Origin of the sequence: Pseudomonas sp. ABFPK (genome assembly GCF_001586765.1) — a bacterium.
Lineage (GTDB): Bacteria > Pseudomonadota > Gammaproteobacteria > Pseudomonadales > Pseudomonadaceae > Aquipseudomonas > Aquipseudomonas asiatica.
Map to the genome: position 1 here is coordinate 1 of NZ_LQXW01000004.1, position 114,953 is coordinate 114,953.

At 63.7% G+C, this 114,953-nt stretch carries 104 protein-coding genes, 3 tRNA genes, 2 pseudogenes and 2 riboswitches; of the genes and pseudogenes, 54 read left to right on the forward strand and 55 right to left on the reverse strand.

The features are described from left to right. The 5 genes from WM94_RS03815 to WM94_RS03835 all read left to right on the forward strand — a co-directional run. A partial coding sequence (locus WM94_RS03815) for a hypothetical protein (RefSeq protein WP_061550477.1) occupies positions 1–1,406 on the forward strand: 1,406 nt, incomplete at its 5' end. After that, entirely contained in the window at positions 1,403–2,194 is a 792-nt protein-coding gene (locus tag WM94_RS30665) for a DUF6708 domain-containing protein (RefSeq protein ID WP_256206992.1), read from the forward strand. The genes WM94_RS03815 and WM94_RS30665, both read left to right, overlap by 4 nt. A gap of 164 nt (positions 2,195–2,358) precedes the next feature. Then, positions 2,359–3,159 (forward strand): DUF6708 domain-containing protein, encoded by an 801-nt coding sequence (locus tag WM94_RS30670; RefSeq protein WP_256206993.1) that lies wholly within the window; start codon positions 2,359–2,361, stop codon positions 3,157–3,159. 122 nt (positions 3,160–3,281) lie between these two features. Further along, the gene (locus WM94_RS03830; RefSeq protein WP_013972018.1) at positions 3,282–3,917 is read left to right on the forward strand and encodes a DUF1326 domain-containing protein; all 636 of its coding nucleotides are present in this window, start codon (positions 3,282–3,284) and stop codon (positions 3,915–3,917) included. Continuing rightward, the gene (locus tag WM94_RS03835; RefSeq protein WP_061550479.1) at positions 3,898–4,662 is read left to right on the forward strand and encodes a DUF2182 domain-containing protein; all 765 of its coding nucleotides are present in this window, start codon (positions 3,898–3,900) and stop codon (positions 4,660–4,662) included. Before WM94_RS03830 ends, WM94_RS03835 begins: the two co-directional genes overlap by 20 nt. 59 nt (positions 4,663–4,721) lie before the next feature. Here the strand turns inward: WM94_RS03835 and WM94_RS03840 are convergent, their stop codons facing one another. The 3 genes from WM94_RS03840 to WM94_RS03850 all read right to left on the reverse strand — a co-directional run bounded on the left by WM94_RS03840 (position 4,722) and on the right by WM94_RS03850 (position 8,831). Next, complete coding sequence (locus WM94_RS03840) at positions 4,722–6,296, reverse strand: aldehyde dehydrogenase (NADP(+)) (RefSeq protein ID WP_061550480.1); 1,575 nt, start codon at positions 6,294–6,296, stop codon at positions 4,722–4,724. A gap of 209 nt (positions 6,297–6,505) precedes the next feature. Next, entirely contained in the window at positions 6,506–7,495 is a 990-nt protein-coding gene (gene araD1, locus WM94_RS03845; RefSeq protein WP_061550481.1) for an AraD1 family protein, read from the reverse strand. Positions 7,496–7,523: 28 nt separating this feature from the next. Next, the gene (locus WM94_RS03850; protein WP_024086748.1) at positions 7,524–8,831 is read right to left on the reverse strand and encodes an MFS transporter; all 1,308 of its coding nucleotides are present in this window, start codon (positions 8,829–8,831) and stop codon (positions 7,524–7,526) included. Positions 8,832–9,015: 184 nt separating this feature from the next. Here WM94_RS03850 and WM94_RS03855 point away from each other — a divergent pair, with 184 nt between their 5' ends. Further along, positions 9,016–10,749, forward strand: coding sequence for an IlvD/Edd family dehydratase (locus tag WM94_RS03855; protein WP_061550482.1), 1,734 nt, complete (start codon positions 9,016–9,018; stop codon positions 10,747–10,749). Positions 10,750–11,258: 509 nt separating this feature from the next. Further along, positions 11,259–11,981 (forward strand): FadR/GntR family transcriptional regulator, encoded by a 723-nt coding sequence (locus tag WM94_RS03860; RefSeq protein WP_024086746.1) that lies wholly within the window; start codon positions 11,259–11,261, stop codon positions 11,979–11,981. A 39-nt stretch (positions 11,982–12,020) separates the two neighbouring features. Here WM94_RS03860 and glsB read toward each other — a convergent pair whose 3' ends face one another. Further along, positions 12,021–12,929, reverse strand: a complete 909-nt coding sequence (gene glsB, locus WM94_RS03865; protein ID WP_061550483.1) for a glutaminase B — start codon at positions 12,927–12,929, stop codon at positions 12,021–12,023. A gap of 200 nt (positions 12,930–13,129) precedes the next feature. On the opposite strand from glsB, the gene WM94_RS03870 reads away from it, so the two are divergent. Next, positions 13,130–14,167: a diguanylate cyclase gene (locus tag WM94_RS03870; protein WP_061550484.1), complete on the forward strand. Its 1,038-nt coding sequence runs from the start codon at positions 13,130–13,132 to the stop codon at positions 14,165–14,167. Between the two features lie 754 nt (positions 14,168–14,921). Then, a pseudogene (locus WM94_RS03875) lies at positions 14,922–15,713 on the forward strand (tyrosine-type recombinase/integrase); the annotation flags it as partial. An 82-nt stretch (positions 15,714–15,795) separates the two neighbouring features. Here the strand turns inward: WM94_RS03875 and WM94_RS03880 are convergent. From WM94_RS03880 to thrS, 9 genes are all read right to left on the reverse strand, one after another. After that, positions 15,796–15,872, reverse strand: a tRNA-Pro gene (locus WM94_RS03880). Positions 15,873–15,974: 102 nt separating this feature from the next. After that, a complete protein-coding gene (locus WM94_RS03885) occupies positions 15,975–16,331 on the reverse strand; it encodes a MerR family transcriptional regulator (protein ID WP_003250681.1) in 357 nt (118 codons plus the stop codon). Beyond that, positions 16,312–16,614, reverse strand: a complete 303-nt coding sequence (ihfA, locus tag WM94_RS03890) for an integration host factor subunit alpha (protein ID WP_003250679.1) — start codon at positions 16,612–16,614, stop codon at positions 16,312–16,314. Before ihfA ends, WM94_RS03885 begins: the two co-directional genes overlap by 20 nt. A 4-nt stretch (positions 16,615–16,618) precedes the next feature. Next, on the reverse strand, positions 16,619–19,000 hold the full coding sequence (pheT, locus tag WM94_RS03895) for a phenylalanine--tRNA ligase subunit beta (protein ID WP_061550485.1): 2,382 nt from the start codon (positions 18,998–19,000) through the stop codon (positions 16,619–16,621). Between the two features lie 31 nt (positions 19,001–19,031). Next, a complete protein-coding gene (pheS, locus tag WM94_RS03900) occupies positions 19,032–20,048 on the reverse strand; it encodes a phenylalanine--tRNA ligase subunit alpha (RefSeq protein ID WP_013972006.1) in 1,017 nt (338 codons plus the stop codon). A 109-nt stretch (positions 20,049–20,157) separates the two neighbouring features. After that, the gene (gene rplT, locus WM94_RS03905; protein ID WP_003250671.1) at positions 20,158–20,514 is read right to left on the reverse strand and encodes a 50S ribosomal protein L20; all 357 of its coding nucleotides are present in this window, start codon (positions 20,512–20,514) and stop codon (positions 20,158–20,160) included. A gap of 27 nt (positions 20,515–20,541) precedes the next feature. Beyond that, complete coding sequence (rpmI, locus tag WM94_RS03910) at positions 20,542–20,736, reverse strand: 50S ribosomal protein L35 (RefSeq protein WP_003250667.1); 195 nt, start codon at positions 20,734–20,736, stop codon at positions 20,542–20,544. 61 nt (positions 20,737–20,797) lie between these two features. Continuing rightward, on the reverse strand, positions 20,798–21,349 hold the full coding sequence (infC, locus tag WM94_RS03915; RefSeq protein ID WP_013972005.1) for a translation initiation factor IF-3: 552 nt from the start codon (positions 21,347–21,349) through the stop codon (positions 20,798–20,800). Continuing rightward, complete coding sequence (thrS, locus tag WM94_RS03920) at positions 21,349–23,271, reverse strand: threonine--tRNA ligase (RefSeq protein ID WP_061550486.1); 1,923 nt, start codon at positions 23,269–23,271, stop codon at positions 21,349–21,351. The genes infC and thrS overlap by 1 nt, the downstream gene beginning before the upstream one ends. A gap of 338 nt (positions 23,272–23,609) precedes the next feature. Here thrS and WM94_RS03925 point away from each other — a divergent pair, with 338 nt between their 5' ends. Continuing rightward, positions 23,610–23,915 (forward strand): hypothetical protein, encoded by a 306-nt coding sequence (locus WM94_RS03925; RefSeq protein ID WP_038409261.1) that lies wholly within the window; start codon positions 23,610–23,612, stop codon positions 23,913–23,915. Positions 23,916–24,077: 162 nt separating this feature from the next. Beyond that, positions 24,078–24,290, forward strand: coding sequence for a cold-shock protein (locus WM94_RS03930; protein WP_003250656.1), 213 nt, complete (start codon positions 24,078–24,080; stop codon positions 24,288–24,290). A 222-nt stretch (positions 24,291–24,512) separates the two neighbouring features. On the opposite strand, the gene WM94_RS03935 is transcribed toward WM94_RS03930, so the two are convergent. Beyond that, complete coding sequence (locus tag WM94_RS03935; RefSeq protein WP_023660761.1) at positions 24,513–24,833, reverse strand: I78 family peptidase inhibitor; 321 nt, start codon at positions 24,831–24,833, stop codon at positions 24,513–24,515. A 276-nt stretch (positions 24,834–25,109) separates the two neighbouring features. Here WM94_RS03935 and WM94_RS03940 point away from each other — a divergent pair, with 276 nt between their 5' ends. Next, the gene (locus tag WM94_RS03940) at positions 25,110–25,322 is read left to right on the forward strand and encodes a hypothetical protein (protein WP_003260960.1); all 213 of its coding nucleotides are present in this window, start codon (positions 25,110–25,112) and stop codon (positions 25,320–25,322) included. On the opposite strand, the gene WM94_RS03945 is transcribed toward WM94_RS03940, so the two are convergent. The 7 genes from WM94_RS03945 to WM94_RS03975 all read right to left on the reverse strand — a co-directional run bounded on the left by WM94_RS03945 (position 25,294) and on the right by WM94_RS03975 (position 32,313). Beyond that, positions 25,294–26,295, reverse strand: a complete 1,002-nt coding sequence (locus WM94_RS03945) for a nucleoside hydrolase (RefSeq protein ID WP_061550487.1) — start codon at positions 26,293–26,295, stop codon at positions 25,294–25,296. The genes WM94_RS03940 and WM94_RS03945 overlap by 29 nt on opposite strands. Positions 26,296–26,443: 148 nt before the next feature. Then, positions 26,444–26,842 (reverse strand): D-ribose pyranase, encoded by a 399-nt coding sequence (gene rbsD, locus WM94_RS03950; RefSeq protein ID WP_061550488.1) that lies wholly within the window; start codon positions 26,840–26,842, stop codon positions 26,444–26,446. Further along, complete coding sequence (gene rbsK, locus WM94_RS03955) at positions 26,839–27,747, reverse strand: ribokinase (RefSeq protein WP_061550489.1); 909 nt, start codon at positions 27,745–27,747, stop codon at positions 26,839–26,841. Before rbsK ends, rbsD begins: the two co-directional genes overlap by 4 nt. A gap of 15 nt (positions 27,748–27,762) precedes the next feature. Beyond that, a complete protein-coding gene (locus WM94_RS03960; RefSeq protein ID WP_061550490.1) occupies positions 27,763–28,785 on the reverse strand; it encodes a LacI family DNA-binding transcriptional regulator in 1,023 nt (340 codons plus the stop codon). A 4-nt stretch (positions 28,786–28,789) separates the two neighbouring features. After that, entirely contained in the window at positions 28,790–29,785 is a 996-nt protein-coding gene (locus WM94_RS03965) for an ABC transporter permease (protein ID WP_061550491.1), read from the reverse strand. Next, the gene (locus WM94_RS03970) at positions 29,782–31,335 is read right to left on the reverse strand and encodes a sugar ABC transporter ATP-binding protein (RefSeq protein WP_061550492.1); all 1,554 of its coding nucleotides are present in this window, start codon (positions 31,333–31,335) and stop codon (positions 29,782–29,784) included. Before WM94_RS03970 ends, WM94_RS03965 begins: the two co-directional genes overlap by 4 nt. Before the next feature lie 21 nt (positions 31,336–31,356). Then, the gene (locus WM94_RS03975; RefSeq protein WP_061550493.1) at positions 31,357–32,313 is read right to left on the reverse strand and encodes a sugar ABC transporter substrate-binding protein; all 957 of its coding nucleotides are present in this window, start codon (positions 32,311–32,313) and stop codon (positions 31,357–31,359) included. A 406-nt stretch (positions 32,314–32,719) separates the two neighbouring features. Between WM94_RS03975 and WM94_RS03980 the strand changes: the two genes are divergently transcribed. After that, a complete protein-coding gene (locus WM94_RS03980; protein ID WP_015269784.1) occupies positions 32,720–33,808 on the forward strand; it encodes an asparaginase in 1,089 nt (362 codons plus the stop codon). A 124-nt stretch (positions 33,809–33,932) separates the two neighbouring features. Next, positions 33,933–34,175 (forward strand): DUF1654 domain-containing protein, encoded by a 243-nt coding sequence (locus WM94_RS03985; protein ID WP_003260955.1) that lies wholly within the window; start codon positions 33,933–33,935, stop codon positions 34,173–34,175. Positions 34,176–34,187: 12 nt separating this feature from the next. Here WM94_RS03985 and WM94_RS03990 read toward each other — a convergent pair whose 3' ends face one another. The 4 genes from WM94_RS03990 to WM94_RS04005 all read right to left on the reverse strand — a co-directional run bounded on the left by WM94_RS03990 (position 34,188) and on the right by WM94_RS04005 (position 35,874). Further along, positions 34,188–34,613 carry an HD domain-containing protein gene (locus WM94_RS03990; protein ID WP_003260953.1) on the reverse strand — a complete coding sequence of 142 codons (426 nt, stop codon included), beginning with the start codon at positions 34,611–34,613 and terminating at the stop codon, positions 34,188–34,190. Positions 34,614–34,852: 239 nt separating this feature from the next. Then, positions 34,853–35,422, reverse strand: coding sequence for an SPOR domain-containing protein (locus WM94_RS03995; RefSeq protein ID WP_003260952.1), 570 nt, complete (start codon positions 35,420–35,422; stop codon positions 34,853–34,855). A 131-nt stretch (positions 35,423–35,553) separates the two neighbouring features. Then, positions 35,554–35,630: transfer RNA gene (locus tag WM94_RS04000), tRNA-Val, on the reverse strand. Positions 35,631–35,797: 167 nt separating this feature from the next. Continuing rightward, positions 35,798–35,874, reverse strand: a tRNA-Val gene (locus WM94_RS04005). Between the two features lie 203 nt (positions 35,875–36,077). On the opposite strand from WM94_RS04005, the gene WM94_RS04010 reads away from it, so the two are divergent. Continuing rightward, positions 36,078–37,361: an FAD-binding oxidoreductase gene (locus tag WM94_RS04010; protein ID WP_013971994.1), complete on the forward strand. Its 1,284-nt coding sequence runs from the start codon at positions 36,078–36,080 to the stop codon at positions 37,359–37,361. Positions 37,362–37,481: 120 nt separating this feature from the next. Here the strand turns inward: WM94_RS04010 and WM94_RS04015 are convergent, their stop codons facing one another. Next, complete coding sequence (locus WM94_RS04015; protein WP_013971993.1) at positions 37,482–38,216, reverse strand: peptidase C39 family protein; 735 nt, start codon at positions 38,214–38,216, stop codon at positions 37,482–37,484. A 165-nt stretch (positions 38,217–38,381) separates the two neighbouring features. Between WM94_RS04015 and WM94_RS30375 the strand changes: the two genes are divergently transcribed. Continuing rightward, entirely contained in the window at positions 38,382–38,558 is a 177-nt protein-coding gene (locus WM94_RS30375) for a hypothetical protein (RefSeq protein ID WP_167506588.1), read from the forward strand. 131 nt (positions 38,559–38,689) lie between these two features. Here WM94_RS30375 and WM94_RS04020 read toward each other — a convergent pair whose 3' ends face one another. Then, positions 38,690–39,442 (reverse strand): TerC family protein, encoded by a 753-nt coding sequence (locus tag WM94_RS04020; protein ID WP_003260907.1) that lies wholly within the window; start codon positions 39,440–39,442, stop codon positions 38,690–38,692. Positions 39,443–39,471: 29 nt separating this feature from the next. Then, positions 39,472–39,711 carry a hypothetical protein gene (locus tag WM94_RS04025; protein WP_015269781.1) on the reverse strand — a complete coding sequence of 80 codons (240 nt, stop codon included), beginning with the start codon at positions 39,709–39,711 and terminating at the stop codon, positions 39,472–39,474. 134 nt (positions 39,712–39,845) lie between these two features. Between WM94_RS04025 and nhaR the strand changes: the two genes are divergently transcribed. The 13 genes from nhaR to WM94_RS04090 all read left to right on the forward strand — a co-directional run bounded on the left by nhaR (position 39,846) and on the right by WM94_RS04090 (position 56,905). After that, complete coding sequence (gene nhaR, locus WM94_RS04030; protein WP_013971990.1) at positions 39,846–40,739, forward strand: transcriptional activator NhaR; 894 nt, start codon at positions 39,846–39,848, stop codon at positions 40,737–40,739. Between the two features lie 35 nt (positions 40,740–40,774). After that, positions 40,775–40,983: riboswitch (cobalamin riboswitch) on the forward strand. Between the two features lie 108 nt (positions 40,984–41,091). After that, positions 41,092–43,218, forward strand: a complete 2,127-nt coding sequence (locus tag WM94_RS04035; RefSeq protein WP_061550494.1) for a TonB-dependent siderophore receptor — start codon at positions 41,092–41,094, stop codon at positions 43,216–43,218. Between the two features lie 289 nt (positions 43,219–43,507). After that, on the forward strand, positions 43,508–44,674 hold the full coding sequence (locus WM94_RS04040; RefSeq protein WP_061550495.1) for a DUF1624 domain-containing protein: 1,167 nt from the start codon (positions 43,508–43,510) through the stop codon (positions 44,672–44,674). A 28-nt stretch (positions 44,675–44,702) separates the two neighbouring features. Further along, positions 44,703–44,901: riboswitch (cobalamin riboswitch) on the forward strand. A gap of 110 nt (positions 44,902–45,011) precedes the next feature. Further along, positions 45,012–46,022, forward strand: a complete 1,011-nt coding sequence (locus tag WM94_RS04045) for an ABC transporter substrate-binding protein (RefSeq protein WP_013971987.1) — start codon at positions 45,012–45,014, stop codon at positions 46,020–46,022. Further along, complete coding sequence (locus WM94_RS04050) at positions 46,022–47,038, forward strand: iron ABC transporter permease (protein ID WP_013971986.1); 1,017 nt, start codon at positions 46,022–46,024, stop codon at positions 47,036–47,038. Before WM94_RS04045 ends, WM94_RS04050 begins: the two co-directional genes overlap by 1 nt. Beyond that, positions 47,035–47,823, forward strand: a complete 789-nt coding sequence (locus WM94_RS04055) for an ABC transporter ATP-binding protein (protein ID WP_061550496.1) — start codon at positions 47,035–47,037, stop codon at positions 47,821–47,823. Before WM94_RS04050 ends, WM94_RS04055 begins: the two co-directional genes overlap by 4 nt. A 16-nt stretch (positions 47,824–47,839) precedes the next feature. Then, positions 47,840–49,180, forward strand: coding sequence for an OprD family porin (locus tag WM94_RS04060; RefSeq protein ID WP_061550497.1), 1,341 nt, complete (start codon positions 47,840–47,842; stop codon positions 49,178–49,180). Positions 49,181–49,388: 208 nt separating this feature from the next. Continuing rightward, positions 49,389–49,868 carry a hypothetical protein gene (locus WM94_RS04065; RefSeq protein WP_003260897.1) on the forward strand — a complete coding sequence of 160 codons (480 nt, stop codon included), beginning with the start codon at positions 49,389–49,391 and terminating at the stop codon, positions 49,866–49,868. A 78-nt stretch (positions 49,869–49,946) separates the two neighbouring features. Further along, complete coding sequence (locus tag WM94_RS04070; RefSeq protein WP_061550498.1) at positions 49,947–51,518, forward strand: sensor domain-containing diguanylate cyclase; 1,572 nt, start codon at positions 49,947–49,949, stop codon at positions 51,516–51,518. Between the two features lie 228 nt (positions 51,519–51,746). Continuing rightward, positions 51,747–52,523 carry a ParA family protein gene (locus WM94_RS04075; protein WP_039614116.1) on the forward strand — a complete coding sequence of 259 codons (777 nt, stop codon included), beginning with the start codon at positions 51,747–51,749 and terminating at the stop codon, positions 52,521–52,523. Positions 52,524–52,606: 83 nt separating this feature from the next. After that, complete coding sequence (locus WM94_RS04080) at positions 52,607–53,017, forward strand: DUF2946 family protein (RefSeq protein WP_013971980.1); 411 nt, start codon at positions 52,607–52,609, stop codon at positions 53,015–53,017. Between the two features lie 70 nt (positions 53,018–53,087). Then, positions 53,088–55,238: a TonB-dependent siderophore receptor gene (locus WM94_RS04085; RefSeq protein ID WP_061550499.1), complete on the forward strand. Its 2,151-nt coding sequence runs from the start codon at positions 53,088–53,090 to the stop codon at positions 55,236–55,238. Positions 55,239–55,567: 329 nt separating this feature from the next. Then, a complete protein-coding gene (locus tag WM94_RS04090) occupies positions 55,568–56,905 on the forward strand; it encodes an MFS transporter (protein ID WP_061550500.1) in 1,338 nt (445 codons plus the stop codon). Positions 56,906–57,039: 134 nt separating this feature from the next. Here WM94_RS04090 and WM94_RS04095 read toward each other — a convergent pair whose 3' ends face one another. The 3 genes from WM94_RS04095 to WM94_RS04105 are packed head-to-tail and all read right to left on the reverse strand — an operon-like array spanning position 57,040 to position 62,648. Beyond that, a complete protein-coding gene (locus tag WM94_RS04095) occupies positions 57,040–60,186 on the reverse strand; it encodes an efflux RND transporter permease subunit (protein ID WP_061550501.1) in 3,147 nt (1,048 codons plus the stop codon). A gap of 16 nt (positions 60,187–60,202) precedes the next feature. Then, positions 60,203–61,402 (reverse strand): efflux RND transporter periplasmic adaptor subunit, encoded by a 1,200-nt coding sequence (locus WM94_RS04100; RefSeq protein WP_061550502.1) that lies wholly within the window; start codon positions 61,400–61,402, stop codon positions 60,203–60,205. After that, a complete protein-coding gene (locus WM94_RS04105; protein ID WP_061550503.1) occupies positions 61,395–62,648 on the reverse strand; it encodes a TolC family protein in 1,254 nt (417 codons plus the stop codon). Before WM94_RS04105 ends, WM94_RS04100 begins: the two co-directional genes overlap by 8 nt. Before the next feature lie 329 nt (positions 62,649–62,977). Between WM94_RS04105 and aroQ the strand changes: the two genes are divergently transcribed. Together aroQ and WM94_RS04115 are read left to right on the forward strand one after the other, a co-directional pair. Then, on the forward strand, positions 62,978–63,427 hold the full coding sequence (gene aroQ / locus WM94_RS04110) for a type II 3-dehydroquinate dehydratase (protein ID WP_013971975.1): 450 nt from the start codon (positions 62,978–62,980) through the stop codon (positions 63,425–63,427). After that, entirely contained in the window at positions 63,424–64,272 is an 849-nt protein-coding gene (locus WM94_RS04115; protein WP_061550504.1) for a shikimate dehydrogenase, read from the forward strand. The genes aroQ and WM94_RS04115 overlap by 4 nt, the downstream gene beginning before the upstream one ends. A gap of 131 nt (positions 64,273–64,403) precedes the next feature. Here the strand turns inward: WM94_RS04115 and WM94_RS04120 are convergent, their stop codons facing one another. Both WM94_RS04120 and WM94_RS04125 read right to left on the reverse strand, forming a co-directional pair. Then, a complete protein-coding gene (locus WM94_RS04120; protein WP_177328667.1) occupies positions 64,404–64,940 on the reverse strand; it encodes a thioredoxin family protein in 537 nt (178 codons plus the stop codon). Further along, positions 64,930–65,205 carry a DUF2790 domain-containing protein gene (locus WM94_RS04125; protein ID WP_061550505.1) on the reverse strand — a complete coding sequence of 92 codons (276 nt, stop codon included), beginning with the start codon at positions 65,203–65,205 and terminating at the stop codon, positions 64,930–64,932. Before WM94_RS04125 ends, WM94_RS04120 begins: the two co-directional genes overlap by 11 nt. Before the next feature lie 220 nt (positions 65,206–65,425). Here WM94_RS04125 and WM94_RS04130 point away from each other — a divergent pair, with 220 nt between their 5' ends. The 4 genes from WM94_RS04130 to WM94_RS04145 all read left to right on the forward strand — a co-directional run bounded on the left by WM94_RS04130 (position 65,426) and on the right by WM94_RS04145 (position 68,817). Continuing rightward, positions 65,426–66,166: a response regulator gene (locus tag WM94_RS04130; protein WP_003250463.1), complete on the forward strand. Its 741-nt coding sequence runs from the start codon at positions 65,426–65,428 to the stop codon at positions 66,164–66,166. Next, positions 66,163–67,449, forward strand: a complete 1,287-nt coding sequence (locus WM94_RS04135; protein ID WP_024086661.1) for a HAMP domain-containing sensor histidine kinase — start codon at positions 66,163–66,165, stop codon at positions 67,447–67,449. The genes WM94_RS04130 and WM94_RS04135 overlap by 4 nt, the downstream gene beginning before the upstream one ends. Positions 67,450–67,696: 247 nt before the next feature. Then, positions 67,697–68,314, forward strand: coding sequence for a ferric reductase-like transmembrane domain-containing protein (locus WM94_RS04140; protein ID WP_013971970.1), 618 nt, complete (start codon positions 67,697–67,699; stop codon positions 68,312–68,314). A gap of 14 nt (positions 68,315–68,328) precedes the next feature. Next, on the forward strand, positions 68,329–68,817 hold the full coding sequence (locus WM94_RS04145) for a DoxX family protein (RefSeq protein WP_061550506.1): 489 nt from the start codon (positions 68,329–68,331) through the stop codon (positions 68,815–68,817). 119 nt (positions 68,818–68,936) lie between these two features. Here WM94_RS04145 and WM94_RS04150 read toward each other — a convergent pair whose 3' ends face one another. The 7 genes from WM94_RS04150 to WM94_RS04180 form a co-directional block, all read right to left on the reverse strand. Then, the gene (locus tag WM94_RS04150) at positions 68,937–69,635 is read right to left on the reverse strand and encodes a DUF2063 domain-containing protein (RefSeq protein ID WP_061550507.1); all 699 of its coding nucleotides are present in this window, start codon (positions 69,633–69,635) and stop codon (positions 68,937–68,939) included. Beyond that, positions 69,628–70,476: a DUF692 domain-containing protein gene (locus tag WM94_RS04155; protein ID WP_061550508.1), complete on the reverse strand. Its 849-nt coding sequence runs from the start codon at positions 70,474–70,476 to the stop codon at positions 69,628–69,630. The genes WM94_RS04150 and WM94_RS04155 overlap by 8 nt, the downstream gene beginning before the upstream one ends. A gap of 76 nt (positions 70,477–70,552) precedes the next feature. Then, complete coding sequence (locus WM94_RS04160; protein ID WP_039614096.1) at positions 70,553–71,044, reverse strand: hypothetical protein; 492 nt, start codon at positions 71,042–71,044, stop codon at positions 70,553–70,555. Positions 71,045–71,207: 163 nt separating this feature from the next. Continuing rightward, the gene (locus WM94_RS04165) at positions 71,208–71,762 is read right to left on the reverse strand and encodes a DUF4174 domain-containing protein (RefSeq protein WP_031325877.1); all 555 of its coding nucleotides are present in this window, start codon (positions 71,760–71,762) and stop codon (positions 71,208–71,210) included. Between the two features lie 199 nt (positions 71,763–71,961). Further along, a complete protein-coding gene (locus WM94_RS04170; RefSeq protein ID WP_061550509.1) occupies positions 71,962–76,449 on the reverse strand; it encodes an NEL-type E3 ubiquitin ligase domain-containing protein in 4,488 nt (1,495 codons plus the stop codon). An 81-nt stretch (positions 76,450–76,530) separates the two neighbouring features. Continuing rightward, the gene (locus WM94_RS04175) at positions 76,531–78,891 is read right to left on the reverse strand and encodes a DNA polymerase II (RefSeq protein ID WP_061550510.1); all 2,361 of its coding nucleotides are present in this window, start codon (positions 78,889–78,891) and stop codon (positions 76,531–76,533) included. Positions 78,892–79,326: 435 nt separating this feature from the next. Next, the gene (locus WM94_RS04180) at positions 79,327–80,247 is read right to left on the reverse strand and encodes a LysR substrate-binding domain-containing protein (protein ID WP_061550511.1); all 921 of its coding nucleotides are present in this window, start codon (positions 80,245–80,247) and stop codon (positions 79,327–79,329) included. Between the two features lie 159 nt (positions 80,248–80,406). Here WM94_RS04180 and WM94_RS04185 point away from each other — a divergent pair, with 159 nt between their 5' ends. From WM94_RS04185 to WM94_RS04220, 8 genes are all read left to right on the forward strand, one after another. After that, positions 80,407–81,195, forward strand: a complete 789-nt coding sequence (locus tag WM94_RS04185) for a YqcI/YcgG family protein (protein WP_061550512.1) — start codon at positions 80,407–80,409, stop codon at positions 81,193–81,195. A gap of 2 nt (positions 81,196–81,197) precedes the next feature. After that, positions 81,198–81,824 (forward strand): LysE family translocator, encoded by a 627-nt coding sequence (locus WM94_RS04190; RefSeq protein WP_061550513.1) that lies wholly within the window; start codon positions 81,198–81,200, stop codon positions 81,822–81,824. 39 nt (positions 81,825–81,863) lie between these two features. Beyond that, entirely contained in the window at positions 81,864–82,946 is a 1,083-nt protein-coding gene (locus WM94_RS04195) for a hypothetical protein (RefSeq protein ID WP_061550514.1), read from the forward strand. Positions 82,947–83,084: 138 nt separating this feature from the next. Further along, complete coding sequence (locus WM94_RS04200; RefSeq protein ID WP_013971959.1) at positions 83,085–83,780, forward strand: hypothetical protein; 696 nt, start codon at positions 83,085–83,087, stop codon at positions 83,778–83,780. Between the two features lie 223 nt (positions 83,781–84,003). Then, positions 84,004–84,696 carry an AzlC family ABC transporter permease gene (locus WM94_RS04205; protein ID WP_025338488.1) on the forward strand — a complete coding sequence of 231 codons (693 nt, stop codon included), beginning with the start codon at positions 84,004–84,006 and terminating at the stop codon, positions 84,694–84,696. After that, entirely contained in the window at positions 84,693–85,007 is a 315-nt protein-coding gene (locus tag WM94_RS04210; protein ID WP_003260448.1) for an AzlD domain-containing protein, read from the forward strand. The genes WM94_RS04205 and WM94_RS04210 overlap by 4 nt, the downstream gene beginning before the upstream one ends. Beyond that, the gene (locus WM94_RS04215; RefSeq protein WP_061550515.1) at positions 85,004–85,837 is read left to right on the forward strand and encodes an AraC family transcriptional regulator; all 834 of its coding nucleotides are present in this window, start codon (positions 85,004–85,006) and stop codon (positions 85,835–85,837) included. Before WM94_RS04210 ends, WM94_RS04215 begins: the two co-directional genes overlap by 4 nt. 72 nt (positions 85,838–85,909) lie before the next feature. Further along, complete coding sequence (locus tag WM94_RS04220; protein WP_003250422.1) at positions 85,910–86,137, forward strand: hypothetical protein; 228 nt, start codon at positions 85,910–85,912, stop codon at positions 86,135–86,137. A gap of 127 nt (positions 86,138–86,264) precedes the next feature. Here the strand turns inward: WM94_RS04220 and WM94_RS04225 are convergent, their stop codons facing one another. From WM94_RS04225 to WM94_RS04245, 5 genes are all read right to left on the reverse strand, one after another. Beyond that, the gene (locus WM94_RS04225) at positions 86,265–86,747 is read right to left on the reverse strand and encodes a copper chaperone PCu(A)C (protein ID WP_013971950.1); all 483 of its coding nucleotides are present in this window, start codon (positions 86,745–86,747) and stop codon (positions 86,265–86,267) included. Then, positions 86,748–87,356: an SCO family protein gene (locus WM94_RS04230; protein ID WP_024086651.1), complete on the reverse strand. Its 609-nt coding sequence runs from the start codon at positions 87,354–87,356 to the stop codon at positions 86,748–86,750. A gap of 222 nt (positions 87,357–87,578) precedes the next feature. Further along, positions 87,579–88,163, reverse strand: a complete 585-nt coding sequence (nfuA, locus tag WM94_RS04235) for a Fe-S biogenesis protein NfuA (protein ID WP_003250416.1) — start codon at positions 88,161–88,163, stop codon at positions 87,579–87,581. Positions 88,164–88,221: 58 nt separating this feature from the next. After that, the gene (locus tag WM94_RS04240) at positions 88,222–89,256 is read right to left on the reverse strand and encodes an acyltransferase (RefSeq protein WP_061550516.1); all 1,035 of its coding nucleotides are present in this window, start codon (positions 89,254–89,256) and stop codon (positions 88,222–88,224) included. A 235-nt stretch (positions 89,257–89,491) separates the two neighbouring features. Beyond that, positions 89,492–91,792, reverse strand: a complete 2,301-nt coding sequence (locus tag WM94_RS04245; protein ID WP_061550590.1) for a fatty acid cis/trans isomerase — start codon at positions 91,790–91,792, stop codon at positions 89,492–89,494. Between the two features lie 183 nt (positions 91,793–91,975). Between WM94_RS04245 and metH the strand changes: the two genes are divergently transcribed. After that, a complete protein-coding gene (gene metH / locus WM94_RS04250) occupies positions 91,976–95,683 on the forward strand; it encodes a methionine synthase (RefSeq protein WP_061550517.1) in 3,708 nt (1,235 codons plus the stop codon). 160 nt (positions 95,684–95,843) lie between these two features. Beyond that, positions 95,844–96,059 carry a DUF2970 domain-containing protein gene (locus WM94_RS04255; protein WP_003256398.1) on the forward strand — a complete coding sequence of 72 codons (216 nt, stop codon included), beginning with the start codon at positions 95,844–95,846 and terminating at the stop codon, positions 96,057–96,059. Positions 96,060–96,322: 263 nt separating this feature from the next. On the opposite strand, the gene WM94_RS04260 is transcribed toward WM94_RS04255, so the two are convergent. Then, entirely contained in the window at positions 96,323–97,399 is a 1,077-nt protein-coding gene (locus WM94_RS04260; RefSeq protein WP_061550518.1) for an ABC transporter substrate-binding protein, read from the reverse strand. Positions 97,400–97,612: 213 nt separating this feature from the next. On the opposite strand from WM94_RS04260, the gene WM94_RS04265 reads away from it, so the two are divergent. From WM94_RS04265 to WM94_RS30675, 4 genes are all read left to right on the forward strand, one after another. Further along, a complete protein-coding gene (locus WM94_RS04265; RefSeq protein WP_013971944.1) occupies positions 97,613–99,265 on the forward strand; it encodes a nitrite/sulfite reductase in 1,653 nt (550 codons plus the stop codon). Then, positions 99,249–99,743: a DUF934 domain-containing protein gene (locus tag WM94_RS04270; RefSeq protein ID WP_046615699.1), complete on the forward strand. Its 495-nt coding sequence runs from the start codon at positions 99,249–99,251 to the stop codon at positions 99,741–99,743. Before WM94_RS04265 ends, WM94_RS04270 begins: the two co-directional genes overlap by 17 nt. Before the next feature lie 355 nt (positions 99,744–100,098). Beyond that, on the forward strand, positions 100,099–100,902 hold the full coding sequence (gene dkgB, locus WM94_RS04275) for a 2,5-didehydrogluconate reductase DkgB (protein ID WP_061550519.1): 804 nt from the start codon (positions 100,099–100,101) through the stop codon (positions 100,900–100,902). Positions 100,903–100,906: 4 nt separating this feature from the next. Next, a complete protein-coding gene (locus WM94_RS30675) occupies positions 100,907–101,170 on the forward strand; it encodes a hypothetical protein (RefSeq protein WP_061550520.1) in 264 nt (87 codons plus the stop codon). Between the two features lie 303 nt (positions 101,171–101,473). Here WM94_RS30675 and WM94_RS04285 read toward each other — a convergent pair whose 3' ends face one another. Both WM94_RS04285 and WM94_RS04290 read right to left on the reverse strand, forming a co-directional pair. Then, complete coding sequence (locus WM94_RS04285) at positions 101,474–102,829, reverse strand: ATP-binding protein (protein ID WP_015269743.1); 1,356 nt, start codon at positions 102,827–102,829, stop codon at positions 101,474–101,476. Beyond that, entirely contained in the window at positions 102,826–103,536 is a 711-nt protein-coding gene (locus tag WM94_RS04290; protein ID WP_061550521.1) for a response regulator, read from the reverse strand. Before WM94_RS04290 ends, WM94_RS04285 begins: the two co-directional genes overlap by 4 nt. Before the next feature lie 168 nt (positions 103,537–103,704). Here WM94_RS04290 and WM94_RS04295 point away from each other — a divergent pair, with 168 nt between their 5' ends. From WM94_RS04295 to WM94_RS04315, 5 genes are all read left to right on the forward strand, one after another. Then, on the forward strand, positions 103,705–104,487 hold the full coding sequence (locus tag WM94_RS04295; protein ID WP_061550522.1) for a VacJ family lipoprotein: 783 nt from the start codon (positions 103,705–103,707) through the stop codon (positions 104,485–104,487). Further along, entirely contained in the window at positions 104,477–104,710 is a 234-nt protein-coding gene (locus WM94_RS04300) for a hypothetical protein (RefSeq protein WP_013971936.1), read from the forward strand. Before WM94_RS04295 ends, WM94_RS04300 begins: the two co-directional genes overlap by 11 nt. 270 nt (positions 104,711–104,980) lie before the next feature. Then, on the forward strand, positions 104,981–106,213 hold the full coding sequence (locus tag WM94_RS04305; protein WP_061550523.1) for an MFS transporter: 1,233 nt from the start codon (positions 104,981–104,983) through the stop codon (positions 106,211–106,213). A 36-nt stretch (positions 106,214–106,249) separates the two neighbouring features. Next, positions 106,250–107,023 carry a helix-turn-helix domain-containing protein gene (locus tag WM94_RS04310; protein ID WP_003256408.1) on the forward strand — a complete coding sequence of 258 codons (774 nt, stop codon included), beginning with the start codon at positions 106,250–106,252 and terminating at the stop codon, positions 107,021–107,023. A 109-nt stretch (positions 107,024–107,132) separates the two neighbouring features. Next, positions 107,133–108,281: a M14-type cytosolic carboxypeptidase gene (locus tag WM94_RS04315; RefSeq protein WP_061550524.1), complete on the forward strand. Its 1,149-nt coding sequence runs from the start codon at positions 107,133–107,135 to the stop codon at positions 108,279–108,281. Positions 108,282–108,474: 193 nt separating this feature from the next. Here the strand turns inward: WM94_RS04315 and WM94_RS04320 are convergent, their stop codons facing one another. The 7 genes and pseudogenes from WM94_RS04320 to WM94_RS04350 form a co-directional block, all read right to left on the reverse strand. After that, on the reverse strand, positions 108,475–109,443 hold the full coding sequence (locus WM94_RS04320) for a spore coat U domain-containing protein (RefSeq protein WP_061550525.1): 969 nt from the start codon (positions 109,441–109,443) through the stop codon (positions 108,475–108,477). Further along, positions 109,440–111,737 (reverse strand): fimbria/pilus outer membrane usher protein, encoded by a 2,298-nt coding sequence (locus WM94_RS04325; RefSeq protein ID WP_061550591.1) that lies wholly within the window; start codon positions 111,735–111,737, stop codon positions 109,440–109,442. Before WM94_RS04325 ends, WM94_RS04320 begins: the two co-directional genes overlap by 4 nt. Positions 111,738–111,836: 99 nt before the next feature. After that, positions 111,837–112,613, reverse strand: a complete 777-nt coding sequence (locus WM94_RS04330) for a molecular chaperone (RefSeq protein WP_061550526.1) — start codon at positions 112,611–112,613, stop codon at positions 111,837–111,839. Positions 112,614–112,652: 39 nt separating this feature from the next. Then, positions 112,653–113,156 carry a spore coat U domain-containing protein gene (locus tag WM94_RS04335; RefSeq protein ID WP_015269734.1) on the reverse strand — a complete coding sequence of 168 codons (504 nt, stop codon included), beginning with the start codon at positions 113,154–113,156 and terminating at the stop codon, positions 112,653–112,655. Between the two features lie 3 nt (positions 113,157–113,159). Next, positions 113,160–113,691 (reverse strand): annotated as a pseudogene (locus WM94_RS28730) (spore coat U domain-containing protein). An 18-nt stretch (positions 113,692–113,709) separates the two neighbouring features. Then, a complete protein-coding gene (locus WM94_RS04345; RefSeq protein WP_003256412.1) occupies positions 113,710–114,246 on the reverse strand; it encodes a spore coat U domain-containing protein in 537 nt (178 codons plus the stop codon). Between the two features lie 30 nt (positions 114,247–114,276). Next, a complete protein-coding gene (locus WM94_RS04350) occupies positions 114,277–114,804 on the reverse strand; it encodes a spore coat U domain-containing protein (RefSeq protein WP_061550528.1) in 528 nt (175 codons plus the stop codon). Positions 114,805–114,953 lie beyond the last annotated feature (149 nt).

Genomic DNA, 114,953 nt, shown 5'->3' on the forward strand with positions numbered 1-114,953 from the left:
TGCTCGATCCACGGTTCACCAATTCGATGATCAGCGTGACGGTGTGGGTCGAGGGCAAGGCCGAGGAAGTGCATGGGCGGTTGTTCAAGGAGGCCAGCATGGGGGTAACCCAGGCGAGCAGCGCGGCGCAGCTTGCCTTGGTGGATATCTCGGTGGCAGCGGGGACGTTGGAGACAAATGCGCGCAAGTTGTTTCAAGGGATGCAGATCACATCGCAGCAGGTTGCCAGGTTAGTACGGACCGGGTTCTCCGGTTTACGTGGTGTGGCAGGTAGTTGGGAGTTATTGCTGGCGATAGGCGGGTTGTATTTACAGCAGGACAGCCTGGGCAGGAATCAGGAAAAGGCGGAAACGGAGATTGGGCCCAAGGCGTATGAAGCCAGGTTGGCGTTGCAAGGATCCCAGTTGGGCCTATTGGGAGGGCAAGTCGAACTGGTTGGGCTCATTTTGAGATCAAGTGCTAGTCCACTGAATTTGCCACGAGCAAAGGGTGTAGCAGCCACAGGGGAGGCCTTGATAAGGCTTGGTGCTTTGGTGAGTGCGGTTGCAGGGGGCTTTGATGCGGCCCAGGCAATTAATGCGACCAGACGAACCGCCTCTGCGGGTGATGAAACAGCGAGGAACCAACATCTTTTGTCATCCCTCTTGTATGGCTCTGGCGCTGTAGCGTTTAGTCTTGCGGTACTCCAACCCTTGGTTGTCGGTCCGCTGGGGCTGGCGATTGCCTTCACGCTTGCTGCTTATCAACTAAGCAAACTGGCTCAGGAAAATGAATCAACTGATTTGGAACGCTGGGTAAGGCGGTGCTGCTTTGGAAAAGCAGACGAAATACCGATCATCCATTGGAATGTACCAGAACATGCGGATATCGCGTTTGCCGAACTCAATGCCGCCACACTAGGCACTAAGGCAAAGTTGAATTTTGAATCGCTCTTGGCAACTGATCCAGGTCTTCCGAAAATCGGCGGCTTGATTAGCGCCGAAATAATTAGAAAGCTAAGATTCTTGATCACACTGCCTATGTACGATGAGCGATCCTCGGGATATCGCTGGAAATTGATTGTACATCGTCACGGTGACGGCAATCACCCTGATTACGTTGGCGGGGAAACTATTGCTTCAGGCAATTTTTTTGCGACCACTGAAGAGCCTCTATCACCGTCCTCTTCATTTTCGAGCTTTACATCACCGCGAATACCCGATCACGACCGCAATTATTCAATCAGCGAGAAGCGAAAACCTTACCCTACCGGACTCTGTCAGTTAGAGATTTCTGGCTCGATATCGCTCATGGCGACTATAGGAAAGCACACGATCCTGGCAGCTACGCTGTTGGTGATGTACTGGCCGGATCGGAGCTTGCCAAGTGGGTACATTGAGATTTGTGTCAGGGAGGTTAACGAGTGAAGCGTGATGGTAAAGTTTTGTGGGAGCGTGCTTTGGGCTGGAGTTATGACCTGCCGAAGGTGGGCGAAGTGCCAAAATGGCGAATTGGGTGGGCGAGCGTGAAACCGGCCCCTAACTATTTCGATGATGTGTTTCTAGAGTTGCCACGGAGCAGCAGCATCCTTCGAGGTTTGACATTCCTAATCGGTGTTGCAGGTTTGCTTCTTCTTCTTGGAATAACGCTTTACATGTACTGGAGTTTTTTGCGTGACGATTGGCTGATGAGTTTGTCATTGGCAATTATCACCGCAGCACTATTATGGTCTTTGATTCCTTACATTAAACTTGATCTGGTTGCTCCTAGAGACGAACCTATCCGCTTCAATCGACTTCGCCAAAAGATATATATTTATGAGTTTCGATATGACCGCATATTCATCTTCAGTCGCAAACGCTGGGGCGTCAAACCGGTCGCCTACAACTGGGACGACGTAACCGCCGAAGTCTACCGAGTCTACGCCCCCGGCCACGGCGGCCTGATCGAGAACGTCATGCTGTCGGTACGCAACCCAGAAACCAACGAAGTCATCGACCGCGTGTTCTTCACTCACGACCTCTACCACGGCGAAGCCTACTGGGCCATCGCCCGGCTATTCATGCAGCAAGGCCCCGAAGCCCTGCCGAAGTTCGTGCACCCACCCCGTGACTGGAACGACGACGATGGCCTGAGCCACATGCATTGCCTGGCACCCAAGGTTCATTGGCCGGAGGACATTGACCGTGAGTCCCGTACTGCCCCATCTGAATGAGAGGGCCGATGCCCCCGGGCCTAGAAGTTATAGGCTGCCGTAGGTTGCGGCAGCCTCACTGTTCCCGCAAGGCCCCTGCACAGCCAGGCCCCACGGCAAGCTGCTACACGCTCTGCCTAGATGCCAAGTGGGTACTTTGAGATTTGTGTCAGGGAGATTAACGAGTGAAGCGTGATGGTAAAGTTTTGTGGGAGCGTGCTTTAGGCTGGAGCCATGACCTTCCCAAGGTGGATGAAGTGCCAAAATGGCGGAGCGTATGGACGAGTGTCAAGCCGGCACCCAATTATTTCGATCATGTATATCTCGAGTTACCACGGAGCAGCACCATCCTTCGAGGTGTTATATTTTTGATTGGGGTTCCGGGTTTGCTATTTGCTTTAGGACTTACGCTTTACTTATACTGGAGCCTTTTGCATGGCAGTTGGCCGCGCGACTGGCTTACAAACATATCAATAGCTCTTCTTCCGGTAGCATTATGGGCTTTGACTGCCTATGTCAGGCTTGATCTGGTTGCTCCTAGAGATGAGCCAATTCGCTTCAATCGACTCCGCCAAAAAATATACATTTATGAGTTTAAATATGACCGCATATTTATCTTCAGCCGCAAACGCTGGGGCGTCAAACCTGTCGCCTACAACTGGGACGACGTAACCGCCGAAGTCTACCGAGTCTACGCCCCAGGTCACGGTGGGCTGATCGAAAACGTCATGCTGTCGATCCGCAACCCGGAAACCAACGAAGTCATCGACCGTGTGTTCTTCACCTATGACCTCTACAAAGGCGAAGCCTACTGGGCCATCGCCCGACTATTCATGCAGCAAGGCCCCGAAGCCCTGCCGAAGTTCGTACACCCACCCCGTGACTGGAACGATGACGATGGCCTGAGCCACATGCATTGCCTGGCACCAAAGGTTCATTGGCCGGAGGACATTGACCGTGAATCCCGCACTGCCCCATCTGACTGAGAAGGCCGATGCTTTGAAGCAGTGGTTTTATACGGCCCGTGTCAGATGCCGAATCTATCTAAATATGGCGGCATGATCCGGAACTAAACTAACAAGTGGCACTTGTTTGCGAGGATAGGATCATGGCCTATGTCGATTGGCGATTGCGCGGCGCAGGGGTCGACCTTTGCAACTGCGATTATGGCTGCCCCTGCCAGTTCAATGCCTTGCCCACCCATGGCACTTGCGAAGCGGCAGTGGGCTATCACATTGAGGAGGGGTACTTCGACGAGGTGTCGCTGGCCGGCTTGAATGTGGCCTGCACCTTCGCCTGGCCTGGGCCCATCCACGAGGGCGGTGGGCAATGCCAGGCCTTTATCGATGAACGCGCCAGTGATGCCCAGCGCCAGGCATTGCTGACCATTCTCAGCGGCCAGGAGCAGGAACCCACGGCCTTCTTCGCCATTTTTGCCAGCACCGTGCAGACCATGCACGCACCGCAGTTCGTGCCGGTTGAGGTGCACACCGACCGCGCCGCACTGACCGCCAGCATCCACGTGCCTGGGGTGCTGGATGGCCGGGCCGAGCCGATCCGCAACCCCGTGGACGGATCGGTGCACCGGGCCAGGCTGGTGCTGCCAGAGGGCTTCGAGTTCGGCGAGACGGACTGCGCCAGCGCCACCTTCAACTGCTCCGGGGCGGTGAAGCTGGACTATGCCGGGCGCAACGCCATGCTCTACGACCTGGATATGGGGCCAAATGGCATCATCCGCGGCTAGTCGCTGGCCAGCCCCGGGCGCGCTGCTGACCGGCGCGCTGGTGCTGATGATCAGCGCGCTGGGTTGGTGGTGGCACGTCGAGCAGGCAACGACCATGGCGGCGATGGGCGAGATGCAGATGCCACCCACCGCCTGGTGGTCGCGCCAGGGCGCGCTGACCCTGCTGATGTGGTTGGCGATGATGCAGGCGATGATGCTGCCGGCCGCCCTGCCGGTGTTCCTGCTTTACCGACGCTGCCTGCTGCGCGACAGCGCCGGCCCATTCAAGCTGTTGCTGTTCTGCGCGGCCTATGCGCTGCTCTGGTGTGGTTTCGCCCTGCTGATGACCCTGCTGCAGGCCCTTGGCGAATGGCTTGGCTGGCTCGATCCCATGACCCTGCGCCTGCCACCGCTCATGGGTGCGCTACTGCTTCTGCTAGCCGGTGGCTACCAGATGAGCCAGGGCAAGGCCGCTTGCCTGGAGCATTGCCAGAGCCCGCTGTTTTTTCTTCAGCACCATATACGCCCGGGCCTTGGCGGCGCCTGGAGGCTGGGGTTGCAGCATGGCCTGTACTGCATCGGTTGCTGCTGGGCGCTGATGCTGGTCCTGCTGGTGGTTGGCGCCATGAGCCTGTGGGGCATGGCCGCGCTGGCGATGCTGGTTCTGGCGGAGAAAGTGTTGCGGTTGGGCGCGGCCTGGCGCCGCTACAGTGGCGCCCTGCTTATCGCTGGTGGACTGCTGCTGGCGCTCTGGCCGCATATCTGACACCCCCGCCCGGGCCTACCCGGGCGGGGTGCAGCGGTACCACGCCGAAGCCCTTGGCGTCAGGCCAGCGCCTCGCGGCTGTGCTGGCCGTCGACCAGGCGTTGCAGGCCCAGCGGGTTGGCGTTTTTCAGGGCGTCGGGCAGCAGCGCATCCGGGTAGTCCTGGTAGCACACCGGCCGCAGGAAGCGGTCGATGGCCAAAGTGCCGACCGAGGTCCCACGGGCATCGGACGTGGCCGGGTATGGCCCGCCATGCACCATGGCATCGCACACTTCGACACCGGTCGGGTAACCATTGACCAGCAGGCGCCCGGCCTTGCGCTGCAGCAGCGGCACCAGCGCTGCGAAGCGCTGGAAGTCTTCCGGCTCGGCAATCAGGGTTGCGGTTAGTTGCCCATGCAGGGCTTGCACGGCGCGGCGCAGTTCGGCTTCGTCGGCCACCGCCACGGCCACCGTGGCCGGCCCGAACACCTCCTCCTGAAGCAACGCATCACCGTCAAGCAGCAGGCTCACATCCGCCTGGAACAGCTGCGCCTGCGCCTGGTCGCCAGCCTGGTCGGCGCCGGCCAGATGACGCACGCCCGGGTGCTGGTGCAGGCGTTGCACGCCCTGGGCATAGCTGCGCAATGTACCGGCATTGAGCATGGTCTGCCCGGGCTGGTCGGCCAGCTGCGCACCAAGGGCCGCCAGGAAGTTGCTGAACGCTTCGCCGGCAATACCGATGACCAGCCCGGGGTTGGTGCAGAACTGCCCGCAGCCCAGCACCACCGAACCGGCCAGCTCCCTGGCCACCTGCTCGCCCCTGGCCTGCAAGGCCGCCGGCAAGACCAGCACCGGGTTGATGCTGCTCATTTCGGCGAACACCGGAATCGGCTGCGGGCGCGCTGCAGCCAGCTCGCACAGCGCACGGCCGCCCTTGAGCGAACCGGTGAAGCCCACGGCCTGGATCGCCGGGTGGCGCACCAGCGCTTCGCCGACACCGGCACCGTAGATCATGTTGAACACGCCCGCGGGCATGCCGGTGGCCACCACTGCCCGCTCGATGGCCTCGGCCACCCGTTCGGCAGTGGCCATGTGGCCGCTGTGCGCCTTCACCACCACCGGGCAACCGGCGGCCAGCGCTGCGGCGGTATCACCCCCAGCGGTGGAGAAGGCCAGCGGGAAGTTGCTGGCGCCGAACACAGCTACCGGGCCGACGCCGGTGCGATACTGGCGCAGGTCGGGGCGCGGCAGCGGCTGACGCTGGGGTTGGGCACGGTCGATGCGAGCCCCCAGGTAGTCGCCACGACGAAGCACCGAGGCGAACAGGCGCATCTGGTTGCTGGTGCGCGCGCGTTCGCCCTGGATGCGCCCGGCCGGCAGTGCGGTTTCGCGGCACACGGTGGCGACAAAGGTGTCGTCCAGCGCATCCAGCTGGTCGGCAATGGCATCGAGGAACTGCGCACGGCGCTGCGGCGCCAGGGCGTTGTATTCGGCGAAGGCCGCTTCGGCAGCCTGGGCGGCGGCGTCCACTTCCTCCGGGGTGGCTTGGGCAAAAGCCTGCGGCAAGGCTTCGCCGGTGCGCGCGTCGAGGCTTTGCAGGCGCACGCTGCCGGCAGCGCTGCGCTGGCCGCCAATGAAGTTGCTTCCGGTCATGGTTGGCTCCTGTAATGAGGAAAGAAGATTCAAAGGTTCATGTCAGCCATGGAGTGCACATGCCCCGCCATGTCAACAGGGCCCCTGTGGGAGCGGCTTCAGCCGCGAACACCGGCGTAGCCGGTGCCATGCACCGCGCCGGGCCCTTCGCGGCTAAAGCCGCTCCCACAAGTACGCGGGCGAACCCGACACACTGCTCGCCTGACGGCTCAAAGGCTTTTCACCACCCCGGGGCGAACCTGCCCGGGCGCGGCGGCAATGCCGTTGCGCAGCGGCTGGCCGAAGGCGTCGAGGCTGACTTCGAAGGTGTCGCCCGGGCGCGCCTGGATGCCGTCGGCGAACGACAGCGTGGCGGTGCCGAAGTAATGCACGTGGATATCACCGGGGCGCAGGAACTGGGTGTACTTGAAGTGGTGGAATTCCAGGTTCTCGAAGCTGTGGCACATGTTCTGCTCGCCCGACAGGAACGGCTTGCGCCACAGCTCCTGGCCGTCGCGCAGGATGCGGCTGGTGCCTTCCAGGTGGGCTGGCAGCGCACCCAGGCGCAGCTCTGGGCCGAAGCTGCAGGCGCGCAGCTTGGAATGGGCCAGGTACAGGTAGTTGCGCCGCTCCATCACATGGTCGGAAAACTCGTTGCCCAACGCATAGCCAAGGCGGTAAGGCGTGCCGTCGGCACCGATCAGGTACAGCCCGACCAGCTCTGGCTCCTCGCCGGCATCCTCGGCGAACGCCGGCAGCGGCAGGTCGGCGCCAGGGCGCACGACGATGCCACCGTCGCCCTTGTAGAACCACTCCGGCTGCGCGCCCTCCTCGCCTGCCGGCGGCCGACCGCCATCGAGGCCCCACTGGAACATGCGCATGCTGTCGGTCACCGCGCCTTCGGCCTGCTGCTGATGCATCTTGTCGCGGGTTGCGGCGCTGCCCAGGTGGGTCAGCCCGGTGCCGGTGACCAGGCAGTGCGCCGGGTCCGGGTGGTCCAGTGGTGGCAACACGCGGCCTTCGGCCAGCAGGGCCAGGTAGTCGTGGCGCTCGCCCAGGCCGGCAGCCTGCACTTCAGCGGCCAGGTCACGGCCGGCGGCAATGGCTTGCAGGGCCAGCTGGCGGGTGCTGCCAGCGCCCTGCACCTGCAGGGCGTAATCGCCTTCCACCACGCCCACGCAGCGCTCGCCGGTGGCGGTTTCAAATTGGATCAATCGCATGTTTGTGCTCGCTTCTCGGTTGCGAAAATTAGCGGGAGGCTTCGGCTGCCCGCGTGGAAGCCAGGCGCTGGCGGCGCTCCAGGCGGTTGTAGACAACCCCGGTGAGCAACAGCCCGAACAGCATCACCACGGCCAGGAAATACAGCCCCGACGAAAGTTGCCCAGTGTGTTCCTTGAGCGCGCCGATACCGAACGGGCCCAGGTAGCCGCCGAGGTTGCCGATCGAGTTGATCAAGGCGATGCCCGCTGCGGCGCTGGCCCCGGAGAAGAACCGGCCCGGCAAGGTCCAGAAGATGGCGGTGCAGGAGAACAACGCGAATGCCACCAGGCACAGCGCTGCCAGCTGCATGACCGGCACGCTAAGCCAGGCACTGAAGAACAGGCCGATCGCACCCAGGGCATACAGCAGGCCCAGGTGGCCATAGCGGTCGTTCAGGCGGTCGGAGCTGCGCGGCACGATCAGCAGGCCGATGATGCCGAACAGGTAAGGCACGGCCGAAACGAAACCGGTGACCAGGTCACTGCCGCCAAACTGGTGGATCAGCGTCGGCAGCCAAAGGCCCAAGCCGTAGATGCTCAGAGTCACCGGCAGGTAGAACAGCGCCAGCAACAGCACCCGGCTGTCCTTCAGGGCATGCAACGGATTGCCATGACGGGTCTGGCCGAACTCGCGCAGGTCGTTGGCCAGCTGTTCCTGCAGCCAGCTGCGCTGTTCGTCGCTGAGCCAGCGCACCTTGGCCGGGCTGTCCGGCAGCAGGCGCAGGGTCGGCCAGGCCAGCAGCACCGCGGGGGTACCGATGCAGATGAACAGCCATTGCCAGCCATGCAGGCCGTAGATGCCATCGAGCCCCAGCAGCGCGCCCGAGAGCGGCCCGGTGATCAGCATCGCCAGCGGCTGGGAGAGGATGAAGAAGCCGAGGATCTTGCCGCGATGGCGCACCGGGTACCACTGGGTGATGTAGTACAGCACGCCCGGGAAGAAGCCCGCCTCGGCCGCCCCCAGCAGAAAGCGCATCACGTAGAAACCGTTGGGCCCGGTAACGAACGCCATGCCGACGGTGATCGCGCCCCAGGTGACCAGGATGCGGGCGAACCAGCGGCGCGCGCCAAAGCGGTCGAGCAACAGGTTGCTTGGCACCTCGAACAGGAAGTAACCAATGAAGAAGAGCCCGGCACCAAGGCCGTAGGCCGCGTCACCCAGGCCGATGTCGGCGCCCATGTGCAGCTTGGCGAAGCCCACCGCGGAACGGTCGACATAGGCCACCAGGTAAAGCAGTACCAGAAAAGGGATGAGTTTCAGTGTGATCAGGCGGACGAGCCGCTGCTCCTGAATCATGGCGATGTCTCCAATTGTTCTTGTAATGGGTACAGCACCTGGTCGGGGACTTTTTGGCAGACCTCTGACCTGGGTGAATGATCTTATAGTATTACTAATTGAGCCAACAAGCCTTCACAGAGACCATTTTTACCAGTACAGTCGATCGCACAACGACAAATAGTAATACTAATTAGGTGTTCCCATGTCTGATAGCAAACGCCCACTGCGCTCCGCCCAATGGTTCGGCACCGCCGACAAGAACGGTTTCATGTACCGCAGCTGGATGAAGAACCAGGGTATTCCGGACCACGAATTCCAGGGCAAGCCGATCATCGGCATCTGCAACACCTGGTCGGAGCTGACCCCGTGCAACGCGCACTTCCGCAAGATTGCCGAACACGTCAAGAAGGGCGTGCTGGAGGCTGGCGGCTTCCCGGTGGAGTTCCCGGTGTTCTCCAGCGGCGAGTCCAACCTGCGCCCCACCGCCATGCTCACCCGCAACCTGGCGAGCATGGATGTGGAGGAAGCGATCCGCGGCAACCCGGTGGACGCCGTGGTGCTGCTGACCGGCTGCGACAAGACCACCCCGGCGCTGCTGATGGGCGCGGCGAGCTGTGACGTGCCGGCGATCGTGGTTACCGGCGGGCCGATGCTGAACGGCAAGCACAAAGGCAAGGACATTGGCGCCGGCACCATCGTCTGGCAGATGCACGAGGCCTACAAAGCCGGCCAGATCGACCTCAACGAGTTCCTCTCGGCCGAGGCCGGCATGTCGCGCTCGGCGGGTACCTGCAACACCATGGGCACTGCCTCGACCATGGCCTGCATGGCCGAAGCGCTGGGCACCTCGCTGCCGCACAACGCCGCCATCCCGGCGGTGGATGCACGCCGTTACGTGCTGGCCCACCTGTCGGGCATGTGCATTGTCGACATGGTGCGCGAAGACCTGCGCCTGTCGAAAATCCTCACCCGCGAAGCCTTCGAGAACGCCATCCGCGTCAACGCCGCCATCGGTGGCTCGACCAACGCGGTGATTCACCTGAAGGCCATTGCCGGGCGCATCGGCGTGGACCTGCAGCTGGAAGACTGGACCCGCATCGGCCGCGGTACGCCAACCCTGGTCGACTTGCAGCCTTCGGGCCGTTTCCTGATGGAAGAGTTCTACTACGCCGGCGGCCTGCCTGCGGTCATCCGCCGCCTGGGCGAAAACGGCCTGCTGCCCAACCCTGCCGCGCTGACGGCCAACGGCAAGAGCCTGTGGGACAACTGCCAGGCCGCACCGCTGTACGACGAAGAGGTGATCCGCCCGATCGACAAGCCGCTGGTGGCCGATGGCGGCATCTGCATCCTGCGCGGCAACCTGGCGCCCAAGGGCGCCGTGCTCAAGCCATCGGCCGCCACCCCTGCGCTGATGCAGCATCGTGGCCGCGCCGTGGTGTTCGAGAACTTCGACGACTACAAGGCACGCATCAACGACCCCGAGCTGGATGTGGATGCCAGTTCCGTGCTGGTGATGAAGCACTGCGGGCCCAAGGGCTACCCGGGCATGGCCGAGGTCGGCAACATGGGCCTGCCGGCCAAGCTGCTGGCCCAGGGCGTGACCGACATGGTGCGTATTTCCGATGCCCGCATGAGCGGCACCGCCTACGGCACCGTGGTGCTGCACGTGGCGCCGGAAGCGGCAGCTGGCGGGCCGTTGGCTGCCGTGCGCGAAGGCGACTGGATCGAACTGGATTGCAAGGAAGGCCGGCTGCACCTGGACATTTCCGACGAGGAACTGGCCGGCCGCCTGGCCGACCTGCAAGCCCCGCCACAACTGATCAGCGGTGGTTACGCCAAGCTGTACCTGGACCACGTCATGCAGGCCGATGAGGGTTGCGACTTCGACTTCCTGGTCGGATGCCGCGGGGCGGCGGTGCCCAAGCACTCGCACTAAGGCCTGAAGCCTGTCGTTTAGCGTCATTGGGGCTGCTGCGCAGCCCATCGCCGGCAAGCCGGGCTCCCACAGGTACGGCGCCCCCCCCCAAGAGCTACGCGGTCCCTGTGGGAGCCCGGCTTGCCGGCGATAGGCCGCAAAGCGGCCCCCAGACCGCTTAATTGACTGGCATCAGGGCATGCCCGCGAACACCGGCAAAGCCGGTGCCATCCATCGCGCCGGATTCTTCGCGGGTAAACCCGCTCCCACAGGTACCGCGCTAGCTTCGAGGTGACGCTACACCTGTGGGAGCGGCTTCAGCCGCGAACACCGGCGTAGCCGGTGCCATCCACCGCGTCGCCTGCTTCGCGGGTGAACCCGCTCCCACAGGGACGGCGCAGGCTTCAGGCTCACGCGGTACCTGTAGGAGCGGCTTTAGCCGCGAACACCGGCGCAGCCGGTGCCATGCACCGCGTCGACGCGCTAATGCTATGATGCTGCCCCCGCCCGAAGGATCCGCCCCGCCCCACATGAACTACCGCCAACCCACCACGCGCAAGAGCATGCACGCCACCCTGGTCCAGGACCTTGGCGTACAGATCGTATCCGGCCAACTCGCACCCGGGCAGAAGCTGCCTTCCGAGGCCAGCCTGTGCGAAGCCTACGCGATCAGCCGGCCGGTGTTCCGCGAGGCGATGCGCGCCCTTACCGCCAAGGGCCTGATCGAGGCCCGCCCGCGGGTGGGTACCCTGGTTCGGCCGCGCCATGACTGGCACATGCTCGACCCTGACGTGCTGCACTGGCTGATGCAGGCCACACCGCAACAGGAATTCTTCAACATGCTAAGCAGCGTACGCTGGGTCATCGAACCCGCCGCCGCCGCACTGGCCGCCACCAACGCCAGCGCCGACGACGTCGATTCGATCGCCGAGGCCTACCAGCGCATGGAAGCCGCCCGCAACCATGAAGAGCGCCTGCAACCGGACCTGGACTTCCACGCCCGCATCGCCGACGCCACCCACAATGACCTGCTGGCCTACCTGTGCAACATGCTGTCGATGGCGCTGCGCGAGTCGGTGCGCTACTCCAACCAGCGGGCGAATTTCGACGAACTCGCCCTGCCCCGGCACAAGGCGATTCTGACCGCTATCCAGAACGGTGACGCGCTGGGCGCGCGGCATGCTTCACTGGTACAGCTTGAAGATGCCCGCGTGGCCCTGGCCAAGGTACTGGGGCAGGACCCGACAAGCTGAGGTATCGACCGGGCCTACCTCAGCCACCGGGCCCGCCGATCAGAACACCGACCAGCCGATCCGCGAACTGAGCAGTTCGAGCGCCGCCATGCCGGCCAGGGAGTTACCCACCGCATTCAACTCCGGCGACCACACGCACACGGTGAATTGCCCCGGCACGATGGCCACAATCCCGCCCCCTACACCACTCTTGCCCGGCAACCCCACCCGATAGGCGAAATTCCCTGCTTCGTCATACAACCCGCTGGTGGCCATGATCGAGTTCACCTGCTGGGTCTGGCGCCGGGTCAGAATCTGCTCACCACTGTGCTTGCAGAACCCATCGTTGGCCAGGAAACAGAACGCCCGAGCCAGATCAAGGCAGTTCATTTGCAGCGCGCAGTAACTGAAATAGCTGCGCAGCACCGTCTCCACCTCGTTATGGAAGTTGCCGAACGACTGCATCAGGTAAGCCATGGCCGCATTGCGCGCGCGGAATTGATACTCCGAATCAGCAACGCGGGCATCGATCGAAATATGGGGATTGCCCGATAGCCGCCGCACGAAATCGCGCATCGACAACGTGGGTGCAGCGAAGCGCGACTGGTTGATATCGCAGATCACCAACGCACCCGCATTGATAAAGGGGTTGCGCGGCCGACCGCGTTCGAACTCCAGCTGCACCAGCGAGTTGAACGGCTGGCCGGAAGGCTCATGGCCAAGCCGCTGCCAAATGGCTTCCCCGGAGTGCCCGATCGCCTGCACCAGGCTGAACACCTTGGAAATACTCTGTACCGAGAACGGCACCAGCGCGTCGCCTGCACAGTAATAGCTGCCATCGTTGCCATAGACCGCGATGCCCAGCTGGTTCGCCGGCACATCGGCCAGCGCGGGAATGTAGTCAGCCACTTTGCCCTTGCCGATCAAAGGACGTACTTCTTCGAGAATCTCGTTCAACAGCGTTTGCATGGAAGGCCCTGTATCAGTCCCCAGACGACGGCTAAGGGGTAGCATCCTTGACGAAGATCGAGCGAAAGAAATCACACTCCCGGCAAGAAATTGTCGGCCGACCGTGCATCACGCCATGGCCTATGCTGTGCTTGTTTCGACGGTATACAGCCCGCGCACCCGCCAGGTACCCAAGCCAACCAAGGAACGGAGGACCCACAATGCCAGCTTGCCCCTTGCCTGCTGACGAAGCGCTACGCCAGCGCACGCTCGACGACATGAACCTGGTCGACACGCCAGCCGAGCATTACCTGGATACCTTGGTGCGGCTCACCCAGGACCTGGCCCATGTGGACACTGTGCTGATCAGCCTGATCGACCAGGACCGGCAGTGGTTCAAGGCCCGCATAGGCCTTGAGGCAAGCGAGACGACGCGCAGTGTTTCGTTCTGCGGCTACGCCATTCTCGGCGAGGACACCCTGATGGTGCCCGACGCCCTGTGCGACGAACGATTCGTCGACAACCCGCTCGTGCTGAACGAGCCCTACATCCGCTTTTACGCCGGCCACCCCTTGCGCGCCGGCAACGGTAAAGCCATCGGTACGCTGTGTATGTTCGACCCGCGCCCGCGTGTGCTCAGCGAGGCTCAGCAAGCGAACTTCAGGGACCTGGCCACGCTCGCCGAGGGGTATCTGCAGCTGCGTACCTTGGCCCAGGTGAACCGCGATCTGCGGCTTGAAATGGATCGCGAGCAGCGTAAAGCCCTGCTCGACCCTTTGACGCAACTGTGGAACCGCGGCGCGTTGTCGGCGTTTGAAGCGCATGAACGGCGATTGGCCGAGGTGAACGGCTTACAGCTGGGTGCGGTTTATGCCGACCTGGACCACTTCAAGTCCATCAACGACAAGTACGGCCATGGCGGCGGTGACAAGGTACTGTGCGAAACGGCCCGTCGCCTGCGCGCGGCACTGCGCCCCGATGACCTGGTGGTGCGCCATGGGGGTGAGGAGTTTGTTGCAATTTTGCAGGTGAAGGACAGCGAAGAGCTGACCCGGATTGCTGAGCGGATTCGCGAACAGGTGGGTGCCAGCCCGATGCAGTTGCCCTGTGGCCAGTTGAACGTAACCCTGAGCATCGGGTGCACCCTGTTTGCCAAGGGAGAAACGCTGGATGACGCACTGGAACGCGCTGACAAGGGGCTTTATGACGCCAAACAGAATGGACGAAACCGGGTTGTCTACATAGCGCCACCTCTCTGAGACGAGCACGATCCGGGCTGTGCGGCATCTCTTCTCGCCTCTCAGCCCGGCTATGCATTGCCCCAGCCCCCGCCCCCGCCCCGCTCGACACTCCCGTTCCGCCAAAGCTGGATTATCTGAATGCCCCAACACAGCGCTCAAACCCTGCGCGCATCCTGTGGGAGCGGGCGCGCCCGCGAACACGGGCGCAGCCCGTGCCATCCACGATAAACCCGCTAAAAAAGCTGCAAGCCACTCATCAATAAGCAGAACCGTACACAAAAGGTCTCCACGAACAAATCCGCCCTCAAAACTGCCCACATCTCCATGACCTAGCAGTTCCCCCCTGTGGGAGCGGCTTCAGCCGCGAACACCGGCGCAGCCGGTGCCATGCCCACGCCAGATTCTTCCCCGCCCAAACGCAATACTCAGGGCCATGAGACCACAGCTACCCGCCTCCAAAACCCAAGGCCTTGCACCTTGCCCAAAGGCACCTGCCAAATCGATCAGCCATATGCAGTTCCAGGACAACTGGCCAACGCCCAAAACAACCTGCCAATCGCCCCAAGCCCCGTCACTGCATCCCTACCCCGCCAGCCCCGACCTCATCCATGAAATCCGCAAGAAACACTTCAAGCCGAGCATGGCGCTCAGCAGCCAGCCGAGGCTACCTCGGCATGTGCAAGGACGAATTCAAGAACACCGTCAGGCCGCATGTCCGTGAATTCCCGATCGGGAAACAGGGTATCGGCTTCGACCGCCTCGAGCTTGACGCCTGAGCAACCGAACGATCAACATCGCGATCGAGCGTGCGATTCGCGTGTTGTCGCTGGCTTGCAGGAAGTGGCGGGACGAAGAACGCAGGCCTTGGCTCGACAGCGTACCGCTGCTGACCAAGCTGGAAGAGAAGAAGGCGAGCCGAAAGCCCTACCCCATGACCTGGGAGGAGCAGTCGATTCTTTTCGGGGAGTTGCCGGACCACCTGCAGCGCATGGCCCTGTTCAAGGTGAACACGGGCTGCCGCGAGCAAGAGGTCTGCAAGTTGAGGTGGGACTGGGAAATCTTCGTGCCGGAGCTTGGCACTAGCGTGTTTCTGATACCGGCCGAATTTGGCGGCCGACACGAAAACTCAGGGGTCAAGAACCGGGACGAGCGCCTGGTAGTGCTGAACAGCGTGGCGAAGTCGGTAGTCGATAGTCAGCGCGGCATCAGTCGGGAATGGGTGTTCCCCTACAACGGTACGGCGATGCATCGCATGAACGACTCAGCCTGGAAGAAAGCTCGGGTGCGCGCGGCGAAGCTCTGGCAGGAGCAACACTTGCGGCCGGCACACCCCGGGTTCGCATCCATACGGATTCATGACCTCAAGCACACTTTTGGCAGGAGGCTGAAAGCAGCAGGCGTTACTGAAGAGGACCGCAAGTCGTTATTGGGCCATAAGAACGGCAGCGTGACCAGTCACTACTCCGGCGCGGAGCTTGGTCAGCTGATAGAAGCAGCAAACAAGGTGTCGGCCACCGACTCGCGTGGACCGGTACTGACAATTTTGAAGAGGAGGATCGGATGATGAAAAAGGCGAAGTCACTCGAAAAGTCACTAGCCCCAGAAACAACGAAGCCACCCGAAGGTGGCTAAGTTGTTGAATATATTGGTCGGGACGGAGTGATTCGAACACTCGACCCCTTGCACCCCATGCAAGTGCGCTACCGGGCTGCGCTACGCCCCGACTACATTCTCATAACCTCTGAGAACGATGAAGAATCTACCTTAACCTCCTGATAAATGAAAGCTTTTTCTCAAAAAAATTTCCACTCACCAGTAAACCAGGTCACTTCTTCAACACCACCAACACATCCTCCAACTCAACAATCATCTGCCGAATCAGCTGCTTGTACTGGCTAGACTCATCCTTGGCCTCATCACTGGAGAGCCTCAACCGAGCCCCGCCAATGGTAAACCCCTGGTCATAAAGCAGCGCACGAATCTGGCGAATCATCAGCACATCCTGCCGCTGATAATACCGCCGGTTCCCCCGCCGCTTCACGGGATTGAGCTGATCGAACTCCTGCTCCCAATACCGCAGCACGTGCGGTTTCACCGCACAAAGCTCACTCACCTCACCAATGGTGAAGTACCTTTTGCCCGGTATGGGGGGCAGTTCGTCGTTATGGCTTGGTTCCAGCATAGGCCTCAACCCGGGCCTTCAACTTCTGCCCTGGACGAAAGGTGACGACGCGCCGTGCAGTGATCGGGATTTCTTCCCCTGTCTTGGGGTTGCGGCCCGGCCGCTGGCGTTTGTCGCGAAGGTCGAAGTTGCCGAAACCGGACAGCTTGACCTGCTCGTTCTCTTCAAGTGCGTGCCGAATTTCTTCAAAAAACAGCTCGACCAGCTCCTTGGCCTCACGCTTGTTAAGCCCCAGCTCCTCGTACAGCCTTTCGGCCATCTCAGCTTTCGTCAGAGCACCCATGCCGTTATTTCCTTAACGTGGTGTTCAACCTTTGTTCGAGCGAGGTGAGGATGTTTTGCAGTGCGGCGTTCACCTCATCGTCGTTAAGAGTGCGCGATGGATGCTGCCAGGTCAAGCCGACGGCAAGGCTTTTTCTATCAGGATCAATGCCTTTACCTTGGTAGACATCAAACAGCCTGAGGTCTGTGAGCCATTCGCCTGCATTGTCACGAATTACTTCAAGCACCGAGCTAGAAGCTACATCACGTCCTGCGATCAAAGCCAGGTCGCGGCGGGTTTCCGGGAACTTGGACAGCTCGCTGAATTTCGGCAGGCGGCCTTCGACCACGTCGCCCAGCACCAGCTCGAACAGGAACACCGGGCGGTCCAGGTCCAGGGCTTTTGCCAGCTCTGGGTGGATGGCGCCGAGGTAACCGACCAGCTTGCCGTCACGCTCGATGGCGGCGGTCTGGCCTGGGTGCAGGGCTGGGTGCTTGCCGGCACTGAAGGTGAAGTCGCTCAGGGCGCCGGAGTAGCCCAGCAGGGCTTCCACGTCGGCCTTCACGTCGAAGAAGTCGACGCCGTCACGGCCGTTGGCCCAGCCTTCTGGCAGGCGGCTGCCGGTGATAACGCCGGCGATCATCGGCTGCTGCTTCAGGTCGCCAAGCTGGCCGACGAAGCGCAGGCCGCTTTCGAACAGGCGCACGCGGTCTTGCTGGCGGTTCAGGTTGTGCTGCAGTGCCTTGACCAGGCCCGGCCACAGGGACGCGCGCATGGCGGCCATGTCGCTGGAGATGGGGTTGGCCAGCAGCAGCGGCTCTACGCCCGGGCTGAACAGTTCGAACAGTTTCGGGTCGATGAAGCTGTAGGTGATGGCTTCCTGGTAGCCGCGGGCAACCAGCAGGCGGCGCAGGGTCGGCAGGTCACCGCGGGTTTCCAGCTTGCCCTGGGGGGCCAGGCGGGCTTGTGGGTAGCGAACCGGCAGGTTGTTGTAGCCGTACAGGCGGGCCAGCTCTTCGATCAGGTCCACTTCCAGGCTGATGTCGAAGCGGTGGCTTGGGACGTTGACGATCCACTGCCCTTCCCCGTTTTTAGTCGTGGTCAGCTCCAGAGCGTTGAGCAGCTGCTCGACCTGGGCTGGGTCCATTTCCATGCCGAGCATCTGGGTGATGCGTTCGGCGCGCAGGGTAACCGGGGCCACTTGCGGCAGGTGTTGTTCGCTGACGGCTTCGACAACCGGGCCGGCTTCGCCGCCGACGATGTCCAGCAGCAGCTGGGTGGCGCGCTCCATGGCTTCGCGGGCCAGCTGCGAGTCTACGCCGCGCTCGTAGCGGTGCGAGGCGTCGGTGTGCAGGCCGTAGGAACGGGCTTTACCGGCGACGGAGATCGGCTCGAAGAAGGCGCTTTCCAGGAACAGGTCGCGGGTTTTTTCGGTGTTCACACCGCTGTGCTCGCCACCCATGACGCCGGCAATGGCCAGGGCGCGGGTGTGGTCGGCGATTACCAGGGTGTCGGCGCGCAGGGCAACTTCCTGGCCGTCGAGCAGGACGAGCTTCTCGCCCTCTTCGGCCATGCGTACGCGGATGCCGCCGTTGATTTCTGCCAGGTCGAAGGCGTGCATCGGCTGGCCGAGTTCGAGCATCACGTAGTTGGTGATGTCGACGGCAGCGTCGATGCTGCGCACGTCGCTGCGGCGCAGGCGTTCGACCATCCACAGCGGGGTCGGCTTGCTCAGGTCTACGTTGCGGATGACGCGGCCCAGGTAGCGTGGGCAGGCAGCCGGGGCGCTGACTTCGACCGGGCGCACTTCGTCGTGGGCAGCCGGTACGGCTGGCACTACCGGGCGGGTGACCGGGGTGTCGTACAGGGCGCTGACGTCGCGGGCGAGGCCGGCGATGGACAGGCAGTCGCCGCGGTTGGGGGTGAGGCCGATTTCGATGCTGGCGTCGTCCAGGCTCAGGTACTGGCGAATGTCTTCGCCAACCGGGGCGTCGGCAGCCAGTTCCAGCAGGCCGTCGTTCTCTTCGCTGATCTGCAGCTCGGCAGCCGAGCACAGCATGCCGAAGGACTCGACACCGCGCAGCTTGGCCTTCTTGATCTTGAAGTCGCCTGGCAGTTCGGCGCCGATCATGGCGAACGGGATCTTGATGCCTGGGCGGGCGTTAGGGGCGCCGCACACGACCTGGAAGGTTTCCTGGCCGTTGCTTACCTGGCACACGCGCAGCTTGTCGGCGTCCGGGTGTTGTTCGGTGGCGAGGATTTCGCCCACGACGATGCCGCTGAACTGGCCGGCAGCGGGGGTAACGCTGTCGACTTCGAGGCCGGCCATGGACAGGCGGGCGACCAGTTCGTCACGGGAGACTTGCGGGTTTACCCAACCGCGCAGCCACTGTTCACTGAATTTCATGCTGTTCTCCTAGAATGTGCGTCGATTGGGCCTAGCGGAATTGGGCAAGGAACCGCAGGTCGTTATCGAAGAACAGACGCAAATCGTTGACGCCGTAGCGCAGCATGGCCAGGCGCTCGGCGCCCATGCCGAAGGCGAAGCCCTGGAACTCTTCAGGGTCGATGCCGGACATGCGTAGCACGTTCGGGTGCACCATGCCGCAGCCCATCACTTCCAGCCAGCCGGTCTGCTTGCACACGCGGCAGCCTTTGCCGGAACACATCACGCACTGGATGTCGACTTCGGCGGACGGCTCGGTGAAGGGGAAGAACGATGGGCGGAAACGTACCGCCAGTTCTTTTTCGAAGAACACGCGCAGGAATTCTTCGATGGTGCCCTTGAGGTCGGCGAAGTTGATATCGCGATCGATCAGCAGGCCTTCGACCTGGTGGAACATCGGCGAGTGGGTGATATCCGAGTCGCAGCGGTATACGCGGCCCGGGCAGACAATGCGGATTGGCGGCTGGGTGGACTCCATGGTCCGCACCTGCACCGGCGAGGTGTGGGTGCGCAGCAGCATGTTGGCATTGAAGTAGAAGGTGTCGTGCATCGCCCGGGCCGGGTGGTGGCCAGGGATGTTGAGCGCTTCGAAGTTGTGGTAGTCGTCTTCCACCTCTGGGCCTTCGGCAATGCCGTAGCCGATGTGGGTGAAGAACTGCTCGATGCGCTCGAGTGTACGGGTGATCGGGTGCAGGCCACCGGTGGCCTGGCCGCGGCCTGGCAGGGTGACGTCAATGCATTCGGCAGCCAGGCGAGCGCTGAGCTCGGCTTCTTCAAAGGCGGCCTTGCGGGCATTGAGCACAACGGTAACGCGCTCTTTGGCGTCGTTGATCAGCGCGCCGACTTTCGGCCGCTCTTCGGCTGGCAGGTTGCCCAGGGTCTTCATCACCTGGGTCAGCTCGCCTTTCTTGCCGAGATAGTTCACCCGGATCTGTTCCAGGGTATTGATGTCTTCAGCGCGCTCCACGGCCTCTAGGGCTTGGGAGACCAACGCATCCAGGTTTTCCATGTACAGACTCCAGATACGAAAATAGGGGAAGAGCTTTGAAGGCTCTTCCCCTATCGATGACGTTCAATGCCCGACGGCGCTAGCGCCGCCGGGTGATTGTCGCGGGTACTTAAGCCAGAACGGCTTTAGCTTTCTCGACAATCGCAGCAAACGCCGCTTTTTCGTTCACTGCCAGATCGGCCAGAACCTTACGGTCGATTTCGATCGAAGCCTTTTTCAGGCCAGCAATCAGACGGCTGTAGGACAGACCGTTGGTGCGGGCACCGGCGTTGATACGAGCGATCCACAGTGCGCGGAACTGACGCTTCTTCTGACGACGGTCACGGTAGGCATATTGACCTGCCTTGATGACAGCCTGCTTGGCAACGCGGAATACGCGCGAGCGTGCACCGTAGTAGCCTTTAGCCAGTTTCAGAATTTTCTTGTGACGCTTACGAGCGATGACGCCACGCTTAACACGAGCCATGAGTAACTTCCTCTATCTAAACCAGAATTAACGTACGCGCAGCATGCGCTCGACTTTTGCCACGTCAGACGGGTGCAGCAGGCTGGCACCGCGCAGTTGACGCTTACGCTTGGTCGACATTTTGGTCAGGATGTGGCTCTTGAAAGCGTGCTTGTGCTTGAAGCCGGAAGCGGTCTTCAGGAAGCGCTTCGCAGCACCGCTCTTGGTTTTCATTTTTGGCATGTTGGAACTCCGCATTCGATAAAATTACACAATAATCATCAGGCCTGCCGTGCCCGGGAGATTACTTCTTCTTTTTGGGGGCGATGACCATCATAAGCTGGCGTCCTTCCATCTTCGGATGCTGCTCAACGGAGCCGTATTCGGCGAGGTCGGCTTCGACCCGCTTCAACAGCTCCATGCCCAGCTCCTGGTGGGCCATCTCACGGCCGCGGAATCTCAGAGAGATCTTGGCCTTGTCCCCATCGGTAAGGAAACGTACCAGGTTGCGTAGTTTTACCTGGTAATCCCCTTCTTCCGTCCCTGGACGAAACTTGATTTCTTTGATCTGGATCTGCTTCTGGTTTTTCTTGGCTTCGTTGGCCTGCTTCTTCTTCTCGAAGAGGTGCTTGCCGTAGTCCATCACCTTGCAGACGGGCGGTTGCGCGTCGGCGGAGATTTCCACCAGATCCAGCTTCGCTTCATCAGCGATACGAAGCGCTTCATCAATCGAGACGATGCCAATCTGCTCGCCGTCAGCGCCAATTAACCGAACCTCGCGTGCCGAGATATTCTCGTTGATCGGGGCTTTCGGTGCAGTTCGTTTATCGTTTCTCATTTCACGCTTAATAGTCATTACTCCGATTCTAGGCGACCGCGCTGGGCAACAGCGCTGTTGAGCAGCTGCGTGAATTCAGCCACCGGCATGGAGCCGAGGTCTTTGCCTTCACGGGTGCGTACGGCGACGGTCTGCGTTTCGACTTCGCGATCCCCTATAACCAAAAGGTACGGGACCTTGAGCAAAGTATGCTCGCGGATTTTAAAGCCGATCTTCTCATTTCTCAAGTCCGACTTGGCACGGAAACCGCTACCGTTCAGGGTATTTTCCACCTCGAGGGCGAAATCGGCCTGCTTGTCGGTGATGTTCATGATCACGGCCTGGGTTGGGGCCAGCCAGGCCGGGAACACGCCGGCGTAGTGCTCGATCAGCATGCCGATGAAGCGCTCGAACGAACCGAGGATGGCGCGGTGCAGCATGACCGGGCGAACACGGCTGTTATCTTCGGCGATATAGCTGGCATCCAGGCGTTCTGGCAGGTTCGGGTCGTACTGCAGGGTACCGCACTGCCAGTTACGGCCGAGGCAGTCGCGCAGGGTGAACTCGATCTTCGGGCCGTAGAAGGCGCCCTCGCCCGGCTGGTATTCCCACTCCAGGCCCGATTCGTTCAAGGCGTCGGCCAGTGCGCCTTCGGCACGGTCCCACAGCTCTTCGGAACCCACGCGCTTGGCCGGGCGGGTCGACAGCTTCATGGCAATGTCGGTGAAGCCGAAGTCCTTGTACACGTCCAGGGTCAGCTTGATGAAGTCGGCGGCTTCTTTCTTCACCTGTTCTTCGGTGCAGAAGATGTGCGCGTCGTCCTGCACGAAGCCACGCACGCGCATGATGCCGTGCAGGGCGCCGGACGGCTCGTTACGGTGGCAGGCACCGAACTCGGCCAGGCGCAGCGGCAGGTCGCGGTAGCTCTTCAGGCCCTGGTTGAACACCTGCACGTGGCACGGGCAGTTCATCGGCTTGACCGCGTAGTCACGGCTTTCCGACGAAGTGGTGAACATGTTCTCGGCGTAGTTGGACCAGTGGCCGGAACGTTCCCAGAGAATGCGGTCGACAACCTGCGGGGTCTTGATTTCCTGGTAGCCGTTGACGCGCTGCACCTGGCGCATGTACTGCTCGAGTACCTGGTACACGGTCCAGCCGTTGGCGTGCCAGAACACCATGCCCGGGGCTTCTTCCTGCAGGTGGAACAGGTCGAGCTGCTTGCCGATCTTGCGGTGGTCGCGTTTTTCGGCTTCTTCGATGCGCTGGATGTATGCCGCCAGCTGCTTCTTGTCGGCCCAGGCGGTGCCGTACACGCGTTGCAGCTGCTCGTTCTTGGCATCGCCGCGCCAGTAGGCGCCGGACAGCTTGGTCAGCTTGAATGCCTTGAGGAAGCGGGTGTTCGGCACGTGCGGGCCGCGGCACATGTCGACGTATTCTTCGTGGTAGTACAGGCCCATGGCCTGCTCGTCCGGCATGTCTTCGACCAGGCGCAGCTTGTAGTCTTCGCCACGGGCCTTGAACACCTCGATGACTTCGGCGCGCGGGGTCACCTTCTTGATGACGTCGTAGTCCTTGTCGATCAGCTCCATCATGCGCTTTTCGATGGCGGCCATGTCTTCAGGGGTGAAGGGGCGCTCGTAGGCGATGTCGTAGTAGAAGCCTTCGTCGATGACCGGGCCGATCACCATCTTGGCGGTCGGGTACAGCTGTTTCACTGCGTGGCCGACCAGGTGGGCGCACGAGTGACGAATGATCTCCAGTCCCTCTTCATCTTTAGGGGTGATGATCTGCAGGGTGGCGTCGTTGCTGATCAGGTCGCAGGCATCGACCAGTTTGCCGTCGACCTTGCCGGCCACGGTGGCCTTGGCCAGGCCGGCGCCGATGGAAGCGGCGACTTCGGCTACGGATACGGCATGATCGAACGAACGTTGACTGCCATCGGGAAGAGTAATAACGGGCATGGCGCCTCCTCTCCTAGTGGTGACCCCTACCAAAGGTCACGTGGGTTGGGATGAGCCAGTACAAGATCCGACCTGCCTTCCCGCAACGGGAAGCCTGCCTCACAGTGGCAGAAGCCTTTCGGCTTGCCAGGGACGAACCAGAGTGACTGGAAAGAAAAAAGATAGCTGCAAGCTGCAAGTTGTCAGCTGCAAGCCGGGCATGCTAGCACGCGGGTTGCACGCCAGGCAGAAATATTTGGAAATTACGCCGCAGCGGTGAACTAACGCGGAAAAATTCCTATCAGACTTTGGGAAGCAACCTACTCTTGATGAGACCTTAACCCAAGGAGTAACTGGTTATGCGAGTTCCGTCTCTTCTGGCCCTGGCGGCCGCTGGGGCCCTGCTGCTGCCCATGGCTGCGAACGCCGGCAACTTCCCGGCCGGGAAGGAAGCTGCCTACATGACCCAGTGCACGCAAGTGGCTCAAGGCCAAGGCGTTGACGCTGCGACCGCGAAAAAGCACTGCGACTGTGGCGCGCAAACCATCAAAAAGAATTTCACCGACGCGGAAATTGCCGACCTCGACAGCAACGATGGCGTGGACGCCAAGCTGATGCAGAAGGCCCAGATGGCCGTGAAACAGGCCTGTGCACCGAAGAGCTGAAACCTTAAAGCCAGAGCAGACCAGCCATTCTTTGAGCTGGATCAACATCCTGCGAAGGTAAAAGGCGCTAGATGCGCAGAATTAGACTATGATGTGTTCCGTGCTCCGTAGCCTCGGCCGCATTGCACCACTGAAAAAACTAAATGTTCTGGAGATTCACCCATGTCCAATCGCCAACAAGGCACCGTCAAATGGTTCAATGATGAGAAAGGCTACGGCTTCATCACCCCAGCAGGCGGCGGCGACGACCTGTTCGTTCACTTCAAGGCCATCGAATCTGACGGCTTCAAGAGCCTGAAAGAAGGCCAGACTGTTTCCTTCGTCGCCGAGCGCGGCCAGAAGGGCATGCAGGCTGCACAGGTTCGTCCGGAGTAATTCGGATAGCTGTAAAAAAACCCGCCCTTGTGGCGGGTTTTTTTATGGGCGTTTACCAGGCTGCACACGCTCGTTTTTTGTAGGAGCGGCCTTGTGTCGCGAAAGGGCCGCGTAGCGGCCCAAGGGTTTCAGCTTCGCAGCATCAATGGCCGGGGCCGCTTTGCGGCCCTTTCGCGACACAAGGCCGCTCCTACAGGGACCGCGTCGATCCTCCGGGCTGTATCAACCGCAGTTGACGCGAACCACCTTGCCCTGCTCGTCCACATTCAGGTTCAAGCGCTCGGAACGGTACTCGAGGGTAACCACGTCATGCGGCTTGAGAATGCGGGCCATCTGCGAGCCACTGGCCTTGCGCGCCTGCTCCAGCAGCTCGGCGCTGGCAAGCTTGCCAATGGCGAAATCGGCGCCGCTGGCTTCGCAGCGGCCATCGTTGCCTGCCGGCGTGGCTGGCGCAGCGCCACCAGCAGAATTGCCACCAGTGCTGCAACCAGCCAGGACAGCAGCCACCGCCAGGGTTGCCAGGTAAGCACGGGTACGGAACATGAAGCCTCCTAAATCGGTCCGGGAACTGTCTGATCCGACAGTTCCGCTGATCTTTTGTTGCAAAACCGGTCAAGTCTGCCTGAACTCGCCAGCCGAGGCGAAAACGCAATCGTGACCGGATTTTGCACAACCCGCTGCGTTTGCCATATGCTTAAGCCGCAAGGTCACTGACGCAAAGTCATGATTTAGTGCAAGAAGTGGAGCGCACCCCGCCTCCATCGAACACCAGGGTCAGGTGTTCGCCCCTTCGTCCCGGGCCCCAAGCGAGAGCCTTTCATGAGCAGCCACAGCATCGAAGCCGATATCAAGGTCAAATGGGCCGAAGGCCAGAGCGCGTACAGCCCTGGCACGCCGGAGGAGTTGCTGCTGATTGCCATCGACCTGCTGGTGCGCGATCGCGGCGCCGAGGCGGCACGCAGCTTCTTCGACCAGGTGTTCGAGCGCTACGCGCCGCACACGGCTATTCCAATCGCGCCAAACGGGCGCTGAGCAGGTCGAACAGGCCCTGGGCATCGCCCTCGTCCACCCACATCACGTTGGCTGGCTGCTTGAGCACGCCGTACCAGTCGGCAAGGGTCTGGCCGAAGCTGGGGCCTTCGCGGCTGTCGATGGTCATGTGGATACGCCGGCCGCTGAACAGCTCGGGCTTGAGCAGGTAGGCGATGACGCTGGCATCGTGCACCGGGCCGCCGGGCATGCCGTACAGGTCCATGTCGTGGGTGATGTAGGCGTTGAGGATATCCACCACCCGCTTGCTGGCCTGGTTGTTCACCGCCGCCAGTTGCTTGAGGCGGGCGTCGCTGGTCAGCAGCTTGTGGGTGACGTCCAGCGGCAGGTAGGTCAGCGGCACGCCGCTGGCCAGCACCACTTCGGCGGCATGCGGGTCGGCATAGAGGTTGAACTCCGCCACCGGGGTGATGTTGCCACCGTTGAAATGGGCACCGCCCATGACCACCACTTGCTTGATGCCTTTGGCGATGTCCGGGCGCTGGATCAGCGCCAGGGCCAGGTTGGTTTGCGGGCCGAGCATGGCGATGGTGATGCTGTGGGGCTTGGCGGCGCCAAGGGTGTCGACCAGGTATTGCACGGCATTGCCTTGGGCCAGCGGCGCTTTCGGTTCGTGCACCTGGCTGCCGGTGAGGCCTTCTTCGCCGTGCACCTCGGCGGCGTAGATCGGCTTGCGCACCAGCGGGCGAGCGGCGCCGGCGTAAACGGGGATGTCTTCGCGGCCGGCCCATTCGCGGGCCAGGCGGGCGTTGCGCGAGGTCTTTTCCAGGCGCACGTTGCCGGCCACGGTGGTGATGGCGAGGACGTTGAGCTCGTCGGGCGAGGCCATGGCCAGGAACAGCGCGACCACGTCGTCGGCGCCGGGGTCGGTGTCGATGATCAGGTCGATGGGGGCGGCCTGGAGGGTGGTGGCTGCGGCCATGAGGGCGATTCCTTGTAGCAGGGGTTTGAGCATGGGTGGCACTCCTGTTGCCTGGATTGGTATTCCTGATACACCGCAAATCCCTGTGGGAGCGGGTTTACCCGCGAAGAAGGCAACGCGGTGGCTGGCACCGGCTTCGCCGGTGTTCGCGGGTGAACCCGCTCCCACAGGGGACGACGAGCTAGAAAGTCACGCCGGAAATCAGCGCGATGTTGCTGTAGGGCTGGCACTCGCCAGTGCGCACAACCGCACGGGCACTGCGTGACAACTCCTTGAAATCTTCATGGCTCAGCCATTCGCGCTTGCCCAGCTTGCCCTTCAGCCGCTCGATTTCGACCAGCGCCGGCGGCACCACTTTCTGCATCTCTTCGGCCAGCACGTGGCGCTCTACCTGCAACTCGCTCAGCACAACCCGCAACACGCTGGCGAAATCCGGCAGGCCAGGCGTGACGGCCAGGTCGATCAGTTCGACACCCGGCGGCACCGGCAGCCCGGCATCACCGATCACCAGGATGTCACCATGCCCCATGCCGGCGATGGTCCGCGAAAGGGCAACGTTCAGCAGTGGGGTTTTCTTCATGGCGCAAGCTCCGCCAGGTAGGGAATCGACGGCTGGGCGCCGGCGCGGGTAACCGACAGGGCTGCGGCGCGCTGGCCGAAAGCGATGGCGTCGCCCTCCCCCAGGCCGCGCACCAGGCCAGCGGCAAAGCCGCCGATGAAGGTATCGCCGGCTGCCGTGGTGTCCAGCGGCTGCACCACCGGCGCGGGGAAGTGCTGGTGGCCCCCAGGGGTGACCAGCAAGGCCCCTTGCGCGCCCAGGGTAATGATCACTTTGCCCGCGCCCAGTTGCAGCAAGCACTCGCCGGCACGTCGGGCGCTGTCCAGGTCAGTCACCGCCACGCCGGTCAGGGCTTCGGCCTCGCTTTCGTTGGGCGTCAGGTAGTCGATGCGGGCGAACCAGTCCGCCGGCAAGGGGCCGGTCGCCGGCGCCGGGTTCAGGATTACCCGCTTGCCCAGCTCGCGCCCCCTGGCAAGGGTCCAGGCCACGGTGTCGGCCGGTACTTCCAGCTGGCAGATGATCACTTCGGCCGCCTGCAGCAGCGCATCGAAACACTGCACCGACTGCGGGGTCAGCAGGCCGTTGCCACCGGGGATGATGACGATGCAGTTCTGGCTGGCGGCATCCACGGTGATCAGCGCCACACCGCTGGACACGCCCTGGCAGGTGGTGACGCCCTGGCAGTCGATGCCTTCCACATACAGGGCCCGGTGCAGTTGTCGACCATAGTCATCGTCGCCGACGTTGCCGATCATCGCCACGCTGCCGCCCAGGCGCGCCACGGCCACTGCCTGGTTGGCCCCCTTGCCGCCCGGCACGGTGAAAAAGCTTTCGCCGGGGAGTGTTTCGCCGGCCCGGGGCAGGCGCTGCGCGCGGGCCACCAGGTCCATGTTGAGGCTACCGACCACCACAACCTTGGCATTCATGACATTTCCTTAGCATCAGCGGTAATCGTTGAACAGGTCCGGGCGCGGCCCGGTGGACTCGCGCAGCACAATGCGCGGGGCGACGATGCGTTGCTCTGCCGCGCCCTGGCGGGGGGTGCCGATACGCGCCAGCAACAGCGACGCGGCGCTCTCGCCCAGCTCGCGAATCGACTGGCCCACCGTGGTCAACGGCGGGTACACGTAACGGCTGAGCTCGATGTCGTCGAAGCCGATCACCGACAGCTCGCCGGGCACGTTGATATTGCGTTCGGCCGCGGCACGCAACACACCGAAGCCGATCATGTCGTTGCCGGCAAAAATCGCCGTAGGCCGCTTGCCCTCCAGCAACCGGGTTGCCACCGCATGGCCCCCCGGGCTGGTGAAGTCGCAGTGCAGCACGCGGTCGCCCAGCACCGCTGCGCCGGCCTCGGCCATGGCGCGACGGAAGCCGCTCAGGCGCAGCTGGGTGACCCCGGTCTCGGCGGGGCCGCCGATGTAGGCGATGTCGCGGTGGCCAAGCTCCAGCAAGTGGCGGGTGGCCAGGTAGGCGCCTTGCTCGTGGTCGATGCGCACCAGGTCGGCATCGATGCCATCCAGTTCGCGGTCGACGATCACCATTGGCGTGCGCACGCCAGTCAGGCTTTGCAGCAGGTCGCTGTCCTGGCCCACCGAAGCCACCACCAGGCCGTCGATGCGTTTTTCCAGCAGTACGCGCAGGTAGCTGCGCTGCTTCTGCGGGTTGTCGTCGGAGTTGCACAGGATCACGCAGTAGCCGTTGCGTTCGCAGGCGTCTTCGATGCCCCGCGCCAGTTCGGCGAAGTACGGGTTGACGCTGTTGGGCACCAGCAAGCCGATGGTGGCCGTGCTGCGTGCTTTCAGCGAGCGGGCCACGGCGCTGGGCACGTAGTCGAGCTCGGCGATGGCGGCTTCGACTTTCAGCCGTACCTGCTCGCTGACCGGCCGGGTCTTGTTCAGCACATGGGACACGGTGGTGTAGGAAATGCCCGCCAGTGCCGCGACGTCTTTGATGGTTGCCATGTTCTCAGTTCCGCCGGCCTGCACGCCGGCTACGGTAGGTGTCGAGCACCACGGCGATGACGATCACCGCCCCGGTGATGATGCGTTTGGTCGGTTCGCTGGCACCGATCTGCGCCAGCCCTGCGGCCAGCACCGAAATGATCAGCACGCCAAAGAAGGTGCTGATGACCGAGCCGCGCCCGCCCATCAGGCTGGTGCCGCCAATCACCACGGCGGCGATTACCTGCAGCTCCAGGCCGGAGCCGGCATTGGGGTCGGCGGCTTCCAGGCGCGAGATCTGGAACAGCGCGGCCAGCCCGGCGAGCAGGCCCATCAGGGCGAACACCAGCACCTTGTACGGGCGCGGGTCGATGCCGGCCAGGCGCACGGCCTCTTCGTTGGTGCCGATACCGATCAGGTAGCGGCCGAACACCGTGCGGGTCAGCACCAACTGGGCCAGCACGATCACCAGCAAGGCGATGATGAACGCCGGCGAGATGCCGAATGCGATGGGGTTGGAGAACCAGGCATAGGCATCACCGATATAGGCGGTGCGCGAGTCGGTGAACTGGTAGGCCAGGCCGCGGGCCATTTCCAGCACCCCGAGCGAAACGATGAACGACGGAATGCGCCAGGCCACGGTGACGCCGCCGGTGATGCTGCCGGCCAGTGCCGCCACGGCCATGCCCAGCAGGGCCGAAGGCACCACGCCCCAGCCCCAGCCGAGGATCGCCACGCTGACCGTGGAGGCCGCCAGCGCCAGTACCGAGCCCACCGACAGGTCGATGCCGCCGATGATCAGCACGAAGGTCATGCCCACCGCCAGTACCATCAGGTCGGGGATCTGGTTGGCCAGGGTACTGAAGGTGTTGTACGACCAGAAGTGGCTGCTGAGGAACGAGAACAGCACGATCATCGCCAGCAAGGCGCCGGCCAGACCCAGGTAGGTACCCAGGCCAAGATAGGTGCCACTGCGGCGCACCGGTGCGGCGCCTTGGCTGTCGAGCGGGGTGGTTTTCATGCATCCATCCTGGGAGCTGCTTCATGCAGCAGTGCGTCACGTTTCTGATAACCGGCAAAGGCCGCGGCCAGCAACTGGTCCTGGCTCCAATGGTCCCGCTCGAAGGTGTCGATCAGGCGACCGGCCGACAGCACGGCGATGCGGTCGCATATCAGCATCAGCTCGCGCAGGTCACTGGACACCACCACCAGGGCCTTGCCCTGGCGCGCCAGCTCGGCCAGCAGGCCATAGATGTCGAACTTGGCGCCGACGTCGATGCCACGGGTGGGCTCGTCGAACAGCAGCACCTGGCAGTCGCGCTCCAGCCAGCGGCCGATCACCACCTTCTGCTGGTTGCCGCCAGACAGCTCGCCCACCACCTGCTGCGCGCCGGCACTGCGAATGCGCATGGCCTGGATCTGGCGTTCGGCCAATGCCGCTTCGGCTTCGCCATCGAGCACCCCGGCCCGTGAAACCGCGCCGAGGTTGCCCAGGGCGATATTCGCGCTGATCGACTGTGTCAGCAGCAGGCCCTCGCCTTTGCGGTCTTCGGTGATCAGCGCGATACCGGCCTGCACCGCAGCCTTGGGCGAGTCGATGGTGACAGCCTTGGGCGGCTGGCCGAGGGCGATGCTGCCGCTGTCGGCACGGTCGGCGCCGTAGATCAGGCGCAACAGCTCAGTACGGCCGGCACCGATCAGGCCGGAGATGCCGAAGATCTCCCCTGCCCTGACCTCGAACGACACTCCACGCACCTTGTCGGCACGGCTGAGCCTGTCGACCTTGAGCAGCGCCGTGCCGATCTGCCGGCGGCCCAGGTCGATATGCTCGCCCAGCTCGCGGCCGACCATCAGGTTGACCAGTTCGGCGCTGCTGTAGCGCTCGATCGGTTCGTCGCACACCAGCTTGCCGTCGCGCAGCACGACGATGCGCTGGGCCACGCGCTGCAGTTCTTCCAGGCGATGGGAGATGTAGACGATGGCCACACCACGTTGGCGCAGGCGCTCGATCTGGGTGAACAGCAGCTCCACTTCGCGCGCGGTGAGCATGGCGGTGGGCTCGTCGAAGATCAGCACATGGCAGTCGCCAATCAGGTTGCGGGCGATCTCGACCATCTGCTGGTGGCCGATGCCCAGCTCGCCGACCGGGGTGTCCGGGTCGATGGCGTCGAGGCCGACCTGGGCCATGGCGGCCGTGGCCAGCTGGCGCAGGCGCTTCTGGCTGATCCAGCCGAAGCGGCCGGGCAGGTTGTCGAGGAACAGGTTTTCCGCCACGGTCAGCGTGGGCAGCAGGTTCAGTTCCTGCATGACCATGCGCACGCCAAGGCGCTCAGCCTCGCTGCGGCTGCCAGGCGCGTAGGCCTGACCGCGGTAGCGCATGTGCCCGGTGGTGGGGGTTTCCAGGCCACTGATGAGTTTGGACAGGGTGCTTTTGCCCGCGCCGTTCTCGCCGGTCAGGGCCAGCACTTCGCCGGCACGCAGGTTCAGGCTGACCTCGCCGAGCACGGGCTGGGCGTAGGTCTTGCCCAGGCCGCTGGCGGCGAGCACTACTTCGTTGGCCGATGCAGGCATGGCCGTTTCTCCTGCCAGCGATCAGGGTTTGGTGATGAGTTGGACCGGGGTCTGGATGACGTTGTCGGCATCCACGTCGGGTTTCTCGCCCTTGACCATTTTCAGCGCCGCCTGGATGCCGTACACCGCCTGCTGGCTGGCCGCCTGGTCGAGGGTGGCCAGTACACGGCCATCGGCGAGCATCGGCTTGATGGCGTTGATGTTGTCGTAGCCCACCACTTGCACCTGGCCGGTCTTGCCGGCGGCACGCACGGCCGACACCGCGCCCAGGGCCATGCTGTCGTTGCCGGCCAGCAGGGCTTTCAGGTCGGGGTATTCGTTGAGCATGGAGGCGGCGACGGCGTTGCCTTTGTCGATTTCCCAGTTGCCGCTCTGCACCGAAACGATCTTGATCTGCGCGGCGTCCATGGCGTCCTTGAAGCCGGCGGTACGCTGCTGGGCGTTGGTGGTGGTCGGCACGCCTTCGATGATGCCGACCTGGTCGCCGGCCTTGAGCTTCTCGTTGGCCAGGTAGTCACCCACCAGGCGCGCGCCCTTGCGGTTGTCGGGGCCCACGAAGGGTACGCTGATGCCTTTGCTCTTGAGCAGTTCAGGGTCCAGGCGGTTGTCGATATTGATCACCACCACGCCCTGGTCCATGGCCTTCTTCACCGCCGATACCAGCGCCTTGGAGTCCGCCGGGGCAATGACCAGGGCCTTGGCGCCCGCGTTGACCATTTGCTCGACGATGCGGATCTGCTCGCCGGTGTCGGTCTCGTTCTTGATGCCGTTGGCGATCAGTTCGAATTCATCGGCGTGGGCTTTCTGGTAGTCCTTGGCGCCGTCTTCCATGGTGCGGAAGAACTCGTTGGCCAGCGACTTCATGACCAGGGCGACCTTGGGCTTGTCTTCGGCATGGGCGGTGGAAATTGGCAGGGCCAGGGACAGCGAGGAAATGACCGCGAGGGCCAGCAGACGACCGGGGAACGGCAGTTTCATGGACGATGACTCCGAATCTTGTGTTTTTTGTCGGATCGCAAACGTTTGCGTTGCCTAACTATGGAAACAGGACCGGGGTTTGTCAAATCCGTTTGGCTGTCGGAGGTCAAGTCGAGCTTGGCGCAGTTTATCCGGATTTTTTCCGAAAAGCCGAACGTCTTTTCCTGCGTTTGTTCGGAATCTCGAATGGACCGCACCTTCATGTTGGGGCGGCCTTGTGACGCAAAAGGGCCGCAAGGCGGCCCCGGCAATGTGTGTTGTTGCGCCGGAATCCGGGGCCGCTACGCGCCCCTTTCGCGACGCAAGGCCGCCCCCACAAGGGCCGTGCGCGCAACTGGTACGAAACCTGCCTTGCACCCTGTGCGACAAAACCACCATCTCATTAGGAAGAGAGAGAACAATAACGATGAATGCCGCACTGAAAATCTTCGCCCCCAGCGCACTCGCCGTGCTGCTGGCCATTCCAGCCACCGTTTCGGCCAAAGAGGCTGAAACCCAGCAGAAGCTGGCCAATGTGGTCATCCTCGCCACCGGCGGCACCATTGCCGGCGCTGGTGCCAGCGCCGCCAACAGCGCCACCTACCAGGCCGCCAAGCTGGGCGTCGACAAACTGATCGCCGGTGTGCCGGAGCTGGCCGACCTGGCCAACGTCCGCGGCGAGCAGGTCATGCAGATCGCCTCTGAGAGCATCTCAAACGACGACCTGCTCAAGTTGGGCAAACGCGTTGCCGAACTCGCCGAAAGCAAGGACGTCGACGGTATCGTCATCACCCACGGCACCGACACCCTGGAAGAGACCGCCTACTTCCTCAACCTGGTGGAAAAGACCGACAAGCCGATCGTGGTCGTCGGTTCGATGCGCCCGGGCACCGCCATGTCCGCCGACGGCATGCTCAACCTTTACAACGCCGTGGCCGTGGCCAGCGACAAGCAGTCGCGCGGCAAGGGCGTGCTGGTGACCATGAATGACGAGATCCAGTCCGGGCGCGATGTCAGCAAGGCAGTGAACATCAAGACCGAAGCCTTCAAGAGCGCCTGGGGCCCGATGGGCATGGTGGTGGAAGGCAAGTCGTACTGGTTCCGCCTGCCGGCCAAGCGCCACACGGTCAACTCCGAGTTCGACATCAAGCAGATCAGCAGCCTGCCGCAGGTGGATATCGCCTATGGCTATGGCAACGTCACCGACACCGCCTACAAGGCACTGGCGCAGAACGGCGCCAAGGCACTGATCCATGCCGGTACCGGCAACGGTTCGGTGTCGTCGCGCGTGGTGCCGGCGCTGCAGGAGCTGCGCAAGAACGGCGTGCAGATCATTCGCTCGTCGCACGTCAACCAGGGTGGCTTCGTGCTGCGCAACGCCGAGCAGCCGGATGACAAGAACGACTGGGTCGTGGCCCATGACCTGAACCCACAGAAAGCGCGGATTCTGGCGATGGTAGCGATGACCAGGACCCAGGACAGCAAGGAGCTGCAGCGGATCTTCTGGGAGTACTGATCGCCAGCCACCCCTGAAATGCAAACAGCCCCGCTGCCCAGGCGGGGCGTTTGCTGTCTGACTGTTGCGAAATTACTTACAGTGAAATACTGTATGCGCATACAGCAAAAACAAGGAAACACTTGTGTCCAGCACCGCCTCCGCCACCCCAAGCAGCTATGAACAACTGGGTATGCGCATTCAGAAAATCATCAACAGCCCCACTGCCCAGCGCAGCCGTGCGGCGTTGATCTTCCGTCTGGAGCAGGAAACCCCGGAAGATTGGGAAACCCTGCTAGAGGAAATCGCCGAAAACGATAACGTCACCCTCGCCCACCGCGACGATGGCGGCGTGCAGATTTTCTGGACGGTACCGAAGGAAGACTGACTGCATTCAGCCTCAAGCCAAGGCCTGCAGGTAGGCGCTGGCTTCGCGGTAACGCGCCAGCCGCGCCAGGTCGGTGGGGCCTGGGCACGGGATGCGCGAAAGGTCGCTGTTGTCGGCCAGATCGGCCAGCTTGACGGTGCGCGCCAGCGGGTCACCGCCCAGGCGCACCACGAAGTCCTGGTAGGCCTCGCCCTCACGGCGGCTGAGCGCCAGCAAGGCGGCAAGGATTTTCAGCGCGAAACCCTCGCGCGCCAGGTCGGACAGGGTCAGCGGGGTGTCTTCGATCACATCGTGCAGCACCGCGACAATCCGTTGTTCGGTTGTGGAAACCCGCATCATCACGCGTAGCGGGTGGAGGATATAAGCGGCCCCACCCTTGTCGTATTGCCCTTCATGCGCCCTGGCGGCCACGGCAATGGCCCGCTCCAGTGTAGACATGAGGCCCTCCCCGTTCGGCTTCTTCCTGACAAGCATAGCCAAAACTGTGCGGACAATGTCTAGCGCGCGTTAGCCTGCTCGAAATCCGGAAGCTGGCGCACGCCCTGTAGGAGCGGCCTTGCGTCGCGACGGGCTGCGAAGCAGCCCCGGGATTTCGGCATCACAGCAGATTCTGTGGGGCTGCTTCGCAGCCCGTCGCGACACAAGGCCGCTCCTACAGCCCCACTCACACAGAGTTTTCAGCGCGCTGCGCCGTGCTGAATCACCACCGAATCGGTACCCAGCTTGGCCATTACCTCGGCCTTGCGCGCTTCGGCTTCCTCACGGGTGGGGAATGGCCCCATCAGCACCACCGGCTTGCCGTCGCGGTACTCCACCGAGGACGGGATGCCCTTTTCGATCAGGCGTGCGGTCATGTCGCTGAGCGCGCCCATGTTTGCACCCTGAATCACTTCCACATCCCAGCCTTGCGGGGCCGGCTGGCCAGCCAGGGCCTCGGCGCGGCGCTGCAGCTCGGCGCCGCCGCACATCTCGCGGATGCGCAGGTTGTTGCCGCTGTCGTCGACGATGATTTCGTACTGGCCATCGCGCTTGATGGCCACGTAGCTGCGGTAGGCCTCGTACTGCCCGGCATCATCCTTGCCACGGACCTGGCCACAGATGGTGCCCTGGGTGTCGATCCGCACGTTGCCGAACTTGGCGGTCTTGGGGTTGTGCAGGTGTTCGGCCACCTGTTTGTGCACGCCTTCGACCTCGTTCTCACAGCCCGCCAGGGCGAGCACTGCCATTACCACAGCCAGTTTGCGCACGCGTGTACCTCCAGATTCGAAGGGGCGGATTCTAGCACGCCGGGCAATGCCCCGAACCGCGACCAAACGTTACACGCTGCTTCATGCACACAGCAAAAAGGGCGATCATTACTGATCGCCCTTTTTCGATTTGGTAGGCACAATTGGACTCGAACCAACGACCCCCACCATGTCAAGGTGGTGCTCTAACCAACTGAGCTATGTGCCTGTCGTGTGGTGCGCATATTAGTGATCGAATGCGTACCTGTAAAGCGTTTTTTTCAGAAAAATCAAAAACTTTGCGAATTCGTGCATAAGGAGCTGCCGCGCAGCACCAGGCCGCGAGAACCCAATGAAAAAAAGGGGTGACCCTTGCGGATCACCCCTTCTTCGATTTGGTAGGCACAATTGGACTCGAACCAACGACCCCCACCATGTCAAGGTGGTGCTCTAACCAACTGAGCTATGTGCCTGTCGTGTGGTGCGCATTCTACCCATTCCAAAAACCCTGTCAACACTTTTTTTCGCGCTAACCTACTGAATCTTAAACTCTTTATAGAAAAGTGCGCTGGCGGGGACCGAGTAAAGGATTTTCAACGGACGACTAGCGGGTGTTTATTATTATTGATAGCATCGGTACATTCGTTAAAAATATAAAACACGAGGTTCCTGCAGCATGGCTAACACCCCCTACCCCCAGTCCTACTACGCCGCCTCGGCCAACCCGGTGCCGCCACGTCCGGCGCTGCAGGGTGAGGTGGAAACCGATGTGTGCATCATCGGCGCCGGCTACACCGGTCTGTCCAGCGCCCTGTTCCTGCTGGAGAACGGCTTCAAGGTGAGCATCGTCGAAGCAGCCAAGGTCGGCTTCGGTGCATCGGGCCGCAACGGCGGCCAGATCGTCAACAGCTACAGCCGCGACATCGACGTCATCGAGCGCACCGTCGGCCCCAAGCAGGCCCAGCTGCTGGGCCACATGGCCTTCGAAGGCGGGCGCATCATTCGTGAGCGCGTGGCCAAGTACAACATCCAGTGCGACCTGAAGGACGGTGGCGTGTTCGCTGCCCTCACCAGCAAGCAGATGGGCCACCTGGAGTCGCAAAAGCGCCTGTGGGAACGCTTCGGTCACAACCAGCTGGAGCTGATGGACCAGAAGCGCATCCGCGAAGTGGTCGCCTGCGACAACTATGTGGGCGGCATGCTGGACATGAGCGGCGGCCACATCCACCCGCTGAACCTGGCCCTGGGCGAAGCCGCCGCGGTCGAGTCGCTGGGCGGCATCATCTATGAACAAACCCCGGCCGTACGCATCGAGCGTGGCGCCAACCCGGTGGTGCACACCCCGCAGGGCAAGGTCCGCGCCAAGTTCATCATCGTCGCCGGCAACGCCTACCTGGGCAACCTGGTGCCGGAGCTGGCCAGCAAGTCCATGCCATGCGGCACCCAGGTGATCACCACCGAACCGCTGGGCGACGAACTGGCGCGCACCCTGCTGCCGCAGGACTACTGCGTCGAGGATTGCAACTACCTGCTCGACTACTACCGCCTGACCAGCGACAAGCGCCTGATCTTCGGTGGTGGCGTGGTGTACGGCGCGCGTGACCCGGCCAACATCGAGGCGATCATCCGTCCGAAGATGCTCAAGGCCTTCCCACAACTGAAGAACGTGAAGATCGACTACGCCTGGACCGGCAACTTCCTGCTGACCCTGTCGCGTCTGCCACAGGTCGGCCGTATCGGCGACAATATCTACTACTCCCAGGGCTGCTCGGGTCACGGCGTGACCTACACCCACCTGGCGGGCAAGGTGCTGGCCGAGGCCATGCGTGGCCAGGCCGAGCGTTTCGACGCCTTCGCCGGCCTGCCGCACTACCCGTTCCCGGGTGGCCAGATGCTGCGCGTGCCGTTCAGCGCCATTGGGGCCTGGTACTACAGCCTGCGCGATCGCCTGGGCTTCTGATGTAGGCAGGGCTGGCCTCTTCGCGGGTAAACCCGCTCCCACAGGGACATCACTGGACCTGAGGGCAGCGGGTTTCCTGTGGGAGCGGGTTTACCCGCGAAAGGGCCGGTACAGACAAAGCTATTTGTTCAGGCTACTCACAGCCTGCTTCGCCGCAATCTCCTGCCCCGCCCGGGCCAGTTCATCGGCAGCCTGCAACCAGCGCTGGCGGTCCACCTGGGCTGGCAGCTGCCGAGGTGGCTGCACCAGCACCGCCCAGCTCCCAAGCTTCGCCCACGCCGAGGCAAAGTCATCGAACGCCATCAACTGCCGCCGGTGCATGCCCGAGCGCAACAGCACCCGCTGCTTGTAGCGGTCGTAGCCGATCAGCACGGCGTAGCGAGGCTCGCTCCACCAGGCCGAACCATCCTCGTAACGCAGCAGCACCGGGTTGCCCGCCGCCACCTGGGTCAACAGCGCGTCCAGCTGCTTGTCCAGCGGATACACCACCATGCCGTAGTCGCGCGCCACCCGGGGGATGCCGGTGTCCAGGGCCTCGGCGCCCTGCGGCAGGTTCAGCGGCTTGTCCAGCAGCCCCGGCGTGATCGGAGCACCCTGTTGCGACAGCACCGCCGCCAATGCCATGGCCCCGCTGTGGTTGGCGTTGCCACGGTAGAACGGCACGCTGCTGATCTCGACCCGCTGCGGCAGGCCCTTGAGGTTGCCGGAGGGTGCGCTGGCGCAACCGGCCAGGCTGGCTGCAACCAGGCAGGCAGCCAGCAGCCGACGAGGGATGGTCTTGAAGGAAGGTTGCTGCATGGACACTCGCTTGCTCCAACGCCGGGCAGGCAGCGCCCGGCTCTGGCCACCGATCATAGGTCGGACAGCGGCGCGGGTATAGTCCGACACCGCTTAGGAGCAAATCGGACCAAGCAATAGACCTTTGGTCAATGGAACGTCACAGGCGAAAGACTAGACTAAAGCAGTGTCTGGAAGGCCAGCGTCGGCGACTGAGCGCGGCCCGTAGAGATGGAGGCACAGATGAGCCTGACCATGGCAATCCTCATGCTGGTTGGCATGTGGCTGAGCGTTGCAGCCGCCATGCTATGGGGTGTACTGCGTATCGTGCGGCGTCATTCCCACCACCACCTGCCACCGCAGGCCCCCGCCAAGCCACAGCCTGTGCGCCGGGCGCGGCGGCATGCCGGGGTGCACTGATTCAGAGATTTCCGAGGCCCATTCGCGGGTGAACCCGCTCCCACAAGGTCCTCCATTGCCTTCAGAAACGGCGGGGACCTGTGGGAGCGGGTTCACCCGCGAACGGGGCGCAAGCGCCCCGCTTTTTCACATCAACCTTCAGCCGCCTCACGCTTCAACCGCGCCCGACGGGCCAGGATGTTGAGGATCTCGATCGCCGTCGAGAAGGCCATGGCCGCGTACACATAACCCTTCGGTACATGGGCGCCGAAACCTTCGGCGATCAGCGTCATGCCGATCATGATCAGGAAGCCCAGGGCCAGCATCACCACGGTCGGGTTGTCGTTGATGAAGTTGGCCAACGGGTCGGCGGCCACCATCATGACGATCACGGCAGTGATAACGGCAATGATCATGATAGGCAGGTGCTCGGTCATGCCCACGGCGGTGATGATGCTGTCTACCGAGAAGACGATGTCCAGCAGCAGGATCTGGAAGATCGCCGCGGCAAAGCCCAGGGTAACCGTCGACGACACCTTGGCTTCTTCCTTGGCCCCGTGCGGGTCGACGTTCTCGTGGATTTCCTTGGTCGCCTTCCACAGCAGGAACAGGCCACCGGCAATCAGGATCACGTCCTTCCAGGAGAAGGCATTGCCGAATACTTCAAACACCGGGTCGGTCAGCTGGACGATCCAGGCCACCGTGCTGAGCAAGGCCAGGCGCATGACCAAGGCCATGCTGATACCGATACGGCGCGCCTTGGAGCGGTACTCCACCGGCAGCTTGTTGGTCAGGATGGAGATGAAGATCAGGTTGTCGATGCCCAGCACGACTTCCATGGCCACCAGCGTAGCCAGGGCAACCCAGGCGGTAGGGCTAGCGACGAGTTCCAGCAAGTATTCCATTGTTCAAATCCTGCAGCAGCGGTTGGGGGTCAGATTTCCTGGGTGTCTTCTTTGTTGTCGGCGTCCTTGGGCTTTTGCCCTTCGCTGCCGATGGCCTCGCTCAACGCCTGCTGTGCGGCCTTGTTGGTGTCGTCGATGGCCTGCTTGGCCGACTGCGCGGCCTGGTCGAGCATCTGCTGGGCGGATTTCTCGGCCTGCTCGCAACCGGCCAGGGTGAACAGGGCCAAGGCCAGCACCAGCGGCGTGCCGATGGATTTTAGTTGCAGCATGGGTTCCTCGCTTTTCATGTTCCGGCGGCGCACACGGCGCCTGATGGAGTCGCATTCTAAAGAGCGCAACACATCCGGAAAATTCGTATTTTCAGCGGTTATACTTCGGTTTTTACGAATCCGGAACGATACCGATGCTCAACTATCGGCAGTTGCACTACTTCTGGGCCGTGGCCAAGACCGGCAGCATCGCCCGCGCCAGCGAACAGTTGAACCTGACCCCGCAAACCATCAGCGGTCAGATCAGCCTGTTCGAGCAGACCTATGGCCTGGAGCTGTTCCAGCGCGTGGGGCGCCAGCTGGAACTGACCGAAACCGGGCGCCAGACGCTGATCTATGCCGAGCAGATGTTCCAGCTGGGAAGCGAACTGGAGGCCATGCTGCGGGCCGGCCCGCAGGAGCAGATCCTGTTCCGCGTGGGTGTGGCGGACGTGGTGCCCAAGTCCATCGTCTACCGCCTGCTGGCACCGACCATGGAGCTGGACGACGTGCTGCGTATCAACTGCCGCGAAGACAAGCTCGAACGGCTGCTGGCCGACCTGGCGATCCAGCGCCTGGACCTGGTGATTTCCGACAGCCCCATGCCCAGCCACCTGGACATCAAGGGCTATAGCCAGAAACTGGGCGAATGCGGGTTGAGCTTCTTCGCCACCCCGGCGCTGGCACACCGCCTGGAAGGCCCCTTCCCCGCCTGCCTGCAGGATGCGCCATTGCTTATCCCCGGGCAGGAAACCGTGGTACGCAGCCGCCTGCTGCGCTGGCTGGGTGAGCAGCAGGTGCAGCCACGGATCGTGGGCGAGTTCGATGACAGTGCCTTGATGCAGGCATTCGGGCAGTCGGGCAGCGGCATTTTCGTTGCGCCCAGCGTGATCGCCGAGGAAGTGTGCCGCCAGTACGGCGTGGAGCTGATCGGGCAGACCGAGGCGGTGCACGAGTCGTTCTATGCCATTTCGGTAGAGCGCAAGGTCAAGCACCCGGGGATCGTGGCGATTACCGAGGGGGCGCGACGAGAGTTGTTTCACTGGTAGCAGGCAGATTTGACGCCTCCCGCGTTTCAATGGTCATATGCCCGCCAGTTTCAGGTGCCCTGCGCCGCCGCGCGCAGGGTGAAACGGGAAGCCGGTGCGTCGTGTTGCCCACGACAAGTCCGGCGCTGCCCCCGCAACGGTAAGCGAGCGAACCCTTCGAGATACCACTGTGCACTTGCATGGGAAGGTGAAGGTTTCATGCCCCTCGCAAGCCCGGAGACCGGCCTGGAGCTTCACTTGGCAACCCGCGGTGGGCGGGCGCAGGCCGGTATCCGTGCGTGCGCCTGCGTGCACGGTGCGCCTTTGCGTGTTTTCCACCGGGATCCATTCATTCCTGCAGTAGTGGAACGACATGTCCCGTATCTTCAAGCTTCACCCCTTGGCGGCCTGCCTGGCCGTTTCCCTGCCGGCCCTGGCCGATGACCTCGAGCGACAACCACTGGCCCTGCCCTCCACGGCCATCACCGACACGCTCGACAGCCACGCCATCGACCTGGCCACACCGACCCAGGCTGGTTCGCGCCTGGGCCTCAGCGCCCTGGAGACACCGGCCAGCACCAGCAGCATCAGCGCCGAGCAGATCCTGCAGCGCAACAACCTCACCGTGCAGGACGCGGTGACCCGCTCAGCGGGCATCAGCTACATCGGCTCCCCGGGCGACGGCGGCACGGGGCTGTCCGCCCGCGGCTTTACCGGGCACGGCTCGGTGATGACCTTGTTCGACGGCGCACGCCTGTACACCGGTGCCGGCACCCAGACATTCCCGGTCGACCCGTGGATGGTCGAGCGCATCGATGTCATTCGCGGCCCGGCTTCGGTGCTGTATGGCGAAGGCGCCACCGGGGCGGTGGTCAACGTGACCCCGAAAAAGCCGTTTGCCGGCGAGATACGCAACCACCTGCGCCTGGGCTACGGTTCGTGGGACCGCCAGCAGCTCGGCCTGGACAGCGGCGGCAGCCTCGGCGAGCGCCTGAGCTACCGCCTGGCCCTGAACCAGCAAACCGGTAACGGTTGGGTCGACCGCACCCCGTCACGCAGCCTGGCGCTGAGCGCCGCGCTGCGCTTCGATGCCAGCGACGACCTCAGCTTCACCCTCGCCCACGACCGCGGCGATGCGCAGCCTGCCAACTACTACGGCACCCCGCTGATCGACGGCCGCTACCGCAGCAGCCTACGCAAGAAGAACTACAACGTGCAGGACGATGTGCAGCACTACGTCGATGAATGGACCCGCCTGAATACCGACTGGACGTTGAACGATCACCTCAGCGCCAGCAACCAGCTGTACTACATCAAGAGCCGCCGTCACTGGCGCAATGCCGAGGAGTACAGCTGGGATGCAGGGCGCCAGCAGCTGCTGCGCGGCAGCTATCTGCAGATCAAGCACAACCAGGAACAGTTCGGCGATCGCCAGGCCTTCACCCTCGACCACAGGCTGTTTGGCCTGGCCAGCAAGACCGTGGTCGGCGCCGAGTACAACAAGGTCCGCTTCAACGTCGACAGCAACGCGCCCTACAACGATGTGGGCGGGGACTACGTCGACCCGTGGCAGCCGCAACCAGGCTGGTTCCACAGCGCCTCGCCGCTGCGCCCGCAAACGCTGTCCACCACCCATACCTTTGCCCTGTTTGCCGAAAACCGCCTGCAGTTGAGCGATCGCCTGTCGCTGGTCACCGGCGTGCGCCGCGACCAGAACCACATCGACCAGGAAAAACTGACCAACGACAGCCGCAGCGACCGCAGCCTGCAAGGCGGCAACTGGCGTGCCGGGCTGGTGTTTGCGGTCAGCGACGACCTGTCGCTGTATGGCCAGTACTCCACCAGCGAGGACGGGGTCGACAACCTCATCAGCCTCAGCGCCAACCAGATGCACTATGACCTGACCGAGGCCAGGCAGACCGAAGTGGGCCTGAAGCAGCGCTTCTGGGAAGGGCGTGGTGAATGGACATTGGCGGCCTACCACATCGTCAAGAAGAAGCTGCTGGTGGATGACCCGATCACCCACGAGAAGCAACAGGCTGGCCAGCAGACGTCCGACGGCCTGGAGGCAACCCTGGAACTGGAGCTGGCGCACCAGTGGCAGGTGTCGGCCAATGCGGCGATCGTGCGCGCAAGGTACGACGACTTCAACGAAATGGTCGGCGGCGTGGCGCAGGACCGTGCGGGCAATCGCCCGGCCAATGTCCCGCGGCGTACCGCCAACCTGTGGCTGAGCAAAGGCTTCGGCCAGCGGCTGGAGGCCGGCATTGGCGCGCGTTATGTGGACGAGCGCTATGCCAATACCGCCAACACCTACAGCGCCCCCGGCTACACCGTGGTGGATGCCGACATCGGCTGGCAGGTGTTGCCGGATGTGCGGCTGGGGTTGCAGTTGAACAACCTGTTCGACCGTGAGTATGTGCAGTCGGCGTTCAGTGGCCAGCAGTGGCTGATGGGGATGCCACGGTCGTACTTTGCGACGGTGGATTACAGCTTCTGATCTGAACTGCCTGCACCGGCCTCTTCGCGGGCTTGCCCGCTCCCACAAGAGTAGGCTGCCCTCAGGCCCGATGAGAAACCTTTGTAGGAGCAGCCTTGAGCTGCGAAGAGGCCATAACTGCCACAGAAAAGCTTCTGTCATGCCGACCCCTTCGCAGCACAAGGCTGCTCCTACAGGTCCGCTGGGTAGCCGCGAAGAGATCGCTCAACACAGAAACCACTACCCGACGCCGAAAAAATAGTTATAAGATAACGTTTCAGTTGACATCCATTCCTATCAGCGACCTCCCATGACAAGCGCCAGTGCCACCCCCACCCTGCTCACCCAGCGCCTGCAGAGCATCGACGCCCTGCGCGGCCTGGTAATCCTGTTCATGCTCCTGGACCACGTTCGTGAAACCTTCTTTCTGCACCGCCAGGTCAGTGACCCGATGGCCATCGATACTACCGAGCCCACGCTGTTCTTCAGCCGCACCCTGGCCCATCTGTGCGCGCCGGTGTTCGTCTTGCTGACCGGCCTTTCAGCCTGGCTGTACGGCGAGAAACACCAGGGCCGCGGCGATGTCTCGGCGTTCCTGTTCAAGCGCGGGCTGTTCCTGGTGGTGCTGGAGTTCACCCTGGTCAATTTCGCCTGGACCTTCCAGCTGCCGCCCAGCGTCATCTACCTGCAAGTGATCTGGGCCATCGGCGTGAGCATGATCGCCCTGTCGCTGCTGGTGTGGTTGCCACGTGCCGCCCTGCTCGCCGTGGGCGCAATCATCATCGCCGGCCACAACCTGCTCGATGGCCTGCACTTCGGGGTCGAATCCGCCCTGCACGTGCCATGGGCGATCCTGCATGACCGGGGCTGGCTGGAGTTCTCCGACAGCCTGCGCCTGCGCACCTCCTACCCCGTGCTGCCGTGGATCGGGGTCATCGCCCTGGGCTACGGCCTGGGCCCGTGGTTCGCCCGTGGCAGCGAGGCCGGCCAACGCCAGCATCGCCTGCTGCTGGCCGGGCTGATCGCGCTGCTGGGCTTTGTCGTGTTGCGCCTGGTCAACGGCTACGGCGAGGCGCCATGGAGCGTTTACCCGACCGTCACGCAAACCCTGATGAGCTTCTTCAACATCACCAAGTACCCGCCATCGCTGCTGTTCCTGGCCCTGACCCTGGGCTGTGGCCTGCTGTTGCTGCGCGCCTTCGAACGCGCCGGCCAGGCCCGCTGGATCAGTGCCCTGGCGGTGTTCGGCGCGGCACCGATGTTCTTCTACCTGCTGCACCTGTATGTGCTGAAGCTGCTGTACCTGGCCAGCGTGGCGCTGTTCGGCCGCAACCATGGCGACTACTTCGGCTTCGATGGCATCGCCGCGGTGTGGCTGGGGGCAGTGCTGCTGGCAGTTTCGCTGTACCTACCGGTGCGCTGGTTCGCCCGCCTGAAGGCGCGGCGGCGCGACATCACCTGGCTGAAGTACTTCTGAAAAGCGTTTTCACCCGGCGGCACGATGGTCTACCATGCCGGCCGCCGGTTTCCACCACGGAATCAATAGGGAATCCCAGGCCCGCCAATTCGGGCCAAACGGAACTGCCCCCGCAACTGTAGGTGCCGAGCCTGCTCCATCAATGCCACTGGGCCACGAACCCGGGAAGGCCGGAGCCAGGCCATGACGCACCAGTCAGGAGACCTGCCGGCCTACATTCACCAACCGGCGGGGTGTCCGGGATTGGCCATCAGTGTTGCCCCTGCCGCCAGCAGGGGCTCGGCGATGCCTGTCCGTGCGTTCCTCACCCGAACTGTCCGATAGGAGATCGCCCAGCATGCTGCCCCGTTTTGCCACTCTGCTCGCCGGCCTCGGCCTCACCGGCCTGGCCCAGGCTGCTGCCACCCACTACCCGCTTACGGTCGACAACTGCGGCAAGCCGCAAACCTTCGCCCAGGCGCCGCAACGCGCGGTCACCATTGGCCAGGCCAGCACCGAGATGCTCTACGCGCTGGGGCTGGGCGACAAACTGGCGGCCACCTCGCTGTGGTTCAACAATGTGCTGCCCGAGTACCAGGTGCAGAACGCCAAGGTGCCGCGCCTGGCCGACAACGAGCCCAGCTTCGAGGCAGTAGTGGGCAAGCGCCCGCAACTGGTGACGGTGCAGTTCGAATGGATGGTCGGTGCTCAGGGGGCGGTCGCCACCCGCGAACAGTTCGATGAGCTGGGCATCCCCACTTACCTGCTGCCATCGGACTGCGAAGGCAAGGACAACCTGGTGGGTGCCGACGGTACTCGCCTGCAGGCATTTCAGGTCGACACTATCTACAAGAGCGTCAGCCAGCTGGCGGCAATCTTCGACGTGCAGGACCGTGGCACGGCCCTGAATGCCGAGCTCAGAGGCCGCCTGGACAGTGCCAAGGCGCAACTGGCCGACAAGGACCTGTCCGCCACCTCGGCGCTGTTCTGGTTCTCCAGCGCCGACCTGCACATCGACCCCTATGTGGCGGGCCGTCAGGGGGTCGCCGATTTCATGCTGCGCACCCTTGGCGTGCGCAACGTGGTCGAGTCCAGCGAAGAATGGCCGACCGTAGGCTGGGAAACCTTGGCCAAGGCCAACCCCACCTGGCTGATCATTGCCCGCATGGACCGCCGCCGCTACCCCGCCGACGACTACCAGAAAAAGCTGGCATTCCTGCGTAGCGACCCGGTAACGCGCAACATGGACGCGGTGAAGCACGACCGCATCATCATCCTCGACGCCGACGCCATGCAGGCCGGCATTCGCTTGTTCAGCGGCCTGCAGACGCTGGCCGCCGCCTTCGCCAGCGGCAAAGCAGCCCAGTGATGATGCGCCTGCTACCCTGCATCGCCGTTGCCCTGGCCGCCCTGTTGGCGGCCCTGCTGGCCGGCACCGCCATCGGCGAAACCAACCTGTCGCCCGGCGTGGTCGGCCAGGTACTGGCCAACCACCTGTGGCAGGCCGGCTACCCGGTCGACCCGATCGACGCCGGCATCGTCTGGAACTACCGCCTGCCCCGCACCCTGGTTGCCGCGGCCTGCGGCGCCGGCCTGGCCACCTGCGGCGTGATCCTCCAGGCACTATTGCGCAACCCGTTGGCCGAGCCTTACCTGCTGGGGCTGTCTGCCGGCGCCTCGACCGGTGCGGTGCTGGTGGGCCTGCTGGGCTTCGGTAGCCTGGCGCTGAGCATGTCCGGCGGCGCGTTCATCGGTGCCCTGGCAGCGTTCGCTTTGGTACTGTTGCTGGCCCGGGCAGCCGGCCCCAGCAGCAACAATGCCCAGGTGATCCTTGCCGGGATCGCCGGCTCGCAACTGTTCAACGCCCTTACCGCCTTCCTCATCACCATGTCGGCCACTGCCGAACAGGCACGCGGCATCCTGTTCTGGCTGCTGGGCAACCTCAGTGGCGTACGTTGGCCTTCGGTGTGGCTGGCCGTGCCAGTTGTACTGTTCGGGCTGTTGGTGTGCCTGTGGCATCGCCGTGCCTTGGATGCCTTCACCTTCGGTGCCGACTCGGCGGCGTCGCTGGGCATCCCGGTGCGGCGTACCCAGTTGCTGCTGATCAGCTGCGCGGCGCTGGTGACCGCCGTGATGGTGTCCATCGTCGGCGCCATCGGTTTTGTCGGGCTGGTGATCCCCCATGCCCTGCGCCTGCTGCTCGGCCCCGGGCACAGCCGCCTGCTGCCCGCCAGCGCACTGGGCGGGGCACTGTTCCTGATTGCCGCCGACATCCTGTCGCGCATCTTGATCCCTGGCCAGGTGATCCCCGTGGGCGTAGTCACGGCTCTGCTCGGCGCACCGGTCTTCGCGCTGATCCTGGTCAGCCGCCGGGGGCGCCCATGACGGTCATGACGGCGCTACAGCTGGCCCCCTTGAGTTGCCAGAACCTGGGGCTGCAACTGGCCGGCAATACCGTGCTCAGTGATATCGAACTGAGCGTTGTCGCCGGTGAAACCCTGGGCGTCGTCGGCCCCAACGGTTCCGGCAAGTCCTCGCTGCTGAAGGTGCTGGCCGGGCTGCGCAAGCCAGGCAACGGCAGCGTGCAGTTGCTGGGCGAACCGCTGGCACGGTTGCCCCGCCGCCGTGTCGCCCAGGCCTTGGCGCTGGTCGAACAGCAGGCCGACACCCTCGATGCGATCAGCGTGTTCGATGCCGTTGCCCTGGGCCGCACCCCCTGGCTGTCGGTGCTGGCGCCGTTCTCCCGGGAAGACCGCGCGATCGTCGAGCAGGCCCTGGCCGACCTCGACGCTTTGCACCTGCGCGCACGCCTTTGGGGGTCGCTGTCCGGGGGCGAGCGCCAGCGGGTGCACATCGCCCGAGCCCTGGCACAGCGGCCGCAGGTGCTGCTGCTGGACGAGCCGACCAACCACCTGGATATCCAGCACCAGCTGAGCCTGTTGCAACAGGTGCAGGCCCTGCCGGTGACCACCCTGGTGGCCCTGCACGACCTCAATCAGGCGCTCACCTGCGACCGCGTCGCGGTGCTCGACAAGGGCCGCCTGGTCGCCCTCGGCAAACCGCTCGAGGTGCTCACCCCCGAGCGCCTGCTGAACACTTTCGGCGTGCATGCCCACTACCTCATCGACCCCTTCGACGGCGCGCACATCCTGCGTTTGCGCGCCCCCTGAACAGGAAGTTCTGCCTATGCCGCGCCCTGTCGCCCTGCTGCTCGCCAGCGCCCTGCTCGCGCCCCCTGCGCTGGCCGACTCCGCCCAATCGCAAAGCAACGGTTTTGTCGAGGATGGCCGCTGGAGCCTGCTCAACCGCAGCGTATTCGACCAGCGCGACTACAAGCATGGCGGGCGCAACAGTGCCGGGCGCAACGCCTACAAGCCGCGCGATGAACGTAGCGGCAAGGCCGAGGAATGGGCCTATGGCCTGATGGGCACCTTCCGGTCCGGTTTCACCCAGGGGCTGATCGGTGTCGGGGTCGACGCCCACGCCTACCTGGGCGTGCAACTCGACAGCGGCGGCGGGCGCGTGGGCAAGGCACGCTTGCTCGGGGTGGATAACGAGGGGCACCCGAAGAACGAATACAGCCGTGCCGGCGCAGCATTGAAACTGCGCATGGCCGATACCGTGCTGTCCTACGGTGAGCAACGGGTCAAGACCCCGGTGTTCAGTTCATCCGACAGCCGCCTGCTACCCGAGACAGCGACCGGGTTCTTCCTTGACAGCACCGAGTTCGACCACCTCAGGCTGGTGGCCGGGCACTTCAATGAAAACACCGACCGCAATGCATCCAGCCACGACCAGGGCTTCGTGGTGAACTACTCCAATGGCCGCCAAGGCAACAGCTTCGACCTGGCCGGCGTGGTGTGGAACCCCGGCGCCGCCTTCAGCGGCAGCCTGTACACCTCACGTTACCAGGACAGCTGGAACCAGCATTACCTGGGCAGCACCCTAAGCCATGCCCTGGATGAGCGCCGCAGCCTCACCCTCGACCTCAACCTTTACCGCACCACCGACACCGGCAAGGCGCTGTCCGGGCGCATCGACAACACCACCTGGAGCCTGGTCTCGCGTTACGACCATGGGCCGCACGGTTTCAGCCTGGGCTGGCAGCAGGTGGACGGCAACACGCCATTCGACTACGTGACCCGAGGGGCGATCTTCATTGCCAACGCGGTGCAGATGTCGGACTTCAACGCGCCGAACGAAAAGTCGTGGCAGGCGCGCTATGACCTGAACATGGGCGCCTACGGCGTGCCGGGGTTGAACCTGACGGCGTTGTACGTGCGCGGGTTCGATATCGACGGTACCCATGTCGACCCTGCGGGAGGGTATGCCTACCTAGGGTATGGCAAGGGGGGCAAGCATTGGGAGCGCGACCTGGAGGCACGGTATGTGGTGCAGAGCGGCAAGGCCAAAGGCACCGCGTTTTCGCTGCGGCATAACGTGCATCGGGGCAATACGGCACAGGCGGAGCTGGATGGGGACCAGATACGCTTGGCGGTGGAATGGCCGTTGGGGGGTGGGTTCTGATGTTTCGCGTTGCCTGAATGGGGCTGCATTGCAGCCCATCGCGACACAAGGCCGCTCCTACAGGGGATTCGCGCAAAGATCCGGCCAGGCGCGCTCCCTGTAGGAGCGGCCTTGTGTCGCGATGGGCCGCACAGCGGCCCCCAAAATACATCAGGCAACCACAACTGCCGTATAATCGGCAGCACTCACTGCCCAACCAGGCCACACCATGCCTCGCCTCCAGAAGTTGCTGTTGCCCCTGCTGCTGACTGCAGCCCTCACCGCCTGCGACCAGAAACCTTCCCGCGAAGAACAGATCCTGGCCCAGCTGCCGCTGCAGGATGCCTACACGCACAACATCGAGCGCATGGCCGCGCTGCTCGGCCGTACGCACCCGCAGCTGTCGCAGGCGACCATCCAGGGCGTGCTGCGCAAGCACCTGACGGTCGAGGACCAGCGCCAGGACCTGTTCCGCCTGTACAGCGAAAAGAACTTCAGCGATGCCGAGTTCGCCACCATCGTCGAGGCAACCCGGGACCCGGCGAAGGCCCGCGCCCTGGAAGACACCGAGGCCGGCAAACGCCTGAGCGAGAAGCTCACTGCCCTGATGCGCGAATCGGCCCGCGACGCAAAGGTGCAGGCCTTGGCGCAGCAGCGCATGCAACAGGTTGAAGACGAGCTGGACGCGCTGGAAAACGCAGGCTCCTGAACGCAGTTCCCCACTGCGCCCATAACGCGTAATGTTGCCCACATTTCGTAGCCGGTTTTTGATCACTCGAGGTCAGGATTGCCACACACCAAGCACGGACTGCGCCTGGATCTACGCACACTCATTCTGGTGCTTTGCGCCCTTACCGCCGTGGTGATGCTGTGCGCCAGCTATTTCGCCAGCTACCGGGTGCAACGCCAATTGCTGATCGACCACGCCCTGGAAGCCAACCGGGTGTATGCGATGAAGCTGGCCAGCATTACCGAGACTTTTATCGGCAACGCCTTGCAACAGCTGTCGTTCAGCGCGGGCGTGCAAGGCCGCCAGCTGGGTGACGCCGTCGCCCTGCAGGCGGAGGCCGAGCGTGTCCTGAGCCAGAGCATGGCCTTCAATTCCACGTTCGTGATCGATGCCAACGGGGTGCTGCTGGCGGTTTCTCCCGCCCCCTTGCGGCACCTGGTCGGCAGGCACATGCATTCTCCCGGTGTCCAGGAGGCGCTACAGGCGCGCCGCCCACTGGTGTCAACGCCCTACATTTCGGCGGCCAACAACCTGGTGGTAGCGCTGTCGCAACCCATTTACGACAGCAACGGCCGCTACCTGGGGTATGTCGGCGGCAGCCTGTACCTGCGTGAACACAACATTCTCAACAGCCTGCTGGGCGAGCATTTCTACAAGGACGGTTCCTACCTGTACGTGGTCGACCGCAACCGCCGTCTGCTGTACCACCCCGACAGTCAGCGGGTAGGTACGGTGGTTGAGGGCAATGCACTGATCGACCAGCTGGCGGGCCTGGGCAATGGTACCCGGCAATTGACCAACAGCCTCGGCGTGGAAATGCTCGCTGGATACGCCACCGTGCCCAGCGCCGGTTGGGGCGTGGTGGCGCAGCAGCCGCTGACCCAGACGGTGATGCCGCTGAGCCATCTGATCCTCAACGTGGTCGGCACCTCCGCGCCGTTGGCACTCGTGGGCAGCATGCTGCTGTGGTGGCTGGCCATGACCATCGCTCGGCCGCTGTGGCAGCTGGCCGCCGGCGCCCGCTCGATGGATCGGGCCGGCACTGCCGAACGCCTGCATCGGGTACCGGCCTGGTATTTCGAGGCGGCCGAGTTGAAGCGCGCGCTGCTGTTCGGGCTGAACCTGCTGCATGAACGCATCGGTCGGCTCAACCGCGACGCCCAGACCGACCCGCTGACCGGCCTGGGCAACCGCCGCAGCCTGGAGTTCAGCCTGTCGTTGCTGGAAGCCGAAGGCCGGCCGTTTGCGGCCATCGTGCTGGATGTCGACCATTTCAAGCGGGTAAACGACTGCCACGGGCACGAGGTGGGTGACCAGGTGTTGCGCCGGTTGGCGGAGCTGATGCGCCGCTGCTGCCGCGAGGGTGACCTGCTGTGCCGCACCGGCGGCGAGGAGTTCCTGATGCTGCTGCCGGGGGCTAGCCTGGACGTTGCGGCAGGGGTGGCCGAGCGGCTGCGGCTAACGGTGCAGGATACGCCGGTGGAGCCGGTGGGCGCGGTGACGGTGTCGCTGGGAGTGGCGCATTGGGATGGCGAGGCCGAGAGCGAACCGGGGGATGCGTTCAGCGAGGCTGACCGGGCGCTTTACCGGGCCAAGCAGGAGGGGCGCAATCGGGTGGTTGTTGCCTGAGCGCCCTTGCTTGCCTGTTCCGGCCTCTTCGCGGGTAAACCCGCTCCCACAGGTACCCCGTAGCCCTCAAGGGCGGTGCATAACCGGTAGGAGCGGGTTCACTCGCGAAAGGGCCGGAACACACAATAATGAATGGGCAGGTTGTAACATTCATTGTCATGAAACTGTCTTGTTCCAGTCATAGGATTGACCCCAACCTGACATTTTCACTTCATGGATGAACGTCTGATGCGTCGTGTGGTTTTCAATCAGAAAGGTGGCGTCGGCAAGTCCAGCATCGCCTGCAACCTGGCCGCAGCCAGTGCCGCCGAAGGCTACCGGACCTTGCTGGTCGACCTCGACCCGCAGGCCAATGCCACCTACTACCTGACCGGGCTGGTCAATGACGCCATTCCTTCCGGCATCGCCGATTTCTTCCGCCAGACCTTGTCGCCGGTCACCGCTGCCGGCAAGAAGCACCGGGTGGCGATCACCGAGACCCGCTACCGCAACCTGCACCTGGTCACCGCCAGCCCCGACCTCAGCGACCTGCAAGGCAAGCTGGATCGCAAGTTCAAGATCAACAAGCTGCGCAAGCTGCTGGTGGAGCTGGGCGAGGACTACGAGCGGATCTACATCGACACCCCACCGGCGCTCAACTTCTATACCTTCAGCGCGCTGGTAGCGGCCGAGCGGCTGTTGATTCCGTTCGACTGCGACAGTTTCTCGCGCCAGGCCCTGCACAACGTCATGGCCGAGGTCGAAGAACTGCGCCAGGACCACAACCCGGCGCTGCTGGTGGAAGGTGTTGTGGTCAACCAGTTCGCCGGGCGCACCGCACTGCACCAGACCCTGGTCGAGCAATTGCGCAGCGAGGGCATGCCGGTGCTGCCGGTATACCTTAGCCATTCGATCAAGATGCGTGAGTCGCACCATACCTCGGTGCCGCTGGTGCACCTGGCGCCGCGGCACAAATTGGCGCTGGAGTTCGTCGATTTGCTGGATGTACTGGAGCGCGCGGCCTGACAGAACCCCGGGGCGCAAAGCGCCGCAAAATATCAAGGCCGAAGCACTACCCGACCGTTCGTCCGGGTGGTAGATTCGCCGCCATGAAAACCACCCGGCATACCCGCACGCTGACCGCCTGGACGCTCTACGCCAGCGTCCTGTTCAGCCTGGTTCTGTGTGGCCTGCACCATGGCCAGATGGGTGGCCTGCGCCTGGCCGGCCTGGAAGGCGGTTTCTGCTCGATCAACAGCGAACACGGCGTAGCCATCGACCTGGAGGGCGCTGGCGGCGACCAGCACATGGCCCAGCTCGACTGCCCGGTGTGCTCCTCGTTCGGCCTGGCCGTGCCGCTCAGCAGCAGCGGCTGGTCGTTCACCCCGGCGCAAGCCGTGGCCACCTCGCCCATCGTGGTGCGCAGCTGGGCGCAACCGCCGCCGCGTTATCAACGCCCCGCCCTCAACCCCCGCGCCTCCCCTGCCACCTTCCCCGCAGCCGTACCTCATTTCGCCTGACCTCAGCCGGGCGCGCCTGACTGTGCGCGTTCGCGGTCAGCCATGACCTTTGCGTGGAAGACACACCAACATGCTTCGCAAAACCTCCCTGGTGCTCCTCATGGGCACCTGCAACCTTGCCTGGGCGGATGCTGCCCCGGTAGAACTGAGCGCCACCACCATCGACGGTGAACGCGACGCCCCCAGCGGCGTGCAACTGGACGAGCCGATCCGCACTGGCTCGCGCCTGGGCCTCACCGCGCGGGAAACGCCAGCCTCGGTCAGCGTCTCGGACCGCCGCCTGATCGAAGAGCGCGGCGCCAAGGACAGCCAGGACGTGATCAACGCCATGACCGGCGTCAACGCCTCGGCCAACCCGGGCTTTGGCGGCTTCGTCGCCTACCGCGGCTTCACCCAGAACCAGGTCACCCAGTTGTACAACGGCATCAACCTGGGCTACAGCAGCGCCACCCGGCCAGTGGATGCCTGGGTACTCGACCGCGTCGAATTGATTGGCGGCCCGTCGTCGTTCCTGCATGGTGCCGGTGCTGTCGGCGGCTCGATCAACTACATCACCAAGTTGGCCAGCCGCGATCAGCAGACCATCGACGGCCGTATCCGCCATGGCAGCTTCGACGACAGCGAAGTGGCGTTCGGCATCAACCAGGCTCTGGCCAGCAACCCCGCCGATGCCCACCACTTCATGCGCCTGGACTTCAGCCGCGGGCATGGCAACGGCTACATCGACCGCAACGAACGGCACACAGACAGCCTGGCTTTTTCGTTGCTGAGCGACCTCACGCCCAACCTCACCCACACCCTGGCCCTGGAATACCAGGAAGACCGCGAAGACAGCCCTTACTGGGGCTCGCCGATCCTGCCCGGGCGCAGCACGATGAAGATCGACAACAGCCGCCGCTTCGAAAACTACAACGTCGGCGACGGCCGCTATGAGCAGCGGGTACGCTGGCTACGCTCGATCCTCGACTACCAGCTCAGCGACAGCACCAGCGTGCAGAACACGCTGTACCACTACAACGCCCAGCGCGACTACCGCAACCTCGAACGCTACAGCTACACCAGCGATGGCAAGGTACGACGCAGCAGCCCTTACCTGCAGCGCCACGACCAGAACCTGCTGGGTGACCGCATCGAGCTGCGCCACGACAACCAGCTGTTCGGCCTGGCCAGCCAGTGGTCGCTTGGGCTGGAGTACTCGCGCATGCGCCAGACCCTCTACCCCACCTCGAGCAGCTGGAGCGATGTGGTCGATGCCGAGCACTTCGCCCCCGGCAGCTTCGACGACATCCCCGGGGTGAATGCCGGCCTGACCAAGCAACGCCGTCACGAGGTGACCAACCGCGCGGTGTTTGCCGAAAACCGCCTGCAACTCACCGAACGCCTGGCCCTGCTGACCGCCCTGCGCTACGACTACCTGGACATGCAGGTGACCAACTACGGCGCGGTGACGCCAACCTCGCCGGCGTTCTTCGAACGCCGCTGGGAACCGCTTTCCGGGCGTATCGGCCTGACTTATGCGCTGACCCCGTCCGCCAGCGTCTATGCGCAGTACAGTACCTCTGCCGACCTGCCGGCAGGCTCGCTGGCGGCGGCGACCTATTCCAACGTCGGGATGTTCGACCTGTCCAAGGGTGAGCAGTGGGAAGTGGGCAGCAAGTTCGACTTTCTCGACGGGCGCGGTGCGGCCACGCTGGCGCTGTACCAGATCGTGCGCAAGGACTTTGCCGTGCGCGACTCCAACGACGCCAACCTCACGGTCCAGGCCGGGCAGCAGACCTCGCGTGGCGTCGAGCTGTCCGGGCGCCTGCAGGTGACGCCGAAGCTGCTGGCCGAGGCCAACTATGCCTATGTCGATGCGCAGTACGACGAGTTCAACGAGGCGGTCAACGGCGTGTCGGTGTCGCGCAAGGGCAACGCACCGGTGAACGTACCGGCCAACGTCGCCAACCTGTGGCTGACCTACAGCCTGACCCCAGCGTGGTCGGTGGGGGCAGACGGGCGCTACGTGGGTTCGGTGTATGCCGACAACGCCAACAGCCTCAAGGCCCCGGCCTACACCCTGTTCGGTGCATTCGCCCGCTACCGGCTGGATGAACACACCACGCTCACCGGTCGGGTACGCAACCTGACCGACGAGGTGTATGCCAAGCAGGCCTACAACAGCCAGTACTACATGGGGCCGCCGCGCACCTTCGAACTGGCGCTGGACATGCGCTTCTGAGCGCATGGCCTGTCTTGCATGAACATCCCGGCCTGCATTGGCTCTTGTGGGAGCGGCCTTGCGTCGCGAAAGGGTCGCAGAGCGGCCCCGGCGATGTCAGTAGCGAAGCTGCAATCGAGGGGCTGCTGCGCAGCCCTTTCGCGACACAAGGCCGCTCCTACAGTGGACCGTGCCAAGCGAACAGCTCGCGGTTGAATCAGGTATCCCGAGGTCGCCCTCGACAAAGCGTCCTCCAGCACCCGGCGATCTACTGGCAAGCACAACAATGATGGCGCTGCACGACAGCGCCACTTTCATCATGCCTGCCAATGGAATCGGAGAGCACTCGCATGCCCACACCTCACGAGGTATCCCCCGCCACCCTGCGCCGGGTGATCGCCGCCTCGGCCATCGGCAATTTCGTCGAATGGTTCGACTTCGCCGTCTACGGCTTTCTCGCAACCCTGATCGCCAGCCAGTTCTTCGCCAGCGAAGACGCCAGCGTGGCCTTGCTCAAGACCTTTGCGGTGTTCGCCGTGGCCTTCGCCCTGCGCCCGCTGGGCGGCATCGTGTTCGGCGCGCTGGGTGACCGCCTGGGGCGCAAGCGCATCCTGTCGCTGACCATCCTGCTGATGGCCGGCTCCACTACCCTCATCGGCCTGCTGCCGACCTACGCCAGCATCGGCCTGGCAGCCCCCGCGCTGCTGACCCTGGCGCGCTGCCTGCAGGGCTTTTCTGCCGGTGGCGAGTATGCCGGGGCCTGCGCCTACCTGATGGAGCACGCGCCCAACGACAAGCGCGCCTTCTATGGCAGCTTCGTGCCGGTGTCGACCTTTTCCGCCTTTGCCTGCGCGGCGGTGATCGCTTATGGCCTGGAAGCCAGCCTGTCGGCCGAGGCGATGAATGCATGGGGTTGGCGCATCCCGTTCCTGATCGCCGCGCCGTTGGGGCTGGTCGGCCTGTACCTGCGCTGGCGCATGGAAGAAACACCGGCGTTCCGCGAAGCCATCGCCCAAGGCAAGGAGCATGAACATTCGCCGCTCAAGGAAACCCTGCACAACCATGGCCGGGCGATCCGCAACCTGGGGGCTTTCATCTCGCTGACCGCGCTGTCGTTCTACATGTTCACCACCTACTTCGCCACCTACCTGCAACTGGTCGGCAACCTGACCCGCGCGCAATCGCTGCTGGTGACCACCGTGGCTCTGCTGTTCGCCGCTGTCGGCTGCCCGCTGGCCGGGGCGTTCTCGGACCGCGTGGGGCGACGCAAGACCATCGGCTTTACCTGCCTGTGGGTGATGCTGTGCGTGTTCCCGGCGTACTGGCTGGCCAGTTCCGGCTCGATGCCCGGTGCACTGCTGGGAGTGATCCTGCTGGCGGTCGGAGCGCTGTGCAGTGGCGTGGTCACGGCGGCATTGCTGTCGGAAAGCTTCCCCACCCGCACCCGCTATACCGCTTCGGCAATTACCTACAACGTGGCCTATACGCTGTTTGGCGGCACTGCGCCGCTGGTGGCGACCTGGCTGATCGGGCAGACCGGCAGCAGCCTGGCACCGGCGTTCTACCTGGTGGTGATTGCGCTGGTGGCGTTGGTGGGTGGTTTAGCGTTGCCGGAGACTTCGCGGATTTCGTTGCATGATGAGGCTGGGGGCGACGGTGCAAGGGCTGGGGCTCGTCGTACTGTTTGAGAATTTGGGGCCGCTTTGCGGCCCATCGCGACACAAGGCCGCTCCTACAAGGGATCGCGTCAATTTGCGGCTGATGCGGTCCCCTGTAGGAGCGGCCTTGTGTCGCGATGGGCTGCAAAGCAGCCCCAAAACGCTCACCCCTCCTGCACCTCTTCGCGCCGATACGCCCACTGATACAACGCAGGCAACACCAGCAAGGTCAGTGCGGTGGACGACAGAATCCCGCCAATCACAACGGTCGCCAGCGGCCTTTGCACCTCGGCCCCGGTCCCGGTAGCCAAGGCCATCGGGATGAACCCCAGCGACGCCACCAGTGCCGTCATCAGCACCGGCCGCAAGCGCGTCAGCGCGCCCTCCTCGACCGCTGCCCGCAGCGTGCGCCCCTCCTCCCGCAAGCTACGGATAAAGGCGATCATCACCAGCCCGTTGAGCACCGCCACCCCTGACAAGGCAATGAACCCCACGCCAGCGGATATGGACAACGGAATGTCCCGCAACCACAGCGCCAGCACCCCACCGGTAAGGGCGAACGGGATGCCGGTGAACACCAGCAGGCCATCCCTGAGGTTGTTGAACATCATCAGCAACAGCGCCATGACCAACAGCAAGGCCACCGGCACCACCACCTGCAGGCGCTCGGCCGCCGACTGCAGCTGCTCGAACTGGCCGCCCCAGCGGGTCCAGTAACCCGGCGGTATCTGCACCTGCTGGATCAGCGTCTGTTCTGCCTCCTCGACGAACGAGCCCAGGTCACGCCCGCGCACGTTGGCACTGACCACCACCACCCGCTTGCCGTCCTCGCGGCTGACCTGGTTCGGCCCCAGCTGCAGTTTCAGCGTGGCCACCTGCGACAGCGGAATGAAGCCGATTTGCCCGGCACCCGCAGCAGCACTGGCCGGCACCGGAATCAGCAGGCTGGCCAGCCCGTCGACATCGGTGCGCAGGGTTTCCGAAAGGCGCACCACCATGTCGAAACGGCGGTCACCTTCGTACAGCGTGCCGGCCGTGCGGCCACCCACGGCAATGGCAATGGCGTCCTGCACATCGCCGACGTTCAGGCCATGGCGGGCCGCCTTGTCGCGGTCGATATCGATGGTCAGCACCGGCAGGCCGGTAGTCTGCTCGACCTTTACCTCGGACGCGCCCGGCACGCCTTGCAGGCTGCTGGCGATCTGCGCTGCGGTGCGGTTGAGCACGTCCATGTCATCACCGAACAGCTTCACCGCCACATCGCTGCGCACCCCGGAAATCAGCTCGTTGAAGCGCAGCTGGATCGGCTGCGACAGCTCGTGGTTGCTGCCCGGCACGCTGGCGGCGGCACGTTGTACCTCGGCGATCAGCTCATCACGCGGCTTGCCCGGGTCGGCCCATTGCTCACGCGGGCGCAGCATCACATAGGCGTCGGAAATGTTCGGCGGCATCGGGTCGGAGGCGATCTCGGCGGTGCCGGTGCGGGCGAACACCCGTTCCACTTCCGGCACCTGGGCGATGATCGCCTGTTCCAGGCGCTGCTGCATGTCGACCGACTGCGACAGGCTGGTGCCCGGCACGCGCAGGGCCTGCAGGGCAAAGTCGCCTTCGCTGAGGCTGGGGATGAACTCGCTGCCCATGCGGCTGGCCATCACCCCGGACAACAACACCAAGGTTGCGGCGGCAGCGAATGCCAGCTTGCGCCGGCCCAGCACCCAGGCCAGCACCGGGGCATAACGCCGACGCGCCGTGCGCATTACCAGGCCCTCCTCTTCCTTGACCTTGCCGGTGACGAACAGGGCAATGGCCGCCGGCACGAAGGTTACCGAGAGGATCATGGCACCAAGCAGGGCGATGACCACGGTAAAGGCCATAGGGTGGAACATCTTGCCCTCCACCCCGGTCAGGGCAAAGATCGGCAGGTACACCACCATGATGATCAGCTGGCCGTAGATCAGCGGCCGGCGCGCCTCACGGGCGGCAGCGAACACTTCATGGAAGCGCTCGGTGCGGGTCAGCATGCGGCCATGGCGTTGCTGGGCGTGGGCCAGGCGGCGGATGGCGTTCTCCACGATCACCACCGCGCCGTCGACGATGATGCCGAAGTCCAGTGCGCCCAGGCTCATCAGGTTGGCGCTGACCTTGTTGCTGAACATGCCGGTGAAGGTGAACAGCATCGACAACGGAATGACCATGGCGGTGATCAATGCAGCGCGGATGTTGCCCAGGAACAGGAACAACACGGCGATGACCAGGATGGCGCCCTCGACCAGGTTCTTCTTCACCGTGGCGATGGCCTTTTCCACCAGGTTGGTGCGGTCGTACACCGTCACCGCTACCACGCCCTTGGGCAGGTTGCGGTTGATCTCGACCAGCTTGGCGGCGACCGCCTGGGCCACCGTGCGGCTGTTCTCGCCAATCAGCATGAACACCGTGCCCAGCACCACTTCCCGGCCGTTTTCGGTGGCCGCGCCCGAGCGCAGCTCTTCGCCCAGGCCGACCTGGGCAACATGGCTGACGCGGATTGGCGTGCCATCGACACTGGAGATGACGATATTGGCGATGTCCTCGGCCGACGCCACCTGGCCTGGCGCGCGAATCAGCAACTGCTCGCCATTGCGCTCGATGTAGCCGGCGCCGACGTTGGCGTTGTTGCGCTCCAGCGCCGCGATCAGGTCGTTGAGGGTGAGTTTGTAGGCCGCCAGGCGCTTGGGCTCCGGCGCAATCAGGTACTGCTTGGCATGGCCGCCAATGCTGTTGACCTCGGCCACCCCGGGCACGTTGCGCAACTGCGGCTTGATGATCCAGTCCTGAATCACCCGCAAGTCGGTCGGGGTGTAGGGTGTGCCGTCCTCCTTCAGCGCGCCCTGCTCGGTTTCCACCGTCCACAGGAAGATTTCACCCAGCCCGGTGGAAATCGGCCCCATGCCCGCTTCGATGCCGGCGGGCAACTGCTCACGCGCCACTTGCAGGCGCTCGTTGACCAGTTGGCGGGCGAAGAACAGGTCGGTGCCGTCGTCGAAAATGACCGTGACCTGCGACAGGCCCGAGCGCGACAGCGAGCGGGTCTGCTTGAGCCCGGGCAGGCCGGCCATGGCGGTCTCGATGGCGAAGGTGATGCGCTGCTCGGTCTCCAGCGGCGAATAGCCGGGCGCGGCGGTATTGATCTGCACCTGGACGTTGGTAATGTCCGGTACAGCGTCGATCGGCAGTTTCTGGTAGCTGTGGATACCCACCGCGGCCATCAGGACCACGGCCAGCATCACCACCAGGCGCTGCTCGATGGCGAATTGGATCAGGCGTTCGAACATGCAGGCGTCCCCGTGATCAATGGCTATGCTCGGCCGAGCCCTTGCCCAGCTCGGACTTGAGGACAAAGCTGCCGGCAGCGGCCACCTGGGTTCCGGCGGCAAGGCCGGTGGTGATTTCCACCTGGCCGGCGTCGCGGCGGCCGGCCTTCACCGGGCGGGCCTCGAAGCCTTCCTCGGTACGGGCAAACACCACGGTCTGCTCTTCCCAGGATTGCAATGCGCTTTCCGGTACCACCACGGCGGCGTTGAAGCGTTCGACGCTGACCGCGACGTTGACGAACAACCCATGGCGCCAGGCGCCGTTGGGGTTGGCCAGCGTGGCGCGGACAGTGGCGGCACGGTTCTGCTCGCCGAGCAGGCTGCCGACATAGTTGACCTTGCCCTCGACCCGGGCACCCAGGTCCGGCGCGCTGACCGTGACATTGCGGCCGGTGGTCACCTTGTCCAGGTCGCGCGGGGCGACGGCGAAGGTGGCCCAGACCCGGCTCAGGTCAGACAGGGTGAAGGCATTGCTGGTCTCATCGACCACCTCACCCACGGTCAGGTGCTTTTCCACCACCACTGCATCGAACGGCGCGCGCAGTTCATAGCGGTTGCCGGCGCCGGCCGGGCCCACGGCGGCGACCTTCTGCCGGGCGTTGGCCAAGGCAATCTCCGCTTCCTGCAAGGCCTGGCGGGCCTGCAGGTAATCCTGCTCGGCGCTGATCCGCTCCTGCCACAGCTGCTGTTCGCGCTGGAAGGTCAGGCGCGCCAGTTCCAGGCGGCGCTGGGCAGCCTGTTGTTCGCTGCGCAGGTCGGAAATCTGCTGGCTGGCAATTACCGCCAGCACCTGACCACGCTTGACCGCCTGGCCCAGTTCGGCTTGCACCGACTCGACCACACCGGGCACGCGTGGCACGACGTGGGCAGTGCGGTCCTCGTCGAAGCGGATTTCACCCGGGAAGCTGATGGCGGTGCCCAGTTCACGAGGGCCAGCATCGGCCAGTTGCACACCGGCAGCTTCGATCTGGGCGATGGACAGGTGCAACTTGCCCGCCTCTTCTTCGTGACCTTCGCCGGCCTGTTCCTCGCCGTGGCCATGGCTTTCTTCGCCGTGGTCGTCGTGCCGGGCTTCAGTGCTCGATGCGTTGCCGAGGTTGCCGGTCCAGGCCAGGCCACCGAGGCCGAGCGCGGCAATGGCGGCAGCCAGAAGGGCTATCTTGCGTGGATTAGTCATTGTTGCTCCTGCTGTTCAATTTGTTGCGCAGGCCATCGAGGTCGCCATAGATCCGCTCGACCTGCGCCCGCGCGTCGGTCGCCGAGGCCAGCGCCTCGAGGTACAGCCCGCGCGCCTCGATCAGCGTGCGCTGGGCGTCGAGCACATCGAGAAAGGCAAACTTGCCCATTTCGAAACCGCGTGTGGCGGTGTCCACGGCCTGCTGGGCAGAAGGCAGGATGGTGCGGTCATAGGCCTGCACTTCCTGCATGGCCGTGGCCCACTGGCTGACGGCGCTGCGGGTTTCACTGCGCAGGCGCAGCTCCACGGCGTTGCGCAGGTCACGCGCCTGGTCGGCACGGCGGGCCGCGGCCAGCACGTTGCCCTGGTTGCGGTCGAACAGCGGCAAGGGCATCGACAGGCCCACCACATTGACCCGCTCGCGGTCTTCGCGGCTGTACTGGCTGCCAAGGCTGACTGTGAGGTTGGGAATACGCAGGGCCTTTTCCGATCCCAGGGACGCTTCGCCGCGCTCGACCTGGGCGGCGGCCAGGCGCCATTCGGCCGTTTGCTCGACCTGGTCTAGCAGGGCATCGGCGCTGGGTACATCACCGGGGGACAGGTTGGTTGCCTGCAACTGGTCGAAGCTTGCCAGCGGGCTGCCGGTCAACCGTGCCAGGGCCTGGTAGGCCACACTGCGCTGGGTTTGCGCACGGCGCACTTCAGCCTGGGCCTGGGCCAACTGCACTTGGGCCCGGGTGGCCTCAACGGGCGATGACTGGCCAGCGGTCACCCGCCCCTGCACCACTCGCAGCCCACGCTCGGTCAACGCCTGCGATTGCTGCGCCAAATCCAGCGCGGTCTGTGCGCGCAGGGCCGCGTGGAAGGCCTGTATCACATCGGCGCGCAGGCCGTTGCGCTGGCGTTCCAGGCCCAGCTGGGCAATGGCCTGGCCAGCACCGGCCACAGCGACACGTGCGCCACGCTTGCCGCCCAGCTCCAGCGGTTGGCTAAGGGTGACCGTGGTGGTGCTGGTGTCACGGCGGGTGTCCTCGACCTCCCAGGACAGCTCCGGGTTGGGGATCAGCCCGGCCTGGCGCCGTTCGCCATCGGCAATGCCGATTTCCCGTCCGGCTGCGGCCAGCTCCGGGTTCTGAGCAAAGGCGGCGTCTAGCGCCTGGGGCAGGCTCAGGCTCTGGCTGGCCTGGGCAGTGCCGGCGCCAGCCAGCAACAGGCAGAGCAAGGCGGTCTTGCGGGGGATGGGCACGAAACAGGTCCTCGTCGGCGAGATTTGCCGAGGGACTGTAGAAAGCCGCGCTTATCGGGGCGGTGGCGGGAAAATTACAATTTTGTAATCCAGTCCGCGTTTCTCTTTGTAGGAGCAGCCTTGTGCTGCGAAAAGGCCGGTACTGCCACAGCAGATGTAATGGCATTGCCGGCCTCTTCGCAGCACAAGGCTGCTCCTACAGAGGTGTGTACATGCTGAGGGTTCGATAATCGCCCACTTTCCCGGAACAGCGGTTTAGTCCAATTGACTAAACTAACCAGGCGGTACAAAACTAGGAAGCATCCAACAACAACAAAGCGATGCCCGTCATGAAGCCCCTTATTCTCGTACTCAACGGCCCCAACCTGAACATGCTGGGCACCCGCGAGCCTGCCCAGTACGGCCACGAAACCCTCGCCGACCTGGCCCAGGGTTGTGCCGACACCGCCCATTCCCTCGGCCTGGAAATCGAATTCCGCCAAACCAACCACGAAGGCGAACTGATCGACTGGATCCATGCCGCCCGTGGCCGCTGCGCCGGCATCGTGATCAACCCCGGCGCCTGGACCCACACCTCGGTGGCCATCCGCGATGCCCTGGTGGCCGGCGAAGTGCCGGTTATCGAAGTGCACCTGTCCAACGTGCACAAGCGCGAACCGTTCCGTCACCTGTCGTTCATATCGTCCATCGCCGTCGGGGTCATCTGCGGCCTGGGCAGCCATGGCTATCGCATGGCCATCAGCCACTTTGCCGAAATGTTGCAGGAGCGCAGCGCATGAGCCAGCAAGCCATCCTCGCCGGCCTGATCGGCCGCGGCATCCAGCTGTCGCGCACCCCTGCCCTGCACGAACACGAAGGTGATGCCCAGGCGCTGCGCTACCTGTACCGGCTGATCGATGCCGACCAGCTGCAACTGGATGACAGCGCCCTGCCCAGCCTGCTCGATGCCGCCCAGCACACCGGTTTCACGGGGCTAAACATCACCTACCCGTTCAAGCAGGCGATCCTGCCGTTGCTCGACGAACTGTCGGACGAAGCCCGCGGCATCGGTGCGGTGAACACCGTGGTGCTCAAGGACGGCAAGCGGGTCGGCCACAACACCGACTGCCTGGGCTTTGCCGAAGGCTTGCGTCGTGGCCTGCCGGATGTGGCACGGCGCCAGGTAGTGCAGATGGGTGCCGGTGGCGCAGGTTCGGCCGTGGCCCATGCCCTGCTGGGTGAAGGGGTCGAGCGGCTGGTACTGTTCGAAGTGGACGTGGCCCGTGCACAGGCCCTGGTGGACAACCTGAATGCCCATTTCGGTGCCGGGCGCGCCGTGGTCGGCAACGACCTGGCCACGGCCCTGGCCGAGGCGGACGGGCTGGTCAACACCACACCGGTGGGCATGGCCAAGCTGCCGGGCACACCGCTGCCGGTGGAGCTGCTGCATGCTCGCCTGTGGGTGGCGGAGATCATCTACTTCCCGCTGGAGACCGAACTGCTGCGCGCCGCCCGGGCACTGGGGTGCCGCACCCTGGATGGCAGCAACATGGCCGTGTTCCAGGCGGTGAAGGCGTTCGAGCTGTTCAGCGGGCGCCAGGCGGATGCGGCGCGGATGCAGGCGCACTTTGCCAGTTTCACCTGACGGATCGGTGTTGGCTTCTTCGCGGGTAAACCCGCTCCCACAGGGATCGCACAGTCTGCAAGCGGTGCAGTACCTGTGGGAGCGGGTTCATCGAGTCGTCGAACCGCCGCGAAGAGGCCGGCACTGACAACTCACCCTTTCTCATCCAGCAACGCCTGTATCACCTGCTCCTGCCCACCATAATCCCCCTCGCCAAAGTGCACATGACGCACCTGCCCCTTGCGGTCGACAAAGTAGTGTGCCGGCCAGAACTGGTTGCCCCAGGCATTCCACACCTTGTAGTCGTTATCCACCGCCACCGGGTAACCGATCCCCAGGCTGGCCACCTTGTCACGCAAGGTGCCCACATCGTGCTCGTAGTCGTACTCCGGGGTGTGCACACCGACCACCACCAGGCCCTGGTCGGCATAGCGCCGCGCCCATTCGTTCACATGCGGCAGGCTGCGCCGGCAGTTGATGCAGTCCCAGGTCCAGAAGTCCACCAGCACCACCTTGCCCTTGAGCCCGGGGCCATCCAGCGGTGCCGAGTTCAGCCACTGGCTGGCGCCGGACAGCGACGGCATGGCACCGTAGCTGTCGCGGGCCATCAGGTGCCCGCCCAGACCCAGGCCCGCCAGCGCCAGGGCAATGCCGCCAACCTTCAACAACAAGCGGCGATCAATTCTCATGGCAACCGCCGGTGGCATAGGTGCGGTACTGCACGCTCTGCTGCTGGCCCTTGGAGTCGAGGTAATCCATGCGGGTGTTCACCAGGCCACAGGCGTCGCTCTGGTCATCCTGTATCGACAGCACTTTCTTCACATCCAGGTGGTCACCGTAGCGGTACTGCATGACCCCGCTGTCGTCCATCGGCATGGTGGAGGCCTGGGCGGCAATGGCGCCGAAGCTGAGCACGGCAAGCAGGCTGGCACGGGCGAAGGTATTGAAGTTCATGGCATCTCTCCTGTGTAACGCTTGAGGGTGGGGAGTTGTGCTCCCCGGTCGAGAGCCATTTCACGCCGGCCAGGTATCCCGTATGTGTCGCCCGAAGCTGTGATGTGCTTCCTCCTGTGTCTGTACACCTGCCAGATACACTGCAATACAATCCCCCGCAGGCAAGCGCGAACGCGCTCGGTACACTGCGCCCATCCCCTCTTGCACAGGAACGCAGCGCATGGAACACGTCGATCACATCCTGATCGTCGACGACGACCGCGAAATCCGCGAACTGGTCGGCAACTACCTGAAGAAGAACGGACTGCGCACCAGCATCGTCGCCGACGGTCGGCAGATGCGCGCCTTTCTCGAAGCCAACAGCGTCGACCTGATCGTCCTGGACATCATGATGCCTGGCGACGACGGCCTGCTGTTGTGCCGCGAGCTGCGCGCCGGCAAGCACCGCAATACCCCGGTGCTGATGCTGACCGCCCGCAACGACGAAACCGACCGCATCATCGGCCTGGAAATGGGCGCCGACGATTACCTGACCAAGCCGTTCTCGGCCCGCGAACTGCTGGCCCGCATCAACGCCGTGCTGCGCCGTACGCGCATGCTGCCGCCCAACCTGACCATCAGCGAAAGCAGCCGCCTGCTAGGCTTCGGCCAGTGGCGGCTGGACACCACCGCGCGCCACCTGCTCGATAGCGAAGGCACCCTGGTAGCCCTGAGCGGTGCCGAATACCGCCTGCTGCGGGTGTTTCTCGACCACCCGCAGCGGGTGCTCAGCCGTGAGCAGTTGCTCAACCTGACCCAGGGCCGCGAAGCCGACATCTTCGACCGCTCCATCGACCTGCTGGTCAGCCGCCTGCGCCAGCGCCTGGGTGACGACGCCCGCGAACCCAGCTGCATCAAGACCGTGCGCAGCGAGGGCTACGTGTTCTCGCTGCCGGTGCAACTGCTCGAGTCGCCATCATGAAGTGGCCACGTACCCTGGCCTCGCGCCTGGCACTGATCTTCTTCACCGGCCTGGTGCTGGCCTACGGCCTGTCGTTCGGCCTGCAAGCGTACGAGCGCTACATCAGCAGCCGCTCGATGATGCTCAGCACCCTGGAGCAGGACGTGGCCACCTCGGTGGCCATCCTCGACCGCCTGCCCGCGGCCGAGCGCGCCGCCTGGCTGCCGCGTCTGGAGCGGCGTACCTACCGCTACCGGCTGGACCAGGGCCTGGCGGGCGAAGCCATGCCGACCAGCGACCCGCCCATGGCCGCGGACTCGATCGTCAAGGCCATTGGCGCCGACTATCGCCTTTCCTTCCAGGAAATCCCCGGCCCGAATGCGCACTTCCAGGCCCACCTTACCCTCGCCGATGGCGCTCCGCTGACCATCGACGTAACCCCATCGCCGGTCCCGGTGGCACGTTGGCTGCCCGTGGTGTTGCTGATCCAGTTGGCCGTGCTGTTGCTATGCACCTGGCTGGCGGTACGACTGGCGATCGGCCCGCTGACCCGCCTGGCCCGTGCGGTGGACAACCTCGACCCGGACAAGCCTGGCGTGCAGCTGGATGAGAGCGGCCCGCGCGAGGTGCGCTACGCCGCCGTGGCCTTCAACGCCCTGCAGGCGCGCATCGCAGCCTACCTCAAGGAACGTATGCAGTTGCTAGCGGCCATCTCCCACGACCTGCAAACACCGATCACGCGCATGAAGCTGCGTGTCGAAGTGATGGACGAAGGGGTGGAAAAGGACAAGCTGTGGAGCGACCTGGGTGAAATGGAACACCTGGTGCGCGAAGGCGTGGCTTATGCCCGCAGCATGGACACCAGCACCGAGGCCCCGTGCCGGGTCAACCTCGATGCCTTTCTCGACAGCCTGGTGTTCGACTACCAGGACAGTGGCGCCCAGGTCGAGCGCCATGGCAGCAGCGGCAGCCTGCTGGAAACCCGCCCGCATGCCCTGCGCCGGGTGCTGGTGAACCTGGTGGACAATGCCCTCAAGTTTGCCGGTGCTGCCGAACTGGAGGTGTGCCGCGAGGGCGACAGCACCGTGATCCGCGTGCTCGACAACGGGCCAGGCATACCCGGCGGCGAACTGGATGAAGTGCTCAAGCCGTTCTATCGCGTGGAAGGTTCACGCAACCGCAGCACCGGCGGCACCGGGCTGGGATTGGCGATTGCCCACCAGCTGATCCAGGCCATGGGCGGCCGACTGACCCTGAGCAACCGCGCAGGCGGTGGGCTGTGCGCGCAGATCGAGCTGAAGTAAGGCAATCTCAGGTAGGAGCGGCCTTGTGTCGCGATCGGGCCGCAAAGCGGCCCCGGCAATTCATGCGGCGAAGCTGAAAACCTGGGGCTGCTTCGCAGCCCATCGCGACACAAGGCCGCTCCTACAGGGACTGCGGCGCTTGAGCGACTTCTACAATCCGATACACAACCCCACCACCGCCGACACACTGCAGATACCCCACCCCGACACACTCCCGGTCACACAACCACACCCGGGAGCCTCCCTGATGAAACCCCTCACCCTTCCCTCCGGCTGGAAGCTGTTCGCCACGCTCGCCGGCCTGACCCTGGCGATGACCGCCGTGGTCCTGGCCAGCCAACCTGATCCGGACGGCCTGCGCAGCGCGATCCGTGCCACTGCGCGCAGCTCCTTCGCGCTATTCCTGCTGGCCTTTCTGGCCTCGTCGCTGGTGACCTTGCTGCCTGGCACCAGCAGCCGCCGCATCCTCCAGGAACGGCGCTATCTGGGGTTGGCATTCGCCTTTTCCCACACCGTGCACGGCGTACTGATCTACCGCTATGCCCAGCAATTCCCCGAGCTGTTCTGGGCCGGCCGCACGTTCACTTCCAGCCTGCCCGGCACCCTCGGCTACCTGTTCCTGCTGCTGCTCACCATCACCTCGTTCAAGGCCCCGATGCGCCTGTTGGGTGGCCGTGCCTGGCAGGCCCTGCACAGTACCGGCATGTGGGTACTGGCCGCGGTGTTCTGCCTGTCGTTCTACAAACGCATTCCCATGGGCGGCTGGTACCCGCTGGCGTTCGCCCTGATGTTCAGCGCCATCGCCGTCAAGCTCACCGCCAAGCTGGCCCGCCAGCAACGCCGTAACGCCCGTGCCCTTTCCTGAAGAGAGAAACCAGCATGACCACCTTGACCCGCACCCTGACCACCTTCGACCGCTTCGGTACCTGGAGCGCCGACCTGCCGTTGCGGCTGTTTCTGGCCTGGGAGTTTTTCGAATCCGGCTGGGAGAAATTCAATGGCAGCAACTGGTTCGCCGACCTGCAGGCGAACTTCCCGTTCCCCTTCAACCTGCTGCCTGCAGAGCTGAACTGGCAGCTGTCGATGTGGGCGGAGCTGATCCTGCCGTTACTGCTGTTGTTGGGGCTGGGTACCCGGCTGGCCTCGTTGGGGCTGATGGTGGTGACCGTGGTGGCGATTGCCGCGGTGCATTGGCCGGCGCACTGGTCGAGCCTGGCCGAACTGGCCCAAGGTTATGCCATTACCGACCAAGGCTTTGGCAATTACAAGCTGCCGCTGATCTACCTGGTGGCGTTGCTGCCACTGCTGCTGAAAGGGGCTGGGCGGTTGAGCCTGGATCATTGGCTCAGAGGGCGGTTCTGCAGGTGATATTGCCGGGCTGCGTTGCAGCCCATCGCGACACAAGGCCGCTCCTACAGGGGATCACGTACCTCTGTAAGAGCGGCCTTGTGTCGCGATAGGGGCGCAAGGCGCCCCCGTACCCGCACTCAACATGTACCGATGATGACCCCCTGCTCGCGCAGCCCCTCCAGCAACGCCACCCCCTCTTCCACAGCACCGCCCAACGCCTGCAACCGAGCCCGCCCACTGCCCTGTTCCAGCGCCAGCAACCGGTACGCCAGCGGCGCCAGGCGCGCGAAGCGCACCTTCAGCCCTGCATCGCGATAAACCAGTAACAAGGTCGGCGCCTCTGGCACGACCGCTGGCTGGTAATCCGCCCCGATTCGCTCCACCGGCCAGCGATAGGCCAGCACCCGCGCCACACACGACAACAGTGGCTCCCCTTCCAGCAGGTCGCCTGCCGGGTCATGGGCCGGGTCCTGCGCATCGCTCAGATACAACTGCGCCTCGACCCACTCATAGTGCGCCAGCTCCAGCTGCCAAGGTGCATCCAGCTCTACACCCTGCAGGTAGTCGACGAACGCCTCGGCAATCTCGGTAAACAACGGTGTCTGGCTGCGATAGTTGGCATAGAAGTCTCGCACTCGGGCATGCCAGCGCGGTTCGCCCAACGCCTGGCGCATCACCGGAAAACTGCCGGCCAGCAAACCTTCGATAGCACCATAGAACAGCTCGCGGTAAACCTTCAGGCGCCGGGCCTCCACGCCCGGCGGCGGCGCATGGCGCTGCGGGTCACGCAGGTGTCGGGCCAAGGTGTACTGCTGCTCACGCAAGGTCTCATTCATCTGCATGCCCTCCAGAAGCACGCTGCACAGTGCGGATGCGCGCCGTTTCGGCGAGCAGTTCGACCAGCGGCGGGTAGTTGAAATCACGCTCGAGTACCGTCGGTTGCACACCGAAACGCTTACAGGCGACCGCGTACAGCGCCCACACATCCTCCTTCACCGCAGCCCCATGGGTGTCTACCTTGAGGTCCGGCGCTTCATCGTAATGGCCAGCCACGTGCATGCCGGTCACCCGCGCCTGAGGCAAGCCCGCAAGGAACTCGCGGGCGTCGTAACCGTGGTTGCAGGCGTTGACGAATACATTGTTGACGTCCAGCAGCAGGTCGCAGTCGGCCTCCTCGAGGACCGCACAGATGAAATCGAGTTCGCTCATCGCCTGGTACGGCGCCGCGTAGTAGCTGATGTTTTCCACGGCAATACGCCGCTCCAGGTGTTCCTGGGCCTGGCGAATCCGCGCGGCCACATGGCGCACCGCTTCGTCGGTGAACGGAATGGGCATCAGGTCGTACAGGTGCCCGTCATCGCTGCAGTAGCTCAGGTGCTCGCTGTACAGGCGCACCTGGTACCGATCGAGAAACTGCCGGGTCTGGCCAAGGAAATGGCGGTCCAGCGGCTCGCTGCCACCCAGCGACAACGACAGCCCGTGGCAGGTAACGGCAAAACGCTCGGCCAACTGCGCCAGGCCCTTGCCATAGGCACCACCCACGGCAATCCAGTTTTCCGGCGCGCATTCGAGAAAGTCCACGGCGCCAGCCTCCATGGCCAGCAGTTCCGGCAGCAGGCCGCGGCGCAGGCCAAGCCCGGTCTGTAAAGGTACAGGGGACAAAGATGTGGGGTGCATGAACAGGTCTCCGCAACAGGCACAACGCCCCGCCTGACCAGCAGGAGGGGCGTTGCGCGGTTCATGGGGTAGAGGTTCAGGACTTGCCGGTCAGGTGGCTGAACAAGCCGTCGGGCATGGCCTTGCCATTTGCCTGGTAGATCGCCTTGAGGTGATCCGCCGCCTCCTGTTCGGAGATGAAGCCATCATGGTTGCTGTCGATCTTGTCGAAGTCGCCGGCACGGTCCTTCGCCACCGCCAGGAACTCGTCGTGCGAGACCTTGCCGTCGTGGTTGCTGTCGGTCTTGGCAAACGAGGCATCACCACACTTGCCCTCGCCACATTTGCCTTCGGCACCGGCCTTGGCGCTGGCGCCGCACTTGCCCTCACCGCATTTGCCTTCGCCCTGGGTGGCCTTGGCGCTGCCACCGCATTTGCCTTCACCACATTTGCCCTCGCCTGCCACCTTGGCCGAAGCCAGTTGGTAACCCTGGGCCAACGGCTCGACGGCAAAAGCGCTGCTGCTCAAAGCCATGCTGCCGATCAGGGCAGCGCCGAGCAGGCCGAGGGTGTTTCGTACTTGAGTCATGGTGTCGCTCCACTGTGGTTGGAATGTGGAGCCATTAGGCCGTTGCGGTATGTCGTGGATGTATCGCGCGGGGTGCGGTTTTGTATGGGAATGGGTCTGCGGCATGGGCAGATACAGTGGGATACACAACGGCCCCAAGGTGCCTCGGGGCCGTCGTGCAGGGTCAGTCTTCCAGCGGCTTGGGTGGCGCGGCCGGCTTGGCGGGTTTGGCAGGCTTGCTGTCCTTGGCCTTGGGTTCCGGTGCCGCCGCTGCCACAGGCTCCGGCGCCGTCACGGCTTTTTCGCTGGCGGGCAGATCATCGACCGCCTTGAGGATCACCTGCGGGTCGATGGCTCCTCCCTCTTCGTCGTCCTTGAGCATGTGCCGCTCACCGTCCTTGCCCACCAGGATCACCTTGGTGCCTTTGCTGGCACCCAGCTTCAACTCGCGGATAAGGGCCATGGTGGTCTGCTGCTCGAGGTTCTTGTCCTCACGCTTGCCCATCATGTTGGCAACGCTGTACACCACCAGGTTGCGCTCTTTGAAGGCGGCCTGGGTGGCCGGGTCCTTGAGGGCCTCGTTCAACCCACGCAAGGTCGGGTCGGCGCTGCTGGGCGCAATGACGACCAAGGGCCTGGCCTTGCCCAGTTCCTTGGCCAGCGGCGCGTCACTGTCGGCGGCAAACACAGGGCCGACGAGCGCGAGCAAGGTGGCGAGGGTCAGTGACCGGACGAGCATGCGTATCTCCTTATTCTCTCGATAAACCAGAAGACTACAGATCAGGGCGAAAGATCCGACGAGCGAGCGTAAACCAGCAAAAGGCCTCCATGTTTGAATGAACAGTAACCGGCGGTTACCAAGTGCGGTCGTTCCCCGTCCCGAGCCCGAAAAAGTACCCCTATCACATGTAGCTTGAGCATAGTCCAATGCGCCCTGGTCATGCCGGCCGTTGCAGAGCCTCGATGGTCAATTGAAGCTCGGTCCGGTCCCTCCACTCATTGACCTCCACCTGCAACCTTTCGGCGTTCTCCGCATCAGCATCTTCCGCCAACTGGTCATGAAAACGCTGCGGCACCTCCAGTTCGCGTACATAATGTTGCTCGAGATAATTTTTCCAGAACGGTTGCTTGAGCATCCACTCTGCCACCGATTGGTCTGTCTCGTTACGCCTGACCTGATCAGCCGCGCTCGTCACCGAAGCGTCATCGAGGTTCGGGATGCCCGCGTGTAGCATGCTCCGCGCGTTGCCAGGCAGGCCCAGGTCATCGCGCAAGCGGATCGAGTAGGCCAACGCCCATTCCATCGACTCATTGCCTGCACCCGCATCCACAGCCTTGCGCAAGGCGATGAAATCAACCTCCTTTTGCCTCCACAACTGCCGCGCCAGATTCACCAGGGCTCGCTCCTGGCTGCCAGTAGGGGCAGCCTGCTCGGCTTCCCACACAAGGCATCGCATTTCAAGCTGCTGGAACACAACCGTGGCATTGTCGGCGCAGTTTTCGACCAATGCATTGGCGAAAACTTCATTGGCCAGTGCTGGTGAGCTGTGCAGCTTGTCCATCATGGCGAGAACGCGTGAGGCCAGCAGTTCTCCATATCGAGGATGGATGAAGTCTTGCGAACCCGTAAGTCGTGACAGCAACTCCATAAAATTCTTCGCGCCATCCATTTGCCCAACAGTGTTCCACAGGTTACCCAGATCTTCGCGTCTCTCACCATCAAGGCGGTCCACCCAGCGAAACTTGTGAGGGATTGAACTTTCTTCCGGAATGTTCCAGACCTGCTGCACATCTTCAGCCTGGTGCACCAGCAGAGGATTGCCTGAGAGCGCCACGTAGCCGTCCCGCCACAACGAGGACTGGATGAAGTTGGGAGGCAACAGCGTGATGGAGTTGTAGGAAGCATCGAGCATGTACAACGTCTGACAAGACGTGATGTCGTCGGGCAGCAATACCAACCCGGCATTGCGCAAACGCAGTTCGGACAAGTGGGTCATTTGCGCCACGGAAAAGGTAATGTTCAAGCGGTTGTCCGAAAGGTTCAGGTAACGTAACTGGCTGCATTGCGCCAGCATTTGAGCCTGGGGCCCGTCCAAAGAGATGCGATTGCCGGACAGGTCGAGTATGCGCAACTTATTGAGCAACGACAGGCTCGCTGGCAGACGTCGCAACTGGTTGTAACTCAGTTCCAGCGAGGTCAGATTGGGGAATGAAAGCAGGAATTGCTCTGGTACCTCTTCGAGCAACAGGCTACGCAGGGAAAGTTCGGTAATATGCGGGAAGCTGAAGAGTGGGCCCAATTCAGGCAATGAGCACAGGTCGTAAGCGCAGTAATGCCACACCAAAGCCGGAGGTTCATTCTCAGGTGCAACTACACCGGGCACCCGTGCCTGCCAGCATTGCATGATTGCTTTGCGAAACCGCTTGCGCTCGGGTCGTTCACCGTTCAGCAACCCTCGCCGCTCCCAGCTTTTCAAGTGGTCGCTCAACCGGCGCGCCTGCTCTTCGAGCACACCAAGTTCGGTGTCGGTATCATGCCCCGAAGCATGCAACGTGGTCAGCCAGGTGGCGATCTGCTCATCACTGTACGCTGGGTAAAGATCGCGCAGACGCGCCTCGAACGCCCGGGGTCGAGGCGCTGGCCGGGCAAAGCGTCCCTGGACACCGCCCAGCGGGTAGCCGACCCTGCCATCCTCCAGGCGCAGTGGCGCCAGCATCCATGGCTGTCGAGTTTTTTTGCCCAATACCTGGGCGAGTACGCTGCTGTGCCCAGGCATTTGCTGGGCCAACACTGCTCTCAAACCCGGGGCGTAGGGTTCAGTGATACCAAGTGCCACATGATCGGCCGGGGCAAACGCAGCCACCAAGGTCTCGAACAGCTCGCCGGGGCCACGCAGCTCGATGCCTAGCGCATCTTCAAGCTCGAACTGCCCGTTGTCATGCAAAAGCCTGTAGTTCTGTCCGCCACCAGCAGTAGCTATTATCGGTTGCGGACTATCGCCATCGTGCAATCGCCAGCGCGGCCTGGTCTCCCTGACATCCAGAGTCTCCAGCAGAGTCAACGCGACCTTTGCCTGGTCCAGGGTCTGGGGCGTATCGATGAACAGCGCCTCGCAGGCACGCGCAACACGTATACGCAGTACGCTCAGCCTGGCCCTTTCGACCAGCCGAAACGGCACTGTGCCGCTGACCAGTGCCTGAAATTCCGCACCTTCTGCCGACAGCTCGCCCACAAGCTCGCGCGCCGCTCGGCGATGCAGGCTCGGGAAGGCCTTGCGCAAGGTTGCCACCGCCGCATCGTCTGGCTCCTGCTGCCCGTCATACACCTGTTGAAACAGCTGCCGCCGCCTTGCAGAGACCTGCGCCGCCAATGCTGGCCCGCCCTGCTCGGTGACGCCAGGCAAGGCGCGGGCCTTCGCCAGCAACGGCGCGTCCTCCGGCACCCGCCCAAGCTTCAAATCGTCCAGCAGGGTTTGCAGCCGGCGGTCGATCAGCAGGCGCTCTACGGTATCGACCAGCTCGGCCTCAGGTGGCCGGCCGTACACATGCAGCGCCCGTAGATGGTCTGCATCCAGGGCATGGACGGCCATGGCCTGGTCAATCTGTTCATCATCCAGGCGAGCGAAACGCTCACCCAGGCGGCGGAACATCCTGTGCTTGTCTGTCCAGCTGGCCGGTTGCTCGGTCCATAGCCGCCAGGCACCGGCGTCATTGTGACGCAACAAAGGTCCATGGCCACCTCGTGGTGCCAGTTGCCATTCTTCATCTGCGCGCTGGACGATTTCGTAGTTGTGGCCGTCCATGCTCATCCAGCTTCTGTCCTGGGCACGGTAGATGCCCATTGCATCGGCCACTTCCCCAGCGGGAAGTGCAGCACTGCGAAACGGCACCAGGTCTCCATTCCAGAGTTTCTCGCTGCCGTCTTCCAGGCGCGCTGGCACCCACTGGTCCAATGCGGCCCAGGCCCGGCTCGCTTCCCGCCATACCACAGCGGTGACACCGATCACGGCCAGGTCTTTGGTCACGCTGAGCACATGCTCCATCGCGGCGCTGGTATCGCCCTCGCGCCAGTCTTCGACGGCCTGGAACAGCTCGCCCAGCAGGTCCCAGACCATTACCGCCAGCAGCAGTGCATTGAGCGCAGGGATGAACACGCCCGCCACCGTGGCCAGTGTCCAACCCTCGGCAACCAACCTTTGTTGATGAGCTTCCTGGGCCTTGCGGTCAAGGTCAGACACCGGCGTTGCAATCACCGCAGCATCGTCCTTGATGTGATCGATGCGTGCGCAAGCAAGGTGCTCGAACAACGGCAGCGGGTAGTCCCGCATGTGCTGGTCCATTTCCCGGGTTGCCCAATCGGCGACGCCTACCAGGTCCTTGGCAACTCTGGAGAAGAACTGCTGGCTGTCGCGCCGGCGTATGAAGCGTTTGAAGAAATCCTGATAGCGCTTGTCTCGCAGACGCTGGCCCAGGACCTTGCGGGTGAAGCTTTCCAGGTCGGGGCTTGCGGTCCAGGGACCGTGGGGGTCATCGGGAATATAGACAATGATCTTGCGGCTGACCTTGTCATGAAATACATCGAGTATCACGATCTGTTGCAAGTCGCAGCCGAACGCCTTCAGTTGCCGGGCCACCACTTTCGATTCGTAGAGCGTGCCGGGGCGTCCGTGCTTGCACAGTTCCACCACCAGTTCCAGTTCAGCGGCATTCAGTACGCCATCACTCTTGGCCTTGCACGCATCGATCAGCATGACCGAGCTGTACAGCTGGGCAAGCGTCGAAGCCATGCTGCGCCAGCCGCTGGCCTGGCTGTTCGGCGCTTTGAGCACGGAGTCCAGGTGCTGTTGATAGCGCTTGCCCAGGTCCAGCTTGCGGCACAAGCGCGCGAAGGCAGGCGCGGTTGGCGACGCGAGGCGTTGCGACAGGCTGTCGACGATGCAGTTGTCCTTGTGCTGTTCGTTCCGCCCCTCGCCCGGCGTGAAGTTGTCCAGTGCCGCCTCGATCAGCGGTACGTCGAAATAGTCCTTTTCCACCACCGGATAGCGCCCCCACACGCTGCCCTGGCTGGGAGCGGTGTAGGTGTACCAGCGCCTGAAATACAGGCCATCGACATTTTCCCTGGTACCGAATTCTCCCTGCATGGCGTGTTGAAGCAGCGGCTTGACGAAACGGTCGATGCCCTCGATGCGCGCAAGCTCCTTTTCCAGCCACTGTCGACAGGCCAGGCTGTCTTTCAACGCGCCACGTAAAGCAGCATGCTGCGATTCATACAGACCGTTGGCCGGGATGTTCTGTTCGGTCGGCGATACGATACGCAGCCGGCGAATCCATCTGGGCAGTCGTTTGACGATGAGGTTGTCCTGATAGGCCTGCTCCATGGCCAGCGTATCGGCGGTTGGCGGTAGTTCCTGGCTGGGTGTAGTCACGTTGTTGCGCCTCTGGCTGATCCAAAGGCCCGACACTAGACGCAGGCTTGCCAAGCGATAGGCTAGATAGGTACCACCTCTTCAGAACAGCACCAGCTGCTGGCCTGCCAATCCTTCGAAACTGTCGCCAACGAACGGCAGAATGGCATCGGCAACCGGCTGCAGTTGGCGGCTCAGGTAATGATCGTAATCGATGGGCGCCTGCCGGTTTTCCAGCGGCTCGGGGCCCGCGGTGGTCATCAGGTAGCTGATCCAGCCGCCACGCTGGTATTGCATCGGGCGGCCAAGGTGGCGGTTGTAGTCATCGGCCAGCCGGGCCGCGCGCACGTGCGGCGGCACGTTGCGTTGATAGTCGGCCAGCGGCCGACGCAGGCGCTTGCGGTATACCAGCAATTCGTCCAGCTCACCGGCAAGCGTCTGCCGCACATAGTCGCGCACGTAATCGCGGTATGGCTGGCCACGGAATATCCGCCCGTACAGCTCTTGCTGGAACTGCCGGGCCAGCGGCGACCAGTCGGTACGCACCGACTCCAGGCCCTTGTAGACCATCTGCTCGCCGCCATCGGCCCGCTGCACCAGCCCAGCGTAGCGCTTCTTGCTGCCCTCGTCCGTGCCGCGGATGGTGGGCATCAGGAAGCGCCGGTAATGCACCTCGAACTGCAGCTCCAGCGCGCTATCCAGGCTCATCTGCTCGCGCAGGTGTTCGCGCCACCACTGGTTGACCTCGGCCACCAGCTCACGGCCGATGCGTGCTGCAGTCTCCTCGCCGTGGGCGCCCTTGAGCCAGACGAAAGTGGAGTCGGTATCGCCGTAGATCACCTCGTAGCCCCTGGCTTCGATCAGCGCACGGGTCTGGCGCATGATCTGGTGGCCGCGCATGGTGATCGAGGAAGCCAGGCGCGGGTCGAAGAAGCGGCAGCCGCTCGAACCCAACACCCCGTAGAAGGCATTCATGATGATCTTCAGCGCCTGCGACAGCGGCGCGTTGCCCTCGCGCTTGGCCGCTTCCCGGCCCTGCCATACCCGCTCGACGATGGCCGGCAGGCAATGCTCGCTACGGGAAAAACGCCCACCGCGAAAGCCTTCCACCGAGTGTTCATCGTCGGGCAGGCGCAAGCCTTCGACCAGCCCCACCGGGTCGATCAGGAAGGTACGAATGATCGACGGGTACAGGCTCTTGTAGTCCAGCACCAACACCGAGTCGTAAAGGCCCGGGCGCGAATCCATGACGAAGCCACCGGGGCTGGCTTCGTCGGGGCGGCTGCCGAGGTTGGGCGCGACAAAGCCAAGGCGGTGCATCTGCGGAATGTACAAGTGGCAGAACGCAGCCACCGAGCCACCGCTGCGGTCCACCGCAAGGCCGGTGACCGAGGCCCGCTCCAGCAGAAATTCGAGCAGGCGGGTGTGGGCGAAGATGCGTGTCACCAGCTCGCAATCCTTGAGGTTGTAGCGCGCCAGCGCCGGCTTGTCCTCGGCGAAGCGGCGGTTGATTTCATCCATGCGCTGGTACGGCGTATCGATGGCCTTGCCCTCACCGAGCAACGTCTGGGCGACACTTTCAAGGCTGAACGACGGGAAGTTCCAGGTCGCCGAGCGCAGCGCCTCGATGCCATCGATCAGCAGCCGCCCCGGGGCATCGGCGAACACGTGGCCACCACCGGCATGGCTGCGCAAGGTCATCGGTGCGCCATTGCGCCCCAGTGCCAGCGGGACCTGCAGCAGCTTGGCGTGCTCATGCAGCTGGCGCAGGTCGAACTGGATCAGGTTCCAACCGATGATTGCATCGGGGTCGTGTCTGGCCATCCACTGGTTGAGGCAGGCCAACATGTCGGCGCGGTCAGTGCAGTAGTGCAGGTCGAAATCCAGGCCATCAGCCGTGCCATTGGCCGGCCCGAGCATGTACACCTGGCGCTGGCCACAGCCTTCCAGGGCAATGCTGTACAGCTCGCCCCGCTCGCTGGTCTCGATGTCCAGCGACACCAGGCGCAGCGGCGGCCGATAACCCGTCAAGGGCTTGAGCTGGGCATCGCAGAACACACTCTGGGCATCCGGTTGGCCAGTGAACTGCACCGGGGCAGTGATGAAGCGCTCCATCAGGTAGCGCTCGGGCGGGCGAATATCGGCTTCGAACACATCGATACCGGCGGTGCGCAGGCGTTGCTCCAGCTGCATCAGTTGCCGGTGCTGGCGGCAGTACAGGCCCAGCACCGGGCGCTGGTCAAAGTCTTTCAGCTGCAGCGGCCGCAACTCGACACCGGCTTCGTTGGCCAGCAGCACCCGCGCGTGCGCTTCCTGCGCCTGGGGAATGAATGCCACCGATACCTGTGGCGCCAGGCGCAGCTGCCGTGGCCCCTGGTCGGTGGCCAGCCAGAATTCCACGCAGGTGCCTTCGGGCGTGTCATGCCAATGTCGGGTCAGGACAAAGCCCTGCTGCAACTCCACCGCGTCGACCTCTGAATCGTTTATTGCGCTGATTGCGGGATTCTACCGCTGACGCACCGTCGCAGCGCATTTTGTTGGGGCCAGCCGGTGTTTGTCGCAATATTTTCAGCGCCTGTGGGATCGAGCGCCGCCCGCGCGGCGCTTCGCAGCACAAGGCTGCTCCTACATCTGTTTCGGGCCAATTACGCCTGCCCCAATGCACGCGACCGCCTTGTTTGCCCGGCATGATATCGAGGTGGACACCAAGTGGCCGCGCGCCTTTGCCACAGGAATAACTGGCCCGAAAAAGATGTAGGAGCAGCCTTGTGCTGCGAAGCGCCGCGCGGGCGGCGCTCGATCTCCCAGGCGCTGAATCCCTCAAGACAAACACCCCCGCCACAAACCACTCCACCGCCGGGCGCTTGCCGGCGGCCGGGCGCTTGCTCGAACGCGTGTTCAACCGTACAGGTAATTGATGTCCTTGCAGGGCAGCGGTGGCACCTGGCCAAGCAGGAACTCGCGCAGCTTGTGCATCTGCCGCGCCTTGGGGCTGGCCTTGAGCCAGGTCATGTAATAGCCGTCGCCGGTGGCCACCGCGTGCTTGAACGGCGTAACCAGGCGCCCGGCCAGCAGGTCGGCACTGGCCAGCACCAGGTCGACCACCGAAATACCCAGGCCTTGCTGGGCAGCCGAGATGCCCTGGTCGAGGGTATCGAACACTTGCCCGTGGTCGATGCTGATGTCCAGCGCGTCCATGCGAGCCAGCCAGCGCCGCCAGTCTCGCCGGTCAGGGGACGGGTGCAGGAATTCGCACTGGGCCAGATCGGCAAGGTCCGGTTGTGCCTGGGCCATGTAATCCGGGTGGCACACCGGGATCAGCCATTCATCGAACAGCTTGAAACTCTCGATATCGGCGGGAAAACGCCCGCTGGCCAGGAGGATCGCACAGTCGTAAGGCTCGGAATAGAAGTCCACGCTGTCGATGTCCATCCACACGCTGGACAGCTGCACGCTGCAGTTGTCCTCGGTCTTCTTGAACGCATCCAGCGCACGCAGCAGCCAGCGCACGGTCAGCGTGGACGGTGCCTTCAGACGCAGGCCGTAGCGGTCCTGGCGCAGCAGGGCGCAGGCATTTTCGATGATCTTGAAGCCAACCTTGAGTTCCTGCGCCAGCAGGCGGCCGTGCTCGGTCAGGGCCAGCTTCGGCCCGCGGCGTTCGAACAGGTCGCAGCCGAACATGGCTTCGAGGGTCTTGATGTGGTGGCTGACGGCGCCCTGGGTCAGGGCCAGCTCTTCCGCGGCACGGGTAAATGAGCCATAGCGAGAGGCTACCTCGAAGGCACGCAGCGCGTGCAAAGCCTGAATCCGTTCCGACATGGCGACGCCCCGAGCATGAGTAAGACTAATAGTAGGTCATAGTTCCACGCGTTTTACAACGCCAAGGACGTCTCGGAAAATGCAGGTAAATAATAAACATAACCAAGATCCTGCCTGCATGTGACTTGAACGTTCATCAAATTTACGCCTGGGGAAATCATGTCGACGGGTTATGGAACTTGCTATCGCCTGGATGCGCTAGAGCTGGCCGCTGACCATGTGCGCAACACGCGACATTGGACCTACAAAGCCGTAGAACATTTTCGCAGTGTCCTCGCCAACCCCGAGTTTCCCTGCCTGTTCGGCCGCAAGGCGGTAAACGGCGCAACCTGCCACATTCTCTTCGCCCGCGCCGGGCAACTGGCCGATGACATCGCCATGGGCCTGGCCGACTACGTGCGCACCGTCGCACCTATCCCAGCCAAGCAGCGTATCGGCAGCCCACTGGTGGTGTTTCTCGAAACCGCCGCCGACTACACCCTGGCCGAGCAACAGGCGCTGGCCTGGAAGGTGTTGCGTGGTGTGCACGCGCGCGACCCGCATCCCTGGCCGCAGGGCATCCCGACCGACCCCGACGACAATGCCTGGTCGTTTTGCTTTGCCGGCATGCCGCTGTTCATCAACATGAACTTCCCCGGCCACCAGCAGATGAAAAGCCGCAACCTGGGGCCACACATCACCTTCGTCATCAACCCGCGGGCGAACTTCGACGAAGTGGCCAACGTCAACACCGAAAGCGGCCATCGTATCCGCGAACGCATCCGCGAGCGCGTGCACCACTACAACGACGGCGTCATGCCCGACACCCTTGGCTTCTTCGGCGATGCCGACAACTACGAGTGGAAGCAGTACCAACTGCAGGAGGCAGGGTCGCTCAACCCGTCCCGCTGCCCGTTCCACGCCCATGCCGTACAGCCGGCAACACCCGACATACTGATCGAGACCTGACCGTGAATACCGCACTCACCGCTACCTACGCCCTGACTGTCCTGCTACTGATCGCCACCCCCGGCCCGGTGGTGGCACTGATCGTCAACACCGCGGCCGCCTCCGGCTCACGCAAGGCCATGTTCACCGCTGTCGGCACCAACTGGGCATCACTGGTGCTGATCGGCGCAGCGGCCTGGATCATTCTCACCAGCGCCGCCATCGACAAGGCCTGGCTCAGCGCCATGAGCCTGCTGGGCTGCCTGTTCATCGGCTACATCGCCGTCGGCACGCTGCGGGACGCCCTGCACGCTCCGGCAGCCGAGGCACCGGGCGAGCTCGCCAAGCCTGGCCGCGGCGGGCTGCTGCAAGGTTTCATGGTAGGCATTTCCAACCCGAAGGACATCATCTTCTTCATCGCCTTCTTCCCGCAGTTCATCCAGATCACCGAGTCGTTCGGCAAGAGCATGGTGGTGCTGTCGTTGCTGTGGGTGGCCATCGATTTTGCCGTGCTCAGCCTTTACATCTTCGCCATCGGCAAGATCGCCTCGCAACGCAGCAACCGCATGATCAGCCTGGCATCGGGGGTCGCCCTGCTGCTGATTGCCGCCGGCGGCCTGCTGTACAACGTCAGGGAGCTGGCGGCCTGAATGTGATGCATGGTGCCCGCTGCGAGAGAAGGAGAACCCATGACTGCGATTGACACGTGCCCTTCACCTTCGCCGTTGCAACAGGACTACCAGCGCTTTCTGCTGCTGGGCAGCCGGCGTGCACCGCACACCGTGCATGTGCACGAAACCGGCTACCGCTCCGGCACCATCAATACCGATGCCCTGGGCCTGCGTTACAGCCATTGCGCCGGCAAGCGTTTTTCGGTAGCCGAACGCGGTGGTGCATCACGCATCAACCTGCTGGTCGGCGGTTCCGCCGCGCTGGGCATCGGAGCAAGCTCCGACGAACACACGGTGGCCTCGCACCTGTCGATGCTTACTGGCGAAGTCTGGCTGAGCCTGGCCGGCTGCGGGCTCAATGCGAGCCAGGAGCTGCTGATGTTCCTGACCCACCAGCACCGCCTTGGCCAGCTTGGCCATGTGGTGGTGCTAAGCGGCCTCAACACCCTGGCCCACGAAGCCCTCTGCGAAGTCCTCGCCAGCCTGAACGACCCGCGGCAAGCCAAGGCCTATCAGGACTTTCTCAACAGTTTCAGCGAAGGCATACAGCCCACGACAACGCCACGCCGGCAATCGCTGTGGCGGCGCATCGGTCAGGCGTTGGCCACGCCCCCGGTCGTGACACCTGCCACCTGGTCGCTGTCGTCTCCGGAAAAGCGCCTCACCCGAGCCGCCGACAACATTGGCCGGACCTTGCGCCAATGGGACCGGCTGCTGGCAGACAGCCATTCCACCCTCACCTTCATCCTGCAGCCGTTGCTGCCTTGGTGCCGGGATAGCCTGCCCGCTGGCGAGGAGGCAATGCTGAATGCGCTGCAGCGGCAACCGGCGAATTTCGACCGGCTGCTGGACGGCGCATTCGACAGCCAGTTGCACTCGGCCTTCTTCCGCCGCATCAAGAGCCAGGCCGACCCGGTGCCTTGCTACGACATGAATTGCATGCTCAGCAGCTCGCCGGTGTTCGGCGCCGACCTGTTCATCGACCGCCTGCATCTGAACGACCTGGGCAACAATGCCCTTGCCAAGGTCATTACCGCCAAGCTTGGCCTGGCCCAGGAAAAACATGCCCAGCGCAAGGTCACGCCGATCAAGCTCGTCTGAGAATTGCCGGGTGGTCTTTCGGCCAGGCCCCTTGGGTGGCTAGAATAGGCCGTCGTTCCGATCTGCCCGAGGCGCACGCTTGACCGCCATGAACATCGAAGCCATCCATCAGTACCCGGCACCCCTTGGGGCTTGCCAGTGAGCCGCATGCTTCGCTTGCCCCCACTGTTGATCGCCCTGATGCCACTGGCTGCGCACTCGCTGGAAGTGCGCATCGACCCTCATGCCGACCTGCTCTACCGCCAGGCCTTGCCCCTGCTGGAGCAGGCCGACAACCAGGACGACGGCGCCAGCACGCTGCGTACGACCGTCGGCGGCGACCCGGAGCTCAGCCGCCAGGGCCAGGCCATGGCCCACACCCTGCCGACCGCGGTCGCCTTGCTGAAAAAGTCCGTGGAGCTGGGCCACCCGGTCGCACAGTACCGCCTGGCGCTGTACTACATGACCTACCTGCCCGCCGCGCAAATCCCGGATGCCGCCTGCCCGTTGCTCGAAGCCAGCCTCAGGCAGGGCTTTGCCGCACCGGCGCCGGCCATCGCCACCTGGTGCCCTCCCTACAACGCCAGCAGCGAGTACCGTACTGCGCTGGAGGCCATCCCCAACATGGCCACCGTGTATGCGCCCTACTACCCGCAACCGGCCACGCACCTGGCCTGCAACCGCAACCGGCCACAAGGCCTGGAAATGCAGTGGGGGCGCCAGCGTGACTACCAGGCCGAGGTATACCGCCTGCTCGGCGACCTGGACCCGCAGCACCGCCAGAGCCTGCTGCAGAAGGCCGTGGACACCAACGGCTGCGTGACGGCGCAGCAGCACCTGACCAGCCATCCGTAACACGGACACGGTTTCCGTGTAGGAGCGGCCTTGTGTCGCGATGGGGCGCGCAGCGGCCCCAGGATTTCAGCTTCGCCGCAGATATTGCCGGGGCCGCTGCGCGCCCCATCGCGACACAAGGCCGCTCCTACAAGGGACCGTGCCCAGGCATAGCAAGATCGTTCAAGCCATCCCCCGCCCCGTCTGGCATGCTGGCCTTCCACGTACACGCACTGCAGCCACCATGCCCCACATCGCCCGCCAAGCCTTTCTCCACGGCGCCATCGCCATTCTCCCGTTGTCCCTGGCCGTTGCCCCCTGGGGCCTGCTGGCTGGCTCCATGGCCATCGAGGCCAACCTCAGCGCCTGGGAGGGGCAAGGGCTTTCGGCCATCGTCTTCGCCGGTGCCGCGCAACTGGTGGCGATCGGCATGCTCAAGGGCGGCGCCAACCTCGCGTCGATCCTGTTGACTACCCTGCTGCTGACCTCGCAGCACCTGCTGTATGGCCTGACGATGCGCCCGGTGCTGTCCAGCCAGCCGCTGCGCTGGCGCCTGGGCCTGGGCTTCCTGCTCACCGACGAGTTCTTCGCCCTGACCAGCCAGTACGACCAGCAGCAGTTCAACCGCTGGTACGCCCTGGGCGTGGGCCTGACCTTCTACGTCGCCTGGAACCTGTTCACCCTGGCCGGCATCCTGCTGGGGCAGAACATTCCGCACCTGGACCAGCTCGGCCTGGACTTTTCCATCGTCGCCACCTTCGTCGCCCTGATCGCGCCGCTGGTGCGCAACCTGGCCACACTTGTATGCGTGGCAGTGTCGCTGTTCTGTTCGGTGCTGTTCAGCTACTGGCACTGGGAAACCGCCTTGGTGGCCGCAGGCCTGCTGGGCATGAGCGCCGGTTTCGTCTGCCAGAAATTCACCGGAGCCCGCGCATGACCTGGGTCCTGATTCTTGCCATGGGCGCCATCGTGTTCCTCAACCGCTATGCGTTCCTGGAGCCGCGCCTGCCCTTGCGCCTGAGCTCCAACGCCAGGCAGTTCCTCGGCTTCGCCGTGCCAGGCATGCTCACCGCGATATGCGGCCCGATCATCTTCATGCCCGAGCACCAGCTGGACCTGAGCCTGCTCAACCCTTACCTGCTGGGTTCGCTGGTGGCCATCGCCCTGGTGCTGTTGACCCGCAGCGTGTTGCTGAGCATGCTGGTGAGCATGTTGATCTTCTTCCTCTTGCGCAGCTGGCTTGCATGAGCACGCCCCTGCGCGAACAGACACACCTCTGGCAGGCGCCGGCACTGGGCGACGTCGAGATGCTGCACGCGCGCTATTTCCAGCAGCGCTTCGCACCGCATGTGCATGAAGGCTATGTGTTCACCGTGATCGAGTCGGGCGCCCAGCGCTTCTGGCATCGCGGCAGCGAGCACCTGGCGCCGGTCGGCAGCATGGTGCTGATCAACCCCGACGAGCTGCACACCGGGGCCACCGCCCACGAAGCGGGCTGGCGCTACCGTGGGTTCTACCCGGAACATGAACGGGTAACCGGGGTGCTCGACGAACTGGAACTGGGCCGCCACGGCATGCCCAGCTTCAAGGACAGCGTGATCCACGACCCGGCCCTGGCGCTTGCCTTCAGCCAGTTGCACCAGCTGTCCGAAGCCGGCGCCAGTGCCCTGCAGCAGCAGACCGCCTGGCGCCAGGCGGTGCTGGCCCTGGTGCAACGGCACGGGCAATGCGCCGAACCTGCCGCCCCTGGCCACGAACCGCTGGCAGTGGCCCACGCCCGTGAGCTGCTGGAAAGCCAACTGGCCGACCCACCCTCGCTCGAAGCTCTGGCGGCGGCTGTCAACCTGTCACCGTTCCACTTCGCCCGGGTGTTCCGCCAGGCCACCGGCCTGCCGCCACATGCCTGGTTGAAACAGCGGCGCCTGGCCCGTGCGCGGGAAATGCTCAAGCGTGGCTGGGCTGCCTCGGACGTGGCGTTCGACCTGGGCTTTGCCGACCAGAGCCATTTGAGCCGGCAGTTCAAGCAGGCCTACGGGGTAACGCCAGGGGCTTATCGCAGCGCCTGCCTGCAAGGCTGAGCTGCGACAGCCGGCCTCAGGCAGGCCGGCCAGCCACTGCTACACTGACAAGGCTGAATGGAGGATCCTGCCATGTCCGAAAGAGAGCTCACCACCCTACTGTCGCTGATGAACCAGCGCCAGGCCTGCCTGAGCAGTGCCTGCAAGGAGATAGCCGACTGGATCGACCGGCAGGGCGACGTGCCCGCCGCCGGCAAGATCCGCGCAAGCCTCAAGGCTCTGGAGGCTGATGAGGCCCAGGTCCGCAAGACCCTGACCTCGCTGACCCTGGACAGACCGCTGCCCAGGTTTCGCAGCTGATTGAACCGGGGGCTGCCTGGCAGCCCATCGCGACACAAGGCCGCTCCCACAGGGGATACGCATTCTCCTGTGGGAGCGACCTTGTGTCGCGATGGGGCGCAAAGCGCCCCCAAAGGGTTCAGCCTGATCAGTGCTTCATGTGCATGTGATCATGCCCACCGCCCGCCTCGGCGTTGAGCGCACGCACTTCGGCCTGCACGTCCAGGGTTTCCTTGGCCCCCTTGGCATCTTCGATGGTCAGGGTCAGCGGCACTTTCTCGCCTTCCTTCACCTGGTTGTTCAGGCCCATCAGCATCACATGCAGGCTGTTCGGGTCGAGGGTCACCGCCTTGCCGGCCGGCAACTCGACCGCCTTGACCTCACGCATGCCCATCACATCGCCGTTCATGGTCATCTCGTGCACCTGCACAGTCTTGGCCACAGGCGAAGCCACGCCCACCAGCTTGCTGTCGCTGCTGGCGGTCAGGGTCATGAAGGCACCGGTGGACTGCTGGTGCGGCACGGTCGCCCGCACCCAGGCGTCGCTCACGGTGGTCTGGGCCAGGGCCGGCAGCGCCAGGCCCATCAGGACCAGGGCAGCCAGGCCGTGCTTGATCGGTTGCATCGACATTCAGCAGATCTCCATCAGGGTGACCAGGTCTTCGGCGCATTCCTGGGCGGTCAGGGAATGGCCCAGGCTCAGGCGCAGGGTGCCACGCGTATCGTAGACGTAGCTGGTGGACGAGTGAGAGACGGTATAGGTATCACCGGCCGGGACTTTCTCGTAGAACACCTTGAATTCCTTGGCCACCGCGGCGATTTCCTCGGGGGTGCCGGTCAGCGCGGTGAACGACGGGTCGAACGCCTTCACGTAGGCGTCGAGCACTTCGGGGGTGTCGCGCTCCGGGTCCAGGGTAATCAACACCACCTGGAACAGGTCGCGATCGCGGCCGCGCAGCAGCTTGCGGATTTGCGCCGCGCGCGCCAGGGTGGTCGGGCACACGGCCGGGCACTGGGTGAAGCCGAAGAAGATCATCGGCATGCTGCCGTAGAAACTCGACAGGGTGCGCACATTGCCTTGGGTGTCCTTGAGGCTGAACTTGCGCCCAAGGATTTCGTTGCTCATGTTCTTGCCGTACTTGAACTCGAGCCCCCGGGCCGGGCTGCAGCCTGCGAGCAGGCCAAGCCCGAGAACGCCCATCCCGGCGACAACTGCGCGCCGGGTATATAGATCATTCATGAAACCATCCTTTACAGGGAAGGTGCCGGCCCTCGGGACGGGCCGGTCGAAAAACCGGGGCATTCTGGCACGACACCCCGAGGGGGTTCTACCCGACGAAGGCAAGGATCGGCTGCAGCCCTTTGAATACGGGCTGCGGCCTGTTGTCGCAGGGGTTGAAACAGTAACACTTTGTTGCTAAGGGAGTGTGTTCAACGCGATCCCTGTAGGAGCGCGTCATCCTCAGTAGTAGGCGTTCTCTTTCTGACTGTGGTCAGTCACGTCACGCACGCCCTTTAGCTCGGGGATACGCTCGAGCAGGGTGCGCTCGATGCCTTCCTTCAGGGTCACGTCGGCCTGGCCACAACCTTGGCAACCACCACCGAACTGCAGCACGGCAATACCGTCGTCGACCACATCCACCAGGCTCACCTGGCCGCCGTGGCTGGCCAGGCCGGGGTTGATCTCGGTCTGCAGGTAATAGTTGATGCGCTCGTTGATCGGGCTGTCTTCGTTGACCATCGGCACCTTGGCATTCGGCGCCTTGATGGTCAGCTGGCCACCCATGCGGTCGGTGGCATAGTCGACCAGCGCGTCTTCCAGGAACGGCACGCTGACCGCGTCCAGGTAAGCGGTGAAGCTCTTCAGACCCACGGCGGTGTCGTCAGGCTTCTCTTCGCCCGGCTTGCAGTAGGCGATGCAGGTTTCGGCGTACTGGGTGCCCGGCTGGGTGATGAAAATGCGAATGCCGATGCCAGGCGTGTTCTGCTTGGAGAGCAGATCGGCCAGGTAGTCATGGGCGGCGTCGGTAATGGTTATAGCGCTCATGTAGGTTCCTCACAGACTTGCGGCCAAGTGTACGCCAACCCGGCCTTCGAACAAAGTCCTAGTATTTGACTCGGGAAAGCGCATATTCAGGGGCCCGCCCCCGTGGCGCCGCCAGCCAGGCCTGCATGCGCCGGTACAGGCCGCGCTCCAGCCACTGGTAGCTGAACCACGACATTAGTCCAATGGACGGCACGCACAGGGCGAACACCAGGTACGGGTTCAACTGCAGGCGCTGGCTGGCGAACCAGCCGGCGTACAGCACCAGCACATGGACCAGGTACACCGAATACGAACAGTCGCCCAGCGCCTTGAGCACCCGGTTGCCGCGGAACACCGGCTCCAGGGCGACGAAGGCCAGCACGATCATTGCGCTCGGCACGCCCCAGTGCAGCAAGCGCCGCGAAGCGTCCAGGTGGTAGATGGCAAGACCTGCCACCGCCAGCAATGCCAACGGCAGCCAGCGGCCCTGGTGAATCAGCCCGCGACGGTGCAGCACGCCCAGGCCGATGCCGAGCAGGAATTCGTAGATGATGTCGTTGCTGTAGAAGCGGCTGAGCACGCCCAGCCCGCCCAGTATCTCGCTGGCCAGCAGCAGCGCGGCGGTGACCAGCAGCTGGTGATGACGCTGGCGCACCAGAAAGGCCAGGCCGAACAGCAGATAGAAGAACATCTCGAAGTTCAGCGTCCAGCCCACGTTCAGGGTCGGGTACAAGCCGTAGCCACCGGGGTTTTCCGCCGGGATGAACAGCAGCGACAGCAGCAGGTGGTGCCAGGTGAATGCCTGGTGCGGCATCCATTGGCTGAAGGCCAACAGCAGGGTTGCCATCAGCGCCGTGTAGAACCAGTAGGCCGGAACGATACGCAGCGCCCGGTTGAGCAGGAACTGGCGGGGCTCGATGGCCTTGTCGCGGGTCGACAGGTAGATGACCAGCCCGCTTATGACGAAGAAGATGTCGACGCCTGCGGCGCCGCGGTCGGTGAGCAGTTGGCCGATGGGGCCGGAGGCTTGGAAGTCGAAGAAGATCTGCATGAAATGGTGGCAGACCACCACCCAGGCGGCGAACGCCCGCAGTGCCTGAAGCGAATACAGCATGGAGAACCCTGCAGTTGCCGGTGCATTGAGGCCCAGGCTCGAATGCAGGGGCGAGCGCTACGCGCTCGTTCGCGGGTGAACCCGCTCCTACAGGGTTAGCGCTGACCTCGAGAGCGGTGCCATACCTGTGGGAGCGGGTTTACCCGCGAAGGGCTGCAAAGCAGCCCCCTTGCAATCGATCAGGACCACCCAGCAAGTCCGACCGCAGGGTAATCGGAAAGGTCAGCCCAACCGATCAGAGGTTTTCGTAGCGGTTCATGTCCAGCACGCCCGCCTCGACCGGTTCGGTCTCCTTGATGAAGCTGTTCAGGTCATGGAAGTAGCGCCAGAACTCTGGGTGACTGCGACGCACACCCCAGCGCATGACGATGCGCTCGAACCTGGCCGGGTCATCTTTCGCATACTCCATGTCCTCGACGAACTCGGGCACATCCTTGGTCGGGATGTTGAAGATGAAGTTGGGGTAGCTGCTGAGCACGCCCGGGTACAGGGTCAGGGTATCCAGCCCCGGCTGGTAGCGGTACGCCTCGCCCAGCAGGAACGCCACGTTGCTGTGCGCGCGGTTGCGCAGCAGGCTGTACACCTGGCGCTGGCCGCCCTGCCCTTCGATGCGCAGCATGGTTGCCTCGGGCAGCTGGTTGATCACCTTCAACCCGGCAGCCGGGCGCGACACCAGGCGGCTGAGCGACTGCTCGGCATTGCGGAACTCTTCGCTGACCTGCGGCCGTGAACAGAACGCGCCCTGGCAGCGGTTGATGGGGTCAGGCGCGGCATTCAGGCTGCCGGTACGCTGCAGAAGCTTCAGGCCGAAGTCGCGCTTGGGGTTGCGCGGGTCGAGCTGGATGCCGCTCGGGGTGTCGGTGTCGATGTCTTCATAATCCATCCACATCTTCACCTTGCCGCTGTTCTGGTACCAGTCGCCGAGGATCGCCTTGCGCTGGTCGGCCGGCATCAGGCGCAGGAAGTTGACCTCGGCGCCGTTGCGGATCAGGTCGAAGTACAGGCGCGTCTGCAACTGGTGCGAGACGTTGCCGAACACATCGAAGTTGACCGCCAGCTGGTAATAGGTGCGCTCGAACAATGGGTAGTCGAACAGCCACACGGTCAGCGGCACATCACCGATCAGGCCCTTGGTCACCGAGGCGCTGTCGAAGTGGCGGAAAATGCTCAGCAACGCGTTGTCGTTACCGGCCCATAGCGTCGCCCAGCCCGGGGCCGGCATGTCGGCATAGGCTTCGCGGCGCAGTTTTTCGTACTCGTTGCGCTTGTCACGGTAGGCGTGCCACAGGCTCAGCACGCTGCCCACGTCATCGATCTGCCCAGGCATGGCCAGCAGCGGCGTGGCCTCGCCACGGTACTTGGCATCGGTGATGTAGCGGTCGTGGGCCGGCTCCTGGAACAGCGCCCAGAAGTTGTCGCGGATCACGTCGGTGGCAATCTGCCCACGGCATACCGGGCCACGAATGAAGGTGCGCACGAAGTACTCGGCGTTATCCAGCATGAACTGGTAGCGCGCCACTGCCGGGATCGCTTCGAAGGTTTCGAACGGGTTGGCCCGGTGGCGCGGGCCGTAGCCTGGCAGCGCAGTGGCATGCCAGTCGCCGGCGTAGAACAATTGCTTGACCCGCTTGAGCTTCTGCGGCCCCATCGGATAGGTGATGTGCGTCTTGTGCACAATCACGCCCTGCACCGGGATCAACCGGTAGTAGAAGTCGGTGCCCGGCGGGTCGTTGGGGCGGCGCGTGGCGATCAGGTCGACCGGCTGACCGCTCGGTGTACGCGAACGTACCCATTGGAAGAAGTGGCCCTGCTCGCCACCGACGAAGTAGATGTGCGCCAGGAACAGATGCTCGTACAGCCAGCGGCCGACCAGCGCCTCGGTGGAACCCGGGCGGTTGAGCAGCTCTTCCCAGTCGGCAATCTGCTTGGCTTCGGCCGCGCTTGGCTTGATCGGCTGGTACTCGACCGGCGCACCGGCGGCCAGCCAGCGGCGCATGGTGTCGTATTCCTTGTCGGTCAGGCCGGTCACCGCCAGTGGCATGCCTTCCTTGGGGTGGGCGCCGGCATAGGCATCGAACTCTTGCGGCAACGGGCACATGTTGTTGCGGTTCAGGCCCAGGACGATTTCCTCGGGCAGCTTGGCATTGGGCGTGAGCGGGGTCTTGTGCCCCAGCTCGAGCATGCGCGCCATCAGCGCGGCCTGGCTGCCCTGGTTGTCGAGCACGGAGTAAAAGCCCTTCTTGCGCCACTCGCCCTCGCTGTGGGCATCGTAGAACAGCCGCGTGGTGGGCACTGCCTTGCTGCGCTCGCCCTGATACACCGGCACCTTGGTGGCGCCGCGTACCGCGCCTTCGGGGCTTTCCAGCTTCAGCTGGCAGGCGGCGTCGTTGCAGGCGTGGCAGGCCACGCATTTCTCGGTGAAGATCGGTTGAATGTCCCGGGTGTAGGAAATAGCCGGGCTCGACTGGGGGGCTTGCCCGAACGCCACACTGCAGATGAGCAGGGCGAAAACGCCGGCAAGAATACGATGCACCATGTGCGGAAAGTCCTGGGTATTGAAAGCCATCACGATTTGTTGCCTGGTCGTCCTTGGGTGCCCTGCTTTGCCGACGCCCACCCAACATGAGCCATTTTCATGCAAATGGGCGATGCGCCTAAAAACCGCGCAGCTTTGTTATGATTCTGCACCTTCTGAAATTCGCCCGACCAGGTAGTTCCTATGTCCGACCGCAGCGCTCGTCTCCAAGCACTCCAGAACGCACTCAAGGAGCGCATCCTGATCCTCGACGGCGGCATGGGTACTATGATCCAAAGCTACCGGCTCGAGGAACACGACTATCGTGGCACGCGTTTCGCCGATTGGCCAAGCGATGTCAAAGGTAACAACGACCTGTTGCTGCTCAGCCGCCCGGATGTGATCGCCGCCATCGAAAAGGCCTACCTGGATGCCGGCGCCGATATCCTCGAAACCAACACCTTCAACGCCACGCAGATTTCCCAGGCCGACTACGGCATGGAATCGCTGGTCTACGAGCTGAACGTCGAGGGCGCGCGCATCGCCCGCCAGGTGGCCGATGCCAAGACCCTGGAAACCCCGCACAAGCCGCGCTTCGTCGCTGGCGTGCTCGGCCCTACCAGCCGCACCTGCTCGATTTCACCGGACGTCAACGACCCAGGCTACCGCAACGTCACTTTCGATGAGCTGGTAACGAACTACATCGAGGCCACCCGCGGCCTGATCGAGGGCGGCGCCGACCTGCTGCTGATCGAGACCATCTTCGACACCCTCAACGCCAAGGCGGCGATCTTCGCCGTGCAGCAGGTGTTCGAGGAAGACGGCATCGAACTGCCGATCATGATCTCCGGCACCATCACCGACGCCTCGGGCCGTACCCTGTCGGGCCAGACCACCGAAGCGTTCTGGAACTCGGTACGCCACGCCAAGCCGATTTCCGTGGGCCTGAACTGCGCCCTCGGCGCCAAGGACCTGCGCCCGTACCTGGAAGAGCTGGCGACCAAGGCCGACACCCATGTCTCGGCCCACCCCAACGCCGGCCTGCCAAACGCCTTTGGTGAATACGACGAAACCCCGGCCGAAATGGCCGTGGTGGTCGAGGAATTCGCCGCCAGCGGCTTCCTCAACATCATCGGCGGCTGCTGCGGCACCACGCCGGGCCACATCCAGGCCATTGCCGAGGCCGTGGCCAAGTACAAGCCGCGCGAGATTCCGGAAATCGCCAAGGCCTGCCGCCTGTCGGGCCTGGAGCCGTTCACCATCGACCGCCAGTCGCTGTTCGTCAACGTCGGCGAGCGCACCAACATCACGGGCTCTGCCAAGTTCGCCCGACTGATCCGTGAAGAGAACTACACCGAAGCCCTGGAAGTCGCCCTGCAGCAGGTGGAGGCCGGCGCCCAGGTGATCGACATCAACATGGACGAAGGGATGCTCGACTCCCAGGCCGCCATGGTCCGCTTCCTCAACCTGATCGCCGGCGAGCCGGACATCTCGCGCGTGCCGATCATGATCGACTCGTCCAAGTGGGAAGTGATCGAAGCGGGCCTCAAGTGCATTCAGGGCAAGGGCATCGTCAACTCCATTTCCATGAAGGAAGGCGTCGAGCAGTTCAAGCACCACGCCCGCCTGTGCAAGCGCTATGGCGCTGCCGTAGTGGTGATGGCCTTTGACGAGGTCGGCCAGGCCGACACGGCCGCGCGCAAGAAAGAGATCTGCCAACGCAGTTACGACATCCTGGTCAATGAAGTGGGCTTCCCGCCGGAAGACATCATCTTCGACCCGAACATCTTCGCCGTCGCCACCGGCATCGAAGAGCACAACAACTACGCCGTCGATTTCATCGAGGCCTGCGCCTACATCCGCGACCACCTGCCGCACGCCCTGAGCTCGGGCGGTGTGTCCAACGTGTCGTTCTCGTTCCGTGGCAACAACCCGGTGCGGGAAGCCATCCACTCGGTGTTCCTGTACCACGCGATCCAGAACGGCCTGACCATGGGTATCGTCAACGCTGGCCAGCTGGAGATCTATGACGAGATCCCGCCTGCCCTGCGTGAAAAGGTCGAGGACGTGGTGCTCAACCGCACCCCGCATGGCACCGACGCACTGCTGGCCATTGCCGACGACTACAAGGGCGGCGGCGCAACCAGGGAAGTGGAAAACGAAGAGTGGCGCTCGCTGCCGGTGGAAAAACGCCTGGAGCACGCGCTGGTCAAGGGCATTACCGCGTTCATCGTCGAAGACACCGAAGAATGCCGCCAGCAGTGCGCACGCCCGATCGAAGTGATCGAAGGCCCGCTGATGAATGGCATGAACGTGGTCGGCGACCTGTTCGGCGCGGGCAAGATGTTCCTGCCCCAGGTGGTCAAGTCGGCCCGCGTGATGAAACAGGCGGTAGCACACCTGATCCCGTTCATCGAAGCCGAGAAAGGCGACAAGCCAGAAGCCAAGGGCAAGATCCTGATGGCCACGGTAAAAGGCGACGTGCACGACATCGGCAAGAACATCGTCGGCGTGGTGCTGGGCTGCAACGGCTACGACATCGTCGATCTCGGCGTGATGGTGCCGGCCGAGAAGATCCTGCAAACCGCCCGCGACGAGAAGTGCGACATCATCGGCCTGTCCGGCCTGATCACGCCGTCGCTGGACGAGATGGTCCACGTGGCCCGCGAAATGCAGCGCCAGGGCTTCCAGTTGCCGCTGATGATCGGCGGCGCCACCACCTCCAAGGCGCACACCGCAGTCAAGATCGAGCCCAAGTACAGCAACGACGCCGTGGTCTACGTCACCGACGCCTCGCGCGCGGTCGGTGTTGCCACCCAGTTGCTGTCCAAGGAGCTGAAAGCCGGCTTCGTCGAGAAGACCCGCCAGGAATACGAAGAAGTACGCGAGCGCACCGCCAACCGCAGTGCCCGCACCGAGCGCCTGAGCTACGCCCAGGCGATCGCCGCCAAGCCGCAGTACGACTGGGCTGGCTACCAGCCAGCGGTGCCCTCCTTCACCGGCGTCAAGGTGCTGGAAGACATCGACCTGCGCACGCTGGCCGAGTACATCGACTGGACCCCGTTCTTCATCTCCTGGGACCTGGCCGGCAAGTTCCCGCGCATCCTCACCGACGAAGTGGTCGGCGAGGCGGCGACGGCGCTGTACAAGGATGCCCGCGAGATGCTCGACAAACTGATCGACGAAAAACTCATCAGCGCCCGCGCAGTGTTCGGCTTCTGGCCGGCCAACCAGGTTGCCGATGACGATATCGAAGTGTACGGCGAGGACGGCCAGGCCCTGGCTACGCTGCACCACCTGCGCCAGCAGACCATCAAGCCGGACGGCAAGCCCAACTGGTCGCTGGCCGACTTCGTCGCGCCGAAGGCCAGTGGCGTTACCGACTACGTGGGCGGTTTCATCACTACCGCCGGCATCGGTGCCGAGGAAGTGGCCAAGGCCTACCAGGACAAGGGCGACGACTACAGTTCGATCATGGTCAAGGCCCTGGCCGACCGCCTGGCCGAGGCCTGTGCCGAATGGCTGCATGAGCAGGTGCGTAAAGAGCACTGGGGTTATGCCCGCGATGAACACCTCGACAACGAGGCGCTGATCAAGGAGCAGTACCGCGGTATCCGCCCGGCCCCCGGCTACCCGGCCTGCCCGGACCACACAGAGAAGGAAACCCTGTTCCGCCTGCTTGATGGCACTGCCATCGGTCAGACCGGGCCGAGCGGCGTGTTCCTCACCGACCACTTCGCGATGTTCCCGGCAGCGGCGGTCAGCGGCTGGTACTTTGCCCACCCGCAGGCGCAGTACTTTGCGGTGGGCAAGGTCGACAAGGACCAGATCGAGCGCTACAGCGCGCGCAAGGGCCAGGATGTGAGTGTCAGCGAGCGCTGGTTGGCGCCTAACCTGGGTTACGACAGCTAAGACCCTTGGGGCCGCTTTGCGGCCCATCGCGACACAAGGCCGCTCCTACAGGAGAATGCAATCCTTTGTAGGAGCGGCGTTGTGTCGCGATGGGCTGCACAGCAGCCCCAATAGCCACCTACACTGTCCCTGATTGCCTCTGATTTCCTCAGGAGCCACCATGGACGATTCCAGCCAGGGCAAGCCCCCTACCTTCTGGCAGATGCTGCACAGCATCCTCGCTGCCGCCTTCGGCGTGCAAAGCGGCAAGAACCGCGCCCGCGACTTCACCCACGGCAAGGCCAGCCATTTCATTGCGCTGGGGACGCTGTTCACCCTGGTGTTCATTGCCGTACTGATCGGCCTGGTGCAATTGGCCCTGCACCTTGCGCGCTAGCAAAAAAGCCTGCGGGACTCCCTCCCGCAGGCGCTCTGGCTGCATCACGGTCTTGAATACAAGTCTACTGGTGGCTGACCCAATAAACGGCAGTGACCACCACCAGAACGATCAGGCAGAGGATCGCCCAGGCATCGACGCTGCTGTCAGCTTTGCGGACCTTGGTTGAGTTTCCCATTGCATTGCCTCTTGTAGTGGTTATGGGAATGCACTTCACCACCAGCAGTTAAGACGAGCAATGCCCTTCCCTCAAGCAGGGTCTTTCAATAATTGATCGGTGATGTCAGAAATGGGTACTGGTAGTCGGGCGGCCGCCCTTCGGCACTGTAATGCTGGAAATCGATACCGTAGTCGGGCCGTTCCAGTAATTTCAGCCAACGGGTTGCCTTGGCCTGGTCAATCGACTGCAACACCGGGATGCGATGCTCGCGCAGGCCGTCGCGGTTCACCGCCAGTCCCTGGGCATCATCGTGCAGCATCACCATGGCCCAGCCGCCGAGGGTGAAATGCCCGCCCATCAGCACGCTAAGACGCCCGTCGATACGTGCATGCAGGGCCTCGGGCGAGCTGTTGATGGCGCTGAACAGCACATCGCGCCCCGGCTTGCGCCCTGCCTCTTCGAACGCCTGCATGGCACCAAAGGCCATTTCGTCGTTGGCCGACCATACCAGGCGGGTGGCCGGGTAGCGCTCCACCAGTTGCTGCGCCTGCTCGTAGGCGCGCTGGCGGCTCCAACCACCATATACCACCTGGCGCAGGCGCACCTGGGGGAAGTCGGCCAGGGCGCGGCGCATGCCCTCCTCGCGCAGCTGCGAGGCCGGGGTGGTCTTGACCCCGGCAAACGCCAGCAGGTCCACCGGCCCACTGTCGCGGGGCAATTGCGCGACCATCTGGTGCAACATCTCAAAACCCGCTTGCTCGTCGTTGGCCGTCAAGGTGCCCAGCAGCTCGGCATACTTGTCCGGCTGGGCCTCGATGCTACGGGCCTGGCTGGCAGTCAGGCCGTTGTTGACCAAGAACAGTTTGACGCCGGTGCCACGCGACAGGCGGATGATCTCCGGCGCCACGTACCGCTCATTGACCAGGACCAGGTAATCCGGCCGCTGCGGTCCGCCCAGGATCGCCCTGGCCTGGGTCAGCGCCAGGTCGGCGCGGCGTTCGCCGTATTCCACGTGCAGGGTCATGCCCAGATCGTCTGCAGCGGCCTGCATGAAGCGGGTATAACTGGTCCAGAACGTCTCGGTGGACAGCCCCGGGTTGAGGAAAACCACCGAAGCCGGCTGCGCACTTGCCGCCAGCGGCAAGGCAAGACACAAGCTTTGGCACAACGCCTTGAGCATGGGCTGACATCCCTGCGAAGCAAACGCCGGATTATAAACGCCAAGCCACGCCCAGCGCATAAATGGCAGTCAGTCTCACATAGTCCATTTGGTTCTTTTCATATGCAAAAACATCACTTTAGCGCATAAACGCAACCTGCTATCGTTCCCCGGCTCCGAAGCGGAGTGCGCGGCCGTGCGCGCGAATAGCTGCATGCCTGAGACAGGACTTTTATGTACGTATACGACGAGTACGATCAGCGGATCATCGAGGACCGCGTCAAGCAGTTCCGTGATCAGACCCGCCGCTATCTGGCCGGTGAGCTGAGCGAAGAAGAATTCCGCCCTCTGCGCCTGCAGAACGGCCTTTACATCCAACGTTTCGCGCCGATGCTGCGCGTCGCCGTGCCGTACGGCCAGCTGAACGCCACCCAGGTCCGCACCCTGGCCAGGATCGCCCGCGACTACGACAAGGGCTACGCCCACATCTCCACCCGCCAGAACGTGCAGTTCAACTGGCCGGCCCTGGAGGACATCCCGGACATCCTCGCCGAACTGGCCACCGTGCAGATGCACGCGATCCAGACCAGCGGCAACTGCCTGCGCAACACCACCACCGACCAGTTCGCCGGTGTGGCCGCAGACGAAATCGTCGATCCGCGCCCGTGGTGCGAAATCGTCCGTCAGTGGACCACCTTCCACCCGGAATTCGCCTACCTGCCGCGCAAGTTCAAGATTGCCATCAACGGCTCGCAGGAAGACCGCGCCGCCATCGAAGTGCACGACATCGGCCTGGAGCCGGTGCGCAATGCCGCTGGCGAGCTGGGCTTCCGTGTGCTGGTCGGTGGCGGCCTGGGCCGTACCCCGGTGGTTGGCTCGTTCATCAACGAGTTCCTGCCGTGGCAGGACCTGATCAGCTACCTTGATGCCATCCTGCGCGTGTACAACCGTTACGGTCGCCGTGACAACAAGTACAAGGCGCGGATCAAGATCCTGGTCAAGGCCCTTACCCCGGAAGTGTTCGCCGAGAAGGTCGAGGCCGAAATGGTCCACCTGCGCGGCGGCAGCACCACCCTGACCGAAGCCGAAGTGCAGCGTGTATCGCGCCACTTCGTCGACCCGGCCTACCTGGCCCTGGACAACGTCGACTACGCCGCGCAGGACGCCGAGTACCCAGGCTTCGCCCGCTGGCGCTCGCGCAACACCCGCGCCCACAAGCGCCCTGGCTACGTGGCCGTGACCCTGTCGCTGAAGCCCACCGGCGTTGCACCTGGCGATGTCACCGACAAGCAGCTGGACGCCGTGGCCGACCTGGCCGAGCGCTACAGCTTCGGTTTCCTGCGCACGTCGCACGAGCAGAACATCATTCTTGCCGACGTCGAGCAGCGTCAGCTGCATGCACTGTGGCTGGAACTGCGCGAAAACGGCTTCGCTACCCCGAACATCGGCCTGCTGACCGACATCATCTGCTGCCCGGGCGGTGACTACTGCTCGCTGGCCAACGCCAAGTCGATCCCGATCGCCGAATCCATCCAGCGCCGCTTCGACGACCTGGACTACCTGTTCGACATCGGCGAGATCGACCTGAACATCTCCGGCTGCATGAACGCCTGCGGCCACCACCACGTGGGCCACATCGGCATCCTCGGCGTGGACAAGAAGGGTGAGGAGTTCTACCAGGTGTCGCTGGGCGGCAATGCCGCGCGTGGCGCGAGCCTGGGCAAGATCCTCGGCCCGTCCTTCGCCCAGGATGACATGGCCGATGTGATCGAGAAGCTGATCGCCGTGTACGTCGAGCAACGTACCGAGGAAGAGCGTTTCATCGACACCTACCAGCGTATCGGCATCGACCCCTTCAAGGAACGCGTCTATGCAGCGAATCATTAAGAACAACCAGATCGTCGACGAAACCTGGCATCTGCTGCCCAAGGAAACGTCCTTTGACGAGCTGACCAACTGCGACGACTACATCGTCCCGCTGCAGATGTGGCGCGACCATGCCCATGCGCTCAAGGCCCGTGACGGCGGGCTGGGCATATGGCTGGACAGTGACGAAGAAGCCGAAGAAATCGGCGAAGAGGTGCAGCACTTCCAGGTCATCGCACTGAACTTCCCGGCGTTCACCGACGGGCGCAACTACTCCAATGCGCGCCTGCTGCGTGACCGCTACAAGTTCAAGGGCGAACTGCGCGCCATCGGCGACGTGCTGCGCGACCAGCTGTTCTTCATGGCCCGTTGCGGCTTTGACGCGTTCGCCATCCGCGCCGACAAGGACCCGGAAGACGCGCTGCAAAGCCTGAAGGACTTCTCGGTGACCTACCAGGCCGCCACCGACGAGCCGCTGCCGCTGTTCCGCCGGCGCTGATCGTCACCTTGCAATGCCAGACGGCCCGCCTATATGGCGGGCCGTTTCGTTTTCCTGTACCGGCCTCTTCGCGGGTGAACCCGCTCCCACAGGTACTGCACCGTTCTTGAGTGCGGCGCGGTCCCTGTGGGAGCGGGTTCACCCGCGAAGAGGCCGGTACAGGTTTACCCTGCATTCCCCCAGCAACAGTCACGGCACAGCGACCTATTCTTGCCTCCCAGTCAAATGACCTTGGCCCCGCCCCACCTTAATCAATCTCCCTCAAAGCCGCACACTGCTCCCCACACGAAGAGCGATCGAATCCGAGCGACCAACCTCGATTCGGCTCACCCCCTCACTCACCAGGAGCAGATCCATGAGCGTTCCATCCTTCGGCCTCGGCACCTTTCGCCTAACCGGCCAAGCCGTCATCGATTCGGTCAAGTCGGCCCTGGAACTTGGCTACCGCGTCATCGACACCGCACAGATCTACAAGAACGAAGCCGACGTCGGCCAGGCCATCGCCGAAAGCGGCGTCAAGCGCGGCGAGCTGTTCATTACCACCAAGATCTGGGTCGAAAACTACGCCGCCGACAAGCTGGTCCCCAGCCTGCGCGACAGCCTGCAAAAACTGCGCACCGACTACGTCGACCTGCTGCTGATCCACTGGCCAGCCCCAGGCAACGGCGTTGAGCTGCCCGAGTACATGGCCGCCCTGGCCGAAGCCAAGAAGCTGGGCCTGACCCGCCAGATCGGTGTATCCAACTTCAACATCGAACTGACCCGCCAGGCCATCGAAGTGGTCGGCGAAGGCGAAATCGCCACCAATCAGATCGAACTCAGCCCCTACCTGCAGAACGGCAAGCTGACCGCGTTCCTCAAGGAGCAAGGCATCACCGTCACCTCGTACATGACCCTGGCCTACGGCAAGGTGCTGAAAGACCCGGTACTGGCCGACATCGCCGCCAAGCACAAGGCCACCGTGGCCCAGGTTGCCCTGGCTTGGGCCCTGCAGCTGGGCTACGCGGTGATCCCGTCGTCGACCAAGCGGGAAAACCTGGCCAGCAACCTGCTCGCACGTGACCTGAAGCTGGACGCTGACGACATGGCACGCATCGCCAAGCTCGAGCGCAACGGCCGTGAAGTCAGCCCTGACGGCCTGGCGCCAATCTGGGATTGATGCCATGACCACGCCCCTCGAACGCCTGACCGCTGGCGGCTTCAGCATCGGCCTGGAAGCGCCGCTGGACCACGACTGGCCCCCCGCCGGCGACCAGGCGCGGCGCCGCGATGGCCGCCAGTTCGGCGAGCCGGACCTGGCCCGCCACGCAGAACTGGCACAACTGGCCGATCGCCTGGGCTACCGCGCCCTGTGGGTCCGCGATGTGCCGCTGTACGACCCGTCGTTCGGCGATGCCGCCCAGGTGTTCGAGGTGTTTGCCTCGTAACGTGCGGCCGCTGGACGAAACCCTGCGCGAAATTGCCGAATACGTATTGCCACAATTCCATGAGAAAAAAGCCCAACTGACGGAGGCCACCCCAAGACAGGCACACGCGCAATGAAGGGCGGGCGCGTCCTGTTAGCCCTGGCCATCGGCGCCTTCGGCATCGGCCCCACCGAGTTCACCCCGATGGGCTTGCTGCCGGCTGGTTGGGCTTAGCAAGGTTGCCGGGAAAACTGCAGCCGACGCAGCCTGATAGAGCCCCCCTTGCCCCATCGATCACCCCAGGCTCAGCGAACTGGGCTCTGATCAGCCCTGCGGCAGCATGATCCTGACTTCCAGCCCGCCACCCGGGCGGTTGCCCAGGGACATGCTGCCCCCCTGCTCCAGCACGATGGCACGTGCTGCGGGCAGGCCCAGCCCCACGCCACCGGTATTGCGGTTGCGTGAACCTTCGATACGGTAGAACGGCGCGAATACCTGCTCGTGCAGCTCCGGCGCAATGCCCGGCCCGCGATCCTGCACGGTAATCTCGATCTGCCTGGCGTTAACCGCCAACACCACCGTGGGCTCGCAGCCGTATTTCGCTGCATTGTCGATCAAGTTGACCAGCACCCGCTTGATACCCACCGGCCGCCCCGTATACACACAGCGACGCGGCCCGCTGAGGCCGACCTCGACCCCCGCATCCTTGAAGTCGTCCACCACGGTCAGCAGCAATTCGCCGAGGTCGAATACGGTCGTCTGTTCCAGCCGCGCGTCATCACGGAAGAACCCCAATGCCGCATCGACCATCGCCTGCATCTCGTCGACGTCCTTGAACAACTTGGCCTGTAGCTGGGCATCGTCGATGAACTCGGCGCGCAAGCGCATGCGGGTCAGCGGTGCACGCAGGTCATGGGAGATGGCCGCGAGCATCTGGGTACGGTCGTTGAGAAAATGCTTGAGCTGCGCCTGGGTGGCATTGAACGCAAGAATGGTCTGACGCAGGTCGTGCGGGCCGACCACCGGAATGGGCGGGGCGTTGAAGTCCTTGCCAAAACGCCGCGCACCTTCGGCAAAGCGCTCCAGCGGCTTGGCCAGGTAGCGGGTGGCCAACAGCGCGACGACAAGGCTGGAAACCAGCATCAGCCCGAGGATGATCAGGTTGCGCGGCAGTTCGTCCAGGCCCCAGCTACGGCTGGTGGCACGGAACAGCACCCAGGACTTGTCGGTCAGCTCGATCATCAGCGCATAACCACGCTCAGGTGCGTACTCCGGCATGTCGGACGGTGCGAAAGCCTCGACCCTGGCATCCGGGCGCTTGAGCAATGCGCGCAGGATAGGCGTGCCCTCGCTGAACTCGGCATCGACCAGCACGGGTACGCCCGCTTCGTCATGGCGGCGCAGCCAGCGCACGGAGTATGAGCCGTCGCCCGCCGCACTGGCGATGTTGGCGCGCTGCGCCATGGGCGCGACGTCGAGGATGCGAGTGACCGCTGCAACCTTCTCGATCACCCCGCTCTCCAGTAGCGGTGGCTGCGCCCAGACACTCAGCAACAGGCTGAACAGCCCCTTGAGCAGCAACAGGAACAGCATCGCCGTCAGGGTGGTCAGCGCGATCCAGCGGGCAATGGTGATCCTGGGCCGTGGCAGGGCCTGGCGAACCCTGGCGAGCAGCTTCATCGCTTCGCGACCGTGGGCGTGAACAGATAACCGGCGTTGCGCAGGGTACGGATCAAGGGCTCGTTGCCGTTGTCGGTTTCAAGCTTGCGGCGCAGCCGGCTGACCTGGACGTCGATGCTGCGATCATAGGCGTCGTAGGCATCGCCACGGGCCATGTCCAGCAACTGCTGGCGGCTGAGCACCCGCCGCGGATGTTCGGCGAACACCAGCAGCAGCTCGAACTCACCGTTGGACAAGGGGATCATGACGTTGTCCGGCGAACGCAGCTCGCGCCGCACCACATCCAGCCGCCAGCCGGCAAACTCCAGGGTCGCGCAGGCATGGCCCGCCGCGCTCCCGGCCGCTTCGCCGGCACGGCGCAGCACTGCCCTCACCCGGGCCAGCAGTTCACGGGCGGCGAACGGCTTCGTCAGGTAGTCGTCTGCCCCCAGCTCCAGGCCAACCACCCGGTCACTCAACTCGCCCATGGCGGTGAGCATGATCACTGCCACCTTGTGCTCGGCCAGCAGGCGCTGGCACAACACCAGGCCACTTTCGCCAGGCAGCATCACATCCAGGATGACCAGGTCCGGCACCCGCCGCTCGACGGCCTGCCACAGCGCCTTGCCATCCCTGGCCACATCAACCTCGTAGCCATGTTGGCAGAGAAACTTCTGCAGCAGGTCGAGCACCTCGACATCATCGTCGACTATCAGCAAATGGCTCACAAAAAAGCACCGCAAAACAAGGTTATCAAGCCGTACTTTAAGGCCATCCCCACGTAGCCGTCATATATTTCAACCCGGAAACAAAGTGTCGACGCCGAGACAATCCGGACATTACCAGGCAAAGAAAACTGCGCAGCATCGCTGCCAGTTCTTGCCAGGAATGTATCTATGTCCCGTTCATCATCCGCCTCCCGCTCAGCGCGCTCAGCCGCGCTGGCCTTGTCGCTGCTTGCGGCGGGAGGCTGCAGCCAACGTGCACCGGCCACGGCGGCCTGCGGCAATGTCGCCTATCAGGTCAGTGACCCGGCGGAGCCCGCCAACCGCGCCGTATTCGCCTTCAACCGCACGGTCGACGACTATCTGCTGGCCCCCGTCGCACGGGGCTACACCGCGCTGCCCGGTTTTGCCCAGCAGGGCATGCACAACTTTGCCAGCAACTTCGGTGAGCCGAAGGTGTTCGTCAACGACCTGCTGCAGGGCAACGGCGAACGGGCGATGACCAGCCTCTCCCGCTTCATCTTCAACACCACCCTGGGTGTGGCAGGGCTGGTCGACGTGTCTGGCAAGATGGGGCTGAGCCAGCATCGCTCGGACTTTGGCCAGACTTTCGGGGTGTGGAACATCGCCTCTGGCCCCATCGTCGAGCTGCCGCTGCTGGGCACCCACAACCTGCGCGATGCCACCGGCACGCTGCTGGGCCTGGCACTGGACCCGTTTGGCGGCAACAGCGATACCGTCGAAACCATGGGCACCGTAGCCACGGCCGGCGGCATCGTCGATGCACGGGCCGAAGCACTGCCACTGACCGACCTGCTGCGCACCTGGCCTGACTACTACGTTGCGATGCGTGACTACACCGCGCAGCGGCGCAGCAACCGGGTGGCAGAAGGCAAGGCCGGCGAGCCGGGCACCTGGCCAGTGGAGTGCGCAGGGGGTGCCCATGAAAAATGATGCCCAAGGCGCCATGCTGCTGTTCAGGCGCCTGGAAGGCGCTGCCCGGCAACCGCTGTTGCTGCATGAACTGGAGGCCCGGGTTTCGGCCGATGGCCGGAGCCTGGTGCTGAGCCGTTATCGCGAACGCTTTACCGCCGAGGGCAAGCCCTACCGACACGAGGCTCACCGCAGCGTACCGATTGCAGCATTGCTGCGCTGGGTGGCGCGGCACGAACGATGAATTCGAGGTCGGCCAAGTGTCAGCAGGGACCCTGTGGGAGCGGCTTTAGCCGCGAACACCGGCGCAGCCGGTGCCATGCACCGCGCTGGATTCTTCGCGGGTGAACCCGCTCCCACAGGGTACGCGGACCGCCTGCGAATTCAGGGCGTCAGGTCCGGAATGTCCGAAACGCGACAGTGGCTGCCTGTTCGGCGTGAGACAGGCAAACCGGGCACTGGCTACCCTTCTTCGGCAAATGCCTTGTTCCCTTTCGCCAGAAGAAGATCGCCCATGACGACCTCCACCGCCTCCATGGCCGCCACCACACCTGCCGACCAACCCCAGGGCTTTCTGGTCCGCATCGTCGGCGCTGCGGCATTCGCCCACCTGCTCAACGACCTGATCCAGGCCGTGCTGCCGTCCATCTACCCGATGCTCAAGAGCGATTTCGCACTCAGCTTTGCCCAGATCGGCTGGATCGCCCTCATCTACCAGGTGACCGCGTCCTTGCTGCAACCCTGGGTCGGCCTGTACACCGACAAGCGCCCGCAGCCCTACCTGCTCCCGGCCGGTATGCTGGTGACGCTGGTGGGCATCGCCCTGCTCGCCTTCGCCAGTAGCTATGAAATGCTGCTGGTGGCCGCCGCGGTGGTCGGCGTGGGCTCGGCGACCTTCCACCCCGAAGCCTCGCGGGTGACCAGGATGGCCTCCGGTGGGCGCTTTGGCACCGCGCAATCGACCTTCCAGGTCGGTGGCAACACCGGCTCGGCCCTCGGCCCGCTGTTGACCGCTGCCATCGTCATTCCGCACGGCCAGCCGGCCATCGCCTGGTTCATGCTGGCGGCCGCGCTGGCGGTATTCGTGCTGCTGCGGGTGACCGGCTGGACCGTGCGTCACGGCCAGACCCGGCTCAAGACCTTCGCCGGCCAGCAGGCCCCCGGCCTGTCGCATGGCGCCATGTGGCGCGCCGTGGCGGTCATCGCCGTGCTGATGTTCGCCAAGTTCGTCTACATCGCCTCGTTCACCAACTATTTCACCTTCTACCTGATCGAGCATTTCGGCCTGAGCGTGCAGCACAGCCAGCTGTACCTGTTCGTGTTCCTCGCGGCCGTGGCCCTGGGCACCTTCGCTGGTGGCCCGGTGGGTGACCGTATCGGGCGCAAGGCGGTGATCTGGGTCTCGTTCCTCGGCGTGGCGCCCTTCGCCCTCGCCCTGCCCTACGCCAACCTGGCCTGGACGGCGGTACTGGCGGTGGCCATCGGCCTGGTGATGTCCTCGGCCTTCGCCGCCCTGGTGGTGTATGCCCAGGAGGCCGTGCCGGGCCGGGTCGGCATGGTGTCGGGGGTGATGTTCGGGTTGATGTTCGGTATCAGCGGCATCGGCGCCGCCGGGCTTGGCGAACTGGCCGACCGGCATGGCATCGAGTGGGTGTACCAGATCATCTCGTTCCTGCCGCTGCTGGGGTTGGCCACCGCGCTGCTGCCGGCAACCCGCTCGCAAGCCCGCCCCAGCCGCTGCTGTTAAAGTGGGCGTGCCAGGCTGCCCGTACAAGAGGTCGAAATGCTGAAGCCGCAGCACGAATTGCTGGTGGAGGTGGATGAGTGGAGCTGGGAGGTGGGCAGCCGTGCGACGGACTACCCGACCGACTGGTTCATCGAGCCCCACAGCCATGCCAAGCACCAACTGATCTATGCCACCAAAGGCCTGATGATCGTCGAGTCCGGTAACGAACGCTGGACCGTGCCTCCCAGCCGCGGCGTATGGATGCCTTGCGGCCAGGTGCACGCGATACGCTGCGTGGGCGAGGTGAAGATGCGCAGTGTGTTCGTGCGCGCCGACGCGGCAGTGCAGTTGCCCCTGCAGAGCAAGGCGATCAGCATCTCGCCATTGCTCAGCGAGCTGATCAAGGCTTCCGTAGGCTTTACCGCGCCGTTTGCCGAAGACTCCCGTGAAGCCCGGGTGATGCGCCTGATCCTCGACGAGATCTGCGTGCTGCCGACCTTGCCGCTGAAGCTGTCGCAGCCCGGCGACAAGCGCCTGCAGGCGATCTGCTCCGCGCTGCACGAGCGGCCTGACGATAACGCCACCGTGGCCGACTGGGGCCAGCAGCTGGGAGTGGACGAAAAGACCATCCAGCGCCTGTTCCGCAAGGAAACCGGCATGACCTTCGGCCAGTGGCGCCAGCAGGCGCGGTTGATGCAGGCACTGGAGCGGATCGCCCTGGGCGAGCGGATCATCGATGTGGCGGGGACGCTGGGGTATGACAGCCCCAGTGCCTTCGCCAGCATGTTCAAGCGCCAGTTCGGTATCACGCCGAGTCAGTTCTTCAAATAGCCTGTAGGAAACATATGAGATCGCCCCCGCGTCGCCTGATCTCGCACAGCAACCCTGTCAAGCCGTGTACAGTACCCTCACAACAAAGCCCCCAGAAGGAGCCCGGCACATGACCGTGACGCTGTCCCCCCTGCAGATCGACTGCGATTTCGACTCCGGCAACATCCAGGTGCTGGATGCCAGCAACCCGGCCCGGGTGCACCTGGCCATCCGCCCGGACACCCACAGCGGCCACTACCAGTGGTTCCACTTCAAGGTCAGCGGGCTGACGCCAGGCCAGGTCCATCGCTTCAGCCTCGACAACGCCTCCGGTTCCTCCTACAAGAACGCCTGGAGCGGCTACAACGCCGTGGCCTCCTACGACCAGCAAACCTGGTTCCGCGTCCCCAGCCAGTTCGACGGCACGGCGCTGTCGTTCGAGGTAAAGGCCGAACAGCCGCACATCTGGTTCGCCTACTTCGAGCCCTACCCGCGCGCTCGTCACAACCAGCTGATCGAACGTGCACGGCAACTGCCGGGGGTGGAATTGCTCGCCAGTGGCCGCAGCGTACAGGGTCGCGACATTCCCCTGCTGCGTGCCGGTGATGGTGCCGCAGGCAAGCGCAGGCTGTGGCTGATTGCCCAGCAACACCCGGGCGAACACATGGCCGAATGGTTCATGGAGGGCGTGATCGACCGCCTGCAGGCCAACGACGAGGTGATCCGGCAGTTGCTGGCCAAGGCCGACCTGTACCTGATCCCCAACATGAACCCCGACGGTGCCTTCCTCGGCCACCTGCGCACCAACTTCAAGGGCAAGGACCTCAACCGTGCCTGGCAAGACGCCAGCGTCGAGCTCAGCCCCGAGGTCTTCTTCGCCCAGGCACAGATGAAGCAACACGGCGTGGATGCGTTCATCGACGTGCATGGCGACGAAGAAATTCCCCATGTGTTCACCGCGGCCTGCGAGGGCAACCCGGGCTACACGCCGCGTCTGGCCAAACTGGAGGAGCAGTTCCGCAGCACCCTGTGCAGCCTGACCCGCGACTTCCAGACCGTGCATGGCTATACCCGCGACGAACCGGGGCAAGCCAACACGACGCTGGCCTGCAATGCGGTGGGGATGGCGCATGACTGCCTGTCACTGACCCTGGAAATGCCGTTCAAGGACCATGACGACGCGCCGGATGCCGTCACCGGGTGGTCGGGGGCACGTTCGAAGGCGTTGGCCGGGGCGGTGCTTGAGACCTTGGCGAAGATGGTTGGCGATTTGCGCTGACTGAAACGGCCCATCGCCGGCAAGCCGGCTCTCACAGGACTGCACATGACTCATTGAATTAGCAGGGACCCTGTGGGAGCGGCTTTAGCCGCGAACACCGGCGTAGCCGGTGCCATGCACCGCGTTGGATTCTTCGCGGCTAAAGCCGCTCCCACAGGTTACGCGGACCGCCGCTCCCACAAGGTCCCTGCGCTCAGAACTGCACATCCAGAATCACGCTGTCGGTATAGGTCGCAGCCGGGGGTGTAGCCTGGTCGGTGTAGACCTTGGCGTTGTAGTTGAACACCTGGCTACCGGTGCCGGTCCCCGTGCCGGGGTTCACATCGGCATCGGCACTGGCCCGCCGCGCAGCCCCTGTCGACCCCCAGCGCACCGCCCCGGCGCTCTTGAAAATGTCATAGGCCAGGTAGTTGTTGGCCGCAGACTTCATCCGCCGTCGACCATTGGCCACGTTCTGCCCGTCATCCAGGCCCACCGTGTAGTTGCTGCCCTTGGTGCACGACACGCTCAGGCTCTGGCTCACCGTGCCGAACCCCGCCACCACCGGCGCGCTGGCGAAGTTGATGCTGGGCGTAGTGATCTGGCAGTCGTTGGTCACCGTCATGCTTACCAGCAGGGTTCTGGTACCGGAGCCCTGGTCTCGCCCTATGCAAAGCCCGCCAACACCAATCCCGTCGCAATAGTCCCAGGTCCATTCGACATCGAGGATTTCCTGATATAGCCCCGCCGATACGTTGCTGCCCACCTGCGTGCGCATGTAGATAGGCACATTCTTCGGTGTACCGTTGAGCAACCCGAGCAAGTCGAGGATGCCGGTGGTCCTGAATTCGAAGGGGGTGCCACGGGTGATCGGATAGTTGGTTGTGGCGTCGGCATAGAGGGTGTAGGGGATCACATCCCCGGTAGGCCCTACCAGGCCGCTGGTGGTGGATGTGATCTTGATCTTGAAGGAGTCGGTGCTACTGAGCACGCTGATCACCGAACCGTTGCATTGCAGGCCCGAGTTGGTGCTGGAAGCTGTCTGGACCGTGCCACGTACCTGAGTCGAGTTGAGCGAACCAAACGCCGCCGGAGCAGTCAACACTGACGTGCACTTGGCCCAGGCCGAGCCCGCCCACAACAACAAGGCGCATGCCCACAAACCACGCCAGCAGGCCTTCACTTGCACACCAACGGGCCAATCAACGGGATCAAACCTTGCGACTCAGGCAGGTCGAACGCCACCTGGCAATGCCCGCCCCCCTCCAACTCAACCAGCAGTCGGTTATGCGGCGTCAGGTTCTCCAGATAAACCAGGCCATCCCAACCGACCACCGCCTGGCTGCCACTTTCTGCATGGGTGACACGGCTGCCCAGCTTGAGTACCTGCTGTTCGGCGTCCACCAGTTCGAGGCTGGCCGCCAGCACGCGCCTGAGCGGGAACTCCAGCAAGTAGCCGCTGCCCCGGCGCACCGCCACCCGCTGTTCCACTTCCGGCGCGAGGATGTCCGGCGGCAAGCCCATGGGGTCGATCTCGTACTTGCCGCGGTAATAACCGCTGCTGTACGGCACCAGCAGGTGACCATCGGCATCGGTACGGCCGACCTCCTGGTTTTCATAGCGCACCGGCACGTCGGCGTAACCACTGGTGCTGACTAACACGAAGGCATCGTCGATACGGTTGGCAGCGAACAGCCCGGCATCCATCCAAACCAGCGAGCCACTGGCGTCGGCCCAGCGGGTCATCTCTCCACTGCTGCCATACAAACCGGCCTGCAACTGCACCGACTGAAGGCGCCATGTGACATCGGCCTGGCGGTAGGCATCGCGCTCGCTACCGGCGGCGTAGCCCAGGTTGTAACCGACACCACCCCCCACCGGCGTCGCGCGGCTGTAGTTGACCCGCTGCAGGGTTTCGCCTTGCTGGCTGCGCTCCATGCCCAGGGCCAGGGTGCCGTGCAGGTCGAACGGGATCACCAGTTGCGCCTGCACTGCCCACTGGCTGTCCCCCACTTCACGGTTGGCCGACAGATAAACGCTGCTGTTGCCCCACAGCGGCCTGCTGTAGCTCAGGTTGATCAGCCGGGTACGTGTGCCGTCGCCGGCGCGCACATCGAAATAGCCGGCGCCGATGTTGCCGTATTCGTTCAGGTTCAGGCTCAGCGTGACCTGCTCGCTGCGCTGGCTCAGCTGTATGTCCCGGCTGTCGACCCGGGTCAGGTCGGCATAGTCGCCATGGCGTTGCAGGCGCTGGTAGCTGAAGCCGATGCGCTGGCTGTTGTACTGGTAGCCGAGGGCGACCTGGTGGCCCTTTTCGCCGTCGAACCGGCTCTGCGCCAGGGCCGCGTTGAGCACACCAAGGTTGCCCAGCCGCATGTTGCCGCCCAGGCCGCCCAGCATCAGCGATTCGGCGCTTTCGGCATGGGTCTCCAGGGTGAAGATGTCGCTAACCCCGTAGCGCAGGCTGGCCGAAGCAACCCCGGGGCCGTAGGCAAAATCGCGTACCCCGTAGTCACGGCGCAGGCTGCCGGCTGCCACCGAATAGTCGGTCAGGCCCTGCTGCAGCAGGCTGCTGGTGACGTAGAACGGCAAGGTGGTCGACACCTGCCGGCCAAGGGCATCGGTGGTGACCACCACCGCCTCCCCGGCGCCGTTGATGAAGGGCACGTTGGTCAAGGTGTAGGGACCCGGCTGCAATTCGCTGGTGCTGGACTTGTAGCCATTGATGAACAGGTCCAGCGAGGTCGGCACCGCCGCTTCACCGGAGAACGCCGGCAGCGGATAGGTGACCAGGTCGGGGCGTACAGCGAAATCGCGCGACAACTGCAGGCCACCGACCCGCACCGAGCTGGTCCAGGGCAAGGCCCCGGTCACCAGGTCACCGGCTTCGTAGGTCAGCAGGCGCTGCTCGTCGGTGAAACGCCAGGTGGTGTCGTAGCGCAAGAAGCCTTGGCGCATATCGTCGGTCGGCGCACCATTGAACGACTGGCGCCACTGCCCGCTGCTGGAGAACGTTCCCCAGCTGTCGAACAGGCGCAGTTCGTTCCAGGCCGCCAGGTAGCTGCCGCCGTCATCGGTGTCGTTCAGGTACAGGTCGTAGTTGAACAAGGCGCCGAAACTGCTGCGTGCATCGCTGGCCGGGTACAGGTTGCGGTCGCCCAGTTGCTGGTCGGGCAGCCAGGCCGGCGGCACTTGCAGCAGCAGCCGCTGGTTCTGGCTGTCGTAGTCGGCATGCATCCCCACGATGGTCTCAAGCGCCACCTCGCCCTGGGGGGTGCCCGGCAGCGAAACTCCGGCCGCCCGCAACACCTCGCTATCCAGGTACAACTGCCCGGCACGCTGCTGCACCGGCACCAGCTCAGACCTGGGCACCTGGTTCACCAGCAACTCGAGGTACAACGTGGCATCGGCGATGGCAGACATCTCCGTGGGTGGTGGCGGCAGGTCGTCGGCCAGCACCAGGCCAGGGCCGACCAGGGCAAGCCCCAGGCAACAACGGTGGGTCAGCCACCTCACACACGGTGTCCAACCATTGCCGGATTCTCCACGGCCTGTGCGCGGCATTCAGGCGCAGGCTCATTGGCTTTGGCGGATGGCGTCCGCGCTGCTCTGGCCGTTTACCCTCCCCTTGAGCACACTGCCGGCACTCGGTGTTAGCGGTGCCGGCCAGCGCATGCTGGCCCCCGGCAGCACATAACCCAGCAAGCCATCGGCCAGTGGTTTGCTCTGGCTGCCCTGCTGCACCACCACATCAGTCAGGCGTGCATGCACCGGGCCGGTGTTGCGCAGTTCCACGTACGGCTTGCCCTGCACGGTCACTGCACGCCAGCTGAGTTGCGGCTTGCCGACGCCCTCGGCATTGCCCTTGCTCTCAGGGCCTGCCTTGCCCCACAGGCCTTCGCCGTAGACGAACAGGGGTACCGAGTAGCGCATCTGCAGGCGGATCGCCGCGGTGGTGCCGGGCTCGGCCTTGTCGACCGGGATGGCAGGCGGGATTTCGTCGATGATGATGCGGTAGGCCTGCTCCTGGCCGACTGGCGAGGGGCCGGTGCGGGTCAGGCGGATCAATTGCTTCTGCCCGGGGGCGACGTTGGCCACCGGCGGGCTGCCAATGATCTCGCGCTGTGCCTGGTACTGTTCCTGGTAGTCACCTTGGCGCCAGGCGAACACCCGCACCTGCAGGTTGGCCGGTGCGGTTCCGCGGTTTTCCAGCCACAGTGCGCCAGCCTTCTGGTCAGCCTCCAACACCGGGTCGATCGGCCAGATCAGCACCGAGGTGGCCGCCCAGGCTGGCAGGCTCGCCAGCCACGATACTCCGATCAATCCTCGCGCCCACTTCGCGCCTGCCCCCATGAAGCTCTCCTTGGATACTGGTCATTAGTGCCGATGCATTCACCAGGTCACCGTCACTTGCACCACATCGGTGTAAGTCCCCGCCGGCATCGTGCCGGTCAGCTGAACCCGCCCGTACACCGGCAGCTTGATCGCCGTCGGGTCGGTATAGCCCACGGCCACGCTCTGGCCGATCCCCAGGCTCTGGCTGTACGCCGCGTCCCGGTACAACTGGTAGGCCAGCACCTGCGTGCCGCCCGTGCGTTTGAGGTTGCGTGTGCCACTGGCACTGTTCTGCCCGCCATCCACGCTCATGCTCAAGGCCACGCCCGGGGTGCACTGGAAGGTCACTGTGGTACCGCCCAACGAGGTGCCGAGAGTTCCGGTGGCCAGTGCCGACTGCGAGCCGTAGTCGAGCGTCCCGTAGCTGGTCACGCCGCCCACCACCAGGCACCCGGCGACGATCTGCGCCGTCACCAGGAAGCTGCTGGTGGTCGCCGCATCCAGAGGCGCGGCCAGCAGCACGCCAAGGACGCTCATGCCGCCCGCCAGCCAGCTGCGCATGGTTCAGAACGACAGCTCGACGGACACTGTGTCGGTGTACTCCCCCGCCGGCAGGCCGACCTTGCCGCGCGCCTGGCCATACAGGTTTGACGGTCTGGGCCACACCGCTGCTGAGCGGCAAGGTGATGGTGCCGTTGATGGCCAACACCTGCGTACGCCCGGCATCGGTGTAGAAGTCGTACGGCACGAAGTTGCCGACGCCATCCGCCAGCGCACGGCTGCCCCCGGCCGACTGGCCATCGTGGGAACCTGCGCCCACGCGGATGACTGGTACCGTGCCAGCCGAACAGAGAATGCTGATCGCCCCACCGCCGCCGCCGATTACCTGGCCGTCGGCGGTGTTGAACAAGGCATCGTGAGTACCGAAGTCCAAGGTACCGAAGTCTGCCCCCGAGGAGGCTGAGGTGCCGTTGACCTGACACGCTGCGGTCAAGGTCAGCGTCGACTCGATAGTCCCGGTGGTGGCGGCCTGCGCCTGGTAACTCAGCATCAGCCCCAGACCGGCGAGGATGCAGCGTGAAAGGTTCGTTCGCATCGAAGTCTCCTTGTGTCGTTACCAGTCCAGGGTCACCCTCAGGGTGTCACGGTACAGGCCGGCTGGCAGCGCACGCGGTTGCGCCACTACCACACCGTAGATGGGGATCGGTATCTGCCGGGTACTGCTGATGGTGAAGGCACGCGCCTGGCCGATGCCGTAGCGGCTGTTACCACCTGGGTCGATTGCCAGTTGGTAGGGGATCAGCTCGCGACCGTTGCTCAGCCGCCGTATGCCGTCACTGCCATTCAGGCCGCCGTTGATGCGCACGTTGAACGCCCGCACCTCGGGCGTGCAACTGATCTGCAGGCTGCCTTCGCCGCTTACATCGTCAACCCGGCTGCGCAGCGGCTGGTCCCAGTTCGGTCCGCGCTCGCCGAAGTCCATCACGCCGGGGTTACCCACCGTTGCCGGTTGCGTCTCGTTGCTGCTGATCTGGCAAGCACTGCTGATCACCAGCCGCGCCTGGATGAAACCGGTGCTGGTGCCATGCGCGGCACCACCGGGCACCAGCAGCGGGCCCAGGGAAAGCAGCAGGATCGAGGTGCGGTTCATGGCGTCGCGTCCTTGAGCATGGTGGCATCCCTACCAGGTGACGGTGACTTTGAGCAGGTCGGCGTACAGGCCTGCAGGCGGTATCCAGGCCAGCTTGTCGATCCGTGCATACAACGGCAGCTCGACCGAACCGCTGTCCGGCACCCGCGCCGAATGCGCCACATTCACCGCCAGCGGCTCGCGCCAGGCAGCGTCGCGGTAGAGGCGATAAGGTATGAGCCGGGCCATGTCATCGTCACTGGCCAGAAAGCGCAACTCGCCGACGCCGCCATGCTGCCCACCATCGACGCGGACCTGATAGGGGGTGTGGGGATTGCATTCCAGGCGTGGCGGGCGCTGGCTCAGCAGCGCGCCGGTGAGCGGCGCACCTGGGCCATCCAGCCGTGCAGCAGCGCCCAGATCGATGCGCCCCAGCGCCTGCGCCCCAGCATCGCGGGGCTGGTTGACCAGCATGCAGCCACGCTGCACCAGCACCCGCACTTCCACCAGGAAGTCCGCCGCCATTGCGCTGCTGCTCAACATAAGGCCCAACAGGGCGGCCAGGTAGCGGTCCGTCACCTTATTATCCTTGTCGATGTCTGCTGAGCTGAGCGTAGCAGCGACGTGACATCACGGTACTGGCATCGAGCCATTTTTTTGTATTAGCCAAAAAGCGCTACCACCTGAAAAAAAAACCACACGACACAGAACGCATCGCCGGCATTCTC

Coding starts and splice junctions, on each gene's coding strand:
- WM94_RS03830 (WP_013972018.1), top strand. CDS start 3,282: ATGGCCTATGTCGATTGGCGATTGCGCGGCGCAGGGGTCGACCTTTGC.
- WM94_RS03835 (WP_061550479.1), top strand. CDS start 3,898: ATGGCATCATCCGCGGCTAGTCGCTGGCCAGCCCCGGGCGCGCTGCTG.
- WM94_RS03840 (WP_061550480.1), bottom strand. CDS start 6,296: ATGACCGGAAGCAACTTCATTGGCGGCCAGCGCAGCGCTGCCGGCAGC.
- araD1 (WP_061550481.1), bottom strand. CDS start 7,495: ATGCGATTGATCCAATTTGAAACCGCCACCGGCGAGCGCTGCGTGGGC.
- WM94_RS03850 (WP_024086748.1), bottom strand. CDS start 8,831: ATGATTCAGGAGCAGCGGCTCGTCCGCCTGATCACACTGAAACTCATC.
- WM94_RS03855 (WP_061550482.1), top strand. CDS start 9,016: ATGTCTGATAGCAAACGCCCACTGCGCTCCGCCCAATGGTTCGGCACC.
- WM94_RS03860 (WP_024086746.1), top strand. CDS start 11,259: ATGAACTACCGCCAACCCACCACGCGCAAGAGCATGCACGCCACCCTG.
- glsB (WP_061550483.1), bottom strand. CDS start 12,929: ATGCAAACGCTGTTGAACGAGATTCTCGAAGAAGTACGTCCTTTGATC.
- WM94_RS03870 (WP_061550484.1), top strand. CDS start 13,130: ATGCCAGCTTGCCCCTTGCCTGCTGACGAAGCGCTACGCCAGCGCACG.
- WM94_RS03885 (WP_003250681.1), bottom strand. CDS start 16,331: ATGCTGGAACCAAGCCATAACGACGAACTGCCCCCCATACCGGGCAAA.
- ihfA (WP_003250679.1), bottom strand. CDS start 16,614: ATGGGTGCTCTGACGAAAGCTGAGATGGCCGAAAGGCTGTACGAGGAG.
- pheT (WP_061550485.1), bottom strand. CDS start 19,000: ATGAAATTCAGTGAACAGTGGCTGCGCGGTTGGGTAAACCCGCAAGTC.
- pheS (WP_013972006.1), bottom strand. CDS start 20,048: ATGGAAAACCTGGATGCGTTGGTCTCCCAAGCCCTAGAGGCCGTGGAG.
- rplT (WP_003250671.1), bottom strand. CDS start 20,514: ATGGCTCGTGTTAAGCGTGGCGTCATCGCTCGTAAGCGTCACAAGAAA.
- rpmI (WP_003250667.1), bottom strand. CDS start 20,736: ATGCCAAAAATGAAAACCAAGAGCGGTGCTGCGAAGCGCTTCCTGAAG.
- infC (WP_013972005.1), bottom strand. CDS start 21,349: ATGACTATTAAGCGTGAAATGAGAAACGATAAACGAACTGCACCGAAA.
- thrS (WP_061550486.1), bottom strand. CDS start 23,271: ATGCCCGTTATTACTCTTCCCGATGGCAGTCAACGTTCGTTCGATCAT.
- WM94_RS03925 (WP_038409261.1), top strand. CDS start 23,610: ATGCGAGTTCCGTCTCTTCTGGCCCTGGCGGCCGCTGGGGCCCTGCTG.
- WM94_RS03930 (WP_003250656.1), top strand. CDS start 24,078: ATGTCCAATCGCCAACAAGGCACCGTCAAATGGTTCAATGATGAGAAA.
- WM94_RS03935 (WP_023660761.1), bottom strand. CDS start 24,833: ATGTTCCGTACCCGTGCTTACCTGGCAACCCTGGCGGTGGCTGCTGTC.
- WM94_RS03940 (WP_003260960.1), top strand. CDS start 25,110: ATGAGCAGCCACAGCATCGAAGCCGATATCAAGGTCAAATGGGCCGAA.
- WM94_RS03945 (WP_061550487.1), bottom strand. CDS start 26,295: ATGCTCAAACCCCTGCTACAAGGAATCGCCCTCATGGCCGCAGCCACC.
- rbsD (WP_061550488.1), bottom strand. CDS start 26,842: ATGAAGAAAACCCCACTGCTGAACGTTGCCCTTTCGCGGACCATCGCC.
- rbsK (WP_061550489.1), bottom strand. CDS start 27,747: ATGAATGCCAAGGTTGTGGTGGTCGGTAGCCTCAACATGGACCTGGTG.
- WM94_RS03960 (WP_061550490.1), bottom strand. CDS start 28,785: ATGGCAACCATCAAAGACGTCGCGGCACTGGCGGGCATTTCCTACACC.
- WM94_RS03965 (WP_061550491.1), bottom strand. CDS start 29,785: ATGAAAACCACCCCGCTCGACAGCCAAGGCGCCGCACCGGTGCGCCGC.
- WM94_RS03970 (WP_061550492.1), bottom strand. CDS start 31,335: ATGCCTGCATCGGCCAACGAAGTAGTGCTCGCCGCCAGCGGCCTGGGC.
- WM94_RS03975 (WP_061550493.1), bottom strand. CDS start 32,313: ATGAAACTGCCGTTCCCCGGTCGTCTGCTGGCCCTCGCGGTCATTTCC.
- WM94_RS03980 (WP_015269784.1), top strand. CDS start 32,720: ATGAATGCCGCACTGAAAATCTTCGCCCCCAGCGCACTCGCCGTGCTG.
- WM94_RS03990 (WP_003260953.1), bottom strand. CDS start 34,613: ATGTCTACACTGGAGCGGGCCATTGCCGTGGCCGCCAGGGCGCATGAA.
- WM94_RS04010 (WP_013971994.1), top strand. CDS start 36,078: ATGGCTAACACCCCCTACCCCCAGTCCTACTACGCCGCCTCGGCCAAC.
- WM94_RS04015 (WP_013971993.1), bottom strand. CDS start 38,216: ATGATCGGTGGCCAGAGCCGGGCGCTGCCTGCCCGGCGTTGGAGCAAG.
- WM94_RS30375 (WP_167506588.1), top strand. CDS start 38,382: ATGAGCCTGACCATGGCAATCCTCATGCTGGTTGGCATGTGGCTGAGC.
- WM94_RS04020 (WP_003260907.1), bottom strand. CDS start 39,442: ATGGAATACTTGCTGGAACTCGTCGCTAGCCCTACCGCCTGGGTTGCC.
- WM94_RS04025 (WP_015269781.1), bottom strand. CDS start 39,711: ATGCTGCAACTAAAATCCATCGGCACGCCGCTGGTGCTGGCCTTGGCC.
- nhaR (WP_013971990.1), top strand. CDS start 39,846: ATGCTCAACTATCGGCAGTTGCACTACTTCTGGGCCGTGGCCAAGACC.
- WM94_RS04035 (WP_061550494.1), top strand. CDS start 41,092: ATGTCCCGTATCTTCAAGCTTCACCCCTTGGCGGCCTGCCTGGCCGTT.
- WM94_RS04040 (WP_061550495.1), top strand. CDS start 43,508: ATGACAAGCGCCAGTGCCACCCCCACCCTGCTCACCCAGCGCCTGCAG.
- WM94_RS04045 (WP_013971987.1), top strand. CDS start 45,012: ATGCTGCCCCGTTTTGCCACTCTGCTCGCCGGCCTCGGCCTCACCGGC.
- WM94_RS04050 (WP_013971986.1), top strand. CDS start 46,022: ATGATGCGCCTGCTACCCTGCATCGCCGTTGCCCTGGCCGCCCTGTTG.
- WM94_RS04055 (WP_061550496.1), top strand. CDS start 47,035: ATGACGGTCATGACGGCGCTACAGCTGGCCCCCTTGAGTTGCCAGAAC.
- WM94_RS04060 (WP_061550497.1), top strand. CDS start 47,840: ATGCCGCGCCCTGTCGCCCTGCTGCTCGCCAGCGCCCTGCTCGCGCCC.
- WM94_RS04065 (WP_003260897.1), top strand. CDS start 49,389: ATGCCTCGCCTCCAGAAGTTGCTGTTGCCCCTGCTGCTGACTGCAGCC.
- WM94_RS04075 (WP_039614116.1), top strand. CDS start 51,747: ATGCGTCGTGTGGTTTTCAATCAGAAAGGTGGCGTCGGCAAGTCCAGC.
- WM94_RS04080 (WP_013971980.1), top strand. CDS start 52,607: ATGAAAACCACCCGGCATACCCGCACGCTGACCGCCTGGACGCTCTAC.
- WM94_RS04085 (WP_061550499.1), top strand. CDS start 53,088: ATGCTTCGCAAAACCTCCCTGGTGCTCCTCATGGGCACCTGCAACCTT.
- WM94_RS04090 (WP_061550500.1), top strand. CDS start 55,568: ATGCCCACACCTCACGAGGTATCCCCCGCCACCCTGCGCCGGGTGATC.
- WM94_RS04095 (WP_061550501.1), bottom strand. CDS start 60,186: ATGTTCGAACGCCTGATCCAATTCGCCATCGAGCAGCGCCTGGTGGTG.
- WM94_RS04100 (WP_061550502.1), bottom strand. CDS start 61,402: ATGACTAATCCACGCAAGATAGCCCTTCTGGCTGCCGCCATTGCCGCG.
- aroQ (WP_013971975.1), top strand. CDS start 62,978: ATGAAGCCCCTTATTCTCGTACTCAACGGCCCCAACCTGAACATGCTG.
- WM94_RS04115 (WP_061550504.1), top strand. CDS start 63,424: ATGAGCCAGCAAGCCATCCTCGCCGGCCTGATCGGCCGCGGCATCCAG.
- WM94_RS04120 (WP_177328667.1), bottom strand. CDS start 64,940: ATGAGAATTGATCGCCGCTTGTTGTTGAAGGTTGGCGGCATTGCCCTG.
- WM94_RS04125 (WP_061550505.1), bottom strand. CDS start 65,205: ATGAACTTCAATACCTTCGCCCGTGCCAGCCTGCTTGCCGTGCTCAGC.
- WM94_RS04130 (WP_003250463.1), top strand. CDS start 65,426: ATGGAACACGTCGATCACATCCTGATCGTCGACGACGACCGCGAAATC.
- WM94_RS04135 (WP_024086661.1), top strand. CDS start 66,163: ATGAAGTGGCCACGTACCCTGGCCTCGCGCCTGGCACTGATCTTCTTC.
- WM94_RS04140 (WP_013971970.1), top strand. CDS start 67,697: ATGAAACCCCTCACCCTTCCCTCCGGCTGGAAGCTGTTCGCCACGCTC.
- WM94_RS04145 (WP_061550506.1), top strand. CDS start 68,329: ATGACCACCTTGACCCGCACCCTGACCACCTTCGACCGCTTCGGTACC.
- WM94_RS04150 (WP_061550507.1), bottom strand. CDS start 69,635: ATGAATGAGACCTTGCGTGAGCAGCAGTACACCTTGGCCCGACACCTG.
- WM94_RS04155 (WP_061550508.1), bottom strand. CDS start 70,476: ATGCACCCCACATCTTTGTCCCCTGTACCTTTACAGACCGGGCTTGGC.
- WM94_RS04160 (WP_039614096.1), bottom strand. CDS start 71,044: ATGACTCAAGTACGAAACACCCTCGGCCTGCTCGGCGCTGCCCTGATC.
- WM94_RS04165 (WP_031325877.1), bottom strand. CDS start 71,762: ATGCTCGTCCGGTCACTGACCCTCGCCACCTTGCTCGCGCTCGTCGGC.
- WM94_RS04180 (WP_061550511.1), bottom strand. CDS start 80,247: ATGTCGGAACGGATTCAGGCTTTGCACGCGCTGCGTGCCTTCGAGGTA.
- WM94_RS04185 (WP_061550512.1), top strand. CDS start 80,407: ATGTCGACGGGTTATGGAACTTGCTATCGCCTGGATGCGCTAGAGCTG.
- WM94_RS04195 (WP_061550514.1), top strand. CDS start 81,864: ATGACTGCGATTGACACGTGCCCTTCACCTTCGCCGTTGCAACAGGAC.
- WM94_RS04205 (WP_025338488.1), top strand. CDS start 84,004: ATGCCCCACATCGCCCGCCAAGCCTTTCTCCACGGCGCCATCGCCATT.
- WM94_RS04210 (WP_003260448.1), top strand. CDS start 84,693: ATGACCTGGGTCCTGATTCTTGCCATGGGCGCCATCGTGTTCCTCAAC.
- WM94_RS04215 (WP_061550515.1), top strand. CDS start 85,004: ATGAGCACGCCCCTGCGCGAACAGACACACCTCTGGCAGGCGCCGGCA.
- WM94_RS04220 (WP_003250422.1), top strand. CDS start 85,910: ATGTCCGAAAGAGAGCTCACCACCCTACTGTCGCTGATGAACCAGCGC.
- WM94_RS04225 (WP_013971950.1), bottom strand. CDS start 86,747: ATGTCGATGCAACCGATCAAGCACGGCCTGGCTGCCCTGGTCCTGATG.
- WM94_RS04230 (WP_024086651.1), bottom strand. CDS start 87,356: ATGAATGATCTATATACCCGGCGCGCAGTTGTCGCCGGGATGGGCGTT.
- nfuA (WP_003250416.1), bottom strand. CDS start 88,163: ATGAGCGCTATAACCATTACCGACGCCGCCCATGACTACCTGGCCGAT.
- WM94_RS04240 (WP_061550516.1), bottom strand. CDS start 89,256: ATGCTGTATTCGCTTCAGGCACTGCGGGCGTTCGCCGCCTGGGTGGTG.
- WM94_RS04245 (WP_061550590.1), bottom strand. CDS start 91,792: ATGGTGCATCGTATTCTTGCCGGCGTTTTCGCCCTGCTCATCTGCAGT.
- metH (WP_061550517.1), top strand. CDS start 91,976: ATGTCCGACCGCAGCGCTCGTCTCCAAGCACTCCAGAACGCACTCAAG.
- WM94_RS04255 (WP_003256398.1), top strand. CDS start 95,844: ATGGACGATTCCAGCCAGGGCAAGCCCCCTACCTTCTGGCAGATGCTG.
- WM94_RS04260 (WP_061550518.1), bottom strand. CDS start 97,399: ATGCTCAAGGCGTTGTGCCAAAGCTTGTGTCTTGCCTTGCCGCTGGCG.
- WM94_RS04265 (WP_013971944.1), top strand. CDS start 97,613: ATGTACGTATACGACGAGTACGATCAGCGGATCATCGAGGACCGCGTC.
- WM94_RS04270 (WP_046615699.1), top strand. CDS start 99,249: ATGCAGCGAATCATTAAGAACAACCAGATCGTCGACGAAACCTGGCAT.
- dkgB (WP_061550519.1), top strand. CDS start 100,099: ATGAGCGTTCCATCCTTCGGCCTCGGCACCTTTCGCCTAACCGGCCAA.
- WM94_RS30675 (WP_061550520.1), top strand. CDS start 100,907: ATGACCACGCCCCTCGAACGCCTGACCGCTGGCGGCTTCAGCATCGGC.
- WM94_RS04285 (WP_015269743.1), bottom strand. CDS start 102,829: ATGAAGCTGCTCGCCAGGGTTCGCCAGGCCCTGCCACGGCCCAGGATC.
- WM94_RS04295 (WP_061550522.1), top strand. CDS start 103,705: ATGTCCCGTTCATCATCCGCCTCCCGCTCAGCGCGCTCAGCCGCGCTG.
- WM94_RS04300 (WP_013971936.1), top strand. CDS start 104,477: ATGAAAAATGATGCCCAAGGCGCCATGCTGCTGTTCAGGCGCCTGGAA.
- WM94_RS04305 (WP_061550523.1), top strand. CDS start 104,981: ATGACGACCTCCACCGCCTCCATGGCCGCCACCACACCTGCCGACCAA.
- WM94_RS04310 (WP_003256408.1), top strand. CDS start 106,250: ATGCTGAAGCCGCAGCACGAATTGCTGGTGGAGGTGGATGAGTGGAGC.
- WM94_RS04315 (WP_061550524.1), top strand. CDS start 107,133: ATGACCGTGACGCTGTCCCCCCTGCAGATCGACTGCGATTTCGACTCC.
- WM94_RS04330 (WP_061550526.1), bottom strand. CDS start 112,613: ATGGGGGCAGGCGCGAAGTGGGCGCGAGGATTGATCGGAGTATCGTGG.
- WM94_RS04335 (WP_015269734.1), bottom strand. CDS start 113,156: ATGCGCAGCTGGCTGGCGGGCGGCATGAGCGTCCTTGGCGTGCTGCTG.
- WM94_RS04345 (WP_003256412.1), bottom strand. CDS start 114,246: ATGAACCGCACCTCGATCCTGCTGCTTTCCCTGGGCCCGCTGCTGGTG.